93 protein-coding genes, 1 tRNA gene and 1 riboswitch (2 of these 95 only partly in view) are annotated in these 115,343 nt (G+C 75.2%); of the genes, 39 read left to right on the top strand and 55 right to left on the bottom strand.

All coding sequences use genetic code 11. The features are described 5' to 3' along the window. Positions 1 to 386: the start of an aminotransferase class V-fold PLP-dependent enzyme gene (locus HKK73_RS02810; RefSeq protein ID WP_171467399.1), read on the bottom strand. The gene continues 1,048 nt to the left of window position 1, outside the view; 386 of the gene's 1,434 nt are visible here — the first part of the coding sequence; the start codon lies at positions 384 to 386; its stop codon lies off the left edge, out of view. Positions 387 to 419: 33 nt separating this feature from the next. Then, positions 420 to 535, bottom strand: a riboswitch (SAM riboswitch). 301 nt (positions 536 to 836) lie between these two features. Here HKK73_RS02810 and HKK73_RS02805 point away from each other — a divergent pair. The 7 genes from HKK73_RS02805 to recD all read left to right on the top strand — a co-directional run bounded on the left by HKK73_RS02805 (position 837) and on the right by recD (position 13,495). After that, the gene (locus tag HKK73_RS02805) at positions 837 to 1,328 is read left to right on the top strand and encodes a rhodanese-like domain-containing protein (protein WP_085386624.1); all 492 of its coding nucleotides are present in this window, start codon (positions 837 to 839) and stop codon (positions 1,326 to 1,328) included. Beyond that, positions 1,325 to 2,575 carry an O-succinylhomoserine sulfhydrylase gene (locus tag HKK73_RS02800; RefSeq protein ID WP_253705759.1) on the top strand — a complete coding sequence of 417 codons (1,251 nt, stop codon included), beginning with the start codon at positions 1,325 to 1,327 and terminating at the stop codon, positions 2,573 to 2,575. The genes HKK73_RS02805 and HKK73_RS02800 overlap by 4 nt, the downstream gene beginning before the upstream one ends. Before the next feature lie 122 nt (positions 2,576 to 2,697). Further along, positions 2,698 to 3,405, top strand: coding sequence for a DUF6226 family protein (locus HKK73_RS02795; RefSeq protein WP_171467398.1), 708 nt, complete (start codon positions 2,698 to 2,700; stop codon positions 3,403 to 3,405). 131 nt (positions 3,406 to 3,536) lie between these two features. Further along, complete coding sequence (locus HKK73_RS02790; RefSeq protein WP_171467397.1) at positions 3,537 to 4,259, top strand: class I SAM-dependent methyltransferase; 723 nt, start codon at positions 3,537 to 3,539, stop codon at positions 4,257 to 4,259. Positions 4,260 to 4,431: 172 nt separating this feature from the next. Then, positions 4,432 to 7,890, top strand: coding sequence for an exodeoxyribonuclease V subunit gamma (gene recC, locus HKK73_RS02785; RefSeq protein WP_253705885.1), 3,459 nt, complete (start codon positions 4,432 to 4,434; stop codon positions 7,888 to 7,890). Next, on the top strand, positions 7,887 to 11,435 hold the full coding sequence (locus tag HKK73_RS02780; protein ID WP_171467395.1) for a UvrD-helicase domain-containing protein: 3,549 nt from the start codon (positions 7,887 to 7,889) through the stop codon (positions 11,433 to 11,435). The genes recC and HKK73_RS02780 overlap by 4 nt, the downstream gene beginning before the upstream one ends. Further along, positions 11,432 to 13,495, top strand: coding sequence for an exodeoxyribonuclease V subunit alpha (gene recD / locus HKK73_RS02775; RefSeq protein ID WP_171467394.1), 2,064 nt, complete (start codon positions 11,432 to 11,434; stop codon positions 13,493 to 13,495). The genes HKK73_RS02780 and recD overlap by 4 nt, the downstream gene beginning before the upstream one ends. Here the strand turns inward: recD and HKK73_RS19290 are convergent. After that, on the bottom strand, positions 13,471 to 13,593 hold the full coding sequence (locus HKK73_RS19290; protein WP_021483523.1) for a hypothetical protein: 123 nt from the start codon (positions 13,591 to 13,593) through the stop codon (positions 13,471 to 13,473). The genes recD and HKK73_RS19290 overlap by 25 nt on opposite strands. A gap of 71 nt (positions 13,594 to 13,664) precedes the next feature. Between HKK73_RS19290 and HKK73_RS02770 the strand changes: the two genes are divergently transcribed. Then, positions 13,665 to 14,717 carry an LLM class flavin-dependent oxidoreductase gene (locus tag HKK73_RS02770; protein ID WP_114553765.1) on the top strand — a complete coding sequence of 351 codons (1,053 nt, stop codon included), beginning with the start codon at positions 13,665 to 13,667 and terminating at the stop codon, positions 14,715 to 14,717. 199 nt (positions 14,718 to 14,916) lie between these two features. Here HKK73_RS02770 and HKK73_RS02765 read toward each other — a convergent pair whose 3' ends face one another. The 3 genes from HKK73_RS02765 to HKK73_RS02755 form a co-directional block, all read right to left on the bottom strand. Next, a complete protein-coding gene (locus HKK73_RS02765; RefSeq protein ID WP_171467393.1) occupies positions 14,917 to 17,052 on the bottom strand; it encodes a phosphatase PAP2 family protein in 2,136 nt (711 codons plus the stop codon). 147 nt (positions 17,053 to 17,199) lie between these two features. After that, positions 17,200 to 20,685 (bottom strand): GH92 family glycosyl hydrolase, encoded by a 3,486-nt coding sequence (locus HKK73_RS02760; protein ID WP_216608042.1) that lies wholly within the window; start codon positions 20,683 to 20,685, stop codon positions 17,200 to 17,202. A gap of 81 nt (positions 20,686 to 20,766) precedes the next feature. Beyond that, the gene (locus tag HKK73_RS02755; RefSeq protein ID WP_216608041.1) at positions 20,767 to 24,318 is read right to left on the bottom strand and encodes a GH92 family glycosyl hydrolase; all 3,552 of its coding nucleotides are present in this window, start codon (positions 24,316 to 24,318) and stop codon (positions 20,767 to 20,769) included. Between the two features lie 620 nt (positions 24,319 to 24,938). Here HKK73_RS02755 and HKK73_RS02750 point away from each other — a divergent pair. From HKK73_RS02750 to HKK73_RS02740, 3 genes are read left to right on the top strand one after another with little or no spacing between them, the layout of a single operon-like run. Beyond that, positions 24,939 to 25,427: a hypothetical protein gene (locus tag HKK73_RS02750; RefSeq protein ID WP_171467392.1), complete on the top strand. Its 489-nt coding sequence runs from the start codon at positions 24,939 to 24,941 to the stop codon at positions 25,425 to 25,427. Between the two features lies 1 nt (position 25,428). Next, on the top strand, positions 25,429 to 26,427 hold the full coding sequence (locus HKK73_RS02745) for an MBL fold metallo-hydrolase (RefSeq protein WP_171467391.1): 999 nt from the start codon (positions 25,429 to 25,431) through the stop codon (positions 26,425 to 26,427). Between the two features lie 29 nt (positions 26,428 to 26,456). Beyond that, positions 26,457 to 27,329, top strand: coding sequence for an LLM class flavin-dependent oxidoreductase (locus HKK73_RS02740; RefSeq protein ID WP_171467390.1), 873 nt, complete (start codon positions 26,457 to 26,459; stop codon positions 27,327 to 27,329). Here the strand turns inward: HKK73_RS02740 and HKK73_RS02735 are convergent. From HKK73_RS02735 to HKK73_RS02710, 6 genes are all read right to left on the bottom strand, one after another. Then, positions 27,316 to 27,630: a hypothetical protein gene (locus tag HKK73_RS02735; RefSeq protein ID WP_034654362.1), complete on the bottom strand. Its 315-nt coding sequence runs from the start codon at positions 27,628 to 27,630 to the stop codon at positions 27,316 to 27,318. The two genes, HKK73_RS02740 and HKK73_RS02735, sit on opposite strands and share 14 nt — an antisense overlap. A gap of 58 nt (positions 27,631 to 27,688) precedes the next feature. After that, on the bottom strand, positions 27,689 to 28,846 hold the full coding sequence (locus HKK73_RS02730) for a GNAT family N-acetyltransferase (RefSeq protein ID WP_051028523.1): 1,158 nt from the start codon (positions 28,844 to 28,846) through the stop codon (positions 27,689 to 27,691). Then, complete coding sequence (gene purQ, locus HKK73_RS02725) at positions 28,843 to 29,562, bottom strand: phosphoribosylformylglycinamidine synthase subunit PurQ (RefSeq protein ID WP_034654359.1); 720 nt, start codon at positions 29,560 to 29,562, stop codon at positions 28,843 to 28,845. Before purQ ends, HKK73_RS02730 begins: the two co-directional genes overlap by 4 nt. After that, positions 29,562 to 29,849, bottom strand: a complete 288-nt coding sequence (purS, locus tag HKK73_RS02720; protein ID WP_021483374.1) for a phosphoribosylformylglycinamidine synthase subunit PurS — start codon at positions 29,847 to 29,849, stop codon at positions 29,562 to 29,564. Before purS ends, purQ begins: the two co-directional genes overlap by 1 nt. 178 nt (positions 29,850 to 30,027) lie before the next feature. Further along, positions 30,028 to 30,648 (bottom strand): hypothetical protein, encoded by a 621-nt coding sequence (locus HKK73_RS02715; RefSeq protein WP_085386635.1) that lies wholly within the window; start codon positions 30,646 to 30,648, stop codon positions 30,028 to 30,030. Next, the gene (locus HKK73_RS02710) at positions 30,645 to 31,016 is read right to left on the bottom strand and encodes a PadR family transcriptional regulator (protein ID WP_232322633.1); all 372 of its coding nucleotides are present in this window, start codon (positions 31,014 to 31,016) and stop codon (positions 30,645 to 30,647) included. Before HKK73_RS02710 ends, HKK73_RS02715 begins: the two co-directional genes overlap by 4 nt. A 175-nt stretch (positions 31,017 to 31,191) precedes the next feature. Here HKK73_RS02710 and HKK73_RS02705 point away from each other — a divergent pair, with 175 nt between their 5' ends. Continuing rightward, positions 31,192 to 31,563 carry an HNH endonuclease gene (locus HKK73_RS02705; protein WP_034655283.1) on the top strand — a complete coding sequence of 124 codons (372 nt, stop codon included), beginning with the start codon at positions 31,192 to 31,194 and terminating at the stop codon, positions 31,561 to 31,563. A gap of 18 nt (positions 31,564 to 31,581) precedes the next feature. Here the strand turns inward: HKK73_RS02705 and HKK73_RS02700 are convergent, their stop codons facing one another. Further along, complete coding sequence (locus tag HKK73_RS02700) at positions 31,582 to 32,496, bottom strand: phosphoribosylaminoimidazolesuccinocarboxamide synthase (RefSeq protein ID WP_232322750.1); 915 nt, start codon at positions 32,494 to 32,496, stop codon at positions 31,582 to 31,584. A 96-nt stretch (positions 32,497 to 32,592) separates the two neighbouring features. On the opposite strand from HKK73_RS02700, the gene HKK73_RS02695 reads away from it, so the two are divergent. Then, the gene (locus HKK73_RS02695) at positions 32,593 to 34,101 is read left to right on the top strand and encodes an ATP-binding protein (protein WP_085386637.1); all 1,509 of its coding nucleotides are present in this window, start codon (positions 32,593 to 32,595) and stop codon (positions 34,099 to 34,101) included. Positions 34,102 to 34,375: 274 nt separating this feature from the next. Next, a complete protein-coding gene (locus HKK73_RS02690; protein WP_253705758.1) occupies positions 34,376 to 35,929 on the top strand; it encodes a ricin-type beta-trefoil lectin domain protein in 1,554 nt (517 codons plus the stop codon). 86 nt (positions 35,930 to 36,015) lie between these two features. On the opposite strand, the gene purD is transcribed toward HKK73_RS02690, so the two are convergent. Further along, on the bottom strand, positions 36,016 to 37,338 hold the full coding sequence (purD, locus tag HKK73_RS02685) for a phosphoribosylamine--glycine ligase (RefSeq protein ID WP_171467389.1): 1,323 nt from the start codon (positions 37,336 to 37,338) through the stop codon (positions 36,016 to 36,018). 73 nt (positions 37,339 to 37,411) lie between these two features. Then, entirely contained in the window at positions 37,412 to 38,698 is a 1,287-nt protein-coding gene (locus tag HKK73_RS02680; RefSeq protein WP_021482868.1) for an adenylosuccinate synthase, read from the bottom strand. A 235-nt stretch (positions 38,699 to 38,933) separates the two neighbouring features. Here HKK73_RS02680 and HKK73_RS02675 point away from each other — a divergent pair, with 235 nt between their 5' ends. Together HKK73_RS02675 and HKK73_RS02670 are read left to right on the top strand one after the other, a co-directional pair. After that, positions 38,934 to 39,368 (top strand): DUF3151 domain-containing protein, encoded by a 435-nt coding sequence (locus tag HKK73_RS02675; protein WP_043653884.1) that lies wholly within the window; start codon positions 38,934 to 38,936, stop codon positions 39,366 to 39,368. A gap of 72 nt (positions 39,369 to 39,440) precedes the next feature. Then, positions 39,441 to 39,803: an STAS domain-containing protein gene (locus HKK73_RS02670; protein ID WP_043653881.1), complete on the top strand. Its 363-nt coding sequence runs from the start codon at positions 39,441 to 39,443 to the stop codon at positions 39,801 to 39,803. 15 nt (positions 39,804 to 39,818) lie between these two features. Here the strand turns inward: HKK73_RS02670 and HKK73_RS02665 are convergent, their stop codons facing one another. After that, positions 39,819 to 42,038, bottom strand: coding sequence for a SpoIIE family protein phosphatase (locus tag HKK73_RS02665; protein ID WP_086149270.1), 2,220 nt, complete (start codon positions 42,036 to 42,038; stop codon positions 39,819 to 39,821). 139 nt (positions 42,039 to 42,177) lie between these two features. On the opposite strand from HKK73_RS02665, the gene HKK73_RS02660 reads away from it, so the two are divergent. Continuing rightward, a complete protein-coding gene (locus HKK73_RS02660; protein WP_021482033.1) occupies positions 42,178 to 42,603 on the top strand; it encodes an STAS domain-containing protein in 426 nt (141 codons plus the stop codon). Positions 42,604 to 42,729: 126 nt separating this feature from the next. Here the strand turns inward: HKK73_RS02660 and fbaA are convergent, their stop codons facing one another. Next, positions 42,730 to 43,752 carry a class II fructose-bisphosphate aldolase gene (gene fbaA, locus HKK73_RS02655; protein WP_021482032.1) on the bottom strand — a complete coding sequence of 341 codons (1,023 nt, stop codon included), beginning with the start codon at positions 43,750 to 43,752 and terminating at the stop codon, positions 42,730 to 42,732. 109 nt (positions 43,753 to 43,861) lie between these two features. Beyond that, positions 43,862 to 44,578 (bottom strand): RNA methyltransferase, encoded by a 717-nt coding sequence (locus tag HKK73_RS02650; protein WP_085951314.1) that lies wholly within the window; start codon positions 44,576 to 44,578, stop codon positions 43,862 to 43,864. 106 nt (positions 44,579 to 44,684) lie between these two features. Here HKK73_RS02650 and HKK73_RS02645 point away from each other — a divergent pair, with 106 nt between their 5' ends. Together HKK73_RS02645 and HKK73_RS02640 are read left to right on the top strand one after the other, a co-directional pair. Then, positions 44,685 to 45,491 carry a VTT domain-containing protein gene (locus HKK73_RS02645; protein ID WP_332306507.1) on the top strand — a complete coding sequence of 269 codons (807 nt, stop codon included), beginning with the start codon at positions 44,685 to 44,687 and terminating at the stop codon, positions 45,489 to 45,491. A 1-nt stretch (position 45,492) separates the two neighbouring features. Continuing rightward, positions 45,493 to 46,266: an HAD-IIA family hydrolase gene (locus tag HKK73_RS02640; RefSeq protein ID WP_021482670.1), complete on the top strand. Its 774-nt coding sequence runs from the start codon at positions 45,493 to 45,495 to the stop codon at positions 46,264 to 46,266. Positions 46,267 to 46,374: 108 nt separating this feature from the next. Here the strand turns inward: HKK73_RS02640 and HKK73_RS02635 are convergent, their stop codons facing one another. The 7 genes from HKK73_RS02635 to HKK73_RS02605 form a co-directional block, all read right to left on the bottom strand. Then, positions 46,375 to 50,463 carry an HtaA domain-containing protein gene (locus HKK73_RS02635; RefSeq protein ID WP_171467388.1) on the bottom strand — a complete coding sequence of 1,363 codons (4,089 nt, stop codon included), beginning with the start codon at positions 50,461 to 50,463 and terminating at the stop codon, positions 46,375 to 46,377. 231 nt (positions 50,464 to 50,694) lie between these two features. After that, the gene (gene pyrE / locus HKK73_RS02630; RefSeq protein WP_051876890.1) at positions 50,695 to 51,282 is read right to left on the bottom strand and encodes an orotate phosphoribosyltransferase; all 588 of its coding nucleotides are present in this window, start codon (positions 51,280 to 51,282) and stop codon (positions 50,695 to 50,697) included. Positions 51,283 to 51,312: 30 nt separating this feature from the next. Next, positions 51,313 to 52,077: an SDR family oxidoreductase gene (locus HKK73_RS02625; protein ID WP_034655298.1), complete on the bottom strand. Its 765-nt coding sequence runs from the start codon at positions 52,075 to 52,077 to the stop codon at positions 51,313 to 51,315. Between the two features lie 58 nt (positions 52,078 to 52,135). Further along, positions 52,136 to 52,534, bottom strand: coding sequence for a universal stress protein (locus HKK73_RS02620; RefSeq protein ID WP_034655300.1), 399 nt, complete (start codon positions 52,532 to 52,534; stop codon positions 52,136 to 52,138). Then, positions 52,534 to 54,093, bottom strand: coding sequence for a tripartite tricarboxylate transporter permease (locus tag HKK73_RS02615; RefSeq protein WP_021482991.1), 1,560 nt, complete (start codon positions 54,091 to 54,093; stop codon positions 52,534 to 52,536). The genes HKK73_RS02620 and HKK73_RS02615 overlap by 1 nt, the downstream gene beginning before the upstream one ends. Then, positions 54,086 to 54,799, bottom strand: coding sequence for a tripartite tricarboxylate transporter TctB family protein (locus tag HKK73_RS19045; RefSeq protein WP_085386642.1), 714 nt, complete (start codon positions 54,797 to 54,799; stop codon positions 54,086 to 54,088). The genes HKK73_RS02615 and HKK73_RS19045 overlap by 8 nt, the downstream gene beginning before the upstream one ends. Beyond that, on the bottom strand, positions 54,796 to 55,866 hold the full coding sequence (locus HKK73_RS02605; protein ID WP_171467387.1) for a tripartite tricarboxylate transporter substrate binding protein: 1,071 nt from the start codon (positions 55,864 to 55,866) through the stop codon (positions 54,796 to 54,798). The genes HKK73_RS19045 and HKK73_RS02605 overlap by 4 nt, the downstream gene beginning before the upstream one ends. A 183-nt stretch (positions 55,867 to 56,049) precedes the next feature. Between HKK73_RS02605 and HKK73_RS02600 the strand changes: the two genes are divergently transcribed. From HKK73_RS02600 to HKK73_RS02580, 5 genes are all read left to right on the top strand, one after another. Then, the gene (locus HKK73_RS02600; RefSeq protein ID WP_232322635.1) at positions 56,050 to 57,741 is read left to right on the top strand and encodes a sensor histidine kinase; all 1,692 of its coding nucleotides are present in this window, start codon (positions 56,050 to 56,052) and stop codon (positions 57,739 to 57,741) included. Next, positions 57,738 to 58,478 carry a response regulator gene (locus HKK73_RS02595; RefSeq protein ID WP_253705756.1) on the top strand — a complete coding sequence of 247 codons (741 nt, stop codon included), beginning with the start codon at positions 57,738 to 57,740 and terminating at the stop codon, positions 58,476 to 58,478. The genes HKK73_RS02600 and HKK73_RS02595 overlap by 4 nt, the downstream gene beginning before the upstream one ends. A 59-nt stretch (positions 58,479 to 58,537) precedes the next feature. Continuing rightward, positions 58,538 to 59,323, top strand: a complete 786-nt coding sequence (locus tag HKK73_RS02590; protein WP_171467386.1) for an exodeoxyribonuclease III — start codon at positions 58,538 to 58,540, stop codon at positions 59,321 to 59,323. A gap of 90 nt (positions 59,324 to 59,413) precedes the next feature. Next, complete coding sequence (locus HKK73_RS02585; RefSeq protein ID WP_171467385.1) at positions 59,414 to 60,064, top strand: DUF4190 domain-containing protein; 651 nt, start codon at positions 59,414 to 59,416, stop codon at positions 60,062 to 60,064. Then, the gene (locus HKK73_RS02580) at positions 60,061 to 60,897 is read left to right on the top strand and encodes a DUF4190 domain-containing protein (protein ID WP_253705755.1); all 837 of its coding nucleotides are present in this window, start codon (positions 60,061 to 60,063) and stop codon (positions 60,895 to 60,897) included. Before HKK73_RS02585 ends, HKK73_RS02580 begins: the two co-directional genes overlap by 4 nt. A gap of 41 nt (positions 60,898 to 60,938) precedes the next feature. Here the strand turns inward: HKK73_RS02580 and HKK73_RS02575 are convergent, their stop codons facing one another. From HKK73_RS02575 to HKK73_RS02560, 4 genes are all read right to left on the bottom strand, one after another. Continuing rightward, entirely contained in the window at positions 60,939 to 61,496 is a 558-nt protein-coding gene (locus HKK73_RS02575) for a hypothetical protein (RefSeq protein ID WP_171467384.1), read from the bottom strand. 42 nt (positions 61,497 to 61,538) lie between these two features. Further along, a complete protein-coding gene (locus HKK73_RS02570; protein WP_171467383.1) occupies positions 61,539 to 62,306 on the bottom strand; it encodes a methyltransferase domain-containing protein in 768 nt (255 codons plus the stop codon). A 91-nt stretch (positions 62,307 to 62,397) separates the two neighbouring features. Further along, entirely contained in the window at positions 62,398 to 63,069 is a 672-nt protein-coding gene (locus HKK73_RS02565) for a TetR/AcrR family transcriptional regulator (RefSeq protein ID WP_086149279.1), read from the bottom strand. 88 nt (positions 63,070 to 63,157) lie between these two features. Next, on the bottom strand, positions 63,158 to 63,967 hold the full coding sequence (locus HKK73_RS02560) for a peptidoglycan-binding protein (protein WP_085386648.1): 810 nt from the start codon (positions 63,965 to 63,967) through the stop codon (positions 63,158 to 63,160). 292 nt (positions 63,968 to 64,259) lie between these two features. On the opposite strand from HKK73_RS02560, the gene HKK73_RS02555 reads away from it, so the two are divergent. The 4 genes from HKK73_RS02555 (at position 64,260) to HKK73_RS02540 (ending at position 67,975) form a co-directional block, all read left to right on the top strand. Then, positions 64,260 to 64,973, top strand: a complete 714-nt coding sequence (locus HKK73_RS02555; protein ID WP_085386649.1) for an ABC transporter ATP-binding protein — start codon at positions 64,260 to 64,262, stop codon at positions 64,971 to 64,973. Then, on the top strand, positions 64,973 to 65,866 hold the full coding sequence (locus tag HKK73_RS02550) for a hypothetical protein (protein WP_171467382.1): 894 nt from the start codon (positions 64,973 to 64,975) through the stop codon (positions 65,864 to 65,866). The genes HKK73_RS02555 and HKK73_RS02550 overlap by 1 nt, the downstream gene beginning before the upstream one ends. A 145-nt stretch (positions 65,867 to 66,011) precedes the next feature. Continuing rightward, positions 66,012 to 67,319, top strand: a complete 1,308-nt coding sequence (locus HKK73_RS02545) for a sensor histidine kinase (RefSeq protein WP_171467381.1) — start codon at positions 66,012 to 66,014, stop codon at positions 67,317 to 67,319. Continuing rightward, a complete protein-coding gene (locus tag HKK73_RS02540; RefSeq protein ID WP_171467380.1) occupies positions 67,316 to 67,975 on the top strand; it encodes a response regulator transcription factor in 660 nt (219 codons plus the stop codon). The genes HKK73_RS02545 and HKK73_RS02540 overlap by 4 nt, the downstream gene beginning before the upstream one ends. A 1-nt stretch (position 67,976) precedes the next feature. Here HKK73_RS02540 and HKK73_RS02535 read toward each other — a convergent pair whose 3' ends face one another. The 4 genes from HKK73_RS02535 to clpB all read right to left on the bottom strand — a co-directional run bounded on the left by HKK73_RS02535 (position 67,977) and on the right by clpB (position 73,326). After that, positions 67,977 to 68,783 carry a YqjF family protein gene (locus tag HKK73_RS02535; protein ID WP_253705753.1) on the bottom strand — a complete coding sequence of 269 codons (807 nt, stop codon included), beginning with the start codon at positions 68,781 to 68,783 and terminating at the stop codon, positions 67,977 to 67,979. After that, positions 68,780 to 69,535: a UdgX family uracil-DNA binding protein gene (locus HKK73_RS02530; RefSeq protein ID WP_171467379.1), complete on the bottom strand. Its 756-nt coding sequence runs from the start codon at positions 69,533 to 69,535 to the stop codon at positions 68,780 to 68,782. Before HKK73_RS02530 ends, HKK73_RS02535 begins: the two co-directional genes overlap by 4 nt. Before the next feature lie 62 nt (positions 69,536 to 69,597). Further along, positions 69,598 to 70,581 (bottom strand): diacylglycerol kinase family protein, encoded by a 984-nt coding sequence (locus tag HKK73_RS02525; RefSeq protein WP_171467378.1) that lies wholly within the window; start codon positions 70,579 to 70,581, stop codon positions 69,598 to 69,600. Positions 70,582 to 70,704: 123 nt separating this feature from the next. After that, a complete protein-coding gene (clpB, locus tag HKK73_RS02520) occupies positions 70,705 to 73,326 on the bottom strand; it encodes an ATP-dependent chaperone ClpB (RefSeq protein WP_171467377.1) in 2,622 nt (873 codons plus the stop codon). 295 nt (positions 73,327 to 73,621) lie between these two features. Here clpB and HKK73_RS18870 point away from each other — a divergent pair, with 295 nt between their 5' ends. Beyond that, complete coding sequence (locus tag HKK73_RS18870; protein ID WP_216608040.1) at positions 73,622 to 74,974, top strand: hypothetical protein; 1,353 nt, start codon at positions 73,622 to 73,624, stop codon at positions 74,972 to 74,974. 74 nt (positions 74,975 to 75,048) lie between these two features. Here the strand turns inward: HKK73_RS18870 and HKK73_RS02510 are convergent, their stop codons facing one another. Further along, a complete protein-coding gene (locus tag HKK73_RS02510; RefSeq protein ID WP_216608039.1) occupies positions 75,049 to 76,380 on the bottom strand; it encodes an enoyl-CoA hydratase/isomerase family protein in 1,332 nt (443 codons plus the stop codon). A gap of 106 nt (positions 76,381 to 76,486) precedes the next feature. Here HKK73_RS02510 and HKK73_RS02505 point away from each other — a divergent pair, with 106 nt between their 5' ends. From HKK73_RS02505 to HKK73_RS02495, 3 genes are all read left to right on the top strand, one after another. After that, positions 76,487 to 77,464 (top strand): alpha/beta hydrolase, encoded by a 978-nt coding sequence (locus HKK73_RS02505; RefSeq protein ID WP_034652741.1) that lies wholly within the window; start codon positions 76,487 to 76,489, stop codon positions 77,462 to 77,464. A 65-nt stretch (positions 77,465 to 77,529) separates the two neighbouring features. Then, the gene (locus HKK73_RS02500; protein ID WP_171467376.1) at positions 77,530 to 79,134 is read left to right on the top strand and encodes an AlkA N-terminal domain-containing protein; all 1,605 of its coding nucleotides are present in this window, start codon (positions 77,530 to 77,532) and stop codon (positions 79,132 to 79,134) included. Further along, positions 79,131 to 79,709, top strand: a complete 579-nt coding sequence (locus HKK73_RS02495) for a methylated-DNA--[protein]-cysteine S-methyltransferase (protein WP_171467375.1) — start codon at positions 79,131 to 79,133, stop codon at positions 79,707 to 79,709. The genes HKK73_RS02500 and HKK73_RS02495 overlap by 4 nt, the downstream gene beginning before the upstream one ends. A gap of 27 nt (positions 79,710 to 79,736) precedes the next feature. On the opposite strand, the gene HKK73_RS02490 is transcribed toward HKK73_RS02495, so the two are convergent. The 12 genes from HKK73_RS02490 to HKK73_RS02435 all read right to left on the bottom strand — a co-directional run bounded on the left by HKK73_RS02490 (position 79,737) and on the right by HKK73_RS02435 (position 92,094). Further along, on the bottom strand, positions 79,737 to 80,285 hold the full coding sequence (locus HKK73_RS02490; RefSeq protein WP_171467374.1) for a DoxX family protein: 549 nt from the start codon (positions 80,283 to 80,285) through the stop codon (positions 79,737 to 79,739). 135 nt (positions 80,286 to 80,420) lie between these two features. Then, positions 80,421 to 81,449 (bottom strand): CAP domain-containing protein, encoded by a 1,029-nt coding sequence (locus HKK73_RS18865; protein ID WP_216608038.1) that lies wholly within the window; start codon positions 81,447 to 81,449, stop codon positions 80,421 to 80,423. Positions 81,450 to 81,523: 74 nt separating this feature from the next. Beyond that, the gene (locus HKK73_RS02480; RefSeq protein ID WP_171467373.1) at positions 81,524 to 82,516 is read right to left on the bottom strand and encodes a cation diffusion facilitator family transporter; all 993 of its coding nucleotides are present in this window, start codon (positions 82,514 to 82,516) and stop codon (positions 81,524 to 81,526) included. Between the two features lie 127 nt (positions 82,517 to 82,643). Then, entirely contained in the window at positions 82,644 to 83,147 is a 504-nt protein-coding gene (gene mnhG, locus HKK73_RS02475; protein WP_171467372.1) for a monovalent cation/H(+) antiporter subunit G, read from the bottom strand. Beyond that, positions 83,147 to 83,554, bottom strand: a complete 408-nt coding sequence (locus HKK73_RS02470; RefSeq protein WP_076403690.1) for a monovalent cation/H+ antiporter complex subunit F — start codon at positions 83,552 to 83,554, stop codon at positions 83,147 to 83,149. Before HKK73_RS02470 ends, mnhG begins: the two co-directional genes overlap by 1 nt. Next, complete coding sequence (locus HKK73_RS02465; protein ID WP_021482449.1) at positions 83,551 to 84,150, bottom strand: Na+/H+ antiporter subunit E; 600 nt, start codon at positions 84,148 to 84,150, stop codon at positions 83,551 to 83,553. The genes HKK73_RS02470 and HKK73_RS02465 overlap by 4 nt, the downstream gene beginning before the upstream one ends. After that, positions 84,147 to 85,760: a Na+/H+ antiporter subunit D gene (locus HKK73_RS02460; protein ID WP_171467371.1), complete on the bottom strand. Its 1,614-nt coding sequence runs from the start codon at positions 85,758 to 85,760 to the stop codon at positions 84,147 to 84,149. The genes HKK73_RS02465 and HKK73_RS02460 overlap by 4 nt, the downstream gene beginning before the upstream one ends. After that, positions 85,757 to 86,359, bottom strand: a complete 603-nt coding sequence (locus HKK73_RS02455; RefSeq protein WP_168946320.1) for a Na(+)/H(+) antiporter subunit C — start codon at positions 86,357 to 86,359, stop codon at positions 85,757 to 85,759. Before HKK73_RS02455 ends, HKK73_RS02460 begins: the two co-directional genes overlap by 4 nt. 11 nt (positions 86,360 to 86,370) lie before the next feature. Then, the gene (locus tag HKK73_RS02450; protein ID WP_076403696.1) at positions 86,371 to 89,442 is read right to left on the bottom strand and encodes a Na+/H+ antiporter subunit A; all 3,072 of its coding nucleotides are present in this window, start codon (positions 89,440 to 89,442) and stop codon (positions 86,371 to 86,373) included. A gap of 194 nt (positions 89,443 to 89,636) precedes the next feature. Beyond that, positions 89,637 to 90,707 carry a hypothetical protein gene (locus tag HKK73_RS02445; RefSeq protein ID WP_043653002.1) on the bottom strand — a complete coding sequence of 357 codons (1,071 nt, stop codon included), beginning with the start codon at positions 90,705 to 90,707 and terminating at the stop codon, positions 89,637 to 89,639. A 65-nt stretch (positions 90,708 to 90,772) separates the two neighbouring features. Next, a complete protein-coding gene (gene dcd / locus HKK73_RS02440; RefSeq protein WP_034652708.1) occupies positions 90,773 to 91,348 on the bottom strand; it encodes a dCTP deaminase in 576 nt (191 codons plus the stop codon). Between the two features lie 188 nt (positions 91,349 to 91,536). Continuing rightward, entirely contained in the window at positions 91,537 to 92,094 is a 558-nt protein-coding gene (locus tag HKK73_RS02435) for a TM2 domain-containing protein (protein WP_171467370.1), read from the bottom strand. A gap of 154 nt (positions 92,095 to 92,248) precedes the next feature. Here HKK73_RS02435 and HKK73_RS02430 point away from each other — a divergent pair. Then, positions 92,249 to 92,319 (top strand) — tRNA-Gly (locus HKK73_RS02430). 73 nt (positions 92,320 to 92,392) lie between these two features. Here HKK73_RS02430 and HKK73_RS02425 read toward each other — a convergent pair. From HKK73_RS02425 to HKK73_RS02390, 8 genes are all read right to left on the bottom strand, one after another. After that, positions 92,393 to 92,584, bottom strand: coding sequence for a hypothetical protein (locus tag HKK73_RS02425; RefSeq protein ID WP_171467369.1), 192 nt, complete (start codon positions 92,582 to 92,584; stop codon positions 92,393 to 92,395). Positions 92,585 to 92,637: 53 nt separating this feature from the next. Then, positions 92,638 to 93,918, bottom strand: coding sequence for an AGE family epimerase/isomerase (locus tag HKK73_RS02420; protein WP_171467368.1), 1,281 nt, complete (start codon positions 93,916 to 93,918; stop codon positions 92,638 to 92,640). A 150-nt stretch (positions 93,919 to 94,068) separates the two neighbouring features. After that, on the bottom strand, positions 94,069 to 99,504 hold the full coding sequence (locus tag HKK73_RS02415; protein ID WP_171467367.1) for a GH92 family glycosyl hydrolase: 5,436 nt from the start codon (positions 99,502 to 99,504) through the stop codon (positions 94,069 to 94,071). Between the two features lie 285 nt (positions 99,505 to 99,789). Further along, a complete protein-coding gene (locus tag HKK73_RS02410) occupies positions 99,790 to 100,917 on the bottom strand; it encodes a LacI family DNA-binding transcriptional regulator (RefSeq protein WP_216608037.1) in 1,128 nt (375 codons plus the stop codon). 1 nt (position 100,918) lies between these two features. After that, positions 100,919 to 102,133, bottom strand: a complete 1,215-nt coding sequence (locus HKK73_RS02405; protein WP_137279807.1) for a sugar ABC transporter permease — start codon at positions 102,131 to 102,133, stop codon at positions 100,919 to 100,921. Then, on the bottom strand, positions 102,130 to 102,930 hold the full coding sequence (locus HKK73_RS02400) for an ATP-binding cassette domain-containing protein (RefSeq protein WP_171467366.1): 801 nt from the start codon (positions 102,928 to 102,930) through the stop codon (positions 102,130 to 102,132). Before HKK73_RS02400 ends, HKK73_RS02405 begins: the two co-directional genes overlap by 4 nt. Further along, positions 102,927 to 104,057: a substrate-binding domain-containing protein gene (locus HKK73_RS02395; protein WP_171467365.1), complete on the bottom strand. Its 1,131-nt coding sequence runs from the start codon at positions 104,055 to 104,057 to the stop codon at positions 102,927 to 102,929. The genes HKK73_RS02400 and HKK73_RS02395 overlap by 4 nt, the downstream gene beginning before the upstream one ends. Then, positions 104,054 to 105,172 (bottom strand): ROK family transcriptional regulator, encoded by a 1,119-nt coding sequence (locus HKK73_RS02390; RefSeq protein ID WP_171467364.1) that lies wholly within the window; start codon positions 105,170 to 105,172, stop codon positions 104,054 to 104,056. Before HKK73_RS02390 ends, HKK73_RS02395 begins: the two co-directional genes overlap by 4 nt. Positions 105,173 to 105,543: 371 nt before the next feature. Between HKK73_RS02390 and HKK73_RS02385 the strand changes: the two genes are divergently transcribed. The 5 genes from HKK73_RS02385 to HKK73_RS02365 all read left to right on the top strand — a co-directional run bounded on the left by HKK73_RS02385 (position 105,544) and on the right by HKK73_RS02365 (position 113,967). After that, positions 105,544 to 106,845 (top strand): ABC transporter substrate-binding protein, encoded by a 1,302-nt coding sequence (locus HKK73_RS02385; RefSeq protein ID WP_171467363.1) that lies wholly within the window; start codon positions 105,544 to 105,546, stop codon positions 106,843 to 106,845. 140 nt (positions 106,846 to 106,985) lie between these two features. Then, complete coding sequence (locus HKK73_RS02380; protein WP_021482933.1) at positions 106,986 to 107,888, top strand: carbohydrate ABC transporter permease; 903 nt, start codon at positions 106,986 to 106,988, stop codon at positions 107,886 to 107,888. Further along, positions 107,885 to 108,787, top strand: a complete 903-nt coding sequence (locus HKK73_RS02375) for a carbohydrate ABC transporter permease (protein ID WP_034652728.1) — start codon at positions 107,885 to 107,887, stop codon at positions 108,785 to 108,787. The genes HKK73_RS02380 and HKK73_RS02375 overlap by 4 nt, the downstream gene beginning before the upstream one ends. A gap of 251 nt (positions 108,788 to 109,038) precedes the next feature. Then, positions 109,039 to 113,016 (top strand): discoidin domain-containing protein, encoded by a 3,978-nt coding sequence (locus HKK73_RS02370; protein ID WP_171467362.1) that lies wholly within the window; start codon positions 109,039 to 109,041, stop codon positions 113,014 to 113,016. A 237-nt stretch (positions 113,017 to 113,253) separates the two neighbouring features. Beyond that, positions 113,254 to 113,967, top strand: a complete 714-nt coding sequence (locus tag HKK73_RS02365; RefSeq protein ID WP_171467361.1) for an anaerobic ribonucleoside-triphosphate reductase activating protein — start codon at positions 113,254 to 113,256, stop codon at positions 113,965 to 113,967. A 78-nt stretch (positions 113,968 to 114,045) separates the two neighbouring features. Here the strand turns inward: HKK73_RS02365 and HKK73_RS02360 are convergent, their stop codons facing one another. Then, positions 114,046 to 114,669 carry a GyrI-like domain-containing protein gene (locus HKK73_RS02360; protein WP_171467360.1) on the bottom strand — a complete coding sequence of 208 codons (624 nt, stop codon included), beginning with the start codon at positions 114,667 to 114,669 and terminating at the stop codon, positions 114,046 to 114,048. A gap of 324 nt (positions 114,670 to 114,993) precedes the next feature. Here HKK73_RS02360 and HKK73_RS02355 point away from each other — a divergent pair, with 324 nt between their 5' ends. Next, on the top strand, positions 114,994 to 115,242 hold the full coding sequence (locus HKK73_RS02355) for a hypothetical protein (protein ID WP_051028388.1): 249 nt from the start codon (positions 114,994 to 114,996) through the stop codon (positions 115,240 to 115,242). On the opposite strand, the gene HKK73_RS02350 is transcribed toward HKK73_RS02355, so the two are convergent. Then, positions 115,217 to 115,343 carry the 3' portion of an alpha/beta fold hydrolase gene (locus HKK73_RS02350; protein ID WP_171467359.1) on the bottom strand. It continues 800 nt past the right edge of the window, so 127 of the gene's 927 nt are visible here — the last part of the coding sequence; its start codon lies off the right edge, out of view; the stop codon is at positions 115,217 to 115,219. The two genes, HKK73_RS02355 and HKK73_RS02350, sit on opposite strands and share 26 nt — an antisense overlap.

Genomic DNA, 115,343 nt, shown 5'->3' with positions numbered 1-115,343 from the left:
GCCGGGACGCAGCCCGCGAGGAGGTTGAGCGAGTCGGTCGTGTTGCGCGTGACGACCGTGACGTCGTCCTCGCGCGCGCCGACGAACGCGCCGATCGTGCGGCGCGACGCCTCGTAGAGCGCCGTGGAGACCTGCGAGAGGTAGCCCGCGCCGCGGTGCACGCTCGCGTAGAGCGGCAGCACCTCGGTCACGCGGTCCGCGACCGAGCGCAGCGCCGGGGCCGACGCCGCGACGTCGAGGTTCGCGTACGGCACGCTGCGGCCGTCGACGAGCGGGACGAGCGTGTCCCCGCCGACGACGGGCAGGAGCGCGGGCGCGTCGGCGAGCGCCGCGAGGTCAGGGGCCGGGGCGTCGGTGGGACACGAGACGTCCGCGAGAGCAGTCATGGCACAGTCCTCCAGGGTCGTCCGGGGAGAACCTCCCCGCGCTTGCCGCCCGCCGGTCGGCGTGCGGCCTGGTCGTCACCCGGGGCACCCCGCCGCGAGAGGAGGGTTGCCGGCCAGCAAACCGGGGTTTCGCGCTGGCGCTCATGACCTGCGGACCAGGATGTCCGCGCGGACGGTGACGTGTCAACCGGTGGTCACGGCGTCTCGGATGGCGGGACGCGGCGCTCCGCGTCATAAGCCCGCGCGTCGGAGCCACGCGGCGTCGGGCACCTCCACCCCGGGCCGCTCCCCGAGACGGGCGTTCCGCACGTCGGACGCGTGGCGTACGATCCGAGCCAACCATCCGGAGCGGCCGAGTGACGTGGCACGTCGACGCCGCAGCAACCCCCCGGACCGCCTCGGCGGCCGGGCGCAGGGTGCTACTGCCACGATCGATGGAGGAGGACTCTCATGAGCGACCAGTCCCAGCAGGCGTCGGCACCCCGGCCGGCACCCCCCGAGGCGCGTCCCGCCGTCGGCTACGCCGGCGACCTCACCCCGCAGCAGGCGTGGGACCTGCTCGCGCACGACGAGCGCGCCGTGCTCGTGGACGTCCGTACCGAGGGCGAGTGGCGCACCATCGGCGTGCCCGACGCCACGGAGCTCGGCCGCGACGTCCTGTTCGACGAGTGGGTGACCCCGGCGGGCCCCAACCCGCGGTTCCTCGACCGGCTCGTCGAGGCAGGTCTGACGCCCGGCGACGAGCGTCCCGTCGTGTTCCTGTGCCGCTCGGGCCAGCGGTCGATCGGCGCGGCGCGCGCGGCCACGGCTGCCGGGCTCGGGCCGTCGTACAACGTGCTCGAGGGCTTCGAGGGCGCCCAGGGGTTCTCGGGCCTGCGGGACGTCGAGGGCTGGAAGGTCCGCGGGCTGCCCACCACGACGTTCGACGAGGCCGCCCGGTGAGCGCGGTCGTGCCCGGGAGCGTGCCCGGCGGCTCCGGCCGCAAGCCCCTGCCCGCGAGCGCCCGCCCCGCGACGCTCGCCGTGCGCGGCGGCCACGCGCGCACCGAGTTCCAGGAGACGTCCGAGGCGCTGTTCCTCACGCAGGGCTACACGTACGACCGCGCCGCGGACGCCGAGGACGCGTTCAAGGGGGAGCTCGACCGGTTCGTCTACTCGCGCTACGGCAACCCGACCGTGCACACGTTCGAGGAGCGCCTGCGCCTCCTGGAGGGCGCGGAGGCGTGCTACGCGACGGCGTCCGGCATGTCCGCCGTGTTCACGGCGCTCGCCGCGCTGGTGCGGTCCGGGTCGCGCATCGTCGCGGCGCGCGCGCTGTTCGGGTCGAGCCTCGTCATCTTCGACGAGATCTTCGCGAAGTGGGGCGTGCGGACGGACTACGTCGACGGCCACGTGCTGTCGCAGTGGGAGGAGGCGCTGTCCACCCCCGCGGACGTCGTGTTCTTCGAGACGCCGTCCAACCCCATGCAGGACGTCGTCGACGCGCGGCGCGTGAGCGAGCTCGCGCACGCCGCCGGCGCGGTCGTCGTGCTCGACAACGTGTTCGCGACGCCGCTGCTGCAGCGGCCGCTCGAGCTCGGGGCCGACGTCGTCGTCTACTCGGCGACCAAGCACATCGACGGGCAGGGCCGCGTGCTCGGCGGCGCGATCCTCGGGACGGAGGAGTACGTCACCGGCCCGGTGCAGACGTTCATCCGCAACACCGGGCCGTCGCTCTCGGCATTCAACGCGTGGGTGCTGCTCAAGGGCCTCGAGACGCTGCCCGTGCGCGTCGCCGCGCAGAACGCCGCCGCGGCACAGGTCGCGGAGGCGCTGGAGCAGCTCCCCGGGATCGGCCGCGTGCGCTACCCGTTCCTCGCGTCGCACCCGCAGCGCGAGCTCGCTCAGTCGCAGCAGAGCGGCGGCGGGACCGTCGTGACGTTCGACCTCGCCGTGCCCGAGGGCACCGACCCCGAGACGGCGAAGAAGCGCGCGTTCACGTTCCTCGACGCGCTCCAGGTCGTCGACATCTCGAACAACCTCGGCGACGCCAAGTCCCTCGTCACGCACCCGGCCACCACGACCCACCGCAAGCTCGGCCCCGAGGGCCGCGCCGCGGTCGGCATCGCGGAGACGACCGTGCGCTTGTCGGTGGGCCTGGAAGACCCGCAAGACATCATCGAGGACGTCGAGCAAGCCCTGAACTCCTGACCCCCGCCTCCCGCCGAGCAGGCGGTCGTGGTTCGTCCCGGCGCCGGGACGAACCACGACCGCCTGCTCGGCAGGCAGGAGGGGCGTGGTCGACCCGGGTAAGTCGCTCTAGCCTGACCCGGGTGACCGCCTACGTCCGCCCGCCGATCCTCCGCCAGGTGTTCCACGACGCCGACGGGGTGCCGTTCGAGTACGGCAGGCGCTGGGACCATCTCGACGGGCCGCCCGAGGACACGTACTCCGTGGACTCCCACCCGGAGCGGTTCGCGCCGCTCGCCGGCGTCGCCGACGCGCTCGTGCGGCACCTCGCGGCGACGTACGCCGTCACGGTCGAGGACGTCGACCTGCGCGGCGTCGACCTGGCGTCGCACACCGCGGTCGGGCCCGCGCACCCCGTGCTCGCGGGGGTCCGGAACGTCGGTCCGGACGCCGTGCGGGCGGTGCGCGTCACGCCGGCGTCCGACGACGCCGCGGCGCTGGCCCTCGTCGTGACGGACTACCCGGGACTCGTGGTGCGCGCCGGCGTGCTCCACGAGGACACGTTCCCGTCGTGCGGGTGCGACGCGTGCGACGACACGGCGGCGGGCGCAGCAGAGGCGCTCGAGGACCTCGTGCTGGGGGTGGCGGCGGGCCGGTTCTCGGAGGCTGTGCGGCGGGCGCTCCCCGGTCGTCACGAGTGGTGGGTGGCGCACCGCCTCGACGAGCCCGACGGCGGGTACTCCGCTGGCGAGGGCCGCACCCGGCTGGCGCGCGGCGTCGGGCAGCAGGCAAGACGGCGCCTCGCCACCCTCCCGGGCGGGCTCTGGCAGCCCTGGCCCGCCGCGGACTGAAACCCTCGCGCCGCGCAGGCGGACTCGCGTCGTCCGGGAACCGGAACGGGCCGCCACCGCGCGCTCGGCGGCCGGGCGCGCCTGATCGAAAGACGTGGCTCGTCGCCCGGGGTGCGGCCTACGGTCGTCGGGTGCCCGACGCCATCTTCGACGACCCCCGCCTCGCCGCCCTCTACGACCCGCTCGACCCGGACCGGTCCGACCTCGACGCCTACGTCGCGATCGTCGACGAGCTGGGCGCGCGCCGAGTGCTCGACGTCGGGTGCGGCACCGGGACGTTCGCGTGCCTGCTCGCACAGCGTGGCGTCGAGGTGGTCGGCCTCGACCCGGCGGGTGCGTCGCTCGACGTCGCCCGCACGAAGCCGGGCGCCGAGCGCGTGCGCTGGCTGCACGGCGACGCGACGACCCTTCCCCCGCTCCAGGCCGACCTCGCGACGATGACGGCGAACGTCGCGCAGGTGTTCCTCACCGACGACGCGTGGGCCGCGACGCTGCGGGGCGTCCACGACGCGCTCGTGCCGGGCGGGTGGCTGGTGCTCGAGACCCGTGTCCCCGCCCGTCGGGCCTGGGAGGGGTGGGTCCGCGAGGCGACGGTCACGCGCGTCGAGGTGCCCGACGTCGGCCCGGTCGAGTCCTGGACCGACCTCACCGACGTGTCGCTCCCCTTCGTGTCCTTCCACGACACGACCGTGCTGCCCGACGGCACCACGCTCCACTCCGACTCGACGCTGCGCTTCCGGGAGCGCGACGAGGTCGAGACGTCGCTCGTGGCGTGCGGGTTCGAGGTCGTGGACGTCCGGGACGCGCCCGACCGCCCGGGTCGCGAGTGGGTGTTCGTCGCACGGCGCGGCTGAGAGAACGCCGACCGGTTCCGACGCGGGCGCTGGGTGCTCGGTCACGGGCACGATGAACCTGTGGACGGCGGTTCGACGGTGTGGGTCGCACCTCGTAGATTCCTCGTAGCGCACGGCCACGGCCGGGCACATGATCACGCCACCACCACCGACAGGGGTCGTCTTGCTGCACGTGCACCGCTCCGAGCGTGCCGAGGCGCTCGTGGCGCCGCTCGCCGCCGTGCTCGCGGAGGTCCCGGCGGACCCGTTCACGCCGGACGTCGTGGCGGTCCCGACGCGCGGGGTGGAGCGGTGGCTCGCGCAGCGGCTCTCGCACCACCTGGGCGCGGGCGAGACGGCGGGGATCTGCGCGAACGTGGACTTCCGGGGCCCGCGACGGCTCGTCGAGCAGGTCGTGGCCGACCTCACGGACCTCGACCCCGACGACGACCCGTGGCGGCCCGAGCGGCTCGCGTGGTCGGTGCTCGAGGTGCTCGACGCGCACCTCGCCGAACCGTGGGCGGCGCCGCTCGCGCGCTACGTCGGCGACCCGGGCGACGAGGTGCGGCGGGGCCGGCGGCTCACGCTCGCGCGGCGGCTCGCGGACCTCCTGGTCGACTACGCCCGGCAGCGGCCCGAGGTCGTGCTGGCATGGTCGGCCCCGGTCACGGGGACCGCCGTCGCGCCGGACGACCTCGCGTGGCAGCCCGAGCTGTGGCGCCGCCTGGTGGAGCGCGTCCCGGCGACGGACCCGGCGCGGCGCGTGACGGAGGCGGTCGCGGCGCTGCGTGCGGACCCGGCGGCCGTCGACCTGCCGCCGCGGTTGTCCGTGTTCGGGCCCACGCGGCTCCCCGAGGACGAGCTCCGGGTCCTGCGCGCGCTCGCCGAGCACCGCGACGTCCACCTGTGGCTCGTGCACCCCTCGCCGGCGCTGTGGGCGACGGTCGCCGCGTCCGCCGGCGACCCCTCCACGAGCGGCGCGGAGCCGGGCTCGGACCACGCGGGCGCGCCCGTCCGGCGTCGCGCGGACCTGCCGACGTTCGCGCGCCACCCGTTCCTCGCCTCCACCGGCCGGGACACGGTCGAGCTGCAGCTGCGGCTCGCCGCGGGCGAGGCGCGCGAGACCCACCACGAGGCCGCGCCCCCGCCACCGACCCTGCTCGGCGCGCTGCAGTCCGCGCTGCGGGCCGACGCACCGGACGGCGCCCACGTGCTGGACCCGACGGACCGCTCCGTGCAGGTGCTCGCGTGCCACGGCCGCGCCCGGCAGGTCGAGGTGCTGCGCGAGACGCTCGTCGGTCTGTTCTCCGCCGACCCGACGCTCCAGGCGCGCGACGTCATCGTGCTGTGCCCCGACGTCGAGACGTTCGCGCCGCTCGTCACCGCGGCCTTCGGCGCCGTCCCCGAGCTCGGCGACGACGCGCACCCCGGCCAGCGGCTGCGGGTCAGCCTCGCGGACCGCGGCGCCGGGACCACCAACCCCGTGCTCGCGCTGCTCGCCACGCTGCTGCGCCTCGCGGACGGCCGCGTCACGGCGTCCGAGGTGCTCGACCTCGCGGCGAGCGGCCCGGTCCGCCGCCGGTTCCGCTTCTCCGACGACGACGTCGACCGGCTGCGGCAGTGGGCCGTCGAGGCGGGGGTCCACTGGGGCGAGGACGGCGAGCGTCGCGCCCGCTTCGGGATCGACGGGCACGTGCGGCAGGGCACGTGGGACGCGGCGCTCGACCGCATCCTGCTCGGCGCCGCGATGGCCGACGAGGACGCCCGGTTCGTCGGGCCTGCGCTCCCGCTGGACGACGTCGGCTCGACGGACGTGGACCTCGCGGGCCGGCTCGCGGAGCTCGTCGCGCGGCTCACGGAGATCCTGCGCGGTCTCGACGGCGTGCACCCGCTCGCGCACTGGCTCGACACCCTCGACCGCGCGCTCACGCTCCTGGCGGAGGCGCCGCCGACGGAGGCGTGGCAGATCGGCTCTGCGCGCCGCGTGCTGGGCGACGTCCGGGCGGCGGGTGCCGCGCACGGCGGCGTCGCGCTGCGGCTCGCGGACGTGCGGGCGCTGCTCGACGACCGCCTGGCCGGGCGCCCGACGCGCGCCGGGTTCCGCACGGGCGCGCTCACCGTGTGCTCGCTCGAGCCGATGCGCTCCGTGCCGCACCGGGTGGTCTGCCTCCTCGGGCTCGACGACGGCGTGTTCCCCCGCACCGCCGCGCCCGCGGGCGACGACCTGCTCGCCCGGCACCCCGAGATCGGCGAGCGCGACGCGCGCAGCGAGGACCGGCAGATCTTCCTCGACGCCGTCGCCGCGGCGGGCGACCACCTCGTCGTCGTGCACACGGGTGCCGACGAGCGCACCGGGGCACCGCGCCCGCCCGCGGTCCCCGTGGCGGAGCTGCTCGACGCGCTGGACCGGGTGGCGACCACGGCCGACGGGCGCGCCGCGCGCGAGCACGTCGTCGTGCAGCACCCGCTCCAGACGGTCGACGAGCGGAACTTCACGCCGGGCGCGCTCGGCGTCCCCGGACCGTTCAGCCACGACGACGCCGCGTTCGCCGGGGCCCGCCAGGCGCGCCAGAAGCGTGAGCCGGTCGGGGCCCTCGTCGGCGCACCGCTCTCGCTGCCGACCGGTGCCGCCGTCGGCTCCGTAGAAGGACCGGGGTCGCCCATGGCGACCGGGGGCCGCGCGGACGTCGAGCTCGACGACCTGGTCCGCCTGCTCGAGAACGCACCCCGCTGGTTCGCGCAGCACACGCTCGACGTGGGTCTCGTGCTGGAGGAGGAGGACGTCGAGGACCGGCTGCCCCTCTCCCTCACGGGGCTGGCGGGCTGGGGCGTGGGCGACCGCGTGCTGCGGGCCGCGCTCGCGGGCGTCGACCCGAACCGCGCGATGCAGGCCGAGTGGCGCCGCGGCCAGGTCCCGCCGCGCGAGCTCGGCCGGTCGGCGCTCCAGGAGGTCGTCCGGGCTGTGGGGCCGCTCCGGGTCGCGGCCGTCGAGGCCGCGCGCGAGGCCGACGTCGCGGCCGGTCGTCCCGTGAGCCAGGACGTGCTGAGCTCTGCCGAGACGGTCGACGTGCGAGCGACCCTCCCGGACGGCGGCACGCTCGTCGGCAGCGTGCCGGGCGTGCACGGCGCGCGCGTGGTGCGCACGGAGTACTCGCGGCTCGGGCCGAAGCACCGGCTGCGCGCCTGGGTGCAGGCGCTCGCGCTGCGCGTGAGCGCCCCGGACCGCCCGTGGGACGCCGTCGCGATCGGCCGGTCCCCCCGCGGGCCGGGGGTCGCGTGGTCGACGCTCACGCCGCCCGACCGCGACACGGCGGCCGCCGTGCTGGCCGACCTCGTGGCCCTGCGCGACGAGGCCGCCCGCGAGCCCCTGCCGCTGCTCCCCGAGGTCGCGCTCCGCTACGCCGAGGAGCGGCGCACCACCGACGCGCGCGACGCCCTGATGCGCGCCGGGTGGGCGTGGAACAAGGGCTTCGAGCGCAAGGACCCGTACGTCGTGCTCGCGTGGGGCCAGGACCCGGCGCTCCCCGACCTCGCGGGCCACGCGACGACCGCCGACCTGGGCCGCTTCCCCGACGACCCGACCCGCCTCGGCGCGCTCGCGCGCCGCGTGTGGGACCCCCTGCTGGAGCACGAGCTGCGAGGTGCGCGATGAGCGGCCCGACGTCCGCACCCGCCACGCCCGCCGCGGCGTCCGGACCCGCGGTGCCCGGACCCGTCGCGGGGAGCCCGCGGCGCTTCGACCCGTTCGGCGACCTGCCGCGCGGGACGGTCGTGCTCGAGGCGAGCGCCGGCACGGGCAAGACGCACACCATCGCGACCCTCACGACGCGCTACGTCGCCGAGGGCGTGGCGGCGCTGCCCGAGATCATGCTCGTGACGTTCGGCCGGGCCGCGACGTCGGAGCTGCGCGACCGCGTGCGCGAGCGCCTCGTCGCGACCGAGCGCACGCTGCGCGGCCCCGACCCGGCACACAGCACCGACGAGCTCGTCCGGTTCCTCGCCGCGGTCGACGCCGACGAGCTCGCCCGCCGTCGCGAGCGCCTGCGCGTCGCGCTGTCCCAGCTCGACGCCGCGACCATCACGACGACGCACGGGTTCTGCCAGCAGATGCTCACCGCGCTCGGGACGGCGGCCGACGTCGACCTCGCGACGAGCTTCCTGCCCGACGTGGCCGACCTCGTCGAGGAGGTCACGGACGACCTGTACGTGCGGCGGTTCGCCGACCAGAGCGAGCCGATCCTCTCGCCGCGCGACGTGCGCGCGGTCGCCCGCGCGGCGGTGAGCGACCACGGGGCGGTGGTCGCGCCGTCGGACGCGGCCGAGGGCTCGGTGGCCGCGGCGCGGTACGAGGTCGCCGTCGCCGCCCGCCGCGAGGTGGAGGCGCGCAAGCGCGCGATGCACCTGCTCGACTACGACGACCTCCTCGTCCTGCTGCGACGCGCCCTCACCGACCCGGAGCACGGTGCGACGGCGACGCAGCGCGTCCGGTCGAGGTTCCGCGTCGTCATGGTGGACGAGTTCCAGGACACGGACCCCGAGCAGTGGGCGATCCTGCGCACCGCGTTCCACGGGCGGCCCGACGAGAGCAGCGCGCTCGTCCTCATCGGGGACCCCAAGCAGGCGATCTACGCGTTCCGCGGCGCGGACGTCGTGACGTACCTGCAGGCCGTCGAGGACGCGACGGACACCGCGACGCTCAGCACGAGCTGGCGCAGCGACGGCCCACTCCTCGCAGGCCTGCACGCGCTGCTCGGCGAGACGGCGCTCGGCGACCCGCGCATCGTCGTGCGCCCGGTCGACGCGGCGCACCCCGAGGCGCGGTTCTCCGGCGGCGCGCCGGTGCGGCTGCGGCAGGTGACGCGCCGCGCCTACCGGCTGGGCGCCTCGTCGGCGCCGTCGGCCCCGGACGCGCGCGGCCTGCTCGCGAAGGACGTCGCGGCCGACGTCGCGAGCCGCCTCGGCACCGCGTCCGGCGGCGGCGACCGCGTGCGCGACGACGCCGGCGGGGCGGCAGGCGACGCGGTGCGCTGGCGCCCGCTCGAGCCGCGCGACGTCGCCGTGCTGACGCGCACGAACGCGCAGGCCGAGGCGGTGCGCTCGGCGCTCGTCGCGCTGGGTGTGCCGGCGGTCGTCTCGGGGCCGTCGAGCGTGTTCGGGTCGGCCGCGGCGCAGGACTGGCTCACGCTCCTCGCGGCGCTGGAGCAGCCGGGCCTCCACCGGCGCGCGACGGCGCTCGCCCTCACCCCGTTCGTCGGCTGGGACGCGCAGCGCCTCGCGACGGCGGACGACGCGGACCACGACGAGCTCGGCGACACGGTCCGGGCCTGGGCGCACCTGCTCGCCGACCGGGGCGTGGCCGCGGTCGCGGAGGTCGCCGCACGGCGGGGGGCGACGGCGCGTGTCATGGCGCGCGCCGATGGCGAGCGCTACCTCACCGACCTGCGCCACGTCACGCAGGCGCTGCACGAGGCCGCGACGACCGAGGGGCTCGGCACGGCCGCCCTCACGGCCTGGCTCCGGACCCGGATCGCGGAGGTCGGGACGGTCTTCACCGACGAGCGCACCCGCCGTCTCGAGACCGACGCCGCCGCCGTGCAGGTCGTCACCGTGCACGCCGCGAAGGGCCTCGAGTTCGGCGTCGTCTACGTCCCGTTCGGGTGGGAGCGGTTCGAGCCCGACGACCAGGAGCTGTTCGCGTTCCACGACGACCACGGGCAGCGCGTGCTGCACCTCGGCGGGGTCGGCTCCCCCGGGTTCGTGGACGCCAAGGCGCGCTGGCGCGACGAGGAGCTGGGCGAAGACCTGCGCCTGCTGTACGTGGCGCTCACCCGGGCTCGGCACCAGGTCGTCGTGCACTGGACCCCCACGAAGCGCAGCACGGGATCGGGACCGCTCACCCGCCTGCTGCTCGCCGACCGGATGCTCGGCGGCGAGCCCGGGCGCCACGCACGGCCCGACGCGATGCGCGACGACGCCGTCCGGTCCGCGTTCGAGGCCGTCGCGGCGCGGTCGGGCGGGACGGTCGTCGTCGAGCAGGTCGACGCGCGGCCGAAGGGCGAGCGCTGGTCGCCCGGCACCCGGTCGGGCACGGACCTCGCGCTCGCGACCGCCATCCACCTCCCGGACCGTGACTGGCGGCGGGCGTCGTACTCGGCCCTGACCGCGGCCGCGCACCACGGCCCGGTCGGCGGGATCGAGAGCGAGCCCGAGGACCCGGGCGTGCAGGACGAGCCGGAGGAGACCACCGACGACGACACCGCCGCGCCCGCGTCCTCGACCTCGGCCCCGCGCCCCGGCGCGGACGTGCCGTCCCCGTACGAGGGCCAGCCGGGCGGCACCGCGTTCGGCACGCTCGTGCACGAGATCCTCGAGTACGTCGACACCGCGGCCGACGACCTGGACGCCGAGGTGCGCGCCCGCTGCGCGCAGGCGGCGACGGTGCGTGTGCCGGGCGTCGAGCCCGTCGCGCTCGCGACGGCGCTCGGCCTGTCGCTGCGCACGCCGCTCGGCCCGATCGCGGGCGGGCTCACGCTCGCCGACGTCGACCCGCGCGACCGGCTGCCCGAGCTCGAGTTCGAGCTCCCGCTCGCCGGGGGTGACGAGACGGAGGGCGTGCGCCCCGCGACGCTGCGCGACCTCGCGGACGTCCTGCGGGCGCACCTGCCCGCCGACGACGCGTTCGCGCGCTACCCCGACCTGCTCGCGGCGCTGGCCGACGAGTCCGAGACCGGCACGGGCACCGGTGGCGTCCCGCTGCGCGGCTACCTCACGGGCTCGATCGACGCCGTGCTGCGCGTGCCAACCCCGGGTCCCGACGGCGCTCCGGGCGGGGATCCGGGCGGCCGCCGCCGGTACCTCGTCGTCGACTACAAGACGAACCGCGTCGGGCCGCCCGGGGTCCCGCTCGCCGTGGGCGACTACCACCCCGACGCCATGCGCGACGCGATGCTCGCCTCGCACTACCCGCTGCAGCTCGTGCTCTACCTCGTCGCGCTCCACCGCTACCTGCGGTGGCGCGTGCGCGACTACGACCCGGACCGCGACCTCGCCGGCGGGGCGTACCTGTTCGTGCGCGGCATGGCCGGCCCGGACACGCCCCGCGGCCCCGACGGCACCCCGTACGGCGTCGTCGCCTGGAGCCCGCCGCCCGGGCTCGTCGTCGCGCTGTCCGCCCTGCTCGACGGAGGTCGCGCATGACCACGACCACTCCCGGGTCGGCGCTCCGGCCCACCGCTCCTCCTGCGGGCGACGCGGTCGACGAGGGCGACCCGCGGCTCGCCGTCGGCGTGCCGGCGGGCCTGGCGCCGTTCAACGTCGCGCGCGTGGTCTCGGCCGCCGACGTGCGCGTCGCGCTGCGGCTCGGAAGGCTCACGGGCGAGCACGACGACCGGGTGCTGCTCGCCGTCGCGCTCGCCGTCCGTGCCGTGCGCAGCGGCTCCGTGTGCGTGCGCCTCGACGACCTTGGCTCCCTGGCGCTGCCCGAGGACGAGGAGGCCGCCCGGACCGATGCCGCCGACCTGCCGTGGCCGGACCGCACCGCGTGGGTCGACGCCGTCGCGCGCAGCCCGCTCGTCGCCGTCGGGGTCGAGGGCGCACCCGACCGGCCCGCGCGCTGGGTCGGGGGCGCGCTGTACCTCGACCGCTACTGGCGAGACGAGCTCGCGGTCCGGCACGACGTCGACGGCCGGCTCGCGGCGCCCGACCTGCCGGTCGACGCCGACCGCCTCGACGCCGCGCTGGCCCGCCTCTTTCCCGCGGCGGAGGACACGCGCCAGCGGCTCGCCGCCGCGCACGCCGCCACGCGCCGGCTCACCGTCCTCACGGGTGGCCCCGGCACCGGCAAGACGACGACGGTCGCGCGGCTGCTCGCCGTCCTGCACGACGCCGTCCCGCACGACGCTGCCCGCCCCGCGGCCGCGGCGGCGCCCGCTCCGTCGCGCGCGGGGGCGAACGCCCCGGCCGACCAGGGCACGGCCCTGCGTGTCGCGCTCGCCGCCCCGACCGGGAAGGCGGCCGCACGGCTCCAGGAGGCGGTGCGCGAGGTCGTCGCCGGGTTCGGGGACGCGGCCGACCGCGCGCGCGTCGGGACGCCCGTCGCGACGACGCTGCACCGCCTCCTCGGGTACCGGCCGGGCAGCAGCACCCGGTTCCGTCACGACGCGCACCACCACCTGCCGCACGACGTCGTCGTCGTCGACGAGACGTCGATGGTCGCGCTGCCGCTCATGGCGCGGCTGCTCGAGGCGCTGCGGCCGGACGCGCGGCTCGTGCTCGTCGGGGACCCGGACCAGCTCGCCTCGGTGGAGGCCGGTGCCGTGCTCGGCGACCTCGTGCACCGCGAGCCCGTCACGCCGCCGGCCACCGCACCGGTCGTGCTCGCGGCGGCCGAGACCGCGCTGACCGACGCGCCGCCGCCCGCGGACGGCGAGGTCGACGACCGGGCGGTGCTCGGCAACGGCGTCGTCCGCCTGCGCACCGTCCACCGGCAGGACCGCGACTCGGAGATCCTGCCGCTCGCCGCCGCGATCCGGGCCGAGGACGCGGAGGCGACGCTCGCCCTGCTGCGCGCGGGGCACGGGTCCGTGGAGTTCCTCGAGACGCCCGACGACGAGCCCGACGACGCGGCGCTGGCCGCGGTCCGCGCGGACGCCGTCGCGGCGGGGACCCTGCTCGTCGAGGCCGCGCGCGCCGGGGACGCGGCCGCCGCGCTCGACGCGCTCGCGCGGCACCGCGTCATGGTGGCGCACCGGCGCGGGCCCGCGGGGCGCGGCCGGTGGGCGGCGCAGGTCGAGGCGTGGGTCGAGGAGGCGACCGGCCACCACGCGACCGACTCCCCGTGGGTCGCCGGGCGCCCCCTGCTCGTCACGACGAACGACGCCGAGGTCGGCCTCTACAACGGCGACACCGGCGTGCTCGTCGCGGAGCCCTCGGGCGGGGTCGTCGCCGTGTTCGGGGACCCGCGCGCGCCGCTGCGCGTGCGCACGCACCGGCTGCCGCCCGTGGAGACCGTGCACGCCATGACGGTCCACCGCGCGCAGGGCAGCCAGTTCGACCGGGTCACGCTCGTCCTGCCGCCCGCGACCTCGCCGCTGCTCACGCGCGAGCTGCTGTACACGGCGGTGACGCGCGCGCAGTCGTTCGTGCGCGTCGTCGGCTCCGAGGACGCCGTGCGCACCGCGGTGACGAGCCCGGTCCACCGGGCGAGCGGGCTGCGGACTCCGCTGCCCGGCGGTCAGTCCTCGGTACGCTCCGCCTGATCCCGCTCGCGCAGCTCCTTGAGGCGGCCCCAGGGCACGAGCACGATCCAGGCGACGGACGCGACGGCGGCGCCCATGATCATCGAGGGGACGTCCATGGCGACCATCCTGGCAGGCGTGCGCGGTCGCCCCGGGGAATGAGGCACGAGGGTGGCCGGTTGGCACCAGGGTGAGCACCCAGACCCCCCGCCTGTCCGTCCTCGACCTCGTGCCCGTCCGCTCGGGCCAGTCCAGCACCCAGGCGGTGCGAGCGTCGCTCGACCTGGTCCGCCTCGCCGACCGGCTCGGCTTCGAGCGCTACTGGTTCGCCGAGCACCACAACATGCCCGCGGTCGCGGCCTCGACCCCGCCCGTGATGATCGCCGCGGCGGCGTCGGTGACCGACCGGATCCGCGTCGGCTCGGGCGGCGTCATGCTGCCCAACCACGCGCCGCTCGTCGTGGCCGAGCAGTTCGCGGCGCTCGAGGCGATCGCGCCGGGGCGGGTCGACCTGGGCCTCGGCCGCGCCCCCGGCTCGGACCCGGTCGTCACGCAGCTCCTGCGCATCACCGGCCCCACGGCCGACGTCGACCGCTTCCCCCAGCACGTCACGGACATCCTCGCGCTCATGAGCCCGCAGGGCGCGACGCTGCGCCTCACGAGCGGGCAGGTCTACGACGTGCACGCGACGCCCGCCGCGGACGGCACCCCGACGGTCTGGCTGCTCGGGTCGAGCGACTACTCCGCGCGCCTCGCCGCCGAGCTGGGCCTGCCGTACGTGTTCGCGAACCACTTCTCGGGCCAGGGCGTCGACGAGATCCTCGCCCTGTACCGCGAGGGCTACCGCCCCAGCGAGGCGTTCCCCGAGCCCCGCACGTTCCTCACCCTCAACGCCGTCGTCGCGGAGACCGACGACGAGGCGCGCGCCCGGGCACTCCCCCAGGCCCGCATGATGGCGCGCCTGCGCACCGGGCAGGCGCTCACCGCGCTCGAGACCGTCGAGGAGGCGCAGGCCGCGCCGCTCGACGGTGCGGCCGGGGAGATGGTCGAGGACAGCCTGCGCCGCTGGGCCGTCGGGACGCCCGACGCCGCGGCGGCCGAGGTCCGTCGGCTCGCCGAGCGGCACGGCGTGGACGAGGTCATGGTCGTGCCCGTCGCCGCGTCCCGTGCGGACGAGGCGCTCGACGCGACGCCGGGCCGCGCGCGCACGCTCGAGCTCCTCGCGGAAGAGCTCGCCGCCTGACCCGGAACCGCCGAGCACGACGAGATTCTCCCGCCAGCGGGTACTTGCCACGCCGGGCGACTCAGTCGTCCTGCCCTACGCAAACACGACGGCGGACGCCGCCTACGACGGACACGACTGCTGACACCTTCAAGACCAACCATCGCGGTCCGGTGATGTTTGGCAGCACCGGACCGCGATGCTCGCTCTCCCCACCGTCTCAGGTGCACACCGGCACGACGACGTCCCGCGCGACCTCCTGGGTCGCTCTCCCCGGGCCGGTCGCTGTGACGGTCACGGGCACGTCCGCCCCCGTCTCCACACCGCGCACGGCGAACGACTGGTACGCGTGCGCACCGGCCGCCACCGCGGCGAAGGTCTTCTCCCCCGCGCCGGTGACGAGCGCGACGGCGACCACGCCGTCGGACACGTTGCGGGCGCGGACCGCGACGTACGGCGCCCCGGCGAGGCACCGCGCGGACGTCTCGACCTCGACGAGCGGCGCTGTCGGCTCGCCGACGACCTCGCCGTCCACGGTGAGCGTGCCGTCGGCGTTCACGACGACGTCCGCCGCCATGGCGGCCGCAAGGTCGAGGCGCTGCCACTCGGCCGCGCCCGCGACATCGAGCGCGTAGCCCGAGTCGAGCGCGGTCGCCGCGAGGACGAGCCGCCGCTGGTCGCCGGTGAGGTCGGGGAACGCCGTGCGCAGCAGGTCCTCGGCGCCCGCGGGCACCTGGATCTCCCGGCCCACCTCCCCGACCCGCGGGAACCCGTACGTGAGGCGCTGGTCATAGACCGCGAGCGCCTGGTCCGTCGCCAGGTACGGCACCTGGTCCTCGGCGCACACGGCGATCTCGTCGCCGCACGCCCGCTCCAGCACGGTGACGAGCTCGGTGCGCGCCTGTTCGAGGAGCACGCGGAACGCGGGGTCGGACCACCGGAGCTGCGCGATGTTCTGCCCGGCCATGCGGCCGCCCATGACGTCGAGCGGGTAGTGGAAGCCGAGCACGAGGCGGTTGTCGCCGTACTCGGACGCGCGCGCGAGGATCTGCGGCGCGAGCTCCGGCAGGAGGGTGGCGAGCACGGTGCCCTGCGCGTAGCCGTGGTTGGTGTGCCCGCTGGGGAACGAGCCGTTGTTGCGCAGCCCCTCGTAGCTGCCGGACGTCTCGAAGGCGTTGACGTGACCGCCGGCGGACGTGAAGCCGAGCCGGACGAACGGCCGCTTGTAGTCGTACGCGGCCTTCGCGGGCTCGTGGTTGCCGACCGACTTCTCGACGCGCCCGGACAGCAGGGCCTTCGTCTTGGGGAGGCGGCCGTCGGCGAGCGCGTCGCGGTAGATCGGCCCCAGCTCGCTGCCGAGCGCGTCCGCCATGGTCTCGTACGCCGAGCCGCGCCCGTCGGTCAGTGCACGCTGGACCTGCGGGTCCCCGGCGACGTAGGCGTTGTTGCGCGCGAGCGAGCCGAGGTCGTTGGCACTCGTGGGCTGGCCGGGCTCGTTGGGCGAGAGGATCTCGGGGTGGTTCGCCCGCAGGTCGGCGAACCCGCGCAGAGTCCAGGTGAACCAGTCCTGCCCGGTCGGGGCCGACGGCGTCGCGTCGGACGCGTAGGTCCGGTCGAGGACGTCCTGCGGGAACGGCATCGACGGGTCGTCGGTGGTGGAGAGCGCGAGGGAGAAGAAGACGTCCGAGCTCGTCTCGTTGCACTGGTGGATCTCGACCGCGATCGTGTTCTTGCCCGCGACGAGCACGTCGGCCGGGATGACGAGAGTCTCGCGCAGCGGCGCGGTCGCGCCGGCCTTGTCCTGGTACTGGAGGTTCCGGGTGATCATCGAGTCGCCCCAGCCCGCGACACGCTCGCCGTTGACGTAGACGGTGGCGGAGTCGTCGTAGACGAGCGTGCCGCGCAGGCCGGTGATCTCGTCGAGCGTGGCCTCGTCGAGGGTCACGGTCGTGCGGAAGAAGTACGCGGGCACGACGACCTTGGGCGTCTGGGTGATCCAGTAGCCCAGCAGCGTCGTGATGGTGTTGCCGCCGCCGATGCCGCTCGCGGTCCCGTTGACCGCGCCGAAGCCCGGTCGGCCGGTCTTCCACGCCGCGTCGTCGAACGCCGGGTCGGCCCACACGGTCCGGTCCGCGTTCCCCGCAGCGGGGTCGGTGTTGTCGTCCAGGTAGCGCCAGGTCGTGCCGGCGCCGACCACCTCGGTCGGTGTCGACGCCTCCGCGGCGCGCGCCGCCGGCGCCTGGAGCGCCGCGGCGAGCAGGAGCGCGAGCGTCGTGAGCGCCGCCAGCAGGGCGAGCGGCGCTGTGGTCCGGCGGTCGCGGGGTCGCGGGGCCGGGTACGTCGTCGTACCGGTCATGGGTCGTCCCTCTCGTCGTTGTCGGTCGTGCGTCGGTGCGGTCGGTGAGACCGGTCCTGCGGTACTGCGGTCGTGCGGTGCTGCGGGTACAGCGGTCGAGCGCGACGGCGGGCACGCACCGAGCGCTCGGTGCGTGCCCGCCGCCGGTCAGGCGCAGCGCGGGACGACGACGGTCTGCGTGACCGTCTGCGTCCCCTCCTCCCCCGTGGCCGTCACGGTGACGTCGACGTCCCCGGTCGCGCCGCGGGCGGCGAACGACTGGTAGGCGTTCGCGCCGGGGGCGACGGCCGTGAAGGACCGCGAGCCCACGCCCGTGGTGAGGTCGACGTCGACGGCCCCGGCGGAGACGTTCGCCGCGCGCACCGCCAGGTACGGGGTCCCGGCGAGGCAGCGCGGGGAGACCGTCACGTCCACGAGGTGCACGTCCGCGGCCGGCTCAGCCGCGATCGCGAAGACGTGCAGGTCGTCGACGTCGGGGAACGTCACCGCGACCACCCGCCGGCCCTCGGGCGCGGTGTACGGGGCGGTGGCGAACACGAACGCGCTGTCCTTGTCGCCGTTGCGCCGGTTCATCTGCGCGACGACGGAGTTGCCCTCCACGGGCGACCCGTCCGCGCTGGGCAGCACCCAGTCACCGAAGCCGATCCTCGTGGACGCGGTGCTGCCGTCGTCGAGCGTGACGACCGCGGTCCCGCGGTGGGTCCCGTCGGTCGCCGCGCCGACGAACGCGAGCCGGCTCGTCGGCACGTCGAGCCGCACGGTCTCACCGGTGAGCGTGACCGAGTCCGGGCGCCCCACGGGCGAGGACGGCCACGTGAACGCCAGGCCGTCGACCTCGTGCACCGACCCGGGCGTGAGCCCGGCGTCGGCGAGCGCCTCGCGCGAGAACGAGTTGCCGGCCGCGTCGAAGTTCCCGACGCCGCGGTTCGCCTCGGGCGCGGTGCCGACCGTGTCGTACGCCGCGACGAGCGACCCGGGCGCGGCGACGAGGACGGTGAGCGGCACCTCGACGTCGTCGTCCCCGGCCGCGACCACGAGCCGCGCGTCGTGGTAGCCGGACGCGACGCCGGCACCTACCTGGACGGGGACCGTGCCGGTGAGGTGGCCCGAGCCGTCGTCGACGAGCGCGGGCTCGCCGACCCCGATGCCGTCGGGGGCGTCGACCGCGACGCGCACGTCCGCGGCGTCGGCGCCGAAGAGCTGCACGGCCACCGACGCGTCGGCCGACCCGCCGGGCGCGACCGTCACGAGGCCCGGGTCCGCCGCGGCGACGACGGCGGACTCGCCGTCGCGCCACGACGGCGGGGCGTCCGCGACCGCGGTCCCCCACGTGGTGTCGCGCTCGGTCGACATCGCGAGCTCGACGACGCCGCCCTCGTGCGCGATGTGGCGCGGCAGCGAGGTCCCGTCCCAGGCCGCGCCGTCGATGGTGACGCCGCTGATGTAGCGGGCGCCGGTCGAGGCGCCGGTGGCGCGCAGGTCGAGGGTCTCGCCCTCGCCGAGGTCGACCACGACGCGGTCGAAGCGCGGCGCGTTGAGCGCGAGCACGTCCGTGCCCGGCGTGGTCGGGTACAGGCCCATCGCGGCCCACACGTACCAGCCGGCCTGGGCGCCGAGGTCGTCGTTGCCGGGCTTGCCGTTCGGCTCGGGGCGGAACAGCGTGGACGTGAGCTCGTCGACGAGCTCGCTCGTGCGCCACGGCTGGCCCACGTAGTCGTACAGCCACGGGACGCCGAAGTTCGGCTCGTTGCCGATCCACAGGTACGGCTCGTTCGGGCCGGCGTTGTGCTGCGCCGTGAAGGCGTCGAGCCGCTCCGCGACGGCCTCGCGCCCCCCGAGCGCGTCGGTGAGCCCCGCGACGTTCTGCGGCACGAGCCACGTGTACTGCTCGGCGTTGCCCTCGTCGAAGCCCTCCTGCCCGAACCCGCCGCCGCCCTGCGACCGCACGAACGTGCCGTCGTCGTTCCGGGCGCCCGCCGTGCGGGTCACGGGGTCGTGGACGTTCTGCCACCACTGGCCGCGCGCGGCGTACTCGGCGGCGACGTCGTCCTGGCCGAGCGCGGCCGCGAGCTGCCCGATCGCGAAGTCGGCGATCGACCACTCGAGCGTGATGGACGCGCCCACGACGCGGTGGTCGCCCCGGAACTCCTCGGTCTGCGGCGCGTACCCGCGCTCGAGATACGTCTCGATCCCACGCCGCTGCACGTAGCCGTTCGCGGTCGGGGCGGCGCTCGTCGCGCCCTTGACCATGTGCGCGAGCGCCGACTCCGCGTCGAAGTCGCGCGCCCCGAACGCGTACATGCTCGCGATGAGCGGCACCGAGGAGTCACCGGTCATCTGGCCCGTGTGCTGGTTCGCGACCGGCCATCGCGGCAGCCAGCCGGACTGGTCGGCGACCTCGACGAGCGACTGCGCCATGTCCGACGCCTGGTCGGGCGCCAGCAGCGCCTGGAGCGCGCCGAGCGACCGGTACGTGTCCCAGTCGGAGAAGTTCGCGTACCGCTCGTGCCCCTCGGGGGCCTGGTGGATCTCCCCGTCGAACCCGACGTACCGGCCGTCCACGTCGGTGAACGTGTTCGGGTGCAGCAGCGAGTGGTAGAGCGACGTGTAGAACATGGTGAGGTCGTCGGCGTCCTGCCCCGCGACGCGGACCTTGCCGAGCAGGTCGGACCAGGCGGCGCGGTTGGCGTCCCGGACGGCGTCGAAGTCGAAGCCCGGGATCTCGGCCGCGAGGTTGGCGCGCGCGCCCTCGACGCTCACGTAGGACATGCCGACCTTCGCGTGCACCGTCGCGCCGGGCGCGAAGGTGAGCCACGCGCCCGCGCCGTTGCCGTCGGCCGACGGGTCGCCGGGCGAGACGGTCGAGCCCTGCCACGTGCCGAACGCCTGCGCGTCCTGGTCGAGCTCGATCGCGAAGTACGTCGTGTGCGTGTTGTTCTTGCCGCAGAACCCGCCGCTCGTCACCGAGCCGGTGACCGTGCGCGCGTCCTCGACCTCGACCGTCGCGTTGCGCACGCTCGCGAGCGAGCCCGCGGCGTTGACGATCACCTGCGACGCGGCACCGCCCTCGGGGTAGTCGAACGTCAGTCCGCCCGAGCGGGTCGCGGCCGACACCTCCGCATCGATCCCCGACGACTGGAGCGTGACCGCGTACCGGCCGACCTCGGCGCTCTCCGCGTCGTGGCTGAACGCCTCCTTGCGGTCCCACGGGTACTGCCCGACGTCGCCCGTCACGGGGAGGATCGGGACGTCGCCGAAGATCCAGCACCCGGCGGCCGCGTGCGTCATGGAGAAGCCGCGGATCGCCTGGTGCGAGTAGCGGTAGCCCGCGTACGCCTTGTCGCCGTTGCCCACGGAGACCTGGGTGTCGGGCGAGAGCTGCATCATGCCGAACGGCATCGACGGCCCGGGGAAGTTGTTGATCTCCCCGACGACGCCCGTCGCCTGGCCGGTCCCGACGAACGGGTCGACGAAGGAGACGGGGTCCTCAACGAGGTCGGGTGCGGCCGCGACCGCCGGGACCGCGAGCCCGACGGCGGGCGCGATCGAGAGTCCGGCGGCCAGGACCGCCGTGGCAGAGAGCGCCGCGACGGAGCGCCGCACCGTGGTGCGCGCAGGACGTGTTCGAGACATGCGGGTCCTCACAGGACGAAGGAGCGGGAAGGAGCGTGGAGGACGGTGGCGCGGGACCGTACGGCCCCGCGCCACCGTCGATCAGGAGCAGGCGGCGGCGTCGTACGCGGCCGTGACCTGCTGGGGCTCGCCGTCGGGCGTCGTCACGGTCACCGTGACCTCGCCCGCCTCGACGGCGGCGGCGCGGGTGGCGAACGACTGGTACGCGTTCGCCCCGGGAGCGACGTCACCGAAGAGCTTGGAGCCGTACGGGGTCGCGAGCTCGATCGCGGCGGGCTGCTCGCCCGTGTTGAGCGCGCGCACCGCGACGAACGCCTTGCCGCCGAGGCAGCGGGCCTGCGCCGTGACCTCGACCTGCGGCGCGGGGACGTCCCCCGTCGCGTCGGTCGCGATCGCGAACACGTGGAACCGCTCGTCGCTCGGCAGCGTGACCGACGTCAGGACCTTGCCCTCGGGGATCGCGACGGGCGCGGTGGCGTAGAGGCCGCAGCCGATCTTCTGCACGTTCTCGCGGTCGCCGCGCGCCCCGGCCTTCGCGACCGTGATGTTGCCGGGCTCGGGCGAGCCCGTGCACCAGTCGCTGAGGCGCACGTCGACGGTCTGCGACGAGCCGTCGGCGAACCCGAGGACGAGGCCGCCCCCGTGCGTGCCGTGCGTGCTCGTCCCGACCACCGAGAGGTGGCGGACCGAGCGCAGGTGCTCGGGCACCTCGAGGACCTCGCCGCTCGCGGCGACGTTGTCGGGCGCGCCCGCCCGCGGGGCCCCGAGCGTGTAGGTGAGGTCCGTGCCCGGCACGGTGAGCTCCAGGCCCTGGACGGCGCCGAGGTCCGCGAGCAGGTCGCGCAGGAGGTAGGCGCCCGAGCCGTCGAGGTTCGCGTTGGCCGCCCCGGCGTCGCCGATGCCGACGTTGTCGAACGCGTCGGCGATCCACGACTCCCCGGACACGACGACCGAGACCTCGCGGACCGCCTCGGTCCCCGCGGCGTCGCGCACGACGAGCCGCACCGTGTGCAGACCCGGCTCGGCGTCGGCGGGAGCCTCGATCGTCACCGTGCCCTCGACCGTGGCCGGCAGGCCGTCGGACTCGGCGGTCCACTCGGCGAGGTCGGTCGTCGCGGTGACCGCGCCGTCGGACGTCACCTCGAGCGTCCCGCTGGACGTCCCCGCGCCCTGGGCGACGACCTGGACTGCGACCTCGGTCCGCCCGCCCGGGGCGAGGACCGGCTGCCGCGGCGTCGCGCCGACGAACAGGCGCTCGACCGTGCCGTCCGCAGGCACGACGGCGCCCGGCGAGGCCGCGGGGTCGGTCGCCCACGCGGACGGCTCGGTGCCGACGGTCACGTCGAGCGTGCCGGCCGCGGTGAGCTCGTCGCCCGTGACCCAGGCGCGATCGAGCGGCTCGCCGCCGAGCGACACGGACTGCGTGTAGTGCGTGTCGGGCGCGACGCCGTCCGCCGTGAGGCGCAGGGAGTCCCGACCGAAGACCTCCGGGTCGAGCGTGATCGTCACGTCGTCGAAGAGCGGCGTCGTCAGGCCCCACAGATCGGCGCCCGGCACGATCGGGTACACGCCGATCGACGACAGCACGTGCCACGCGGACATCGTGCCGAGGTCGTCGTTGCCCGTGACGCCGTCGGGGCCGTCGGTGAAGAGGGTCGACGCGGCGCGCACGACGTCCGTCGTCTTCCAGGGCTGCCCGGTCCACAGGTAGACGTACGGCGCATGGAGGTTGGGCTCGTTGTTCGGGTTGTAGGTCTCCCAGCCGTAGTAGTCGTACGTGCCGTTGACCCACACCTCGCTCGCGACGTGCGGGGGGTCGGCGACGAGCTCGTCGTACGCGAAGAACGCATCGAGGCGGTCGACCGCGGCGTCGGTGCCGCCCATGAGGTCGAACAGGCCCGGCACGTCCTGGGGCACGAGCCACTGGTACTGCACCGCCGTGCCCTCGTGGAACCCGTCGGAGTGCGCGGGGTCCGCGTCGCCCACGAAGAAGCCGTCCGCGTTACGCGCCCGGAAGTTGCCCGTGCGCGGGTCGAACACGTTGCGGTAGCTCTGGCCGCGGGCGGCGTACCGGTCGGCGTCCTCGTCGTGGCCGAGGCCGCGCGCCATCGTCGAGAGCATCGCGTCGGCGAGGGCGTACTCCATGGTCGCCGAGGCGCCGTGCTGGAGATCGTAGTCGCCGGGCTTGCCCGAGCGCGCCGGCTCGTGCGGGACGAACCCGTCGCGCAGGTACTCGACGTTCGCCGCGCGCCCGTTGAAGGGCGAGTCGGCGGGCGGGACGCCGTCGGCGTTCTCCCTCAGGACCGCGTACGCCTCCTCCTCGTGGCCCGCGAGCAGGCCCTGGCGCCAGGCGCTGACGAGGAACGGCGTCGCCGGGTCGCCGGTCATGATGTTCGTCTCGACCGTGCCGTAGCCCCAGCGCGGGAGCCACCCGCCCTGCTGGCCCTGGCGCACGAGCGAGAGCGCCATGTCGGCCGACTCGTCGGGCGCGAGCAGGTACAGGAGCTGCTGCTGGGTGCGGTACGTATCCCAGAGCGAGTAGTTCTGGTAGTAGGTGAAGTCCGGTTCCGCGGCGTGGACCTCCTGGTCCCAGCCGCGGTAGCGCCCGTCGACGTCGGAGCCGACGTTCGGCGCGAGGAAGCTGCGGTAGAGCGAGGAGTAGAAGGTGCGCAGGTCGTCCGGGTCGCCCTGCGCGACCCGCACGAGGCCGAGCCGCTCCTCCCAGGCCGAGCGCGCGGCGTCGTGCACGGCGTCGAACGTGCCGGCCTCCGCGGCGAGGTTCGCCGCGGCGCCGTCGGCGCCCACGTAGCTCATCGCGGTGACGGCCTCGACGTCGAGGTCGCCGCCGGTCGTGTCGAACGTGACGTACGCGCCGCGACGGCCCTCGCCGCCGGACGCGGCGTCCGCGCCCGCGGTGACGACCTGGCCGTCCCACGTGCCGTGCGCGACGAACGGCCGGTCGAAGGTCGTGCGGGTCCAGATCGTCTGCGGCTCGGTGTCCTGGCAGAAGCCGCGCACGGTGATGCGAGTCTCGACCGTACGGTCGTCGACGACGCGCACGTCGGACTCCGTGACCCTGTTGAGCGCCTGGCCCGCGTTGAGCAGGACGTTGGCCTGTGCCGTCGCGGGGAACGTGTAGCGCTGGACGCCCGTGCGCGCGGTCGCGGTGAGCTCGGCCTCGATCGTGCCCTCCGGCGCCTGGAGACCCACGCGGTAGTAGCCGGGCGAGGCCTCCTCGTCGTCGTGCGTGAAGCCGAGGGCGTACTGGCCGTAGTCGGTCGAGGTGATCGCGCCCGTCGTCGGGAGCGTGGGGAGCGGGCCGCCGAGCCCGCAGCCGACGCCCGACAGGTGCACGAGGGAGAAGCCGCGGACCGACGTGCGGTCGTAGTCGTACCCGACGTTGTGGCCGTTGTCCGGCGAGAGCTGCACCATGCCGAACGGGACGGCTGCCCCCGGGTAGGTGTTGCCGTCGTCCTTGGTCCCGATGAACGGGTTGACGTAGTCGACCAGCGGGCCGTCGACGACCGCAGCGGCGGCGTCGGACCCCGTCGCTGACTCCGTCCCAGCGGTGGCCGTGGGCGACGTCGCGAGCCCGGGCGCCGCGTACGCGGTCAGCGGGAGCGCCAGGCTCACCGCGGTGGTCAGCGCGACGACGGCGCCCGCGCGACGCCGACGCCCGCCGGGACGCGACGGGCGAGAGCGTGACGGTCCGGTGCTCGAGAATAGATCGCGATCAGCGTTGACAGCGCTGTCTCTCCGCATGCGGTGCTCCCCTTGGTCCCACGGCGACGTGGGGTCGGTGGTCATCTATGACTCGGAGGCCGGGGCCTGGCAACGACGCCGGTCCCCGCGGCATACCCTCGCACAGGTTGACAGCGCTATCAAGGCCATCGCGACGACCCACCGTCGGTCGCCGCCATTCGACAGCCCACGGCCGACCACCGTCCGTGCAACGGCGCTGGCCCCGTCCGCACCGACGTGCACCCGCGCAGTCGGTGCCGCCTGCGTGGCCGCGCTGGTCGTGAGCGGTGCCGTCGCCTTCGCACTTTCTGCGTCCTCCTCACCAGGGCAGAGCGTCACGTCGCTGCGCTGCTCGAGGCCGAGGATTGACTGATGCCAGATCTTCCCCGAGCGGACGCCGGGCCGCCGGCCCCTTGCGGGTTGACCAGACGCAGGATCGGTCAAGGTAGCCCGCATCTCGACAGTCGTGGTGGGCGTCGGCGGCGTCGGCAGGACGCGGTAGCGTCGCGCGCATGACCACGAAGTACGACGACGCGTCCTGGCACTTCGACGGCGAGGGTTACCCGCCCGAGGCCGGTCCCGAGGCGGGCGCGACGCACATCGGCATGTTCCTCGCGTGGGCGGCGCTCGCGGGGCACGCGTCCCCGGAGCTCGAGGAGGACTCCGAGGACGAGCTCGCGGCGCTGCGCGAGCGCACCGTCACGCCGGGCGCGTTCGTGCACGATTCGTGCGACGGCAAGCTCGTCGACCACGACCTCGACGACGTCGGCACGGCGTTCGCGAACGCCTACTACGCGGGCGACGACGAGGACGAGGACGACGGCGGCCTCTACCTCGAGGACTACGTGGACGCCGTGAGCCCCGGCGACGGGGAGCCCGAGGACGTGTACCGCGTCCCGGACACGTGGGAGACGTACGAGCTCGTCGCGCCGCTGATCGACGCGCGGTTCGCCCAGTGGGACGACGAGGGCCGCCCCGCGGTCCTGCGGCACCGCGCGTGACATGAGCGCCCCGACGCCCGTCACGCGCCTCGCCGCCGTCCTGCGTGCGGACAACCCCGGCCCCATGACGCTCGACGGCACGCGCTCGTACGTGCTGCGCGCGCCGGGCTCGGCGTCGTGCGTCGTCGTGGACCCGGGGCCCGAAGACGCGACCCACCTCGACGCGCTCGCCGCCGCCGGGCCGGTCGAGCTCGTGCTCGTGACCCACCGCCACGCCGACCACACGGCCGGGTCCCCCGGCCTGCGCGCGCGCACCGGCGCCCCCGTGCGGGCCGCCGACCCGGACCACTGCCACGGCGGCGCGCCGCTGCGCGACGGCGAGGTGATCGAGGCCGCGGGCCTGCGGGTCGTGGTCCTCGCCACGCCCGGCCACACCGCAGACTCGGTCTGCCTCGTCCTGCCCGACGACGGCCCGGTCGCCTCGACCGACGACCGCGCCCGCCGCACGGCGGACCCGGGCCCGGCGAGTTCCGGCACCGCGGGCTCCTGGACCGCGGCGGACGAGGGCGCGCGGACGCCGTCGGGCACGACCGTCCTCACGGGCGACACGGTGCTCGGGGCGGGGACGACGGTGATCGCGGCGCCCGACGGGTCGCTCGGCGCCTACCTCGCGAGCCTCGACGCGATCGAGGCCGTGGCGGGCGGTCCAGGCCTGGTGACCGGCCTCCCCGGCCACGGACCGGTCGTCGACGACCTCGCGGCGCGCGTGCGCGCGTACCGGGAGCACCGTCACGAGCGTCTCGTCCAGGTGCGGGCCGCGCTGACCGCGCTCGGCCTGGCCCCGGACGCGCCGGGCGCGGTCGACGAGGTGGTCGCGCGGGTCTACGCCGACGTCGACCCCGCGGTGCGAGGAGCCGCCCGGCAGTCCGTCGCCGCGCAGCTCGCGTTCCTCGCCGGCCCAGACACCGACGCGGGCACCGGCACCAGCACCGGCCCGATCGCCGACATCGGAGGGGACGCGGCCGACGACACCCCCGGCACCCCGAGCCGCGACGGCTGACTGTCGGTGCCACGGTGCACGATGACGGGATGACGACACCACGGCTCGGTATCGCGTTCGTGCCCACCCACGCACCCGAGAGCCTGCGGCGGCTCGCGACGACGGCGGAGGACGCCGGCCTCGACGACCTCTGGGTGTGGGAGGACTGCTTCAAGCAGTCCGGCCTCGCCTCGGCGGCCGCTGCCCTGGCGTGGACCGACCGCGTGCGCGTCGGCATCGGGCTCATGCCCGCCCCGCTGCGCAGCACGACGATCACGGCGATGGAGGTGGCGACGCTCGCGCGGATGTTCCCCGGTCGCCTCGTCGCGGGGGTCGGGCACGGCGTCCAGGAGTGGATGGGGCAGGCGGGGGTGCGCGTCGCGTCGCCGCTGACGCTCCTGCGCGAGCACGCGACGGCGCTGCGGAGCCTGCTCGCGGGCGAGGAGGTCACGACGGACGGCCGGTACGTCACGCTCGACGCCGTCCGGCTCGACTGGCCGCCCACGGAGCCCGTCCCGCTGTGGCTGGGCGGGTCCGGGCCGCGGACGCTCGCGCTGGCCGGCGAGCTCGGCGACGGTCTCATCCTCACGAACGCGCTGACCCCCGAAGACGTGCGGGGTGCGGCGGCCGTCGCGCGCGAGGGCGGCGCGGGCCCCGGGTTCGACGTCCACGCGACGCTCATCGCGGCGACGGGACCGGACGCGCAGGCACGGGTCGACCGCGAGCTGCCGGTGTGGGGCGCGGAGCCCGGTCGGGGCATCGGCGCCGCGGGCGACGCCCACGCGGTGGCGGCGGGAGTCCTGGCTCTCGCGGAGGCGGGCGCGACGGCCGTGGCGGTCCAGCCGACCGCGGACGAGCCCGACGTCGAGACGTTCGTGCGCTTCCTCGGCCACGAGGTCGCGCCGCTGCTCAGCTCTCGGTGACGCGCCCGGTGTCGCCCTCGGTGCCCGCGGCGCCGGGCCGCTGCCGCAGGCCGTGGACGAGGGCGACCATCGCGCACACCAGAGCGACGGCGCCGACGGCGAGCGCGAGGCGGACGGGGAAGTCGGCGTAGAGGTCGGTGACCTCGCCGACCGGGAGGCCCCAGCCCGCCGCGGTCTCCCGCACTTCCGCCGCGAGCGCACCGATCCGTCCGGGCACCCGCGTCACGGCTGCGGAGACCCACCCGAGCAGCTCGAGGACGACGGAGGCCACGGAGTGGGCGCCGGACGCGAGGGGGATCACCGGTCCACCCTAGCGGAACCGGACAGCGCGGTCATATGCGGCACGGCGGGGTATCGCCTCAGGTCAGCGGCTTGGCGAAGCACAGCGCGACGTGGTTGTCGCCGTCGTAGGGCGGGAAGTGCGCGACGGCACGGAAGCCGAGCGAGCGGTAGAGCGCGATGGCGCCGGGCTGGCGGATGCCCGTCTCGAGCAAGAGCGTGGAGGTCCCGCGCTCACGCGCCGCCGTCTCCAGCCCGTCGAGGAGCCGACGCGCGGTCCCCGTGCGGCGCGCGCTCTCGCGCACGAACACCTTCTTCACCTCGAGCGCGTCCTGCGGCGCGCCGGGCTCGGGCCGTCGCAGCGACGCGCACCCGAGCGCCTCGCCGTCCCGGTACGCCACGAGGGTCACCACGACGTCGACTCCCAGGTGCGCGTCCACGGTTTCGAACCCCCCGGCGGAGTCGAGGCGGCCGAAGAGCTCCGGGTACAGGACGGCCGACGACGTCTCGTGCATCTCGCGGCGCAGCGCGGCCGCGTCGGGGTCGTCCCACGGGACGGCACGGAGCTCGACCGCGGCTCCCCCGACGACCGGGCCGCCCGCCGCGGTGCCGGACCCTGACCCCGCGCCGTCCGGCGCAGCGCCCCGCGGTCCGGTGGCATCCGGCGCGGCGGTCCGCGCTCCGGCGGCATCCGACGCAGCGGCGGGCGACACGCGCAGGTCGAGCGCGAAGCAGCGCGACAGCGGCTGCCCGGCGTAGTGGCCGTACGACTCGATCGGCACGTACCCGAGCGCGAGGTAGAGGTCGATGGACTCCGGCTGGAGCGTGCCCGTCTCGAGCACGAGCCGGTCGAGGCCCGCGGCGACCGCGCGCTCGTGCAGCGCGCGCATCGCGGTGCGTGCGTGCCCGCGACCCCGGTGGGCGGGCTCGACGTACAGGCGCTTCACCTCGCCGGTCCGCGCGGGGTGCGTGCCGCCCCGTCCGTCCGGCGTGCCGGAGACGTCGCGCAGCGCGACGAACGCGACCGGTTCGCCGTCCTCCCGGACCACGACGTTCGCGAGCGCCGCCTCGGGGGCGAACGTGCCGGCGTCGGGCTCGCCGTAGCGCACCGCGAGCTCCGCCTGCTGCCGCGACCGCAGCCGCTCGGCCGCGGCGTCGTCCGCCGGGACCGTCGCCACGGTGACGACCCCGGTCCCGGGGCGCCCGACGGCGTCGGGCAGGACGCGCGGGAGCGTCACGCGCGGACGAGCGCGCCCAGGACGGACGTGAAGAACCCGAGGCCGTCGGTGCCGGCGCGCGGGCCGGCCTCGGCGGCCGGGCCGAAGCCGGGCTCGACGGCGTGCTCCGGGTGGGGCATGAGGCCGACGACGTTGCCCGCCGCGTTCGAGATGCCCGCGATGCCGCGGCGCGACCCGTTCGGGTTCCAGCCGTCGTAGCGGAAGACGACGCGGCCCTCGGCCTCGAGCTCGTCGAGCGTCCGCTCGTCGGCGACGAACTGCCCGTCCTGGTTCTTCAGCGGGATCGTGATGCGCTGGCCGGCCGTGTAGTCGCGCGTCCAGGCGGTGTCGGCGTTCTCGACCACGAGGACCTGCTCGCGGCACACGAAGTGCAGGTGGTCGTTCTTGACCATCGATCCCGGGAGCAGGTGCGCCTCGGTGAGGATCTGGAAGCCGTTGCAGATGCCGAGCACGGGCATGCCGCCCTTCGCGGCGTCCACGATCGACTCCATGACCGGCGCGAAGCGGCTGATCGCGCCCGCGCGCAGGTAGTCGCCGTAGGAGAAGCCGCCGGGCAGGACGACCGCGTCCACGCCGTGGAGGTCGGCGTCGGCGTGCCAGAGCGACACGGCCTCGCCGCCCGCGAGGCGCACCGCGCGCGCGGCGTCGCGGTCGTCGAGCGTGCCGGGGAAGGTGACGACACCGACCGTGGCCGTCGCGAGAGCCGAGGCGGTCATCAGGCGAGACCCTGCGACGTGATCGTCGCGGCGGCGTCCGTCTCGATGTCGGCGACGCGCACGACGTCCTCGATGACGGGGTTCGACAGGAGCTTCACCGCGGCCTCCTCGGCGGCGGCCAGGACCTCCGGCGTCACCGGGCCCTCGACCTCGAGCTCGAACCGCTTGCCCTGGCGGACGGACGTGAACTGGGTGAAGCCGAGGCGCGGCAGCGCCCCGACGACGGCCTTGCCCTGCGGGTCCAGGATCTCGGGCTTGGGCATGACCTCGACGACGACGCGTCCCACGGGGGCTCCTTGGCGAGAGTGTTGGGAGGGCCGGGGCTCCGGGATCCCGGCCACGTCACGGGCGTCGAGGACGCCCGGGGGGGACGGGACGAGCGGGAGCCGACGGCGGGATTCCGCGCTCAGTCTAGCGGGCGCGCGCACCCGCCCGGTCGGGCGTCCGCACGGTGAGCGGGCGTGCTCACCCGCCCGCGGCGCGGCGCCGGTCCGGAGTGTCGACCGGGATGTTGCCGTCGAGCACGTGCTTGCGCCAGGCCCGGTCGACGTGGGACCGCCGGAACAGGAACCCGCTCAGGAGCGAGACCGCCATGAGGAGAACCGCAAACCAGAGCTCGGGCCGGTTGACGTCGTTCGAGAAGAGGACGTGGCTCAGGACGGGCCACCCGTAGAGGATCGCCAGCGCGCTCCCCAGGCTGCCCAGGGTGACGCGCCACGGGTAGAGCGCCCCGTGGATGTCGTCGGCGACCCACCACCAGTACCGCGCGGGGAGCCGCAGGTCGAGCGACCGGTAGAGCAGCCAGCGCCCGAGCGGCGGGTGCTCGCGCCACCGCAGCGCCCACCCCGCGCGGACGAGGCCCCACGCCTCGCGGGCGCCGATGCCGCGGGGAGCGGCGCCGTCGTCCGGCTCGGGCGCCAGGTCGAGCAGGACGGCGAGCGCCTCGTCCCCGTGCAGGTCGCGCCAGCGCCGGGGGTAGGCGCGCAGCCAGATCCGTGCGGACCGCTCGTACCGGTCGGCGCCGCGCGCCCCGCGGGCAGGGCGGCCGGGCTGCGCGCCGTCGGCGGCGGCCCGCCGCCCGGTCACGCGCCGCTCCCGGCGAGACCGTCGGCGGCACCCCGACCGGCACCGCGGGAGAGCGACCGACGCGCGCGCTCCGCGAGCTCGGCGAGGCGGAGGGTCTCGGCGCGGGCGGCGCGGCGCCCGTCGTCGGTCGCGCGGTAGTAGCGACGCAGTCGGCCGTCGACGACCTCCTCGCCCGTCGGCTCCACGAGACCGGCCGCGACGAGACGGTCGAGGTTCCCGTAGAGGGTGCCCGCGCCGAGGCGGGTACGGCCGTCGGAGAGGTCGCGCACCGACCGGATGACGGCGTAGCCGTGGAGCGGCTCCCCGCTGAGGGCGAGGAGCACGAGGTACGCCTGCTCCGTCATGCGGAACGGGGCCGAGGAGACCATGGTCGATATATATCGCTCGGCGACCTATGCGCGCAAGCGCCCGGCGCGTGTCGGAGGGTGGGGCTAGTCTCGAACAAGTGTTCGAGACGCACGCTCAAGCACGGTGCGAGGGCGGGGTCCTGCCCCTTCCCCGCCCTCGCACGACACCTCGCCCGACGACGCACGGAGGCTCCCCATGGACGCACCGGCAGCACCCGTCCCGACGATCGACCGCGGCCGTTCACGGCCCGCGCCGGCCACCGTGGCCCGCGTCCTCGCGCGCGACGGGACGTGCGTCTTCCCGGGCTGCCGCGTACCGGCGTTCCGCTGCGACCTCGACCACGTGGTCGCCCCGCGGCCGGTCACAGGCACGGGCACCGGCACCGGGATGGACGACGACGCGGAGTCCGCGCACGGGGCCGACAACCTCGTCGCCCTGTGCCGCCACCACCGGGTCGTCCGCGCACGCGACGGCTGGCGCCCGGCGCTGCTCGCCGACGGGTCGGTACGGTGGACCGCGCCGAGCGGGCACACCTACCTCCGGCCCGGCACCCTCCGGACGGCGTGAGGCGTCAGGCGTCAGGCGTCAGGCGAGCGTCGACCCGGTGAGCCGCTCGTACGCCTCGAGGTAGCGCGCGCGGGTGCGCGCGACGACGTCGGCCGGGATCGACGGCGGCGGGGTGTCCGCGGCGCGGTCCCAGCCCGACGCGGGCGACGTGAGCCAGTCGCGCACGAACTGCTTGTCGAAGCTCGGCTGCGCGCGACCCGGCTCCCACTGGTCCGCGGGCCAGAAGCGCGACGAGTCGGGCGTGAGCACCTCGTCGCCGAGCACGGTCTCCCCCGTCGCCGGGTCCACGCCGAACTCGAGCTTGGTGTCCGCGAGGATCACGCCGCGCTCGCGCGCGATCTCCTCGGCGCGCGCGTACACGGCGAGCGTGAGGTCGCGCAGGCGCGTGGCGTCGTCGAGGCCGATCTGCTCGGCCACGACGTCGAACGAGACGTTCTCGTCGTGCTCGCCCACGGCAGCCTTCGTCGCCGGCGTGAAGATCGGCTCGGGCAGGCGCGACCCGTCGACGAGGCCGTCGGGCAGCTGCACGCCGCAGACCTCGCCGCCCGCGCGGTACTCCACGAGGCCGGAGCCCGTCAGGTACCCGCGCGCCACGCACTCGACCGGGAACATGTCGAGGCGGCGGCAGATCATCGCGCGGCCGGCGACGACGTCGGGCACGAGGCCGTCGCCCGGCACCGCCGAGACGGCGGTCGAGACGACGTGGTTCGGCACGAGGTCGGCGAGCTGCTCGAACCACCACAGGCTGAGCTGCGTGAGCACGACGCCCTTGTCCGGGATACCGGGCGACAGCACGTGGTCGTAGGCGCTCACCCGGTCGCTCGCGACGACGAGCACGACGTCGCCCAGGGGGTGCACGCCCCCGACGGCCGGCAGGTCCGGCGTGTACAGGTCGCGCACCTTGCCGGAGTACGCGTGCGTCCAGCCGGGCAGGTCGAGCGCGGCCGTGTCGAGGGCGTCGGCCTCGCCGAGCGAGAGGGCCGAGCCGGGGTCCTGCGGGGTGTGGGTCACGGCCCCTAGTGTCGCACCATGCGACTCGAACCCGGCCCCTCGTCCATCTCGGGAGCCGCCCCCGGCGGCGCGCTCGACGGCACGCTCGACCAGGGCGAGGACGCCGAGCGCGCGACGCACGACCCGGGGGTGCGCGACTTCCTCGCCACCTTCTCGGCCTTCATGGAGACCGCCAACGAGCAGGCCCAGCGGCAGCGGACCGACGCCGGGCCGTCCGTCGCGGACGTGCTGCGCGAGCACCTCGGCACCGACCCGCGCTCGATCGCGGTCGTCACCGAGACGGTGTCCGCTCTGCGCGGCGTCGACGCGGACGTCGCGATCGAGGCCGTCGTCGCCCGCCACGGCGGTGGCCGCGTCGTCGGCGTCGGTGGCGGCGAGCAGCGGATGCACACGTCCTTCTCCGAGATCGTCGAGCACTCCGCCCTGTGGCGCCAGTTTCCCGTCGGCGCGGTGGACTACGCGCGCGCGGCGACGGGCCCCGAGAGCGAGCGCCGCACCGTCTCCTTCGGTCTGCACCTCTTCGCGTACGCGGGCACGCCCGTCGCGCTCCTGCAGCGCGCGGCGAACCCGCGGCACGGCGACGAGGGCAGCGTCGAGGTCATGTGTCCCCAGGAGGACGCCGCCCTGTCGCTCCTCGCAGAGCTCCGGGCGGCCATGGTCGAGCACAGCGTGCTGCGCGGCCAGGTCGTGACGTTCACGGCGTCGGACTACGGCGCGCAGGCCGGCGGCATGACGTTCCTACCGCGGGACCGGGTCCCGGCGACCGACGTGGTGCTCCCGGACGGCACGCTGAGCAGGATCGAGCGTCAGGTGCTCGGCGTCGCGCGGCACCGCTCGGAGCTCCTCGCGGCGGGTCAGCACCTCAAGCGCGGCGTCCTGCTCTACGGTCCGCCGGGGACGGGCAAGACCCACACCGTCCGCCACCTCGTCGGCGAGAGCCCGGGCACGACCGTGATCGTCCTCGCAGGGGGTGCGCTCCGGCTCGTCCGGCTCGCCGCGGAGACGGCCCGTGCGCTCCAGCCCGCGATCGTCGTGCTCGAGGACTGCGACCTCATCGCCGAGGACCGCTCGTTCCACGACGGCCCGCAGCCCCTGCTGTTCGAGGTGCTGGACGCCATGGACGGACTCGGCAGCGACTCCGACGTCGCGTTCGTCCTGACGACGAACCGCGCCGACCTCCTCGAGCGCGCGCTCGCGCAGCGCCCCGGCCGGGTCGACCTCGCGGTCGAGATCCCCCTGCCCGACGCGTCGGCGCGGCTCCGGCTGTTCGAGCTCTACCGCGGCGAGCTGCCGTTCACCTCCGGTGCGCTCGCCGACGCCGCCGACCGCACGGACGGCGTGACCGCCTCGTTCGTCAAGGAGGTGGTCCGGCGCGCCGTGCTGCGCGCGGTCGAGGCCGGGCACGACGTGGGAGACGAGGACCTCGGGTCCGCCGTGCACGAGATGACCGCCGACGCCGAGCGCATCACGCGCTCGCTGCTCGGCTCGTCGCCGGACCTCCTCGCCGAGGAGACGTTCGAGCCCTGATCGGGCACCAGCGCGGCGCTCCCCGCGCCGGACGTCCTCCGCACCACACCCGTCGCGCGTGCCGATCGACCGGCGTGCCGATAGCCTGCTCGTCAGGACGGCCGTGGGAGCGCTCTCCCGCCGTCAGGGGGCCGCACCGGAGCGACTCCTGCGGGGGCGCGTGCGCTGCTGTCCGGGCCTGCCGACGGCGGCGGGCCCCATCCGCACGGAGGAGGCAACGATGCACCACCGCACGATGCACCATCGCCTGACAGCGCTAGCGGCCGGAGTGGGGGTGGTCGTCGCGAGCGTGGGCCTCGCGACGACCGCGCACGCGGGCGCTCTCGGTCCCGCGGGCGCGCCCCTGTCCGCACCGAGCCCGACCCCGTCACCGACGACCGCGGGCGCCGCCGTCCCCGGCCCCGACGACCTGTCGGAGGGGCAGCTCCGCGCCTTCGAGCGTGACCTGGGGCTCGATGCCGCGGGCGTCGCCGACCGGCTCGCGCTCGACGCCGCGACGGCCACCGTCGAGCGCGCGCTCAGCGACGGGCTCGGGACGGCGTACGCCGGCACGTGGGTCGACGCCGCGGCGGGCGCCCCCGTCGTCGCCGTGACCGACCCGGCGGCCGTCGCCGACGTCGAGGCGGCCGGCGCTACGGCCGTCGTCGTGGAGCACGGCCTGGCTGAGCTCGACGACGTCGCGGCCCGGCTCGACGCGACCACCACCCCCGACGCCGTCCAGGCCTGGTACGTCGACGTCACCACGAACGAGGTGGTCGTCGAGTCGCTCGACCCCGCGGCAGCGCAGGCGTTCGTCGCCGCGTCCGGGGTCGACGCCGCCGCGGTGCGCACCGAGGTCCTCGCGGCGCCGTACGAGCTCACGGCCGACGTGCGCGGCGGCGACCGCTACATCACCCGGGACCCGGGCGCGTCGTCGGGCTCGGCCTGCTCGATCGGGTTCGCCGTCCAGGGCGGCTTCGTCACGGCGGGGCACTGCGGCGCGGCGGGCAAGGAGGTGCTCACCGCGAGCTGGGCGCGCATGGGGACGGTCCAGGCGGCGTCGTTCCCCGGCCACGACTACGCGTGGGTGCGCGTCGACGCCGGGTTCTCCCCCGTCCCGCGGGTGAACAACTACGCCGGCGGCACCGTCGACGTCGCCGGCTCGGCCGAGGCGCCCGTGGGTGCGTCGGTGTGCCGCTCGGGCGCCACGACCGGCTGGCGCTGCGGCGTCATCGAGCAGAAGAACATCACCGTCAACTACGGCAACGGCGACGTTCCCGGCCTCGTGCGCGGCAGCGCGTGCGCGGAGGGCGGCGACTCGGGCGGGTCGGTGATCTCCGGCAACCAGGCGCAGGGCGTCACGTCGGGCCGCATCAACGACTGCTCGAACGGCGGCAAGTTCATCTACCAGCCCGTCAACCCGATCCTGTCGGCCTACGGCCTGTCGCTCGTGACCACGGGCGGCGGGTCGGGCAGCGCGCTCGTCGGGCTCGCTGGCAAGTGCATCGACGTCCCCGGGTCCGACTTCAGCGACGGCAAGCGCCTCCAGCTGTGGACGTGCAACGGGTCGAGCGCGCAGCGCTGGACGTTCGAGGCCGACGGCACCGTCCGCGCGGGCGGCAAGTGCATGGACGTCGCGTGGGCGGCCACGGCCGACGGCACGGCGCTCCAGCTCGCGAACTGCAGCGGCAACGCGGCCCAGAAGTTCGTGCTCAGCGGCGCGGGCGACCTCGTGTCGGTGCTGGCGAACAAGTGCGTCGACGTGCCGAGCAGCAACAGCGCCGACGGCACCAAGCTCCAGATCTGGACGTGCAACGGCACTGCGGCCCAGAAGTGGCGCCGCGCCTGACGCCTCACCCCTGAGGTGCTGAGCACGGCACGGCGGTCGCTCCCCCGCGGAGAACGAGCGCCGTGCCGTGCTCGACGGCGGGGTTGTCAGCCCGCGAGCGTGACCTCGCCCGCGGCGGCCCGCGCCGCGATGTCGGTGCGGTGGTGCGAGCCCGGGAGCACGATGCGGTCGACCGCGGCGTACGCCCGGCGGCGCGCCTCGGCCAGGTCCGCGCCGCGCGCCACGACCGACAGCACGCGGCCGCCCGAGGCGACCAGGCCGCCGTCGTCCGCGCGCGACGTGCCGGCGTGCAGCACGTGCACGCCCTCGACGCCCTCCGCCGCGTCGATCCCCGTGATCGGGTCGCCGCCACGGACGGCGCCCGGGTAGCCGTGCGCCGCGACGACGACGGTGACGGACGCGTCGTCGTGCCAGCGCAGCGGGCCGACCTCGGCGAGCCGCCCCTGGGCCGCCGCGAGCATGACCGCGGACAGCGGCGTCGCGAGGCGCGTGAGCACGGACTGCGTCTCCGGGTCGCCGAAGCGCGCGTTGAACTCGACGACGCGCGTGCCGCGGCTCGTCAGCGCGAGGCCCACGTAGAGCACACCGACGAACGGGGTGCCGCGGCGCGCCATCTCGTCGATCGTCGGCTGCGCGACGCGCGTGACGACCTCCTCGACCAGGCCCTCGGGCGCCCACGGCAGCGGGCTGTAGGCGCCCATGCCGCCCGTGTTCGGGCCCGCGTCGGCGTCGAACGCGCGCTTGAAGTCCTGGGCGGGCGCGAGCGGCACGACCGTCGCGCCGTCGCTCACGCAGAAGAGGGAGACCTCGGGACCGTCGAGGTACTCCTCGACGACGACGCACGGGTCCTCGGGCGCGCCGTCCGCCGCCCGGCGGGGCGTCGCGAAGCACGCGGCGGCGTGCTCGAGCGCGGCCTGACGGTCCTCCGTGACGACGACGCCCTTGCCCGCGGCCAGGCCGTCGTCCTTGATGACGTAGGGCGCGCCGAACGCGTCGACGGCGGCCGCGACCTCGTCGACGTCGGTGCACACGTGCGCGAGCGCCGTGGGGACCGACGCGGCGGCCATGACGTCCTTCGCGAACGCCTTGGAGCCCTCGAGCCGCGCCGCCTCGGCGCTCGGCCCGAACACGGGGACGCCGGCCTCGCGCACCGCGTCCCCGACGCCGGCAACGAGCGGCGCCTCCGGGCCGACGACGACGAGGTCGACGCCCAGGTCCGTCGCGAGCGCGGCCACCGCGGCGCCGTCGTTCTGATCCACCGCGTGCAGCGTCGCGAGGTCCCCGATGCCCGGGTTCCCCGGGGCGGCGTGCAGCTCGTGCCGCTCCGCGCCCGGGCGGTCGGCCTCGTGCGCGAGGGCGTGGACGATGGCGTGCTCGCGGGCACCGGTCCCGACGACGAGGATCTTCACGGGCGCCGAGTCTACCGAGACGGCCCGGACGCCCCGCGGGGCGTCCGGGCCGTGGTCGGCTGGCGTCGTCGGCTCAGTGGATGAGGTCGTGGCGCGGGATGATCGCGTCGCGGCTCGGGCCGACGCCGATCGCGGAGATCCGCGTGCCCGACATCTCCTCCAGCGCGTGCACGTAGCGCTGCGCGTTGACCGGCAGGTCGTCGAACGTGCGGGCGCCGGAGATGTCCTCCCACCAGCCGTCGAGCTCCTCGTAGATCGGCTTCGCGTGGTGGAACGCGGTCTGGTCGAGCGGCATCTCGTCGTACCGGACGCCGTCGACGTCGTACGCGACGCAGACCGGCACCTTCTCGAAGCCGGTGAGGATGTCGAGCTTGGTGAGCACCATGTCGGTGATGCCGTTGACGCGGGTCGCGTAGCGCGCGATCACCGAGTCGTACCAGCCGCAGCGGCGCGCGCGGCCCGTCGTGACGCCGTACTCGCCGCCCTGCTTGAGCAGGTACTCGCCGTTCGCGTCGAACAGCTCGGTCGGGAACGGGCCCTCGCCCACGCGCGTCGTGTACGCCTTGATGACGCCGATCACGGAGCTGATGCGCGTCGGCCCGACGCCCGAGCCCGTGAGCGCGCCGCCCGCGGTCGCGTTGGACGACGTGACGAACGGGTACGTCCCGTGGTCGACGTCGAGCATCGTGGCCTGCCCGCCCTCGAAGAGGACGTTCTTGCCCGCGTCGAGCGCCTTGTTCAGCTCGAGCGCCGTGTCCGCCACCATCGGCTTGAGCCGGTCGGCGTACTGCAGCAGCTCGGCCACGGTCTCGTCCACGGTGATGGCGCGGCGGTTGTAGACCTTCACCAGCAGGTGGTTCTTCTGGTCGAGCGAGCCCTCGATCTTCTCCGCGAGGATCTTCTCGTCGAACAGGTCCCAGATGCGGATGCCGACGCGGTTGATCTTGTCCGCGTACGCCGGCCCGATGCCGCGGCCCGTCGTGCCGATGCGGCGCTTACCGAGGAACCGCTCGCTCACCTTGTCGATCGTGCGGTGGTAGCCGGCGATCACGTGCGCGGAGCCCGAGACGAGCAGGCGCGAGACGTCCACGCCCCGCGAGATCAGATCGTCGAGCTCCTGGAACAGCACCTCGATGTCGACGACGACACCGTTCGCGATGACCGGCGTGACCCCCGGGGACAGGATGCCCGACGGCAGCAGGTGGAGCGCGTACTTCTCGTCCCCGATGACGACCGTGTGGCCGGCGTTGTTGCCGCCGTTGAACTTGACCACGTAGTCGACCCGGGACCCGAGGAGGTCGGTCGCCTTGCCCTTGCCCTCATCGCCCCACTGGGCACCGACGAGCACCACGCCTGGCATGGAATCCCCACTTTCGCGCTGCCTGTTCCTCGGGCCGGTCATGGTCGTGGGCGCGCACCGGCGTCCGGAGCGGAGCGGGCACGGCGTGCCCGACGGCGCCGGGCCCGCGGGCCCGAGGCGTCACCCGGGCGGCAGAGACCCGGGGACCGGCGCCGAGTTTACCGGTCGGATGGCGGAAATTGACCTTCGAGGCGGCTATCGACCGCGTCACGCCCGGGATGGGCAGAATGGCCTCATGAGCGACACCCACCCGAACCTCCTCGACGGCCCCGCACCCGTCCGCCTCCCCGACGACTACGCGCACGTCCGCGACGCCATCGCGGCCGACGGCGACCCGTACGAGATCGCGGGCCGCTCGCCCGCGAGCTCGCTCGCCTGGGCCTACCTCGCCGAGGACTTCCTCCACGAGAACGGCTCGCGCGGCGCGGTGACGGCCTACGCGTTCGCGCGCACCGGCTACCACCGCGGGCTGGACTCCCTGCGGCGCGCCGGCTGGCGCGGCCAGGGACCGATCCCGGCCGACCACGTGCCGAACCAGGGCTTCCTGCGCGCGCTCCTGGCCCTCGCCGAGTGCGCCGCGTACCTCGGCGAGGTCGAGGAGGCGGAACGCTGCGAGCAGTTCCTGCGCGACTCCGGGACCTCGGCCGACGAGGTGCGTGCGCTGCGCTGACCGGCCGCGCGTCCGCCCGGCGACCGCCGGGTGGGCGCGCGACGCACCCGGGCGGCGTCTAGAGTCGTGGGCATGATCGAGATCGCCACGTCCCCCGCGACGACGACCCTCGTCATCGCCGGAGACCTCGATCTCGCCGAGCGCGACCAGTTCCCGGAGATCGCGGCACGCGTCGTCGGGCTGCGCCGTCAGCTCCTCGTCATCGACATGTGCCGCGTGACGTTCATGGACTCCACCGGCGCGGCGTTCCTCATCTCGCTCGCCGACGCCGGTCGCAAGCGCGGCGGTGCGACGGTGCTGCGCGGCTGCGACGACCGGGACCTGTTCGTGCTCGAGGTGTGCGGCGCGCTCGAGCTGTTCCGCATCGACAACGACCACCGCTGCGAGCCCGCGACGCCGCCGTCCGGCTTCGCCAAGGTCGAGCCCCCGGCCTGACGCCCGCGGGCCGTCCTAGCGCCCCGAGGGCCGCAGGGTCGCCCACACGAGCTTGCCCGACGCCGTCGGGCGCCACCCCCAGTCGGCGAGCCGCTCGACGATCTGCATGCCGAAGCCGCCCATGCGGTTCGGGTGCCCGTCCGTCGGGACGGGGGGCGCCGGGTTGGAGTCCTCGACCTCGACGCGGATGCCGTCGCCCGTGTCGAACAGGCGCAGCGCGAGGTGGCCCCACCCGTGCAGCACGCCGTTCGCGACGAGCTCCGAGACGACGAGCTCCGCGTTGGCGCTCTCCCGCACGCCCCAGGCCTGGCACGTGCGCACGACGGCGTGCCGCGCACGCCCGATCGACGCCGGCTCGCTCGGCAGGAGCCAGCGGCGGCTGCGCGGGCTGAGCACGACGGCGGACGCGTCCCGCTGCGGGTCGGGGATGCGCACGACGACGAGCGCGACGTCGTCCTCGGGGGCGTCGGCCAGGCGCGACAGCAGCTCCTCGCCCACGCCCGCGGCGTCGACGGCGGTGACCGCCTCGGACGCCGCGACGAGCGCCTCCAGCCCGACCCGCAGGGCGCGGTCGCGGCGCTCGATGAGGCCGTCGGTGTAGAAGACGAGCGTGTCGCCCGGCAGGAGCGTCGCGACGCCCGTCGAGCGGCTGCGGCCGCCGAAGCCGACGAGCGCTCCCCCGGCATCGTCGAGCTGCGTCACGGTGCCGTCGCGCAGCAGGAGCGGCGGCAGGTGGCCGGCGCGCGAGTACTCGATCCGCCACGCGTCCTCGGGCTGCGCGGCGTCCGGCTGCGTGAGCGCCGCGTACACGAGGCTCGCGGAGCGCGGGATGCGCATGCCCTGGACGAGCTGGTCGACGCGCTCGAGCACGGGGCCGGGCGTCGTGAGCTCGTACGCGTACGAGCGCACCACCGAGCGGAGCTGGCCCATGGCGGCCGCGGCCTCGACGTCGTGCCCCACGACGTCGCCGATGACGAGGCCGACGACGTCCGGCGCGATCTGCAGGACGTCGTACCAGTCGCCGCCCACCTGGGCGTGCTCGGAGTTCGGCGCGTAGTACGTCCACACGTCGAGGCCCGTGACGTCGGCCTGCTCGGGGAGCATCGCGCGCTGGAGCGTCTCGGCGAGGCGGTGCTCGCGCGCGTAGAGGCGCACGTTGTCGATCGCGGTGCCGGCCCGGCGCGCGATGACCTGCAGCAGCGTGCGCACGCCCTCGCGGGCCTCGGCGTCGGTGCCGAACCCCTGCGGCGGTGTGTCGGGCAGGTCGCCCGTGACGAGCAGGCCGAGGATGCGCCGGCGCCCCGGGACGGCGGACACGGTCACGGAACCCGGCCGCCGTGGCAGCCCGGAGAGGCGGTGGTGGAGGTCGCGCTGGAGCCAGCCCGAGGCGGACCACTGCGGGTACGTGGCGGAGAGGTCGAGCGTCACCGGCCCCTCGATGCGCCCGTCGAGCACGTCCTGGACGCGGTCGGGCACGTCCACGCGGACGCGCGGCACCGAGCCGGTGACGGAGGCCGAGTCGCCGAGCGCGTCGGTCGTGTGCACGCCCGGGGCGAGGGGCAGGACGCCGGGCGTGTAGCGGCCGTGCCGCTGGCCGCGCCCGCTCGGGGGCGCCGCCGTGTCGACGCCCTCCGCGTACCGCAGTCCGTCGTCGTTGAGGTAGAAGCCCGCCCAGTCGACGACGTACCCCGCGAGCAGCGCCGTGATGTCGCGCAGCGCGTACGGCTGGTCGAGGTCGGCGAGGAGGTCGGAGCTGCGGGCGACGACGTCGAGCACCGCGCGCTCGCGCCGCTCGAGCGCGAGCGACGCGACCTGGGCGGCGTACCGGTCGAGGTGCTCGGAGACGTCGACCTGCGCACCGACCCAGTGGGTCACCGCACCGTCCGGGCCGGTCAGGGGCGCGAGCGAGAGCTGCGTCCACACCGCCACCCCGTCGCGCCGGAAGGTGCGCACGGTGTAGGTGAGCTCGCGCTCGTCGGCCACGGCGGCGCGGAGCTGCTGCGCGTCGACGGGGTTCGCGAGGAGCGACTCCAGGACCTGCGGGCTGCGGCCGAGCACCTCGGCGGCGGTGAACCCGGTCTGCCGCTCGAACGCGCGGTTGACCCAGACGATCGGCATCTCCGCCGACCGCGGGCCCGTGACGAACATCGCGACCCCGGTGGCGTCCATCGCGCGCGTGCACAGCTCCTGGACGTGCGCGGGCAGGTCGGTGCCGAGCTCCGGCGAGCTGCCCATCGTCACCTCCGACGGTCCGAGCGTCGATCGTCTGGAAACGGACGCCACGGTCGCGTTACTGTCCCGACTGGACATTCAACCGTAGATTGGTGCTTCCCGAGACCGGAACCGGTCCGGACCACGCCAGAGAGGAGCGCCGGTGCGCGAAGGTACACCCCCGGCCGCAGACCGCCCGGTCGGCGTCGCCGGCGACCCCGCAGGAGCGGGCGACCCCGCGAGCGTGCACGTCATCGTGGGCACGACGCGAGCCCGCATCGTGCTCTCGGGCGAGATCGACGCCGACCTCGGCGCCGACCTCCAGGAGGCGACCGCCGCGGCGGAGGACTCCGGCCTGCCCGTCGAGATCGACGCCCACCACGTGACCTTCATGGACTCGTCGGGTGTGGCGTTCCTCGCACGTCTCGCGTCGCGCGGCCCGCACCGCGTGCGCGTCCTCCGCGCCCCGCCCACGGTGCGGTTCCTCCTCGAGGTGACCCGCATCGGCGAGCTGCTCGACATCGTCGACGTGGACCCCGGCTTCGACCTCGACGAGCCTCCCGGCAACGGCGCGGGCACCACCGACTGACGCTCGTGGCCGCCTGACGCCCGTCGTCGGGCGCGCGCGGCCGCAGCACGACGAAGGCCCCCGGTCCTCACGGACCGGGGGCCTTCGTGCGACGCGGGCCCGGAGCGGACTCCGGGCCGTGCGGCGTCAGCGGATCTTGTTGCCCGCGGAGCGCAGCTGCTGCGACGCCTCGATGATGCGCGCGGCCATGCCGGCCTCGGCCAGCTTGCCCCAGGCGCGCGGGTCGTAGGCCTTCTTGTTGCCGACCTCGCCGTCGATCTTCAGGACGCCGTCGTAGTTCGAGAACATGTGGCCGACGACGGGGCGCGTGAACGCGTACTGCGTGTCGGTGTCGATGTTCATCTTGATGACGCCGAAGTCCACCGCCGCCGAGATCTCCTCGGCCGTGGAGCCGGAGCCGCCGTGGAAGACCAGGTCGAACGGGTTCTCCTTGCCGACCTTCGCGCCGACGGCCTCCTGGATCTCCTTGAGGATCTCCGGGCGGAGCTTGACCGCACCCGGCTTGTACACGCCGTGCACGTTGCCGAACGTGAGGGCCGTCAGGTAGCGGCCCTTCTCGCCCGTGCCCAGCGCCTCGATCGTCGCGAGACCGTCCTCGACCGTCGTGTAGAGCTTCTCGTTGATCTCGGCCTCGTGGCCGTCCTCCTCGCCGCCGACGACGCCGACCTCGATCTCGAGGATCGTGCGCGCCGCCTGCGAGAGCTCGAGCAGTTCGGCCGCGATGGTGAGGTTCTCGTCCAGGGGGACGTCCGAGCCGTCGTACATGTGCGACTGGAACGTCGGCAGGCCGCCGTTCTTCACCTGCTCGGCCTCGATGGCCAGGAGCGGGCGGACCCAGGAGTCGAGGTTCTTCTTGACGCAGTGGTCGGTGTGGATCGCGATCTGCACCGGGTAGTTCTTCGCGACCTCGCGCGCGTACGCCGCGAGCGCGAGCGAACCGGCGATGCGGTCCTTGACCGTCGAACCCGAGCCGTACTCGGCGCCGCCCACGGAGACCTGGATGATGCCGTCGGACTCGGCCTCGGCAAAGCCCTGGAGCGCGGCGGTGATGGTCTGCGACGAGGTGATGTTGACGGCCGGGTAGGCGAACGAGCCTGCCTTCGCCCGGTCGATCATCTCGGCGTAGACCTCGGGGGTTGCGATGGGCATGCGGAGCTCCTGTGGAGTCGTGCGGGGTGGACTGTCAGGTCAAAGTCTGGCATGGATGACAGCGCGAGGTCAGGGCCGTTCGACCTGTGGTCCCCGGATGACCACGCCTCTACCTCGGCGGCCCTGTGGGCCCCAGGTGCTGCGCCGCCCAGACGTGCAGGGCGATCGCGCCGGCGGCGCCGGCGTTGATCGATCGGGTCGACCCGTGCTGCGTGATGTGGAGCACCGCGCGGCACGCCTCGACCGCCTCGGGCGTCAGCCCGGCCGACTCCTGGCCGAGGAGCAGCACGCACGACGCGGGCAGCGCGTAGCCCTCGATCGGCACCGACCCCGGGACGTTGTCGACCCCGAGGAGCGGCAGCGCCTCCCCCGCCGCCCAGTCCGCGAGGTCCGCCACCGACGCGTGGTGGTGCACGTGCAGGTAGCGGTCGGTGACCATGGCGCCGCGGCGGTTCCACCGCCGTCGCCCCACGACGTGCACCCCGGCCGCGTTGAACGCGTTGGCGGTGCGGACGACGGAGCCGATGTTGAGGTCGTGCGCCCAGTTCTCGATCGCGACGTGGAGCCGGCGGGCCGGGTCGCGGCGCGCGTCGAGGTCGGCGACGACGGCCTCGACCGTCCAGTACCGGTAGGCGTCGACGACGTTGCGGCGGTCGCCGTGCGCGAGCAGCTCGGGGTCGTACCGGGGGTCGAGCCGCGTCGCCCCGGGCGGTCCGGCGGGGTCCGGGACGCGGGGCCACGACTCCGGGCCGCCGGGCCACGGGCCCACGCCGACCTCGCGCTCGTCCGCCTCCCGCTCGCCCGACTCGCCCGCGCTGCTCGCCATGGCGCACATTCTGCCGGGACCTGCAGGCCCGCCGTCGCCGGACCTCCACGGCGGGTGCACACCCACCGCCGGGCCGCGCGGCCGCGCCCGGCTACGCTGGTGACCCGTGACCACCCTCGCCGAGCTCGCCTCCGCCCTCCCGGGGGCCGCGCACGCCGCGAGCCTCGGCGCCGCCGGACCGGTCGCCGCCCTGGGCCCGGACTGGATGGACCCGATGACGCTCATCGAGCGCTTCGGCGACGCCGCGCTCGTCGGGATCGTCGTCGTCATCTTCATCGAGACGGGCCTGCTCTTCCCGATCCTGCCGGGCGACTCGCTGCTGTTCACCGCGGGCGCGCTCGTCGCGCAGGAGTCGCTGCAGATCAGCCTGCCCGTGCTGCTCGTCCTGCTGTTCGCCGCGGCGTTCCTCGGCGACCAGACGGCGTACCTCATCGGACGCACCGTCGGGCCCAAGGTGTTCGACCGGCCCGACTCCCGGTTCTTCAAGCGCAAGTACATCGACCAGACGAACGCCTACTTCGAGAAGTACGGCGGCCGGACGATCGTCATCGCGCGGTTCGTGCCCATCGTGCGCACGTACGCCCCCGTCGCCGCGGGTGTCGGCAAGATGCACTACCGGCACTTCGTCGGTTTCAACGCGCTCGGCGCGCTGCTCTGGGCCGTCGGCCTCACGTGGCTCGGCTACCTCCTGGGGAATATCACGTTCGTCAAGGAGAACATCGAGGCGCTCGTCCTCCTCATCGTCTTCCTGTCCGTGCTGCCCATGGTCGTCGAGGTCTGGCGCGGGCGGCGGGCGGAGAAGCGGGCGGCGGCGCTCGAGGCGCAGGTCGCGGCCGACGCCCAGCAGAGGACCGGGGTCGCGGAGGACGCGACCGCCGTCGGCCAGGCCGACACGGACGGGAAGGACGCCTGACATGACACGAGAGATCACGAGCTGGCTCACCGACATGGACGGCGTGCTCGTCCACGAGGGCCACGCGATCCCCGGCGCCCCGGAGTTCGTGCGCGCGCTGCGCGACAAGGGCCGACCGTTCCTCATCCTCACGAACAACTCGATCTTCACGGCGCGCGACCTGCGGGCGCGCCTCGCGACGTCGGGCATCGACGTGCCGGAGGAGTCGATCTGGACGTCGGCGCTCGCGACGGCGCAGTTCCTCACCGACCAGATCCCCCAGGGCAGCGCGTACGCCGTGGGCGAGGCCGGGCTGACGACCGCGCTCTACGAGGCCGGCTACACGCTCACCGAGTCCGACCCGGACTACGTGGTGCTCGGCGAGACGCGCACGTACTCGTTCGAGGCGATCACCAAGGCGATCCGCCTCGTGCTGGGCGGGTCGCGGTTCATCTGTACCAACCCCGACACGACCGGGCCGTCGCAGGAGGGCCCGCTGCCCGCCACGGGCGCCGTCGCGGCGATGATCACGTCGGCGACGGGCCGCAAGCCGTACTTCGTCGGCAAGCCCAACCCGATGATGTTCCGCTCCGCGCTCAACCGCATCGACGCCCACTCCGAGACGACCGCGATGATCGGCGACCGGATGGACACCGACGTCGTCGCGGGCATCGAGGCGGGCCTGTACACCTACCTCGTCATGACGGGCTCCACGACGATGTCCGACGTCGACCGCTACCCGTTCCGGCCGAGCAAGGTCGTCGACTCCGTCGCGGACCTCGTCGACCTCGTCTGAGGGCACGCCGGGCCGGTCCGGCCGTTCCAGCTCCCCGGGGAACCCCGCACGCACGACGACGCCCGGTCACCGCGAGGTGACCGGGCGTCGTCGTGCCGGGGACCGGGGTCAGCCGGCCGCGGCCACCTCCACGCGACCCGCGCGACGGCGGCGCACCGCCAGGAGGGCCGCACCGGTGAGCAGCAGCGTCCCGGCCAGGAGCGCGAGGCTCCCGGCGTCGGAGCCGGTGGTGGCGAGCGCCCCCGAGTAGGCGTCGCACTCGACGTCGCCGCCGACCGGGAAGCTCACCGTCACCGGCGAGAGCGCGGTCCCGGCCTCGTAGAACCCGGCGAACGCCTTCGCGCCGGCGGCCGTGAGGGTCGTGGGGACGCCGCTCCACGTGATCGTGGAGCCCGACGTCGCCTTCTTCCCCGACAGGTCCAGGCTCGCGAACGCGACGCCGGTCGACGAGGACTTGTTGCTCTCCATGTCGCTGCTCTGCACGTCGACCACGAGCGTGCCCGACGACCCGTCCACGACCACCCGCGGGTTGCTGATCCGCAGGTCGAGGATGCCCTCGTGCCCGGAGAACGACACCGACCCGCCGAAGCTCGCGCGGCCCTTGCCGAGATCCGTGTTGAACGAGCCCTTCCCGCCGCTCCACGTGAACGCCGAGCCGCCGTCCCGCACGCCGTCCGTCGAGACCGAGCCCTTCGCGATCGGGCCGGTGACGTACGACCGGAACCGGTCGCTCACGCCCCACGAGAGAGTCGCGCCGTTGACGCCCTGCGCGAAGCACTGCTCCGCCGCGCCGCCCGACCCGGTGCCGGTGCCGGTCGTGCCGGCGCCCACGATCGTGATCGGCGCGGACGCGGTGTGGTCCGCACCGACGAGGAGGAGCGTGTGCTCGCCCGGCGCGACGTCCTTCGGGATCGTCACGGTCGAGCTCGCGGCGCCACCGGCGTTCGCGGTCGTGCCCGTCGCGAGCGTGCGCGGCGTGGAGCGGAGCTCCGTGCGGATGCCCGACTCGCGCGCACCGAACCCGACGCCGCTGATCGTCACCTCGTCGCCCGGGCGTGCCTGCGCCACGGAGAGCGTCGCCTTCGTCAGGTCGGTCGTGCCACCCGGGAGCGGCACCTCGGTCCCGCCGCCACCGCCGCCCGGTGCGGTCGAGGCCGCGCCGACGGTGAACGTCACGGGCGCGAGAGGATCGCCCGCTGCGTAGAACCCCGAGAAGGCGGCGGAGCCCGCGGCCGTGAGGGTCGCCTCGGCGGCCCGGTAGGTGACCGCCCCGTCCTTCGCCGTCGAGGCAGGCGGGAGGGACAGCGTCGCGAAGGCGACACCCTTCTTCGCGAAGGTCGTCCCGTCGAGGTTCCTCGACGAGACGTCGAGGACCAGCGTCGCGGACCGCGGCCCGTCGATCCGCACGCGCGGCTCGGAGACGGTGAGGTGCAGCAGACCGCCGTGGCCCGAGAACCGCACCGTCCCGTGGTAGCCGGTCGTGGTGCCCGTTGCGGGCGCCGCCCACGGCGTCGACTGGCCGAACGCGAACGCCGACCCGTCGCGCGTGGCCCCCGCGCTCACCGCCACGTCGCCCTTCGCGACCGGGCCCTCGATGTAGTCCACGAACGAGCCGCGCACGCCCCAGGTCAGGCTCCCGACGGTCGTCGGGACCGCGGGCTGCGGGTCCACGGGAGGAACGACGACGGGCTTGGTGGTCACGGTCAGCGTGGTGCTGCCGGTCAGACCGAGCTCCGACGTGACGACGACGGGGACGGACCCGGCGGGGGTGCCGGCGGGGACCGTGAGCACGAGCGTCGCGCCGTCGCGGGAGTACGACGCCGGGGCGCCGTCGAGCGTCACGGCCTTGACCGCGTCGTCCGCAGCGAGGCCGTCCACGGTGAGACGGACCGTCGAGCCGGCCTCCACCGTGATGGACGCGGGCATGACGGTGAGCGTGCCCGGTGCGTCGTACGCGACGGGGACGAAGAGCTCCTGCGCGGCGTTGCTCACGCCGCCGGCGCCGTACGTGTAAACGCCGTAGCGCCCGCCCTCGAGCGCGGCGGGGTTCTTCACGACGAGACGCGCCTCGAACGTGCCGTCCGGCGTGATGTCCGTCCACTGCGCCCGGACCACCGACTGGTACTGCGCGGGGACCTGGTCGAGCACGGGCTCGGCGAGGGCCCACACCTGCGAGCCGACCTTGCGGGTCGACGCCGCGGCGCCCTCGGACGGCCGCCACTGCTCGGCGAAGCTCCCGAACACGACGTAGGTGCCCTGCGGGAGCGTCGCCGGGATCGGGACGCCGCGCCCGCCGACGTTCGCCGCCGGGTCGAAGCCGGTGCCCCGGACGACGATCGTGTCGCCCGCTGCTACAGGGGTGTCGCCGAGCGGCGTCGTGCCGTCCGCGGCGAGCACCGAGATCTCGGGCTCCCACACGGGCGCCTCGGGCTCCGTCGTGAACGCGACGGGCGCGTACAGCTCCTGCGCGGCGTTGACCGTGCCGCCCGCGGCGTAGGTGTAGACGCCGTACCGGCCGCCCTCGCGCTCGAGCTCGCTCGCGACGAGCTCGGCGGTGAACGTGCCGTCCGGCGCGAGCTCGGCCCACTGCCCGCGGATCGCGGACTGGTAGCGCGGGTCCACCTGGTCGAGCGCCGCGGACGAGAGGGCCCACTGCTGCGAGCCGGCCGTGCGCGCGCTCGACGGGGCACCCTCCGACGGGCGCCAGTCGGCCGCGAAGCTGCCGAAGACCACGTAGGTGCCGGCGGGGATGCCGCCGGAGATCGGCGGGCGGTTGCCCGCCGGCGCGACGTTCGCGGCCGGGTCGAAGCCCGAGCCCTTGACGACGATCCTGTCGTCGGGGCGGACGGGCGCGTCCCCGAGCGGCGTCGTGCCGTCGGCGGCGTAGAGGGTGATCTGGGGCTCCCAGACCGGCTCAGGCGCCGTGCCGCCCTGGACCGCGACGGGCGTGAACGTGTCGAGGCTGCGGTCGGTCGCCGAGAGGCCGTGCGCGGCGGACGTCGCCACCACGTACTGCTTCGCCGGGTCGAGCTTTCCGGCCGGGACGGTCAGCGTCGTCGTGAACGCGCCGTCGCGCACCTGCTGCGGCATGACCCAGCCCTGGGCGAGCCAGCCGCTGGCGACGAGAGGGCCGCTGCCGTCCCAGATCGAGGCGTCGCCGAGGAGCACGTACGCGCCGTTCGCGGCGCCCGCGCCGACGAACCCGGTGCCCTGGATCGTGAACGTGTTCTCCACCGCCGGGTCGACGGGCGCCGACGGCGACACCGTGACCGCGGGGTCGACGGCAGGCTCGGGCTCGGGCTCCGGGGCGGTCACCGTGTGCGCGACGGCCGCGGAGGCCGAGGCGACGAACGCGGCCGGGTCGGCGGGCTCGAAGGCGGCGCTCAGCTGGTGGGTGCCCGCGGCGAGGGCCGCGGTCTCGAGGCGCGCGACGCCGTCGGCCACGGGAGCGGTGCCGAGGGCGGTGCCGCCGTCACGGAACTCGACCGTGCCCGCGGCGGCGGGCGCGACGGTCGCGGTGAGCGTCACGCTCGCCCCGGCCGCGGACGTGCCCGCGGGCGCTGCGGCGAGCGCGGTCGTCGTCGCCTGCGCGGGCGCCACGGGCTCGGGCGACACGACGCGGGCGGTCAAGGTCGACAGGGGCTTGCCCACGTACGACGAGAAGTACGGCGAGACGTTCCCGAGCGTCCCGACGACGGTCCCGTCCGCCATGAACGTGACCTCGTCACCGGCCCGCGTCGCGGTCACCGTGACGTCGGCGACCTTGACGTCGTCGCCCACGCCGGGGTTCACCGTGCCCGCGAAGTCCGCGTAGACCGCGCCCGTCGTCGGGCCGGTGAGGTCGAGCCGCACGTCGGAGATCGTCACGTCGAGCGCGCCGTGGTGGCCCTCGTACCGGGTCGAGCCGCCGAGGCGGATCGAGCCCGTCCCGGACGCGGCGTCGTAGCTGCCGGACGCGGGGCCGTAGGACGCCTGGCCGCCCTGGAGCGGCGGGGTGATCGTGCCCTGGGCGATGCCGCCCGTGACGTACGACGTCCACGAGTCGACGAAGTTCCAGGTGGCCGACCCGCCGGTCACGTCGGCCGCGGCCGCCTGGGCCGGGGCGCCGGTGCCGGCGACGGTGAGGCCGGCGGCGAGCGCCGCGGCGAGGAACGAGGCGAGGGCGCGTCGGACGCGTCTCGACGATGAAGTGCGCACAAGGTCTCCCGTGCTGGTCCGGGCGAGGTCCCGGCGGGGAGCGGGACCGAGAGGGGAGCGTGCTCACGCTCCGCCGAGACGGACCATATAAGGGTCGCCTCACCAAAGCAAGGTAAGCCTGACCTATCGAGATGTGACGCGCGCCTCCTCCCGCCACGACGACGCCCCGCGGCCCAAGGGGCCGCGGGGCGGTGCGCCGCGTCGAGCGGCGGGAGACGGAGCGGGAGGGGCTCAGGCGAGGCCGAGGTCCTCCAGGCTGAACAGGAAGTGGTACGGCACGCCGAGCGCCTCGATCTTCGCGCCCGCACCCGTGGCACGGTCGACGATCGTCGCGACGCCCGCGACCTCGCCCCCGGCCGCGCGCACGGCCTCGATCGCCGTGATGGGCGAGCCGCCCGTCGTCGTGGTGTCCTCGACCACGACGACGCGCCGGCCCGCGACGTCGGGGCCCTCGATCTGGCGCTGCATCCCGTGCGCCTTCGCCGCCTTGCGCACCACGAACGCGTCGAGGTCCTGGCCGCGGGACGCGGCGGCGTGCAGGAGGGCCGTCGCGATGGGGTCGGCACCGAGCGTCAGGCCGCCGACGGCGTCGATCTCCGCCGTACCGAGCCCCTGCTCCTCGAGAAGGTCGAGGAGCTGGTGGCCGATGAGCGGCGCCGCGCGGTGGTGCAGCGTCACGCGGCGCAGGTCCACGTAGTAGTCCGCCTCCTTGCCCGAGGAGAGCGTCACGCGGCCGTGCACGACGGCGAGCTCACGGATGAGGCCGAGCAGCTGCTCGCGGGGGGTCGAGGCGAGCGTCGAGGCGGGGTCGGTAGTCACGACCGCCAGGGTATCGGGCCCGCCCCGTGCCTAGCGGTACTTGCCGATCGCGCGGACGGCGGAGCGCGGCATCGCGCGCAGGGCCGCCGACGCGACCCGGTACCGCACCGACGGCGTGGAGATGACGACGCCCCGCCGCACGTCCGCGAGCGCCTCGGCGACGACCCGGTCGGCGTCGAGCCACGCGAGGTCGGGGAGCACGGACTTGTCGATGCCCGCGCGGTCGTGGAACTCGGTGTGCGTGAAGCCGGGGCACAGCACGGTCGCCGTGACGCCCGTGCCGTGCAGCTCGACGGCGAGCCCCTCCGTGAACGACCGCACCCACGCCTTCGCCGCCGCGTACGTGCCGCCCGCGGTGAGGGCCGCGACCGACGCGACGTTGAGGATCGCGCCGCGCCCGCGCTCCGTCATCTGGCCCGCCGCCGCGTGCGACAGCACCATGACCGCGCGCACCATGACGTCGAGCGCCTCGAGCTCGACGTCGAGGTCACCCCCGACGAAGTGCTGGTGCGTCGCGAAGCCCGCGTTGTTGACGAGCAGGCCGACCGGGCGCTCGTCCGGACTGCCGGTCGTGGCGAGGCGCTCCGCGACGCGCGCGACGTCGTCGGGCACGGACAGGTCGGCGCACAGCACCTGGACGCGTACCCCGGCCGCGGCACGGATCTGCCGTGCGGTCTCCTCGAGGCGCGCCTCGTCGCGCGCCACGAGGACGAGGTCGTGCCGCGCCGTGGCGAGCTGCCACGCGAACTCCAAACCCAGGCCGGCGCTCGCGCCGGTGATGAGTGCTGTCGCCATGGTCACAGCCTACGGGCGCCCGGGTGACCCGGGCGCCCGCAGGCGGGGTGGAGTCGTGTCACCGGGCCGGCGGCTTCACGGCGAGCACGGGGCACGCGGCGCCCAGCAGGATCTGCTGGGCGGTGGAGCCGAGCACGAGCTTGCCCACGGGGGTGCGGTGCCGCACCCCCACGACGACGAGGTCGGCGTCGACCTCGGCCGCGACACCGAGCACGACCTCCGCGGGCAGCGCGGAGGACTGCAGGTGCCGCACCTCGTGCTCGACGCCCGCCTCCTCGAGGATCGTGCCGACCTCGACGAGCTGGTCGTGGTCGGCCCAGCGCGGGTCGACGAGCCGGTCGCCGCGCGTCGTGTTGACCACGACGACGCCGGTGCCGAGCAGGACGGCCGCCCGGGCCGCGGCCCGCGTCGCGGCGGTCCCGAGCTCGCCGGGCGCGTAGGCGAGGACGACGGTCATCAGCGCACCTCCTGGTCCTGGGCCTCGACGCGGACGTCCTCCGCGAGCGCCGCGAGCTCGGCGCCGGTGCGGCGCTCGCGCCGGCGCAGCCAGAGGCCCGCGAGGACCACGACGGCGACGAGGGCGTAGGCCGTCGCGGCGAACGGGCTGGTGACGAGCGTCGTCAGGTCGCCCTGGCTGATCGCGAGCGAGCGGCGCAGGCGGTCCTCGGCCATGGGCCCGAGGATCATGCCGACGACCATGGGCGCGACGGGGTAGCCGTAGCGCCGCATGAAGAACCCGATCGCGCCGATGACGAGCAGGATGAGCACGTCGACCGGGGAGAAGTTCAGCGCGTACGAGCCGAGCGCGCCGAACAGGAGGATGCCCGCGTAGAGGTAGTGCCGCGGGATCTGGAGCACCTTCACCCACATGCCCACGAGGGGCAGGTTGAGCACGATGAGCATGAGGTTGCCCACGTAGAGGCTCGCGACGAGCGCCCACACGAGCGCGGACTGGCTCTCGAAGAGCAGCGGGCCCGGCTGGATGCCGTACGACTGGAACGCGACGATGATGATCGCGGCGGTCGCCGTCGTCGGGAGGCCGAGCGTCAGGAGCGGCACGAGGACGCCGGACGCCGCGGCGTTGTTCGCCGCCTCCGGGCCCGCGACGCCCTCGATCGCGCCCTTGCCGAACTCGTCCTTGTGCTTCCCGGCGGACTTGCGCTCGGCGGCGTAGGACAGGAAGGTCGCGACGTCGGCGCCGCCCGCCGGGATGGTGCCGACGGGGAACCCGATCGCCGTCCCGCGCAGCCACGGCTTCCAGGACCGCCGCCAGTCCTCGCGCTTCATCCAGGAGCGCCAGCCCTTCTCGACGGGGATGACGTGCACGGGACCGTGCCGCAGGCGCGACCCGACGTACAGCGCCTCGCCCACCGCGAAGAGGCCGACGGCGACGATGACGACGTCGATCCCGTCGGCGAGCGTCGGGACGCCGAACGTGAACCGCTGCTGGCCGGTGAGCGTGTCGGTGCCCATGAGCCCGAGGAACAGGCCGAGCGACAGGGACGCCATGCCGCGCGGCACCGACGACCCGAGCAGGGCGCCGACGGTCACGAACGCGACGACCATGAGCGCGAAGTAGTCGGGCTCGCCGAGCTGCACGGCCCAGCGCGCGACGTACGGCGCGACGAACGTCAGGGCGACGGTCGCGATGGTGCCCGCGACGAACGAGCCGATCGCGGCGGTCGCGAGCGCGGCCGCCCCTCGGCCCATGCGGGCCATCCTGTTGCCCTCGAGCGCCGTGACGATCGACGACGACTCGCCGGGCGTGTTGAGCAGGATCGACGTCGTCGACCCGCCGTACATGCCGCCGTAGTAGATGCCGGCGAACACGATGATGGCGGCCGTCGCGTCGAGCGAGTATGTGAGCGGCAGGAGCAGCGCGATCGTCATCGCGGGGCCGATGCCGGGGAGCACCCCGACCGCGGTCCCGACGAACACGCCGAACAGCGCGTAGAGCAGGTAGACGGGCTGGACGACGGTCGCGAACCCGTCGAGCAGCGCGGTGAGGTTATCCACGGAACCAGGTCACCCCCTCCAGGAGCGGGCCGGGCGGGAGCGACAGCCCGAGCACGCCCCCGAACAGGACCTGGATCACCAGGGCCAGGACGAGGCCGAGCACGGCGGCGCGCCACCACGGGCGGGCGCCGAGGACGATCGCGGCCCCGGCGAACAGGAGCGTCGCGGCGAGCGGCCACCCGACGAGGTTGATCGCGTAGACGTGCACGAACAGGACCGCGCCGAGGAGGCCGACGGTCAGCCAGTCGGTGCGGGCGTCGGGGTCGACGTCCTCGCCGTCCTCCTCCTGGCCGCCGTGCCCCCGCCAGACGGCGACGAGCAGCACGAGGCCGGTGGCGAGCAGCATCGCGCCCACGAGGTAGGGGAACGCCCGGGGACCGAGCGTGTTCGCCGAGCCGGGCACGACGATCGTCCCGGCGTCGAGGAGCACGAACACCCCGAGGGCGGCGGTGACGCCGGCGACGACGAGCTCGCCGGGTCGCCGCCGGGGACCCGCGGCGGGGGTGGCACCTGCGGGGTCCCCGGCGGCCGGGCCGTCGGCGGGGTCGCCGACGGCCGTCGCCGGCGCCGGCCCGGGGCGGGGCTCGGCGTCGGACGGTCCTGGCTCGGGAGCCGCGGCGGACGACCCCGCGGACGGAGCCTGCGACGACCCCGGCTCGCGCGACGCGTCGGGTGGCGCGTCGCGCGAGGCGCGACGCCTCGTCACGGCGTGACCAGGCCGACGTCGGTGAGCGTCATCTGGATGTCGGCGATGTTCTCCGTGAGGAAGCCGTCGAACTCCTCGCCCACGAGGAACGCGTCGTCCCAGCCCTTCTCCTCGAGCGTCGCCTGCCACTCGTCGGACGCGACCATCTCGCTGACGAGCAGCTCGAGGGCGGCGCGGTCCTCGTCGGAGAGGTCGCCCGGCGCGACGACGCCGCGCCAGTTCGTGAGCTCGACGTCGTACCCGGCCTCGGTCATGGTCGGCACGTCGGGCAGCAGGTCCGTGCGCTCGGCGCCCGAGACCGCGAGCGCCCGGACGGTCCCCGCCTTGACCTGCTCCGCGTACTCGCCGACGCCCGAGATCCCGGCGCTGACCTTGTTGCCGAGCAGCGCGGCGAGCGACTCGCCGCCGCCCGAGTAGGCGACGTAGTTGAGGAGCCCGCCCACCTCGGCCGACGGCACGTCGGCCGCCTGGAGGAGCATCCCCGCGAGGATGTGGTCGGCCCCGCCGGCGGAGCCGCCGGTGATGGAGACGGACTTGCCGTTCGCCACGACGTCGTCGACGAGGTCCTCGAGCGTCTGGTACGGCGACGACGCGGGCACGACGACGACGAGGGGCTCCTCGGTGAGGCGCGCGATCGGGGTGGTGTCCTCGATGCGGGCCTGCGACTCGTTGGTCTCGACCGCGCCGACCATGACGAGGCCCATGACGAGCAGCGTGTGGGGGTCGGTGGTGTTGGCGAGCGACGCGAGACCGACCGTGCCGCCGGCGCCGCCGACGTTCGTGACGGTCGCGGTGCGCACGAGCCCGGAACCCTGGAGGTCCTGCTGCATCGCGCGGCCGGTCTGGTCCCAGCCCCCGCCGGGGTCGGCCGGGACGACGATCGCGAGCTCGTCGACCGACGCGGCGGCCCCGCCGGACGCGTCGCCGGAGCCGCCCGTCGTGGGGGCGCCGGGCTCGAGGCCCGAGCACGCGGCGAGACCGAGGACGAGTCCTGCGGCGAGCGTCGCGGTGAGTGCGTGCCGCGGGCTGACGGTGTGCCCGGAGCGCGGGCGGACGACGGATCGCATGTCTCCTCCTTGAGCGGGGCCCGCAACGGCGCGGGCCTCACGACCTGATCCGGGGAGCCTAGGAGCGCGGGGCGGCACGGCGAGGGCTGCGGTCGTACTGGACGTTGTGGTCGATCCGGTGGTTGCGGTCGTTGTGGTCACGGCCGAGGCCCGGGTGCGGCGGACCTGGGGCACACTGGTGCGGTGGGTCGAGCAGTGTCGCTCCGGGTGCAGCTTCTCGTGCTGCAGGTCGCCATCGTGCTCCTGGTCGTGGCGTCGGCGGGGGCGGTCGCCTCGACCCTGCAGCACCGCCAGCTCCGCGACGCCTACCTCGACCGCATGACCGCGGTCGCGTTCTCCGTCGCGCGCCTGCCCGCGATCATCGACGCGTTCGACGACGACGACCCCGCCGCGACGATCCAGCCGATCGCGGAGGTCATCCGCGAGGCCTCCGACGTCACGTACGTCGTCGTCACGGACGACGAGGGCGTGCGGTACTCCCACCCCGACCCGACGCGCATCGGCGAGACGGTCTCGACCGACCCGTCGGTCCCGCTCTCCGGCGAGGTCTGGACGGGCACGCAGACCGGCACGCTGGGCGAGTCGTGGCGCGTCAAGGTCCCGGTGTTCGGGCCCGAGGGGGACGTCGTCGGGACGGCGAGCGTCGGCATCCTCGAGTCCGACCTGGCCGACGACCTCGCCGACGACCTCGGGTGGCTGCTCGCGGCCCTCAGCGTCGCGGCGGCCCTCGGCGTGGTGTGCGCGGCGTTCGTGACGCGCGCCGTGCGCCGCCGCATCTTCCGGCTCGAGCCCGAGGAGATCGGCCGGCTGCTCGAGACGCGCGACGCGATGCTCCACGGCATCTCCGAGGGCGTCGTCGCGCTCGACCGCGACGGCGCGGTCGTGCTCGTCAACGACGAGGCGCAGCGCCTCCTCGGGATCGCGGCGGCCGACGCCGTCGGGCGGCCCGCGCACGACGTCCTCGACCCGCAGCTCCTCGCGCTCGTGCCCGACGCCGCAGGGCCCGCCGACGCCGACGCGCCCGCCGCCGGGCCCGAGGAGGGCGGCGCGCTCGTCCTCGCGGGCGAGCGCGTGCTGCTCGCACGCGCCGACCGGGCCCGGGTCGCCGGACGCGCCGTCGGCACCGTGCTGCTCCTGCGCGACCACACCGAGCTGCACGCGCTCCTGCGCGACCTGGACGGCGCGCGCGGCCTCACGGACGCGCTGCGCGCGCAGTCCCACGAGTTCGCCAACAAGCTGCACGTCGTCTCGGGCCTGCTGGAGCTCGGGCAGGCCGACGAGGCCGTCGCGTTCATCGAGCGCGCCGGGCACGGCGGCCTGCTCACCGCGTCGGGCGTCGCGCCCGGCGTCCACTCCCCCGAGGTCGCGGCGCTGCTCCTGGTCAAGGCCACGACGACGCGCGAGCGCGGCTCGCGCCTCGAGGTGTCGCCGTCCGCGCACCTCGCCGCGCCCACGGGACCCGACGACGCCGCCCTGCACGGCGACGCCCTCACCGTGCTCGGCAACCTCGTCGACAACGCGGTCGACGCCGTCGGGGCCGGGGGGCGCGTCCGCGTGCTCGTGACCGACCGCGCGCCCGACGGCACCGGCCCGACGCCGGGCGACCGGGTCGTCGTCGTCGTCGAGGACGACGGGCCCGGCATCCCCGCGGGCTCCCGCGCCGACGTCTTCGCCGCCGGGTACACCACGAAGGCGGGCCCGCCGGGGCGCGGGATCGGTCTCGCGCTCGTGCGGCGCGTCGCCGCGCGGCGCGGCGGGACGGTCGAGGTGACGACCTCCGTGCTCGGCGGGGCGCGCGTCGCGGTGGCCCTCCCCGCGCAGCCCGTCGACGCCGCCGCGGGCGCCCGGGCCCGGACGCCGGAGACGGCGTCGTGACCCCCGCCGGCCGCTCCCCCGCCCCCACCGGCGCGCCCACGGCGCCGCCGGGCGACCGGCTGCGCGTCCTCGTCGTCGAGGACGACCCGACGATCGCGCGCCTGCACCGCGGCTTCGTCGAGTCGCACCCGCGCTTCGTCGTCGTGGGCGAGGCGCGCACGGCGGCCGAGGCGCTGCGCGCGTTCGCCGTGCTCGACCCGGACGTCGTGCTGCTCGACATCTACCTGCCGGACGCGACCGGGCTGCACGTGCTGCGCCAGATCCGGCGCCGGCCGTCCCCGCCCGTCGACGTCGTCGCGACGACCGCCGCGCGCGAGCTGGAGAGCGTCCGCCAGGCCATGGCGGGCGGCGTGCAGCACTACCTCGTCAAGCCGTTCACGGCCGCGGCGCTGCGCGGTCGGCTCGACGAGGTCGCCCGTCTGCGCGACTCGCTGCGCACCGCGGGCGACGAGCTCGACCAGGACGCCGTCGACCGCCTCGTGCGGCGCGGTTTGCCGGAGGCCGCGGCGCTGCCGAAGGGGCTGTCCGAGCGCAGCCTGCGGCTCGTCGTCGAGGCGCTCGCGGCGGCGTGCGCCGACGCGGGCGACGCGTCGGCGGGCGAGGTCGCCGCACGGACCGGCATGTCGCGCGTGAGCGCTCGCCGCTACCTCGAGCACCTCGTCGCCACGGGGCGCGCCGACGTCGCGCCCCGGTACGGCGCGGCCGGGCGGCCGGAGAACGGCTACCGGCCCGCCTGACCGTCGGGACCGCTGCGGGTCGCTGCGGGTCGCGCCCGCGACGCCGTACGGTGGGGCCCGTGCGCCTCGCGACCTGGAACATCAACTCCGTCCGTGCCCGCGTCGACCGCGCGGTCGCGTTCCTCGAGCGGACGGGGACCGACGTCCTCGCGCTCCAGGAGACCAAGTGCACGGACGCGCAGTTCCCCGTCGCGCCGTTCGAGGCGGCCGGGTACGAGGTCGCGCACGTCGGCGTGAACCAGTGGAACGGCGTCGCCGTCGTCTCGCGCGTGGGCCTGGACGACGTCGAGACGTCGTTCCCCGGCCAGCCCGAGTTCGGCGACACGGTGGAGGCGCGCGCGCTCGGTGCCACGTGCGGGGGCGTGCGCGTGTGGAGCCTGTACGTGCCGCACGGGCGCGAGGTCGGCGACCCGCACTACGCCTACAAGCTGCGCTGGCTCGACGAGCTGCGCGCGCAGGCCGCGGGCTGGCTCGCCGCCGACCCGGCGGCGCAGGTCGCGCTCGTCGGGGACTGGAACGTCGCGCCGCTCGACACCGACGTGTGGGACGTCGCGTACTTCGCCGGGAAGACGCACGTCACCCCCGCCGAGCGGGACGCCTTCGCCGCGTTCGGCGCCGCCGGGTACACCGAGGTCACGCGCGAGGCGATCCCCGCCGAGCGCACCTACACCTACTGGGACTACCAGCGGCTGCGGTTCCCGCGGAACGAGGGCATGCGCATCGACTTCGCGTACCTGTCGCCCGCCGCCCGCGCGCGCGTCACGGGCGTGACGATCGACCGCGACGAGCGCAAGGGCAAGGGCGCGTCGGACCACGTGCCGGTCGTCGTCGACCTGGCGGACTGACCTCCGGGGCGTCCGCCGTCGGGCTCGGGCCGCGGGTCCGCGCCGCGGGTCCGGGCCGGACGGGGCGCGTCCCCTCGCTACGGTGTGTCCATGACGACGCCACCCGTCCCTCCGTACGGGTCCCCCGACGAGCCCGCCGACCCGTACGCCCCGCGGCGTCCGCACCAGCCGCCGCTCACGCCGTACCACCCACCCACCGAGGACGCCCCCGCCGCGCCGGACGACGGCGGGTTCGTCGCGCCGTCGGGCGCCGGGGGCGGGTACGGGAGCACGCCGGGCGGCGGGAGCGGGTACGGGAGCACGCCGGGCGCCGGCGCCCCGTACGGCGCGCCGGCCGCGCCCGCCGGGTCGCCCTACGGCCCCGGCTCCCCCTACGCCCCCGGGGCGGCGCCGTCGTACGGCGGGACGCCCGGGTACGCGGCGCCGCCCGGACCCGCGGCGTACCCGGCGCCGGGCTACGGGGGCTACCCGCCGCCGTACGGCGCGCCCTACGCGCCCCCGCCGCGGACCAACGGGCTCGCGCTCGCGTCCATGATCGTGTCGATCGCGAGCCTCGTGCTCTGCGCGGGCTTCCCCGGCCTCGTCGGCCTCGTGCTGGGCATCGTGGCGCTCAACCAGGTCATGCGCGACGGCACGCGCGGGCGCGGTTTCGCGGTGACCGGGATCGTCGTCGGCGCGGTCGGCACGGCGTTCGCGATGCTCGTGGTCCTCGCCGGGACGCTCGGGGACTCGGCACCGTGAGCGACGACGACCTCTTCGCCCCGCCCGGCGGCCGCGCGTCCGGGCCCTCGGGAGGCCAGCCCGTCCCGCCCCCCGCGGGAGCGCCCGGGGCCTCGCAGCCACGCGCCGCGGACGCCGGGGCGCCCCGGTCCGGCCCGACGCCGCACGACCCCTCGGGTGCGGCGGCACCCGTGCCGCCGCCCGGGCCCGGCGACCGGCCCGGCTTCGCCCCCGAGACGTACTACGCACCCGGGTGGCAGCCCGCGGCGCCCGGCGTCGAGCCGCTCGCCGTCGCGAGCGTGCCCGCGGGCGTGGTGCTCGGGCCGGTCGGGGTCGGCCTCGGCGCCGCGGCCCTGTCGCGCGTCCGCTCCCGCGGCACCCGCGGACGCGGCCTGGCCGTGACCGGGATGGTGCTCGGCGCCGTCGCGACGCTCGGATGGGTGGTGGGCGGGATCGCCTGGTGGCAGGGCGAGCAGGCGCGCACGCCGCTCGCGGGCGACGTGGACGCGCCCCGCACGGTGAGCGCGGTGCAGCTCGTGCTGGGGACGTGCCTCGACGAGCTCCCGCCCGACGGCGAGGTGTCGCGCGTGCGCGCCGTCCCGTGCGCCGACGAGCATCGGGCGCAGGTCGTCGGCCGCACCGACCTGGGCGCGGACGAGGTCTGGCCCGGCCAGGACGCCGTGGACCGCCGGGTGGCGCGCGTGTGCACGCCCGACACCCTCGGTCCGGATGCCCCGGAGGACGTGCGGCTCGTGGTGTGGGCACCGACCGAGGCGTCCTGGCGCGGCGGCGACCGCACCGGGCTGTGCCTGGCGAGCAGCGAGGCCCCGCTCCCGGCGGACCTGATCGGCTGACGCGAGGGGCACGCCCTCGAAGCAGGCTGCCTGACCCGGGGTCACTGCTCGTCGGCACCGCCCGGCAGGATGTCGACGAGCAGCCCGCCGTCCGGACCGACCCGGGTGTCCTGGACGACCACGGACGACGGCTCGGAGCGGTCGGGCAGGAGGAGCAGCGCGGCGGTGGCCGCCGCCACGAGGAACGCGGCCGTCGCGCCCAGGCGGCTCCACGGGGCACGGGCGGTGCGCGGCCCGTCGACCACGCCGTCCCGCTGCCGGTCGAGGAGGCGCGCGGCCCGCAGCAGCGCGAGCGTGAGCGCCCCGGCACCGAGCGCCGCGGTGGCGACGTGGAGCGCGAGGGCGACGCCGAGCGCACCCGCCTGCCAGGACTCGGGGTCGTAGCTGCCGAACCGGTCCACCGCGTACGCGTCGAGGGCGTGCTGCACCGGCCGCAGGAGGAGAGAGCCCGCCACGAGGACGACGCCGATCCCGAGCACCGGTGTCACGGCCGCCGGCGGGGTCGGCTCGTCGGCCGCCGGAGCCTCCGCTGCGCCGCCCCCCGCGGTCTGCCCGTCGTGGGCCTCGTCGTCCGCCGTCAGCTCGAAGACGTGTGTCATCCGGGCATCCTGCCGTGCGCGGCCCGGGTGCCCGGTCGTCGTTCAGCGATCGAGAACGACCACGAAGAGGGTCACGGACGCGAAGAACCGCGCCGTCAGGAGGTGGTCGGTCCAGCGGCGGGCGCCCTCGTCGGTGAGGTACCCGGCCTCCCGCGCCCTCTCGGCCACCCGTCCGAGGCCGAGGAACCTGTCCGCCTCGACCACGTCGCGGAAGACGGCCGTCAGCGGGACGACCCGGTCGACCGTGAGCCCGGCGTGCTCGGCGAGGCCGGGCAGGCGGCGTCCGATCCACGCGTTGCGCACGACCTGCTCGACGACGAACGCCTGGTACGCGTCGGTGGTGCCCGCGTCCGGCCCGTCGATCGCCAGCGTCCCCCAGTCCGGCTCGGCGAGCACCGCGCGCCCGCCCGGGCGCAGGACCCGGGCGATCTCCTCGACGACACCGCGCGGGTCGGTGACGTGCTGCAGCACCCGGTCCGTGTGCGCGCGGTCGACGCTGCCCGTCCCGAGGTCGAGCGCGTGCGCGTCGCCGACGACGACCCGCACGTTCCCGGCACCCGCGACGCGCTCGCGCGCGGCCTCGACGGCGCGCGGGTCGTGGTCGACGCCCAGCACCGACCCGCCCGCACCGACCGCGGCCGCGAACGCCGGGAGGTCGACGCCCGGCCCGCAGCCGAGATCGAGCACCGCCTGTCCCTCGGCGAGGTCGAGCGCCGCCGTCGCCACCGCCTTCGAGCGCCGCCCGAGGTCGGAGGCCGCGAGGCGCTCCAGGTAGTCGTCCGGGTGGGTCGTCTCGAGCGTCCTCGTCATCGGGCGATTCTCGACCGCCGTCGGAGCCGGGTGGGGCGCGGAAGGGGGAGGCTCGGTGCCGGACCGGTGAACCGTCGCCGGTCCGGCACCGTCAGCGTTCGGCGTCGGACAGCACGAGGCGCAGGTACGCGCGCAGGTCCGCGGCCATGTCGACGCGCTCGGGCCGCGGGCGGTCGAGGGACAGCAGCCACTGGACCTGGAGACCGTCCATGAGCGCGACGAGCTGGCGGGCCGCGACGTCCGGCTCGACGCCGTCGCGCAGGCCGCCCGCCCGGGCGCGGCGGGAGAGCTGCTCGCCGATGCGCGCGACCGTCGACTCGTAGCGCTCGACGAAGTACGCGTGCGCCGGGTGGTCGGGCGACGTCGCCTCGGCCGCGAGCGCCGTGAACAGCTCGACGATCGGCCGGCGCAGGGCGTTGCGCTCGACGAGCCGCACGAGCGCGTCGAAGAAGTCGGTCCCGCGCGCGAGGTCCTCCTCGAGGTCGGCGCGGTCGACGGTCTCCCGGTGGTCGAGCACCGCCTCGAGGAGCGCCGCCTTCGTCGGGAAGTGGTGGAGCAGCCCGGGGTGGGACATGCCCACGCGGGACGCGAGCTCGCGCAGCGACGCGGCGTGGAAGCCGACCTCGCCGAAGAGCACGACGGCCGCCTGGAGGATCTCCTCGCGCTTGGCGCGCCCCTTCGCGTACCCGCGGGCGGGGTCGGGCGCCGCGGCGCGGCGGGAGCCCGTGCGGTCCTGCCCGGCGCCGATGGCCGCACTCGTCATGGCACTGCTCCGTCCGTCGTCCGACGAGGGCACACCCTACCGACCGCGGTGCGGCCCGGCGGGGTGCCCGCGCCCGGGCGGAGAAGGTTCAGGGTGCGGGGGCGAGCGTCGGGGCGGGCTCGTCGGCGCTCGACGACGGCCCGGGCACCGCCACCGACGGCCGGTCGGTGGAGGGCGTCGGCGCGGGCTCGGCCGGGGGCGTCGGGCCAGGTCCGGTGGGGTCCTCGACGTCGGGCGGCGCGGCGCGCAGGGCCTCGGCGGTCGCCGCGGTGACGGTGCCGTCGGGTGTGAGGCCGTGCGCCTTCTGGAACGACCGCAGCGCGGTGCGCGTGGCGTCGTCCATCGTCCCCGTGACGGCGACGTCGGCACCGTGCACCCGGAGCCGCTCCTGGACCCACGAGACGGACCCGGTGCCGGGGTCGGTCGTCGGGGAGGACGTCGGGGCGGGCTCGGTCGGTGCCGGGGTCGGCTCGGACGCGGTGGGAGCGGGCGCGGGCTCGGTGGTGGGCGAGGGCGCGCCGGGCGCGGCCTGCTCTCCCTGGCCGCTCGCGGACGGGCGCGGGGACGGGGCCGGGCGCGCGTCGTCGGACGTGCCGTCCGCCGCGTCGGGCGGAGGGATGCGGGTCACCTCGGGGCGGGGGGTGTCGGGGCGCGGCGTGACCGCGGGGACCGTGTCCTCGCCGTTCGCGCCGCCCTCGGCAGAGACCCCGCCGACGACGACCGCCTCGCCACCGCCCGTCGCGGCACCGACCATGCCCGCGACGGCGACGACGAGCGTCACCGCCCCGGCACCGGCGGCGACCGTGACCCACGGCGTGGCGGTGCGGCGCGCGGGCCGCTGGAGGGGGGCGGTGCGGTCCCGCTCGGCGGGTCCGGACCGGTCGTGGCGTCGGCGCACGTCGCCTCCTTCCGGGGCTGTCGAGGGGGCGGACGGCGCGACACGCTGCCCGCCGGGGCGGTCGGGTGGACGTCCACCCTGCCCCATCCCGGCTCGTGTGTCACGCCCGACGCCCTCACCTGCGGCGATACCCGCCACGGCTCCCCCGGTCCAGCGGGGCGGCGCCGCGCCTCCCACGGAGGTCGCAACGCAGGTTCCGCCCTGCGCCGCAAGACCCGGTGGGGGCCCGCGCGACAGCCTGGTAGGGCACCGCACGGGAGGCCCGTGCGGGACGCACGAGGGAGGGACCGGCATGACCACCATCCACGTCTCCGGGCTGCGCAAGGCGTACGGGGCGTTCGACGCCGTGCACGACGTGACGTTCACCGCCGCGCCGGGCCGCGTCGTCGGGCTGCTCGGCCCGAACGGCGCCGGAAAGACGACCACGCTCCACGTCCTGCTCGGGCTCGCGGCCCCGACCGCGGGCACCGCGACGTTCGACGGCCGCGCGTTCGCGGACCTGGCGCACCCGGCCCGCACCGTCGGCGCGCTGCTCGACGCGGGCGGCCTGCACCCGGGACGCACGGGGCGCGACCACCTGCGCGTGCTCGCCTCCGCCGGGCGGATCCCGGCGCGGCGCGTCGACGAGGTGCTCGCGCTCGTCGGCATGACGCCCGCCGCGGACCGCCGCGTGCGCACCTACTCGCTGGGGATGCGGCAGCGCGTCGGGATCGCGGCCGCGCTGCTCGGCGACCCGGAGGTCCTCGTCCTCGACGAGCCCGCCAACGGTCTCGACCCCGCCGGGATGCGCTGGCTGCGCGACCTCGTCCGCGCGTTCGCCGACGACGGCGGCACCGTGCTCCTCGCGAGCCACGTGCTGTCCGAGGTGCGGCAGGTCGCGGACGACCTCGTCGTCGTCGGGCAGGGGCGCGTCGTCGCGGAGGGGCCGCTCGACGAGCTGCTGCACGGGGAGTCCCTCGAGGACTTCTACCTCGACCTGACCGCCACGACCGAAGGGGTGCGCTGATGTACCGCGCCGAGATGCTCAAGCTCCGCACGACCCGCGCGACGTGGGTCGTCGCGGCCGTCGCCGTCGCCGGGATGCTCGTCGTCCAGGCCTTCACCCTGCTGCTCCCCACGATCCTGCGCAGCGCCGACGCGGCCGGCAGCGGCACGACCGTCGGGCTCCAGGCCCCGCCTGAGATGGTGGCCGAGCTCGCGCCGGACCTCGGTGCGCTCGCCGACGTCTCGCAGCCCGCGTTCCAGCGCTCGATGCTCGACCTCCTCGGCACCGGCCTCGGCGGCTCCGGCTCCGTCGGCGTCGCGACCGTGTGCATGCTCCTGCTCGGCGTGCTCGCCGTGACGACCGACTTCCGCACGGGCGGCATCGTGCCCACGGCGCTCGTCCAGCCGTCACGGCTGCGCATCCTCGGCGCGAAGGCGGGCGCGACGGCGACCGTCGCGCTCGGCGTGGGCGTCGTCCTCGCCCTCCTGGGCGCCCTGGGCCTGCTCATCGCGATCGTCACGACGCCGGGCGCGGGCCTCGCGCTCGGCCCCGGCGACGTCCTCGGCGTCTGGGCCCGCGGGCTCGCGGTGCTCGTCCTGCTCGCGTGGCTCGGGCTCGGCATCGGCACCCTCGTGCGCGGCCAGGTCGCGGGCGTCGTCACGGTCGCCGCGCTCGCTCTCGCCGAGCCGATCGTCCGCGGCGCGGTGACGCTCCTGTCCGGCGGTGACTCGGCCGCGGCCGAGTGGCTCCCGCTCGGGCTGGGCGCGCTCGCGTCGACCGGCGGGTCGGCCGCGACGCTCCTCGGCGGTGCGGCCCCGCTCGGCGCGCTCGCCGCCCTCGCCGGGCTCGCGGCGTGGGCCGCGCTCCTGCTCGGCGGGGGCGCCGTGAGCCTGCGCCGGCGCGACCTCGTCTGACCACAGCCGGCTCGGCTCCCGACGCGACGACCCGGTCGTCCACAGGCCGGGAGCCGCACGGCGCCGTCGGCCCGCCCGCCCCGTAGGGTGGGCGGGCCCGACGGCGCACCCCGTCCCCGCACCCGTCGCCCGTTGGAGGAGGACCGTGACCGAGACCCTGCGCCGCGCGCTCGACCGGGTCGGCGTCCTCACCGACACCGGCCGCGACGCCGTGCTGGCCGGTGTCGTCGCCCTCGCGACCGTCGCGCTGTTCCTCGGCATCGAGCGCGTCCTCGCGACGGAGGTCGGCGCCACGTTCGGCGCGGGCCCGGGCGAGAGCGTGATCGGCCCGGGCGTGCGCGCGGCCGTGCTCGCGCTCGTCGTCGGCCAGGCGGCGGCGCTCGTGCTCCGCCGTCGGGCGCCGCTGCTCTGCCTCGCGCTGACGGTCGTCGCGCAGGTCGCGATCACCGCGCTCCTGCCCCCGTACGTCGGGTTCCAGGCCCCGGCGACGCTCGTCGCCGCCTACTCCGCCGGCGCGTACGCGCCCCGCCGCGCCCGCCTCGGGGCGCCGGCGCTCGCGGCGCTCGCGCAGGTCCTGCTCGTCTTCGCGCTCGGCGGTCTCGGCAACCCCGCCGGCGCCGGGCCCGCGCAGCACGCGCTCCAGGTGGGCGGCGCGCTGCTCTCGGCGGTCCTCACGTTCGTGGGCGCGGCCCTCGTCGGCTCGTACGTCGCGACGCGGCGCGAGCTCGTCGCCGAGCTGCGCGACCGCGTGGTGCGCGCCGAGCGTGAGCGCGAGGCGCTCGCCGCGCAGGCCGTGCTCGAGGAGCGTGCCCGCATGGCGCGCGAGCTGCACGACGTCGCGGCCCACCACCTCTCGGGCATCGTCGTGCAGGCGTCCGCGGCGGAACGGCTCGTCGACGCCGACCCGGAGCGCGCCAAGGAGTCGGTGCGCTGGATCCGGTCGCAGGGCCGGGAGACCCTCGACGACCTGCGCCTCGTGGTCGGCATCCTGCGCGGGCGCGACGACGAGGGCGACGAGCGCGAGGCCCCGCAGCCGACGCTCGCCGACCTCCCCGCGCTCCTCGAGACGGCGCGCGCGGCGGGCACCACGGTCACCGTCGAGACCGAGGGCGAGCCCTGGGAGCCCGCGCCCACCGCGCAGATCGCCGTCTACCGCGTGCTGCAGGAGGCGCTCGCCAACGCGCGGCGGCACGCACCCGGGCGACCGGTCGCGGTGCGGCTCGCGTGGAGCCCGGCGGACGTCGTCGTCACCGTGCGCAACCCCGCCGGTCGCGCCGCTCCCCCGCAGGACGCGCGACCGGGCCACGGCCTCGTCGGGATGCGCGAGCGCGCGGCCGTGCTCGGCGGCACGCTCGACGCGCGGCGCACGCCCGACGGCGCGTGGCTCGTCCGGCTGACCGTCCCCCGCGCGCCCGCGCGCGACCCCCGCACCCCCGCCCAGGAGGCCTCGTGACACGCGTCGTGCTGGTGGACGACCAGGCCGTCGTCCGCGCCGGTTTCACCGTCATCCTCGAGAGCGAGGGCCTGGAGGTCGTCGGCGAGGCGTCGAACGGCGCGGACGCCGTGCGGGTCGCGCGCCGCGAGCGCCCCGACGTCGTGTGCATGGACGTGCGCATGCCCGGCGGCGACGGCATCACGGCGACGCGCGCGCTCGCCGGGCCCGACGTCGCGGACCCGGTGCCCGTCCTCGTGGTGAGCACGTTCGACCTCGACGACTACGTGTTCGGGGCGCTGGAGGCCGGGGCGAGCGGGTTCCTGCTCAAGGACGCGGAGCCGGAGGTGCTCGTGGACGCCGTCCGCCGCGTCGCGTCGGGCGACGGCCTCGTGGACCAGTCGCTCACGCGCCGCGTGCTCGGCGAGTTCGCGCGGCGTCGTGCCCCGGTGGCGCGGGACGACGACGCGGCCGCGCTCCTCACGCCGCGCGAGCTCGACATCGTGACGCTGCTGTGCCGGGGGTCGTCGAACGCGGAGATCGCGACGGCGCTGTTCCTCGAACCGAGCACCGTGAAGTCGCACCTGAGCCGGGCCATGACGAAGACGGGCGCGCGCGACCGCGTGCAGCTCGTCGTGTGGGCGTTCCGGCACGGGATCGTCGACCCGGCCGCCTGACTCAGCGCACGGGCCGCGGGACCGCGAACCGGGCGTGCACCGGCGCGGCGACGTGCACGAGCGGCGGGTCGGCAGACGGCAGCCCGAGGCGGTCGAGCAGGTCGGTGTCGAGGACGTCGAGGGTGCCGCGCCGCAGGGACCACGGCTCGTGCACCACGGGGAACCGCCACAGCCGCCCGGCCCGCGCGCCGTACGCGGACCACCGTGCCGTGAGCCACCGCACGAGGCCCGACGACGCGTCCACCTCCTCGTGCGCGCGCACCTCGGCGTGCAGGGAAAGATCACGCAGCCCCGGGTGCTCGTGCGGCACGCGCAGGGGCCCGCGGCCGTCGGACCGGAACCGGTAGCGCACCGCGGACGGCGCCCCGTCCCGGTCGCCGCGCGCGTGCACCGCCGCGCGGGCCGGGTGGTACGGGACGCCGGCCGCGCGCGTCGCGGCGACGAACGCGCGCGACGTCGCCCACAGGCCGAGGAACCACACGCCCTCGGTGCCCGCACGGTCGCGCACGTACACGCGGACGTTGAGCTCGGGGAACGCCGACCACGCGCCCAGCGGCGGCAGCGGCGGGACCCGGACGCCCGCCATGGAGAACGGGACCACCCCGAGCCACGTCGTCCCGCCCGCCTGCTGCACGGTGAGGCCGGGCGGGAGCCAGCCCTGCACGACGGCCGGGTCGACGGGCCAGTGCAGGAACGTCAGGGCCTCCCAGCGCTGGGCGTTCACCACCACCCGCGGTGCCGGGTGCGGCGACGCACCGGGCGGCGGCGTGCCCGGCCCCGCACCGCGCGGGGCCGGGTGGGCGCTCACCGCGTTCCCGCCGCGTCGGCCGCGTCGGCCGCGAGGCGGAGGTCGTCGACGAGCGCGGCGAACGCCGCCTGGCGCTCGGCGCGGTCGCGCACGCGCAGCAGCGCGGACGGGTGGGTGGTGAGGACGACGCGCGGCGCGTCCGTCGGCCGAGGCGGGCGGGCGCCGTCGGACGGCTCGGGGCGCCCACCGCCGCCGGGCCCGCCCGGCGAGAACGGCGACGCCGGCTCCGCGTCGCCGAGGTCGAGGACCCGTCCCCGCTCGGCGGTCACGCGCACGGGCCGCCCCAGGACGGCGCGCCCCGCGGTCGCGCCCATCGCGACGACGACGCGCGGCCCCACGGCGGCGACCTCGGCGGTGAGCCACCGCAGGCACGCGCGGACGTGGGCGACGTCCGGGCTCTTGTGCAGGCGTCGCCCGCCGCGCTGCTCGAACCGGAAGTGCTTGACGGCGTTCGTCAGGTACACGTCGTCGGCCGCGAGCCCGGCCGCGTCGAGGGCGTCGTCGAGGAGGCGCCCGGCCGGGCCCACGAACGGCTCGCCCTCGCGGTCCTCGTGGTCGCCGGGCTGCTCGCCGACGAGGGCGAGCCGCGCGTCGTGCGGCCCGCGCGAGAACACGACCTGCGTCGCGTCCGCCCAGAGCTCGCACCCGTGGCAGTCGCGCGCCGCCCGGTCGAGCGCCTCGACGTCGTGCACGGCGCGGCCGCGGGGCAGCCACTCCTGCGCGCCGGGGCGCTCGGGCGGTCGTGGGCTCATGGCCCTACGGTGCTCCCCCGCGCTCGTCCTCGCACGAGGTCGGCGCGCCGGTCAGAACAGGCTCAGCGGTTGCCGGGAGCGCCGCGCGTGAGGTCCTCGGACTCCTCGGGGTGGTAGACGCACACGTGCAGGGCGTCCGGCCGCACGCTGACGTCGAGGCGCTCGTCCGGATCGATGACGTCGCCGTCGAGCTGGCGGGGCTGCGGCCGGTCGGACACGACGGACACCTCACGCCCCCGCACGACCTCGCGGCTCGGCACCCGGCTCTTGCCGCGCACCACGCCCCACAGGAGCTGGACCCAGTGCTGGAGGTTCCGGGGCGCGATGATCGCGACCTCGAGCTGGCCGTTGTCGGGTTCCGCGTCCGGGAGGAGGTTCGTCCCGGCCTGGAGCCGTCCGACGTTCCCGATGACCACGGTGCGCGCCCGGCGCCGGCGCGTCCGCCCGTCGACGGTGACCTCGACGTGCATCTCGTCGTCGGCCAGGTGCTTGAGCGCGGAGAGGACGTACGCGATCGAGCCCGCGCGGGCCTTGAGCGCCGTCGGCGCGTCCTGCATCATCGCGGCGTCGAGGCCCATGCCGGCCATGATCGCGAACGTCTGGCCGTCGGCCACCCCGACGTCGATCGTGCGCCGGCCGCCCCGCAGCACGAGCCGGATCCCCTCCTCGGCGTCCGACGGGACCCCGAGGTTGGCGGCGAGCAGGTTCCCCGTGCCGCCCGGCAGGATCGCGAGCGCGGCGTCGGTGCCCGCGAGCCCCTCGACGACGGCGCGGACCGTGCCGTCCCCGCCGCTCACGAAGACCACCTCGGCGCCGTCCTCGACGGCCTGGCGCGCCTGGCCCGTCCCCGGGTCCTCGGCCGTCGTCTCGAGCCACGCGGGCTCGGGCCACCCGGCGTCCGTGAGGCGCGCGACGATGAGCTCGCGCAGCGCGTCGAGCCCCTCGACGCGGTTCGGGTTGACGATGACCGCGGAGCGGCGCGGGACGTCGTCGGGCCGCCGCTGCGCGGAGGTGGTCGCGGAAGAGGTCGTCTCGTCGGTCGGCACGGACCGAGTATGTCCCGGTCGCCGCGAGGACGCGCGGCCGAGGACCGCCGAGGCGCGAGGACGACACGGCCCGTGCCGCGCCCCGCCCGCGGGGGCAGGGCGCGGCACGGGCCGGCGGTCGGGTCAGGCCGTGAGGATCTCCGTGCCGAGGGCGAGGCCGTCGCCCTCGGGGTCGCGGTCGACCCGCACGACGTCGCCGTCGGCGACGTCGCCCGAGAGCAGCATCCGCGCGAGGCGGTCGCCGATCTCGCGCTGCACGAGGCGGCGCAGCGGGCGCGCCCCGTACGCCGGGTCGAAGCCCTCGAGCGCGAGCCACTCGCGGGCGGCCGTCGTCACGTCGAGCGTGATGCGCCGGTCCGCGAGGCGCCGGCCGAGCGCGGCGACCTGGATGTCGACGATCCGGCCGAGCTCCTCGATCGTCAGCGGCTCGAACACGATGACGTCGTCGAGCCGGTTGAGGAACTCGGGCTTGAAGGACGCCCGCACCGTGCTCATGACGGCCTCGCGCTTCTCCGCGTCGTCGAGCATCGGGTCCACGAGGAACTGCGAGCCGAGGTTCGACGTCAGCACGAGGATGACGTTGCGGAAGTCGACCGTGCGGCCCTGGCCGTCGGTGAGACGACCGTCGTCGAGCACCTGCAGCAGGATGTCGAAGACCTCGGGGTGCGCCTTCTCGACCTCGTCGAGCAGCACGACCGAGTACGGCCGACGCCGGACGGCCTCGGTGAGCTGGCCGCCCTCCTCGTAGCCGACGTACCCCGGGGGCGCGCCGACGAGCCGGGCGACCGAGTGCTTCTCGGAGTACTCGGACATGTCGATGCGCACCATGGCGCGCTCGTCGTCGAAGAGGAAGTCGGCGAGCGACTTCGCGAGCTCCGTCTTGCCGACGCCCGTGGGGCCGAGGAAGAGGAACGAGCCCGTGGGGCGGTCCGGGTCGGCGACGCCCGCGCGCGAGCGGCGGACGGCGTCGGACACCGAGCGGACGGCGGCCTGCTGGCCGATGAGGCGCTCGCCGATGACCTCCTCCATGTGCAGGAGCTTCTCGCTCTCGCCCTGGAGCATGCGGCCGGCGGGGATGCCCGTCCACGCGGACACGACCTCCGCGATCTCGTCGGCGCCGACCTTGTCCGCGATCATCGGGGCGGCCTCGGGGCCGGACGCGGCGAACGCGTCGTCGGCCTGCTCGGCCGCCTCGGCCTCGTCGAGCTCGCGCTGCACGTGCGGGATCTCGCCGTACTGCAGGCGGCCCGCGGTCTCGAGGTCACCCTCGCGGATCGCGCGCTCGACCTGGACGCGCAGCTCGTCGAGCTTCGCGCGCAGGTCGCCGACGCGGTTGTGGCCCGCCTTCTCGGCCTCCCACCGCGCGGTGAGGGCTGCGAGCTCCTCACGACGGTCCGCGAGGTCGGCGCGCAGCTTCTCGAGCCGTTCGAGCGACGCGGGGTCGGTCGACTCGGACAGCACGACCTCCTCCATCTCGAGGCGCGTGACGGCGCGCTGCAGCTCGTCGATCTCGATCGGCGAGGAGTCGAGCTCCATGCGCAGGCGCGACGCCGCCTCGTCGACGAGGTCGATCGCCTTGTCCGGGAGCTGGCGCCCGGTGATGTACCGGTCGGAGAGCGACGCCGCCGCGACGAGCGCGGAGTCGGCGATCGTCACCTTGTGGTGCGCCTCGTACCGCTCCTTGAGCCCGCGCAGGATCGCGACCGTGTCCTCCACCGAGGGCTCGCCGACGAACACCTGCTGGAACCGGCGCTCGAGCGCCGGGTCCTTCTCGATGTACTCGCGGTACTCGTCGAGCGTGGTCGCGCCGACGAGGCGCAGCTCGCCGCGCGCGAGCATGGGCTTGAGCATGTTGCCCGCGTCCATGGCGCCCTCGCCGCCCGCGCCCGCCCCGACGACCGTGTGCAGCTCGTCGATGAACGTGACGACCTCGCCGTCGGAGGACTTGATCTCCTCCAGGACGGCCTTGAGGCGCTCCTCGAACTCGCCGCGGTACTTCGCGCCCGCGACCATGCTCGCGAGGTCGAGCGACACGAGGCGCTTGCCCTGGAGCGAGGTCGGGACGTCGCCCGCGACGATGCGCTGCGCGAGGCCCTCGACGACGGCCGTCTTGCCGACGCCCGGCTCGCCGATGAGCACCGGGTTGTTCTTGGTGCGGCGGCTGAGCACCTGCACGACGCGCCGGATCTCGGAGTCGCGCCCGATGACGGGGTCGAGCTTGCCCTCGGCCGCGCGCGCCGTGAGGTCGGTCCCGTACTGCTCGAGCGCCTTGTAGGTGCCCTCGGGGTTGGGGCTCGTCACGCGCGCGCTGCCCCGGACGGCGGGCAGCGCGGAGCGCAGGGCCTCGGCCGTGGCACCGGCCTGCTGGAGGATCGTCGCGGCCTGCGACGACCCGGCCGCGATCCCGAGGAGCAGGTGCTCCGTCGAGACGTACTCGTCGCCGAGCGCCTGGGCCTCCTTCGCGGCGGCGTCGAGCGCCGCGGACGTGGCGCGCGACGGCGTCGGCTGCGCGACGGCCGAGCCGCTCGCGGTGGGCAGCGCGACGAGCGCCGCGCGCACCTTCTGCCCGACGGCCTGCTTGTCCGCGCCGACGGCGTCCAGGAGCCCGACGGCGACGCCGCCCTCCTGCGTGAGCAGCGCGGCCAGGAGGTGGGTCGGCTCGAGCTGGGGGTTGCCGGCGGCCGACGCGGTCTGGATCGCCTCGCCGATCGCCTGCTGCGACATCGTGGTGAACTTCGTTTCCATAGGTGCTCCGTGTGCTGCTCGAAAAGATGGTCTGACCAGTGGAACGACTCCTAAGTTGAGTGTATTCCGCTCAACTTCGATCGGCACCCCCGTGCGGCCTCTCCTCGCCCGCCCGCGCCCCCGGAGCGGATGAAGTCCGGCCGCATTCCGTCTCAAAACGGCATCGACCCTCGCCCCGGGCGACGATCCGCGACATGCTGGGCGGGTGAACTCCTCACCCTTGCGCAGACGACTCGGCCTCGGTGCCCTCCTCGCCACCCTCGCACTGTTCCTCACGGGGTGCATGAGGATGGACATGGCCATCACCCTCAACGAGGACGACACGTTCGACGGCAGCGTCGTCATGGCGTTCTCGGACGAGGTCGCCGAGTCCATGGGCTCGGACCCCCAGGAGCTCTGGGACCAGATGGGCTCCGAGATGGAGTCCGAGATGCCGGAGGGCGCGACGCAGGAGCCGTACGCGCAGGACGGCTACACCGGCACCAAGATCACCTACGCCGACCAGCCGATCGCGCAGCTCGACACCGGCGCCGCCGACTCGATCTCCGTCACCCGCGAGGGCGACGAGTACGTCGTGAGCGGCTCGATGGACATGACGGGTGAGGAGTTCAACCCGGACACGGGTGACGCGGCGACCGACGAGATGTCGCGGCAGATGATGGAGGGTCTCGACATCAAGATCGCCATCACGTTCCCCGGCGAGGTGGCCGAGTCCAACGGCGAGGTCGACGGCAACACCGTGACGTGGACCCCGGTGGTCGGCGAGGTCAACGAGATGACGGCGCGCGGCTCGGCCCTGCCCGGCGGCTCCGCGGGCTCCGGCTCCGGCTCCGACGAGGGGACCGACGACGGCGCGACCGCGCCCGACGCCGGGAGCTCCGACGAGTCCGGCTCGTCGGCGTGGATCTGGTTCCTGGTCGGCGGCCTCGTGCTGCTCGGCATCATCGGCCTCGTGCTGTGGCTCGTGCTCCGCTCCAAGCCCGGCACGCAGGACGGCCAGGGCACCGGCTTCCCGCAGGGCAGGTACCCCGGCCAGCCCGGCCAGCAGGGCGTCTACGGCGCCCCGGGGCAGTACCCGGGCCAGCCCGGCCAGCAGGGCCAGTACCCCGGCCAGCAGCCCTACCCCGGCCAGCCCGGCCAGTACCCCGGTCAGGGCCAGCAGGGCCAGTACCCGGGTCAGTACGGCCAGCCCGGCGCGCACCCCGGCCAGCAGGGCCAGTACCCCGGAGCCCCGGGCCAGCCGGGTCAGTACCCGGGTCAGCCCGGCCAGTACCCCGGCCAGCAGGGCCAGTACCCGGGTCAGCCCGGCCAGCCGCAGGGCTACGGGACGCCGTCCGGCCCGGGCCAGCAGGGTGGCCCGTACGGCGGCCAGCCGCCGGCGCCGCCGCAGCAGGGCGGCTACCCGGGCGCCGCGCCGTTCGCGCCCCCCGGCGCGCCGCACCCGCAGTCGTCCCCGACGACGCCGCTGCCCGCCCAGCCGCCCGTCCCCCCGGGCGCGACCCAGCCGCTGCCGCCGCACCAGCCGCCGGCACCGACCCAGCCGCTCCCGCCGCAGCCGGGCCCCGCGGGCCAGGACGGCCCGGGCGCGCAGGCCGGTCCTGACGACGAGATCGACGACGCGACGCGCCTGCGCCCGCCGACCGACTGAGCGGTCCGCACCCCGCACGACACGACGGCCCGCCCCGGGAGACCGGGGCGGGCCGTCGCGCGTCCGGGGGCCGCTCAGGACTCGACGGTGACCTCGACGACGTCACCGACGGCGTCGAGCCGCACCGCGGGCCAGGAGCCGTCGAGGAAGTGCTCGCCGCACGTGTCGGCGAGGTGCACGACGACGCTCCCGTCCTCGTGCCGCTCCACGAGCTCGACGACGAGGTCGTCGTGCGCCGCGGCGAGCTCGTCGGGCGTCGGCTCCCCCTCGCTGAAGCGGCGCACGACGGCCTCGACCGCGCGGCGCGCGAGCCGCGGGCCGAGGGCGTCGTCCCACAGCGCCTCCGCGGGCACGTAGGCGAGGGCCTCGGCACCCAGCGCGGGGTCGACCTCCGCAAGCGTCGCGGGGCGCCACGACGGGTCGCGGTCCTTGTCGACCACCTGCGCGCGGATCCCCTCGACGAGGTCGGGCTGCGTGTCGACGAACCAGCAGACGAGCCCGTACTCCTGGGCGAGCGCCGCGCGGAGGTCGGGCAGGCCGCGCGCGCTGCGGACGGCCGCGAGCGCGACGGTGACCGCCGTGGGCGAGAGCCGTTCGAGCTCGTCCGCCTCGGCGCCCGCACGCTCGTCGCCGTCCACGGCGGCCGCGCGCAGGCGGGCCACGATCTCCGGCACCGTGCCCGCCGCGTACGCGGCGTCGATCGCGGCGCGGCGCGCGACGAGCCCGGACACCGGCGCCGGGAGGGCGTGCCGCCGCACGACGTCGCGCACGGCCTCGACGTCGAGCGGGTCGACGCCCGCGCTCGCGAGCGCGGCGAGGTCCGCGCCGAGCACGGGCAGCCGCTCGCTCGGCACGTAGTGGTCGGCGAACCCGGCGTGGACCGCGTCGGCGGCGTCCATCGTCACCGCGCCGAGCGCGAGCATCTCCCCCAGCCGCCCGGGCGCGCGGGCGAGGAGCCACGACCCGCCGACGTCGGGCGTGAAGCCGATCCGCGTCTCGGGCATCGCGACGCGCGAGCGCTCGGTGACGACGCGGACCGGCGCGTGGGCCGCGAGGCCGACGCCGCCGCCCATCGTGATGCCGTCCATGATCGTCACGACGGGCACGGGCAGCTCCGCGAGCGCCGCGTCGACCGCGTACTCGCGCCGGAAGTACCGGCGCGCGTCGGCCTGCTGCCCGGCGACGACCGACGCGTGCAGCTCGCGGATGTCGCCGCCCGCGCACAGGCCGCGGTCGCCCGCGCCGTCGAGCAGCACGAGCCGCACGGTCGGGTCGACGCGCCACTCGTCCAGCACGTCAGCGATCTCGCCGAGCATCGAGTACCCGAGCGCGTTGAGCGCGCGGGGCCGGTCCAGGGTGAGGTGCCCGACGCCGTCGTCGACGCGGGCGAGGATCTCGCTCGTCATCCGCGTCACGCTACCGCCCGTCGACGGCCGCGGGTGCGCACGACGTGGGACCCTGGCACGGCAGAGGGGTCGGGCCGGCGGTGCCGGGAGCAGCGAGGAGGCGGCGGTGGACGAGGCGACGCGGACGGACGGGACCTGGCGGCCCGACGTGCTGGGCGGGGACTGGGTCGCGCGGGACCTCGACCTCCCGGACGGTGCGGTGGCGACCCTGGTGCGGCGCGACGCCGCGGCGCCCGCGGGCGACCGGCCCGCGGTGCTGTACGTGCACGGGTTCATCGACTACTTCTTCCAGACGCACGTCGCGGAGGCCGTCGAGGCGCGCGGGTACCGGTTCTACGCCGTCGACCTGCGCGGCTACGGGCGCTCGATCGGCCGCGGCACGGGCGCGCCGTCGCGGCCCGACGACGACCCGAACTTCGTCACCGACCTCGCCGTCTACGCGCAGGACCTCGACGCGGCGGCGCGCGCGGTGCGCGCCGAGGGGCACGACCGGCTCGTGGTGCTCGGCCACTCGACCGGCGGTCTCCTCGCGAGCCTGTGGGCCGACGCGCGGCCCGGCCGGCTCGCGGCGCTCGTGCTCAACAGCCCGTGGTTCGACCTCAACAAGCCGTGGGTGTTCCGCGGCCCGGTGACGTGGGTGGTCGACGTCGTCGGGCGGGTCGCGCCGCGGCTCGTCGTGGGCGCGCTCGACCCGCACTGGGCGAAGGCGTTGCACGCGAGCACCGGCGGCGAGTGGGACTTCGACCTCGCGTGGAAGCCGATCGAGGGGTTCCCGGTGCGCGCCGGGTTCCTGCGAGCGGTGCGCCGGGGCCACGCCCGCGTCGCGCGCGGGCTGCACGTCGACTGCCCGGTGCTCGTGCTCGCGTCCGCGCGCAGCGGCCCGGCGTCGGGCTGGCACGACGCCCTGCTCACGACCGACAGCGTGCTCGACGTCGGGCACATCACGTCGCGCGCCGAGCGGCTGGGCGACGACGTCACGGTCGTCACGGTCGAGGGCGGCGCGCACGACCTGGCGCTCTCCCCCGAGCCCGCCCGGTCCACGTACCTGCGCGAGGTCCTCGACTGGCTCGACGCGCGGGTCTGACGCCGCCCACCGCCGTGTCCGAATCCCGCTAGCCAGGGCGTGGTCCGTCGGGTGAGGATCGAGTCATGACGACGACCCTCGCGACGCCCCCGGCGACCACGGACCCCGTGTTCGCCGAGCGCTACCGCGCCATCGCGTCGCGCGACCGCCGCTTCGACGGGCAGTTCATCACCGCCGTGAGCAGCACCGGCATCTACTGCCGGCCGTCGTGCCCGGCGCGGACCCCGAAGCCCGAGAACGTCACCTTCTACCTCACCTCGGCCGCCGCCCACGAGGCCGGCTACCGCGCGTGCAAGCGCTGCCTCCCGGAGGCGGTGCCGGGCACGCCGAGCTGGGACCTCGGGCACGACCTCTCGGCCCGGGCCATGCGGCTCGTCGCGGACGGCGTCGTGGACCGCGAGGGCGTCGACGGCCTCGCCGCCCGCCTCGGGTACTCGGCCCGGCACGTGCACCGCGTGCTCGTCGCGGAGCTCGGCGCCGGCCCGGTCGCGCTCGCCCGCGCGCTGCGCGCCCAGACGGCGCGCGCCCTGCTCACGGGGACGGACCTGCGGCTCGCCGACGTCGCGTTCGCCGCCGGCTTCGGGAGCGTGCGGCAGTTCAACGACACGATCACCGAGGTCTTCGACACGACGCCGGGAGAGCTGCGGCGTCGTGCCCGGCCCGACCGGGCGCCGTCGACCGGCGACCCGCGCCGCCCGCCCGCCGCAGCTCCCGCCGGGTCCACCGCGGACGACGGCGGCGCCACCGCCGCGCTCGACCTCACCCTTCCCCTGCGCGAGCCGTTCGACGCGCGCGGCGTGTTCGCGTTCCTCGCGGCGCGCGCCGTCGACGGCGTCGAGGTCGTCGACCTCGACGGCCCGCTGCTCTCCTACGCGCGGACGCTCGCGCTGCCGCACGGGCCGGGCGCGTTCCGGGCCACCTACGGGCCGCCGCCTGGGAGCCGACGGCGCGCACCGCGCTTCCACGTGGAGCTCGAGCTGACGTCCGTGGCCGACCTCCCGGCCGCGATCGCGCGAGTCCGGCGGCTGTTCGACCTCGACGCCGACCCGGCCGCCGTGGACGCGGCCCTCGCGGCGGACCCCGCGCTCGCCGCCTCGGTGCGCGCGGTGCCGGGTATCCGCGTCCCGGGGGCGGTGGACCCCGCCGAGATCCTCGTGCGCGCGCTCGTCGGGCAGCAGATCTCGGTCGCGGCCGCGCGGACGCACCTGTCGCGGCTCGCCGTCGCGCTCGGGACGGCCTTCGCGTCGCGGTTCGGCCCGACGCGCCTGTTCCCGACCCCCGCGCAGCTCGCCGCCGAGGGCGCGGACCACCTGCGCGGCCCCGCCCGGCGCACGGCGGCGGTGCTCGGCGTCGCGCACGCCCTCGCCGACGGGTCGCTCGCCCTCTCCCCGGCCGACGACCCCGCGGCCCAGTGCGCGGCGCTCGAGGCGATGCCCGGCGTCGGGCCGTGGACGTCCGGGTACGTGGCGACGCGCGTGCTGCACGACCCCGACGTCCTGCTCGACGGCGACCTCGCGCTCCGCGCCGGTGCCGCCGCGCTCGGCCTGCCCGACGACCGCCGCGCGCTCGCCGCCCGCGCCGAGCGCTGGGCGCCGTGGCGCTCGTACGCCGCGATGCACCTCTGGCGCGCCGCCGCGCCCACCCCGACCCCTGCGAAGGAGACCCCGTGACCACCGCACCCGCCCCCACCACCACTACGACGGCAGGCACGAGCCCGGCCGTCACCACGACGCTCACCACGCCCGACGGCCCGTTCACGGTCGTCGTCGACGCCGGCGGCGCGGTCCTCGCGTCCGGCTGGACGGACGAGCCCGCGGACCTCGTCGCGCTCGTGCACCCCGGCCTGCGCCCCGCGACGGTCTCCTCCGTGCCCGACGACGACCCCGCCGTCGCGACCGCCGTCGCCGCCGTCCGGGCCTACTACGCGGGCGACGTGCGCGCGATCGACGCCGTGCCGGTGCGGCAGGCCTCGGGCCCCTACCGCGCGCACGCGTGGGACGTGCTGCGCACGGTCGAGCCCGGCGACCCGGTGACCTACACCCGGTACGCCGAGCTGTCGGGGCGGCCCGCCGCCGTGCGCGCCGCCGCGGGCGCCTGCGCGATGAACGCGGCGGCCCTGTTCGTGCCCTGCCACCGCGTGCTGCGCACGGACGGCAGCCTCGGCGGCTTCCGCTACGGACTGGACGTCAAGCGCAGCCTCCTCGACCGCGAGGCCCGGGCGACCGTCACGGCACCGGCGCGCTGAGCCCGCCGCGGACGGCCCGCCCCGGCATCACGCCGCCGGAGCGCGCGCCGGCTCCGCGGCCGCGAGCGTGAACCGGGCCCCGAGCGTCGCCGCCGCGACCACCCCGGCGGCGGCGACGAGCACGACGTCCTTGAGCACGTACTGACCCATGAGGGTCATGCCGTCGCCGAACAGGTCGCCCGGGAAGAGCGCGACCGGGGAGAGGACGCCGGCCAGCGTGACGGCGAGCACGACGAGCCCGGCCCGCAGCGCGCGACCGGTGAGGAGCGCGAGCCCGACCGCCGTCTCGACGACCGCCGTGAGGACGACGGCGGCGGTGCCGTCGACGAGGCCGAAGGTCAGCGCATCGACCGTGCGGCGCACGATCTGCTCCGCCGGGCTCGCGCCCGGGAAGAACTTGAGCACCCCGAAGACGAGGAAGACGAGGCCGAGGGCGACCCGCAGGGCCGGCACGGACCAGGCGGCGAGGCGCTCGCAGAGCCCCTCGCGGAGCCGCCGGGCCGCGGCGCGCCGCGGCCCCTCCGCAGCGGGGACGGGGGTGGACGGGGTCGGTGCGGCGGGTCCGGTGGGGGCCATTCTGAACTCCTCGTCGAGCAGTAGCGTTCCACTTTCCGGCGATAAGATAGCGGACCTGCGATATTCAGCGCGCGTGGCCCCGCGCCCGCGAGACGCGGGACGGGCGGTGCGCCCGCCGACGGGAGGGGCCGGGGATCAGCCCCAGCCGAAGACCTGCGTCCAGGCCCCGTTCGCGTGCCCGACGCCGATCTCCCGCAGGCCGCAGTCGAGGATGTTCGCGCGGTGGCCCGGCGAGTCCATCCACCCGCGCACCACGTCCTGGGCGGTCCGGTAGCCCTTCGCCACGTTCTCGGCGCCCGGGTTCGGGTAGCCCTGCGCGTGCGCCCGGTCCCACGGCGAGCGGCCGTCGAGGCTCGTGTGGTCCATGTACCCCTGCGCGTCCATGTCCTCGCTGTGGAGCTGCGCCGCGGCGGTGAGCCGGTCGTCGACGGCGAGCGGCTCGCACCCGGCGGCGGCCCGCTCCGCGTTCGTCAGCTCGACGACCGCCGCGCCCTCCGCCGTGATCTTCCCGGGACCGGCTCCGCCGGGCGCCGCCGCCCCGGCGGCCGAGGCGGTCCCGGCAGCCGGCGCGGCACCGTCGGCCGTTCCGGTGCCGGGCGTCGGGCCCGTCGCGGTCGCGCCGTCCGGGCCGGCCGGGTCCGCCGCGCCCTCGGCGGGCGGCACGTCCTCCGGCGCGGGCGTCGGCACCGGGTCGGCGGGAGGCTCCTCGGTCGCCGCGGGCGCGGGCGCGGTCGCCGCGGGCGGCCCGTCGTCGGCCCCGGGCGCACCGGGCGCCATCGGGCCGTCCGCGGGGAGGTCGTCCCGCGCGTCGGCCAGGGTGCGCGACGCGCGGTCATCGCGCGGGTCGCGCCCCGCGAGCCACTCCTGCGGCGCGCTCCCCTGCCACGGGAGCGCCGCGACGACGGGGCCGAGCGGGCCCACGTGCTCCGGCCGGATCTCGCCCGTCACCGTCGCGGCCGTGAGGCCCAGCGGAGGGCCGAGCAGCAGGGCGGCGGCGACGCCCGTCGTCACCGCGACGCGCGGACCGGACCGCAGGTGCCGGGCGAACGGGCCGCCGCGCCGTCGTGCGGGCGCGGCGGACGACGCGGGCACAGGAGACGACTCGGAAGACGGCGCGGGCGCCGCCCCCGCCGAGCGGTGCCGGGGCGTGCGCTGCGAGACCATCGCTCGACCCTACCCATCAGGACCGCGGATGTGTACCGCTTCGTCCGTTCTGCGCCTCTTCTGCGCCCGCCAGGTCAGACGATCGACGGCTCCTCCGGGGCGGAGACCGTGAACACCGCGCCCGCGATGAGCGGCACGGACGTCACCCGGCGCTCGAGCTCGTCGAGCCGGCGGGCGACGGACGTCTCGGACTCGTCGCCGCGCAGGTCCACGCTCGCCACGAGGTACAGTGCGCGCGGCCCGACGTACTCGAGCCGCAGGTACGTGACGCGCTCGACCTCCGGCAGGTCGCGGATGCCCGCGAGCACCGCGGCGCGCGTCGCCGGCATCGCCGCCTCCCCCACGAGGAACCGCCGGTTGCGGTCGATGAGCACGACGGACACCACCGCGAGGACGAGGCCGACGACGATCGACCCGACGGCGTCGGGCACGGGCGACCCGGTGAGCTGATGGGCCAGGACGCCCCCGAACGCCACCACGAGGCCGATCAGCGCGGCGGCGTCCTCCGCGTATACCGCGCGCAGCGTCGGGTCCGACGTGACGAGCACGTGGTGCAGGGTGTCGCGGTCCGCCGCCCGCGCCTCGGCCCGCGCCTGCCGCCGGGCGCGCAGGAACGACACGCCCTCGAGCACGAACGCCAGGGCGAGGACCGCGTAGGCGACCACGAAGTCGTCCGCCGGCTGCGGGTGCACCAGCTCCTGGATGCCGTGCGTGATCGACACCCCCGCGCCGACCGCGAACAGCCCGATCGCCGCGAACATCGACCACACGTACGCCTCGCGGCCGAACCCGAGGGGGTGCTCGGTGTCCGCCGGGCGGCGCGAGCGCCGGTCGGCGACGAGGAGGAAGATCTCGTTGCCCGTGTCCGCCCACGAGTGGACGGCCTCCGCGAGCATCGACGCCGAGCCGGTCACCGTCGCGGCGACCGTCTTCGCGCCCGCGATGAGCGCGTTCGCGAGGAACGCGACGATCACCGTGACGGTGCTGTCGCCGCCACCCTCCGGTCGCGCGATGCGCGGGTTGCGCGACTCCGGCTGCGGCGGGGCGGGCGTGGGTGCGTCGGGCATGCTGCCGGTCTACCAGCCGCGTGCACGACCCGCGCGCGGAGGCCGGACGCTCACGCGTCGAGCACGCACGGGCCGGGCGCGCACGGCCCGGACGCCAGGTCCGGCACCGTGCGTGCGCGCGGCGGCGTCAGCGCGCCGGGCCCTCCGCGTCGGCGGGGCGACCCGCGTCGTCGGGCCCGGGGTCGCTCGTGTCGGCGAGCTCGACGCCGCCGGTGGCACCCGGCTCGCCGTGCCGGTCCGCGTCGTCGTGCTCGCCCGTGTCCTCGCGCTCGGCCGCCTCCTGGTCGCGCGTGAGCTCGTCGACGACGAGCAGGTCCGTGCGGACCTTGCCCGTGCGGTAGCCCGCACGGCCGACCATGTGCGCCGCGACGGGCGACGTGAGGAGCTGAAACACGACGACGAGGAACAGCGTCGCGACGGCACCCCACGAGCGCAGCCGCAGGCTCAGGCCCGCGAGCACGAGGATCAGCCCGAGCACCTGGGGCTTGGTCGCCGCGTGCATGCGTGCCAGCAGGTCCGGGAACCGCACGACGCCCACGCCCGCGGCGAACGCGAGGAACGCGCCGCACAGGAGGAAGACCGCGGACACGACGTCGGCGATCGTGTCCCACAGGCCGGTGGTCGGGTCCATCAGCGCACCTCCCCCTCGGGCGCGCCGCCGTGGTGCTCGGCGTCGACCGCCGAGTCCCGGTCGGACTCCTCGGCCTCGCGGCGGGCGGCGTCCTCGGCGGCGATCTCCTCGGCCGTGCGGATGCGGCCCTCGTCCTCGGGCTCGACCGACGCGAACCGCGCGATCGTCACCGAGCCCACGAACCCGACGAGCGAGAGCACGACGAGGATCGGGATGGTGTCCGTACGCCGGGAGAACGCGGCCTCGAGCGCGATCGCCCCGACGAGCGTCGTCGTGAAGACGTCGAGCGCGATCGTGCGGTCGAGCATCGACGGCCCGCGCTCGGCGCGCGCGACGGCGAGGCTGGCCCCCGCGGCGAGCAGCACGGCGCTCACCACGACGATCACGAGGTAGACGGTGTCGCTCATGCCTCGGCCACCTCTCGCGCGGACGGGACGTCGTACAGGCCGGCGGCCCGCAGCTCGTCGTTCGACGCGAACGCGTGCAGCACGCGCGCCTCGAGCGCGAGCGTGTCCTCGCGGACCTTCTCCACGCCGCCCGCGGTCTCGACGTCGAGCACGTGCAGGTAGAGCATCCCCGTGAGGCGGTGCGCCTCGACGACGATCGAGCCGGGCACGAGCGACGACAGCTCGGCCGTGATGGTCAGGTAGATGTCGGACGGGTTCCGCAGCCGCACGCCCACGACGGCGCCGCGCGGCGTGTGCCGCGGGTTCAGCGCGAGGAGGCTCACCTGGAACGACGCGACGACGAGGTCGGAGACGAAGCGCCCGACGAGCACGAGGAACGGCCACGGCCGGAACTTCCCGCGCGCCGCGATCGACGGCAGCGGGAAGAACGTGATGACGGCGAACCCGATGAGGACGCCCGCGAGCACGTTGCCCACGGACAGGTCGCCCCACAGCATGACCCAGACGATCGTCAGCCACAGGACGGTGCGCCACTGCGTGGTGACGCGGGCGAACCAGCCGGAGGCGAGCGCGCGGCGGCGGCGGTGCAGGCTCATCCGTCCGCACCCCCGTCCATGCCGGCGGGTTCCGTGCCGGCCGGTTCCGTGCCGTCGCTCTCGCCCGTCGCGACCTCGTTCGACTCGCCCTGGCCCCGGTCGGAGTCGCCGGGGAACACGGCGTCGACGTACGTGTGGCCGTCGAGCAGCGTCGCGGCGGCGCGCTCGGTGTACGAGTAGAGCGGGCCCGCGACCACGGTGAGCGCGAGGCCGAACGCGACGAGCGCCGTCGCCGGGCCGACCATGCCGCGCGGCAGGCGCGCGTCCGCGGGGATCTCGACGGGCGCCGTCTGCCAGAAGGCCTTGTTCCACGCCTTGACGATCGCGTACAGGGTGAGCAGCGACGTCACGACGGACCCCACGACGAGCGCCCACGTGAGCGGCGTGCCCTGCGCGACGCCCTCCTCGAGGAGGCCGACCTTGCCGAGGAAGCCCGACAGCGGCGGGATGCCCGCGAGGTTCATCGCCGGGATGAAGAACAGGATGGCCAGCCCGGGCGCGAGCTTGGCGAGCCCGCCGAGGCGGTCGAGCGACGTCGACCCGCCGCGGCGTTCCACGAGGCCGACGACGAGGAACAGCGTCGTCTGCACCGTGATGTGGTGCACCACGTAGAAGATCGCGGCCGCCATGCCCGGCTCGGACGCGAGCGCGATGCCGAAGATCATGTAGCCGATGTGGCTCACGAGCGTGAACGACAGCAGTCGCTTGATGTCGTTCTGCGCGACGGCGCCGAGGATGCCGACGACCATGGTCAGCAGCGCGAGCCACATGAGGACGTCGTCGACGACGCTGTCCTCGGGGAAGAGCAGCGTCTGCGTGCGGATGATCGCGTAGACGCCCACCTTGGTGAGCAGGCCCGCGAAGACCGCGGTGACGGGGGCGGGCGCCGTCGGGTAGGAGTCGGGCAGCCACGCGGACAGGGGGAAGATCGCCGCCTTGATGCCGAACGCGAGCAGCAGCAGGAGCTGGATCGCGAGCGCCGTGCCCGGGTCGATCTCCGCGTACCGCTCCGAGAGCTGGGCGAGGTTGACCGTGCCGGTCGCGGCGTAGGTGAGCGCGATCGCGACGAGGAAGACGATCGAGGAGAGCAGCGCCACGACCACGTAGATCGACCCGGCGCGGATGCGCTCGCCCGTGCCGCCGAGCGTGAGGAGCACGTAGCTCGCGGCGAGGAAGATCTCGAACCCGACGTAGAGGTTGAACAGGTCGCCCGAGAGGAACGCGTTGAACACGCCCGCCGCGAGCACCATGAACGTCGGGTGGTAGATGGCGACCGGCGCCTCCTCGTCGCCGTCCGCCACGCCCTGCGCGAGCGAGTACAGCAGGACGCACAGCATGACGAAGCTCGACACCACGAGCATGAGCGACGAGAGCCGGTCCGCGACGAGGTCGATCCCGACGGGCGCCGCCCAGCCGCCGACGTCGACGACGATCGGCCCCGAGTCGGCCGCGACCAGGAGGCCGACGGACGCCGCGAGGACGAGCGCGAGCGCGGCCACGGTGATGATGCGCTGGGCGCGCGGGTGGCGCCAGAGCGCGAGCGCGAGGCCGGCCGCGACGAGCGGCAGGACGACGGGGAGCGGGACGAGGGCCGCGGCGGTGAGGCTCATCGCGGCTCCTTCCCGTCGGTCCGTCGGTCGTCAGGTCGTGCGTCGTCCCGGGCGTCGGAGCCGACGGTGCGGCCGTCCGTCGCGTCCCCGGCGTCCTGGCCCGCCGGGCCCGACGGCGGTTCCTCGCCGTCCGTGACGCCGTCGCCGTCGCCGTCGGTCTCGTCGCGGACCTGGGCGGCCTCGTCGTCCAGGGTGGCGCCGCTCTCCTCCGTGTCCGCGTCCTCGAACGCGGGCGCGTTGCGCGCGGCGTGCCGCGCGACGCGGCGGTCCTCGAGGTCGTCCTGCACCTCGTCGTGGCCGTGGAGCTGCCACGAGCGGTAGGCCATCGCGAGCACGAACGCCGTGATGCCGAGCGTGATGACGATGGCCGTGAGGACCATCGCCTGGACGAGCGGGTCGCTCATGTCCTCCTCGGGCGTCGTGCCGATGAGCGGCGCGCCCCCGGCGCGCCCGCCGGCGACGAGGAAGAGCAGGTTGGCGCCGTTCCCCATGAGGATGAACCCGAGCAGGACGCGCGTGAGGCTCCGCTCGAGGAGCAGGTAGACGCCCGCGGCGAACAGCACGCCGATCGCGAGGACGAGGACGACGCTGGGCGTCATGTCGATGACGTTCACCGGCGGCCACCTCCGATCGAGTCGGGCTCCATGGCCTCGAACGGCCCCGTGTCCTCGCCGGGCTCGCGGCCCGCGGCGGCGCGTTCCGCGTGCCGGTCGATCTCGGCGCCGAGCGTGCGCAGGATGTCGAGGACGAGGCCCACGACGACGAGGAACACGCCGACGTCGAAGAACAGCGACGTCACGAGGTGGATCTCCCCGACGAGCGGGAGCGCGAGGTCGTAGGCCTCGCTGCCGAGCACGTTGCCGGTGAGCAGGAACGCGACGAGACCCACGCCCGCGGACAGGAACAGGCCCGTCCCGAGGAGCAGACCCGGGTGGACGGGCGCGGCCTCGCCGAGCTCGTACCGCCCGCCCGCGAGGTAGCGCACGATGAGCGCGATGCCGACGACGAGCCCCGCCGCGAACCCGCCGCCCGGCGCGTTGTGGCCGGAGAACAGCAGGAAGAGCGCGAAGACGATCATGGCGTGGAACAGCACGCGCGTGACGACCTCGAAGATCACCGAGCGCCGTTGGGGCGCGAGGGTGCGCCCGGCGCTCAGCCACACGAGCATGCGCGGCTGGTCCTTCTCCGTGACCCCGCGGCGGCGCAGCGCGGCACCCGGGTCGTCGGTGTCGCTCCAGACGCCGGAGCCGGTGGCCGTGGTCGCGGGTCGGGCCCCCGACGCGCGCAGGATCTCGCCGCTGCGCGAGCGCAGGAACACGAGCGACGCGACGCCCGTCGCGGCGGCCAGGAGGACGGAGATCTCGCCCATCGTGTCCCACGCGCGGATGTCCACGAGGGTCACGTTGACGATGTTCTTGCCGTGCCCGAACTCGTAGGCCTCGGCCGGGAAGTCCACCGAGATGGGCGTCGCGACGCGCGCGAGCGGCGCGACGAGCGCGAAGCCCATCATGACGACGGCCACCGCGAGGCCGATGCCCAGGCGGACCCACCGGCTCGCCGCGAGCGGCCGGTTCGAGAAGTACGCGGGCAGGCGCCGCAGCACGAGCACCATGACGACGAGCGTGATCGTCTCGACGAGGACCTGCGTGAGCGCGAGGTCGGGCGCGCCGTGCAGGAGGAAGAGGACGGCGTTGCCGTACCCCGCGATCCCGACGAGGATCACGGCCTTGAGCCGGCGGCGCGAGCGCGCGGCGAGCACCGAGGCGATGCAGATCGCGGCGACGGCGACGAGCTGCGCGGGACGGTCCCAGGCCCGGAGCTGCTCGGGCCACGCGGTCTGCGCGACCATGACGACGCCCGGGCCGAGCACGAGGACCACGAGGATCGCGCCGAGGTAGAACGGGAGCGAACCACGCTGCGTGACGGCCGTGATGTCGGCGGCCAGGTCGTCGAGCTTGCGCATGACCTTGCGGTACGTGACGTCGGCCTCGGGCCCCGTCCACAGCGACGCCTGGAACCGCTCGACGCGCGACCGCTGCCAGAACAGCACGACGCCGACCGCGAGCACGAGGACCGTCAGGGCGAGCGCGGGCGTGAAGCCGGCCCACAGGACGAGGTGCCCGGGCTCGCCGACGGGGTACGTGTCCGCGTACGGGGCGAGGAGGTCCTCGCCGAAGTGCGGCACGAGCGCCGTCGCGAGGCCGAGGACCGCGAGCACGACGGCCGGGCCCACGAGCAGGAACGGCTGGCGGTGGATGCGCGCCGGGTCGATCGGCGGCTCCTCGGCCTCGACGACCGGGCGGCGCGCGGTGCCGGTACCGGCGCCGGCGCCCCACGCCTTCTCGTGCGCGTTGGCGCGCGCGGGCGACCGGCCGAGGTGCGGCTTGGACGCGAACGCGCCCCACCAGAAGCGCAGGCCGTACGCGACCGTGAACATCGAGCCGACGACGACCGACCACAGCACGACCGTGTCGACCCACACCGGCCCCTCGCCGTGCAGGAGCGACTCGAGCGCCGCCTCCTTCGCGACGTACCCGGCGAACGGCGGCAGCCCGATCATCGACGCGGTGGCGAGCCCGCCCGCGACCGCGGTCCACGGCAGGGCCTTGCCCACGCCCGTGAGGCGGCGCAGGTCGCGCGTGCCGGCCGCGGCGTCGACCACGCCGACGACGAGGAACAGCGAGGCCTTGAACATCGCGTGCGCGCCGATCATCGCGAGCCCGGCGAGCGCGGCCCCTCGCGTCCCGAGGCCCACGAGCAGGATGATGAGGCCGAGCTGGCTCACGGTGCCGAACGCGAGGACGAGCTTGAGGTCGTACTGCCGCAGCGCGCGGTAGCCGCCCACGAGCAGGGTGCCCGCGCCGAGCACGACGACGAGCGTGCGCCAGACCGTCGTGTCCGAGTAGGCGGGCGCGAAGCGCGCGACGAGGTAGACACCGGCTTTGACCATCGCGGCCGCGTGCAGATACGCGCTCACCGGCGTGGGCGCCGCCATCGCGGCGGGGAGCCAGAAGTGCAGCGGGATGAGCGCGGACTTGCTCGCCGCGCCCACGAGGAGGCAGACGATCGCGGCGGTCACGGCGCCGCCCGTCGGGGGGTCCGCGATGATCTCGGACATGCGGAACGTCCCGCCCTGGACACCGAGGATCACGACCCCCACGAGCATGGCGAGGCCGCCCGCGGTGGTGAGGATGATCGCCTGCATGGCGGCGCGACGGCTCGCCTTGCGGTCGGCGTAGTGGCCGATCAGCAGGTACGAGAAGACCGTCGTGAGCTCCCAGAACACGAACAGGAGCAGCATGTCGTCCGCGGTGACGAGCCCGACCATCGCCCCCGCGAACGCGGTGAGGACGCCGCCGAACCGCCGCAGGCCCTGCGCGGTGGGCGAGAAGTAGGCCGAGCAGTAGACGAGGACGAGGGCGCCCACGCCGCCGACGAGCAGCAGCATGAGCCACGACAGCGTGTCCATGCGGAAGGCGAGCTCGAGCCCCAGCCCGGGCACCCACTCGATGACCTGCGTCGGGTGCTCCCCCGACATCACGCGGTCGGTCCAGGCGAGCGCGTAGGCCGCCGCGGACGCCGGCGCGAGCGCCATGACGAGGAACGCCCGGCGGCCGAGGAACGAGACGAGTGCAGGCGCGCCCAGTGCCATCACGAGATGGGCAAGGAGCACGTAGAGCACGGGCCGCTCCGTCCGGGTCGGGGGCGGGTGGGCGAAGTTCTTGCTGGACTTGTCATCGCCGCGCCCGGGCGGGGGGAAGCCGCAGGCACGACAGTTCACGGCGCCGACGAGGCCGGGCCGAGAACCATTTTACCGACTCCTCAGCCGTGCGGGGCGCCCGTAGCCCCGTCCGTGACCGATTCCTCAGTCGGCCGTCACAGATCCTCGGGGTCCACGAGGAACTCCGCCTCGTCCGCGATCTCCCCGCCGACCGCCTGGTGCAGCGTGCGCGTGACCTGCGTGACCACCTCCGCGGCGCGCTTGCGCGCGATCTGGTGGTCGAGCGACGGCTGCTCCCGCTGGGACTCCGCGAGGTCCTGCGGCTCCCAGCGCACGCGGTAGCTCACCGCCCCGCCCACCGTCCACGGCAGCCCGCGCAGCAGGAGGGGCAGCGCCTCCTCGCCGCCGACCTCGACCGCGACGAGCCCGTCCATGCCCAGGTCGACGAGGAGGCCGTACCCGTCGAGCACCGCACCGGCGGTCAGCGCCTTGATGTCGACGTCGTCCGCCGCGGCGTGCAGCGCGCGCCGCAGCTCGGGGTCCATCTTCTCGCCCGGGTAGAGCGGCAGCTCCGCGATGCCCTTCGGCGGCCCCTCGTACGGCTTGCCCTCCGTCGCGAGCCGCGTGCGGGGGTGGAGCCGGCCGACGAGCGCGAGCGCGGCGTGCGGGTCGAGCCACACGTCCGAGTACAGCGTCATGTCGACGGCGACGCCCGGGTCCGGCGTCAGGACGACGCCCGCCCCCGCCGGGTTGCCGACGTCGGTCCGGACCGACCCGCCGAGGCGGCGCGCCGCCGCGACGAGGAACGCGACCACGCGCTCCTCCTCCCGGACCGGCAGGCCGCCGGGGAACGCGCGCCCGACGCCGTCCCGGTCCCCGCCGCCCGGGTAGGGGACGTCCCCGCGCTCGCGGGGGCAGACGACGTCGAACACGAGCGCGGTGCCCGGCACGCCGGAGCCGGGGCCCGCGTACGGGCCGGTGAGCGTCGTGTGGCGCGAGGTGCGCAGGACCCCCGGCTCGCCCGGCCGCGCGGTGCGCGCGGGCGGCACGAGGGGCTCGGTGCCCTCCGGCGCGACGTCCCAGCGCGCGCCCGCGAACCGCGAGAGCGCGAGCGTCTCGACCTCGTCCACGTGGACGTCGGCGGGCAGCCCCAGCACGTGCCGCGCCTGGTAGGACTGCGCGGCGCCGGGCCCGGCGGGGTGCGGCAGCGGCGGGAGCGGGCTCATGCGGTGCGGTCCTCCGGTCCTCGGGTCCTGCGGGGTCGAGCGGCGTCCGACGCGGCGGGCCGCGCTCAGACGTCGGTGCGGTGGAAGTTCTGCCACGAGCGGGAGGCCGTCGGGCCGCGCTGGCCCTGGTAGCGAGAGCCGTAGACGCTGGAGCCGTACGGGTTGTCGGCGGGCGAGGACAGCCGGAAGAAGCACAGCTGGCCGATCTTCATGCCCGGCCACAGGGTGATCGGCAGCGTCGCCACGTTGCTCAGCTCGAGCGTCACGTGCCCGGAGAAGCCCGGGTCGATGAACCCCGCCGTGGAGTGCGTGAGGAGGCCCAGACGGCCCAGGCTCGACTTGCCCTCGAGGCGCGCCGCCACGTCGTCGGGCAGCGTGACCGTCTCGAACGTGGACCCGAGCACGAACTCCCCGGGGTGGAGCACGAACGGCTCGGCCGGGTCGACCTCGACGAGCCGCGTGAGGTCGGGCTGGTCCTGCGACGGGTCGATGAAGGGGTACTTGTGGTTGTCGAACAGCCGGAAGAACCGGTCGAGGCGCACGTCGATGCTCGACGGCTGGAGCATCGCCGGGTCGTACGGCTCGAGCTGGACGCGGCCGGCGTCGAGCTCGGCCCGGATGTCGCGGTCGGAGAGCAGCACGGGCCCACGCTAGCCGACGCCGGAGCGTGCCCGGACCGGGCTCCGCACCGTGGATCGGTGCCCTGGACCGGCGCCCTGGACCGGCGCCCGGACCGGCGCCCTGGATCAGCGGGTGCCGGGCGCCGTCGGGCGCGGGGCCGCGCCGGCTCGTCGTCGAGGCGGCGCGGCCCCCGCCCGCGGACGGGAGGTCAGGCGCGCAGCGGACGGCCCGTCGAGTCCACGGAGTAGTAGCCCGTCTTCGAGGTCAGGTAGAGGATGCCCTCCACGAGGCCCCAGATCGCGATCACCGGCGCCGCGAACCCGAAGGACAGCACCGACACGAGCAGCATCGTCAGGCCGATGCCGGTGTACCCGAGGTAGAAGCGGTGGATCCCGAGGCTGCCGACGAGGATGCCGAGCAGGCCCGCGGCGAGACGCGACTTCGCCTGGGGGTCGTACGCCGGGTCGTAGCCGGGCTGGCCGTACGCGCCGGGCTGGCCGTAGGCGCCGGGCTGCGCGTAGCCCGGCTGCTGGGCGTAGCCCTGCTGCGGGGCGGAGCCGTAGCGCTGGTCGGGCGCCTGCTGGCCGTAGCCGGGGGCGCTCGGCGTCCCGTACGCCTGCTGGCCGTACGCGTCACCGGCCGCGGGCTGCTGGCCGTAGCCCGGCGTCGGGCCCGACGGCGTGGCGGAGCCACCGTAGACCGGGTCGCCGGGGGCGGGGCTCCCCTGCGACGGGTCGGGCTGCTGCTGGTACGGATTCTCGGACAAGGCGGCTCCTCGGGCGGCGCGCCGCTCGTCGGCGCGGGACTGGTCGTGGTGCGGGCGGTTCTGGCATCACCGGCGTCGTCCGCTATGATCGGGTCGCGCGCTGGTTCGCCGAGGATCCTCCCAGAGGGCCCGGGGCGGACGCCACCGGCGCCGCGCGGGTGTAGTTCAATGGTAGAACTTCAGCTTCCCAAGCTGATAGCGCGGGTTCGATTCCCGTCACCCGCTCAGCCTGCGAGAGCCCCGCACCGGTCCGGTGCGGGGCTCTCGTCGTCGCGGGCCACAGGCCCGACGCGCTTCGTCACGGCCACGCCGCCAGCAGATCGTCTGCCGTCCACACGCGGGACAGGCGCAGATCGCCCTCGGTGGCGACGTCACGCGCGGCGAAGGGCGTGCGGGCGTGCCACGGGACGCTCCCGACGAACACCGAACCCCTAGCAAGAAGACAACTCTTGATGGGGGTGTCGTCGCCGAGCCCGAGGTCGCGCGCCACGGCGACGGTGACGTGGCGCGCGACCCCGGCCTCGGCGGTCCGAGGCCCGGGCGTCAGCCCAGGATGCTGCCCGCGGCCTTGGCCGAGGCGGCGAGGGAGCCGGTGAGCGGCAGGTCGGGGAGGATCACGGCCTGGGCCGCGTGGTAGACGTCGGGCTTGCCGACCCACGTGACGCCGTCGGGCCGGTTGGCGGTGTCGAGCTCGTGGTGCCACGACCCGCGCTCGTGGTCGACGAGGTGCGCGTCGATCCACTCCCACCAGCCCGCGGCGGCCTCGGCGAACCGGGGGTCGCCCGTGACGCGGCCCAGCACGTCGGCGGCCGCGACGGCCTCCGCGGCGACCCAGTGGTAGCGCCGGGGCTCGACCGGCGTGCCCGACCAGTCGACCGTGTACACGAAGCCGCCGCCGTGCTCGCCGTCCCAGCCGTCCGCGACGGCCCGGTCGAAGAGGGCGACCGCGGCGTCGGTGCGGGCGCCGGGCGTCCCGGCCGCGACGTCGGCCTGGAGCAGCAGGCGTGCCCACTCCAGGCCGTGGCCCGGCGTCGACCCGTAGGGCTTGAAGGGGTCGCGGGGGCGGTCCGCGTTGTAGTCCGGCAGGGGGTTCCAGCCGGCGTCGAAGTGCTCGGGGATGCGCCAGTCGTTCTCGCGCGCCCACCCCACGACGCGGTCCGCGACCGACGCCGCGCGCGCGAGCCACTCGGGGTCGCCCGTCGCGTCGTGCGCGGCGAGGAGCGCCTCGACGGAGTGCATGTTCGCGTTGACGCCGCGGTACTCGTCGAGCACGGTCCAGTCGCGCGACCACTCGTCGGCGTGCATCCGCGGCCCGGGCTCCCAGAACCGCTCGTCGAGCACGGCGAGCGCCGCGTCGAGCAGCTCGCGCGCGCCCTCGCGACCCGCGATCGTGCCCGACGCCGCGGCGAGCACCACGAACGCGTGCGCGTAGGCGCTCTTCGTCCCGTCCACCGGGACGGCCTCGCCCGCCGCCGGGTCGTGCCCGTCGCCCGGGCGCCGCGCGGGGCCGCGCGACGAGACCCAGCCGCCGTTCTCGGCGTCGACGAGCACCGCCCGCAGCCCGTGCAGCGCGGCGTCGGCCCGCTCCCCCGCCCCCGGCACGCCGAGGAGCGACGCGAACGCGTACACGTGCGCCATGCGCGACGTGATCCACGTGTGCACCGGCTGCGACAGGTCGGGGCGCCCGTCGTCGTCGAGCCACTGCGCGGCGCCGTCCGCGCGCAGCGACGCCTCGCCGAAGCGCAGCAGGTCGGCGAGCTGCTCGCGACGCCAGCGCCGCAGGTCGGTCGCTGGCGTGGGCTGCTCGGTCGGGTGCTCGGTCATCTCTCGGTCCTTCTCGTGCTGGGTGCGTGGCGCCGCACCGGGCGCGGTGCCCGTACGGCGCGGTGCCCCGGGACGATCATCCCGGGGCACCGCCGGTGGTGCATGCCTGCCTCACCCCGGTCGGACGCGGGGCGGGGCGGGCTCAGGGGTTCAGCCGCAGGTCACGGCGGCGTAGTCGGCCTGGATCGACGCCGTCACCTCCTCGTCGCCGGTGCCGCGCGTCGCCTCGACGGTGACGGTGCCGGCCTCGACCGCCGCGGCCCGCGTCGCGAACGACTGGTAGGCGTTGGCGCCCGGCGCGACGGCCGCGACCTCCTTGGTGCCGAACGGCGTGACGAGCCGGATCGCGAGCGGCACGTCCTCGCCGTTCTCGGCGCGGACCGCGACGTACGCCTTGCCGGCGAGGCAGCGGGTGCTCACCGTGACGTCGACGGCGAGCGCCGGCTCCGCCTCGGTCACGGTCACGGGGACCTCGACCACCTGGCTGGTCCAGCCGTCGTCGACCACGACGTACGCGGTGTACGTCCCGGCCGCCGTGTAGGCGTGCGAGCCGGAGACCGACCCGTCGGTCACCGCGCCGGCCGCGACGTCGGAGCCGTCGCCCCACGTGACCGCCGCCCGGAGGTCGGCGCCCTCGCGGCCGCCCGCCACCTGGGCGAGCGCCACGTCCGAGGTCTGCCCGACGGCGAGCGTCACGCCCTCCGCGGCCGTGACCTCGAGCGCGGGGTGCTCGGCGAACGTGCCGTCGTGCGCGACCGCGACCACGTGGATGCGGCCGTCGCGCGAGAGCTCGCCCGGCTGGTCCGGGAGCGTGATGCTCACGGGCCGCTTGCCCTCGGGCAGCGTGATCGGCGCCGTCGCGAAGAACGCGGCGGGGGTGCCGGTCTGCGGGCTGCCGCCGCGGAGGCGGCTGTCCGTCACCGCGACGGGGATGTTGCCGAACACGGGGTTGCGGGCCGCGCCCGACCAGTCGCCGAAGCTCAGGTCGATCGGCTGGGTCGAGCCGTCGTCGAAGGTCAGCGTGCCGGTGGCCTGCTGGTTCTTCTCCGTGCCCGTGCCGATCACCGAGAGCTGCTCCGCGTCCGCGGGGACGTCGAGCTCGATGGTCTGCCCGTCGCCCGTCGCGTTGTCCGGCTGACCGGCGGGGACCGCCGGGACGTCGAACGCGAGGTCCGTGCCCGGCACCGTCGCGCGCTCGCCCTGGACGAAGCCCTTGGCCGCGAGCTGCGCCCGGTCGAAGAACACGCCCTGGCCGTCGCACGAGCCGACCGTCGTCCCGGCGTCGCCGATGCAGACGTTGTCGTACGCGGCGAGCAGCGAGCCCTCGCGCAGGAGGGAGACGTTGACGTACGAGGAGGTCGAGACGGTCTCGATCCCCTCGCCCGAGACCGTGACGGTCACGGGGTAGACGCCGGGTGCGGTCCACGTGTGCGCGGCGTCCACCGCGTACCCGCCGAACGCGCCCGCCCGCAGCGTCCCGGCGACCGGCTCGGAGCCGTCGCCGAACGCGACCTGCACGTCGAGCGCCGCGACGTCGCCCTCGACCCCGGTGAGGGTCGCGAACGAGCCCGAGACCTCGCGGCCCGTGACGCCGTCACGGTCCGGCGCGGCCGAGAGGGTGAGCTCCTCGGCCCCCGAGTCCTTCGGGTCGGCGAGGAGCTCGACCTCGGCGAGCGACAGCGCGCCGGAGCCCGACGTCGCGGTGACCGTGACCCGGTACCGCGCGAACGCCGTCGGCTCGGCGACCGTGAACGGCCGCGTCTGCAGGGCCCAGCGGAACTGCTCGCCGGACCGCTCGTCGAGCGTCGTCCACGTCTCGCCGTCGTCGGAGCCCTCGAGGGTCCACGCGGACGGCGACGCCGTCCCGCTCGCCCCGGAGGTCAGCGTGTACGACCCGACGGTCGGGCGGATGCCGTTGCCCGCCCACGTGATCGACGGCGTCGTGGTGGCGAACGTCGTGCGCGTCCCGGACGTGTTGTCCGTGAGCGCCGCGGCGCTCGTGGTCGCGTCGCCGTCGGCGACGGTCGTCGTGCCGAGACCCGCGGTCGTCGCGTCCTGCACCGGCGTCGGGGGCTCGTCGCCCTCGGTGAGCGACGGCGGCGCGTCGTCCTCGCCCGTGCCCCAGTCCGACGGCTCCGGACCCATGACGAAGTCCAGCGTCGCACCGCCCGAGAGGTCGGCCTGCGAGAGCGACGTCGAGGTGCGGGCCTCGCCGTCCACCGCGAGGGACTGCACGTAGACGTTGTCGACCGAGTTGTTCTCGGCGTTGACGACGAGGTCGCCGTCCGGCAGGTGCACGGTCGCCTTGTCGAACAGCGGCGAGCCGACCGCGTACTGGTCCGAGCCGACCTGGAGCGGGTAGAAGCCGAGCGAGGCGAAGATCCACCACGACGACATCTCGCCGTTGTCCTCGTCGCCCGGGTAGCCCTGGCCGATCTCGCTGCCCACGAACAGGCGGCGGGTGACCTCGCGCACCTTCTCCTGGGCCTTCGACGGCGCGCCCGCGGCGTCGTAGAGCCACGGGATGTGGTGCGACACCTGGTTGCTCATGCCCCACTGGCCCATGCGCACGTCGCGCGCCTCGCGCTGCTCGTGGATGCCGCCGTTGCCGGCGCCCTTCTCCGGCGTGGAGAAGAACTCGTCGAGCTTGTCCTCGAGGCCCTGCTTGCCGCCGTAGAGGTTGGCGAGGCCCTGGCCGTCCTGCGGGGCGTGGAACGCGAAGTTCCAGCCGTTCGTCTCGGTGTACCCGCCGCCCCAGGCCTCGGGGTCGTACGTCTCGGGGTCGACGGCCCACGTGCCGTCCTCGTGCCGCGGCACGAAGAAGTCGACCTCGGGGTCGAACAGCTCGACGTAGTGCGTGGCCCGCTCGAGGAAGTACGCGGACTCCTCGCGCAGCGTCTCGCGGCGCTCGTCCGGCGTGGCCGGGTCCTCCGCGAGGGCGGCGGCCATGTTGCCGATGCCGAAGTCGTTGACCAGGCCCTCCAGGCCCCACGACACGGACTCGTGCGTGGACTCCGGCGTGAACCCGAGGAACGGCGAGGTCTGCAGGCCCTTGCGGCCCACGGCGTTGCTCGGCGGCGCGACGGTCGCGTTGCGCAGCGCGGCGTCGTACGCCTCGAGCGCGGTGCCCGTGGGGAGCGAGCCCTTGAGGTACGCGTCGGCGAACGCGACGTCGGAGCTCGTGCCCGTCATGAGGTCGGCGTAGCCCGGCGAGGACCAGCGCGCGATCCAGCCGCCGTCGCGGTACTGCTGGACGAACCCGTCGACCAGCTCGGCCGCGAGCTCCGGGTAGAGGAGCGAGTACGCCGGCCAGGCCGTGCGGTACGTGTCCCAGAACCCGTTGTTCACGTAGATCTTGCCGTCGACGACCTTCGCGTTGGTCTGCGTGTCCGTCGCCGAGCCGGTGGTCGCGGAGACCGGGCTCGCGTACTTGTACACCGGCTCCTGCGCCGTGCCCGTGTTCTCGAACTGCGAGTTCGGGTACAGGTTGAGGCGGTAGAGGTTCGAGTACAGCGTGACGAGCTGGTCCTCGCTCGCACCCTCGACCTCGATGACCCCCAGGCGGTCGTTCCACGCCTGCGCGGCGGCGGCCTTGACCTCCGTGAAGGTCTTGCCCGTCACCTCCAGGTCGAGGTTCTTGCGCGCCTGGTCGAGGCTGATGAACGACGTCGCGACGCGCAGCTCGACCGTCTTGTCGGACGACGTGTCGAACGTCGCGAAGCGCGCGTCCGCACGGTTGCCCGCCGCCGTCCCGACCGCCGTCGGACTACGGTCGAAGGTGCCGGCGACGAACATGCGCGTGCGGCCCACGGACAGGCCCGAGCCGTTCTCGACCCAGCCGGAGATCGTGCCCGTGGCCTGGTCGTACGTGAGCTTGGAGGAGCCGTCCACCTTGTCCACGAGCACGTGGCCCTTGGCTCCGGGGTAGCTGAAGCGGAGCACCGCGCCGTGGTCGGTGGGCGTCGCCTCGATCGCGGACCCGTTGGTGAACGTGACCCCGTAGTAGTCCGGCCGCGCCGTCTCGTCGGCGTGGTCGAACTCGAGGCCGCGCGTCGAGAGCGTGGCGTCGGGCGTCCCCGACGCCGTCGACGGGAGGAACGTCAGCTCGTTGCGGTCGCCCATCCACGGGCTCGGCTCGTGCGAGATCCCGAAGCCCTGGAGGACGGGCTTGTTGTTGGCGTTGTTGGCCTTGTGGTACTCGTACAGCCAGCTCTGCGAGGAGGCGTTCGTGTACGGCGTCCAGAAGTTGAACCCGTTGGGCGTCGCCGTCGCGGGGATGTTGTTCCCGCGCGAGAAGCTGCCCGACGCGAGCGTGCCGCGGCGCGTGTCCACGTAGTTGGCGAGGCTCGACCCGTCGATCGTGGCCGGCTCCGCCGTGATCGCGACGTCGTCGAGCCAGCCCGCGAACTTCGTCCCGGCGTGACCGCCCGGGTTGTCGTACCCGAGCAGCACCTGGTCCACGGTCTTGCCCGCGGCGACGTCGCCGAGGTCGACCCGCACCGAGTTCCACTGGTCGGCGTAGAGGATCTTGCCCTCGCCCTGCGCCTGCGCGGTCGCGACCGTCTCGTGCGCGTCGCGCGCGCCGAGGTCGGACAGGTAGGTCCCGTCGGTGAACAGGACGTCCACCGCCGCGTACGTCGACGGGTACTGCAGGTCGTCGAGCAGCTCGGGGAAGATCGTGTAGCTCAGGCGCGTGTCCTCGCCGACGACGACGTCCACGTCGTCGTAGAGCACGTTCGTCGCGTAGGTCTCGCCGTCGGCGAGGTGCGAGCCGTCGTACCGGAGCGAGTGCAGGCCGGAGAACCCGACGCCCGCCTTGTTGGTGAAGCTGACGCGCGGCCCGGTGCCGACCTTCGTCGTCATGGGGGCCGCGGACGGGCCGGCGCTCAGGTCGGCCGAGAGGTCCCACCCGGCGAGCTGGACGATGGAGTCGCCCGAGTTCGCCGTGACGTTGAGGCGCAGGTACGTGTACGCCGCGGTGGGCGCCTCGAGCTCGAACGTGCGCGTCTGCTGGCGGTTCGGGAAGTCCTCGTCCGTCCGGCGGTCGAGCGCGGTCCACGTGGACCCGTCGTTCGACCCCTCGACCGTCCAGGTCTTCGGGTCGCGACCGGCGGCGTCGTCGCCGGAGGTCATCGTGTACGCGACGAACGAGACGGGCTCGGCGAACTCGTACCGGACCCAGCCGGTCGACGCGAACGCGAGCCACTTGGTGCCCGAGCTGCCGTCGGCGAGGTTCGCCGCGCCCTCGTTGGGCAGGTTCTGCGCGCTCGCCGTGACGCCCTTCAGCTGCCCGAGGACGCTCCCGGGCAGGCCGGCCGTGAACGAGCCGACGTTCGCCTGCCAGGGCGCGCCGTCGCGCTCGGCCACCGTGGTGGGCAGCGCCGCCGGGTCGCCGGACTCGAACGACGACGAGAAGTCGCCAGGCTCGGCGGCCGCGGCGGGAGCGGCGGCGAGAGCTCCCGCGGGGGCCGCGAGAGGCACTCCGAGCGGGACGGCGAGAGCGGCGGCGAGCACGAGGCCGAGAGGCCGGGCGCGGCCGCTGCCGGACCGCGCGACCGCGCGTCCGGACGGGAGTGGTCTGGTCATGCCGCGATCTCCTTCGATCGTCTGACAGCGCTGTCAGGCTGCAGGGGTGCCCCTGACAACGCGCAGGGGGGAAGCGTTGTCAGGGGCGACCTGAACCTATGCGTCGGTTCCGGGCTTTGTCAACGCGGCCAGGGCCCCGCCGGGAGGGCGCGGACGAGAGGACCCTCGGGCGCGAAAGTCACGCTCGGTGTGACTTTCGCGCTACCCGCTCGACCGCCGAGGGCGTCGCGCGCCGTCAGCACGACCGTGCTCGCACCGCCACGCGCACGGGCACCGCGGCCACACCTAGGCCCCGGGGCCGGGGACCTCCCCCGTGCCGCGGACGACAAGCCGCGTCGGCACCACGACGAGCCGTGGGGCGAGCTCCGGGTTCTCGGCACGGGACACCGCGAGCGCCGCCGCCTGCCGGCCCATCTCGACGACGTCGTACCCCACGACCGTCACGTGCAGCAGGTCCGCGAGCTCGAAGTCGTCGAAGCCGACGAGCGCGACGTCCGCCGCTCCGCCCGTCGACTCGCGGTCACGCAGCGCGTGGAGCGCGCCGACCGTGATCTTGTTGTTCGCCGTGACGAACGCCGTCGGCGGCTCGGGCAGGGCGAGGAGCTCCGCGACGAACACGCGTGCGAGGTCGGCGTCGTGCGCGCCGTCTCGCACGTAGCGGCCCGGGTCCTCGACGCCCGCGGCCCGCAGCGTCGCGACGAACTCGTCGCGACGCTCCTGGAACGTCCACAGGCGCGACACGTCGCCCACGAGCGCGATCCGGCGGTGCCCGTGCGCGAGGAGGTGCGTCACGGCGTCGCGCACTCCCCCGCGGTTGTCGATGACGACCGTGTCCGCCTCGACGCCGCGCGCGGGGCGGTCGATGAACACGACCGGCAGGCCGTCCTCGAGCTCGCGGCGCAGGCCCGAGTGGTCCGTCGACGTCGGGGTGACGACGAGCGCGCCGACGCGGCGCTCGACGAGCGCCTCGGTGAGCGACCGCTCGCGCTCCGGCTCCTCGTCCGAGCTCGTGGTGATGAGCTGGAGGCCGTGGTGGCGGAGCTCGCGCTCGATACCGCTGGCCAGCGCGGAGTAGAACGGGTTCGCGAGGTCGCCGGTGACGAAGCCGACGAGCCGCGACGAGCCGCCGCGCGCGAGGTCCGCGGCCACGGCGTTGCGCCGGAAGCCGAGCCGCTGCGCGGCCTCCTGGACCTTGGCGCGCGTCTGCGGCGCGACGTTCGGCTCGTCGTTGAGGACGCGCGACGCCGTCTTGAGGCTCACACCGGCGACCTCCGCGACGGAGGCGAGCGTCGGGCGCCGGCCTCCGCGTCCGCCGTGCGGACGCGCCACGGCCACCTCCGTCGGGGTGTCGGGCACCACGACCCCGACCTCGCCCGGCGGGACCGTCCCCGCGCTCTCCCCCTGCATCACCATCTCAGACCTCCCGTCGACCACGAATCAGCATGTCGACGACGATAGCGAGCAGCAGGACCGCTCCGGTCACGATGTACCGCGTGGCCGTGTCGAGGTTGAGCAGCGTGAGCCCGTTCGCGATGGACTGGAGCACGAGCACGCCGAGCAGCGCCGACCACGCGCTCCCGCGCCCGCCGAACAGGCTCGTGCCGCCGATGACCGCGGCCGCGATCGCCGTCAGGTAGGTGTCCGCCGCGCCGGTCCCCTGGTTCGCCGCCGCGAGCCGTCCCGCGGCGAGGACGCCGCCGAGCGCGGCGAACGTCGAGCACGCGACGAAGCACGAGACGACCGTGCGGCGCACCGCGACGCCCGCGAGGAGCGCGGAGCGCCGGTTGCCCCCGACGGCGCGCACGGAGCGTCCCCACCGCGTGCGGCGCAGCAGCACGTCGACCACGACCACGAGCGCCACGAAGAGCACCACGGTGTAGCCGATCCCGCGCGCCGTCCCGAGGTACGCGACCGTCGCGACGAGCACCGCCGCGAGGACCGTCGTCCGGACGGCGACGCGGGCCAGACCCGGGCTCGGGAGCTCCGCCCGGACGCGGCGCACGTGGTCGGTCACCCGCAGCGCGGCGTACCCCGCCACGACCACGACCACGAGGCCCCACGCGACCGCGGGGGCGAGGAAGCCCTGCTGGACCGTGCGCACGAGCCACGACTCGAACGGCAGGTTGATCGATCCCTTGGGACCGAGGACGCGCAGCTGCACGCCCGCGAGGATCAGGAGCCCCGCGAGCGTGAAGACGAACGACGCGAGCCCGAGGCGTGTGGACAGCAGCCCGTACCCGAGCCCGACGACGACCCCGACGGACAGCGCCGCGACGATCGCGATCCCGACCGGCCAGCCCAGCCCGACCGTCCCGACGGCGAGCACCGCCGCGGCGAGCCCGCTCACCGAGCCGACCGACAGGTCGATCTGGCCGACGAGCAGCACGAGCACGACGCCGAGCGCGATGATCCCCGTGGGGGCGCTCTGGAGCGTGAGGTTGACGAGGTTCTCCGCGGAGAGGAACGCCGGGTTGATCGCGCCGAGCACGACCCAGATGAGCACGAGCGCGGCGACGATCGGCAGCATGCCGAGGTGCGCGCCGCGCAGCTGCTGCACGACGGACCCGGACAGCGCGCCCGTCAGGGGCCGGTCGAGCGCCGCGCCCGAGGTGCGGCCGGGGACGCTCATCGGTGCACCGCCCCGGTGCCGCCCGTGCGCCGCTCTCGCTCGGCCCCGCCCGAGCCGCTCGCGCGCGCCGGGCGCACGGCGCCCGTCATCGCGGCGAGCAGGTCCTCGTAGGACGTGTCGCCCGGGAACTCGCCGTGCACGCGGCCGAGCCGCAGCACGAGGATGCGGTCGGCGACGGCCTGGAGGTCGCCCGCCTGGTGGCTGATGAGGACGACGGCGTGCCCGCGCTCGCGCAGCTTCTCGATGAGGTTGAGGACCTCGGCCGTCTGCCGGACGCCGAGCGCCGCCGTCGGCTCGTCGAGGACGAGGACGCGCGGCGACCCGAGGAGGGCGCGCGCGACGGCCACGACCTGCCGCTGGCCGCCCGAGAGCGTGCGCACCGGCTGCCGCACCGACGGGACGGTCGCGGCGAGCTGGTCGAGCAGACCCCATGCCTCGCGCTCCATCGCGATCTCGTCGAGGAACGGCCCGCGGAGGACCTCCTGGCCGAGGAACACGTTCTCGACGACGTCGAGGTCGTCGACGAGCGCGAGCTGCTGGAACACCGCCGCGATCCCGTGCTGGCGCGCCGTCGCCGGGGAGTCGAGCACGACGGGCGCGCCGTCGAGCAGCACCTCGCCCGCGTCCGGCCGGAACGCGCCCGCGACGACGCCCGCGAGCGTCGACTTGCCGGCGCCGTTGTCGCCCACGACGGCGAGGACCTCGTGCTCGCGCACCTCGACGTCGACGTCGACGAGCGCCCGGACGCCGCCGAAGTTCTTCGAGACCCCGCGCAGGGTCAGGACGGGGGCGCTCACGGCGCCGCCTCCAGGAGACCCGCGTCGACGCACGAGTCGACGTACGACGGGGTGCAGATCTCGTCGACCGTGTAGACGCCGCCGTCGACGAGGACGCGCTGGACGTCGTCGACGCCGACCGCGCGCGGAGCGAGGAGGAGGCTCGGGACGCCGTCGATCACCACGGTCGCGCGGGGGTCCTCGCCGCGCAGCACCCGTACGGCGAGCTCGGCGGCCGTGCGCGCCTGCTGCGTCGTGGCCTTGTAGACGGTCATGTACTGGTCGCCCGAGACGACGCGCTGGACGGCCGCGAGCTCGCCGTCCTGGCCCGTCGTGGGCGGCACCGGGTCGAGGCCGGCGGCCTTCATCGCGGCGATGGCACCGCCCGCGATGCCGTCGCTCGCCGCGAAGACGCCGTCGACGCGACCCGGGTACTGCGTGAGCTGCCCCTCGACCCACTCGGTCGCCTTGTCGGGGCTCCAGTCGGGCGTGTCGTACTCGGCGAGCACGTCGATGTCCTCTCCCTCGAGCGCACGGTGGGCGCCGGCGGCGAGCTCCGCGGCGTTCGGGTCGGTCGGCGAGCCCTGCACGAGCAGGACACCCGGCCGCCGGCCCTGCGCCGGCGGGTCCTGCTCCGCGCGGTCGAGGACCGCGCCGACGAGCGCCTCCCCCATGAGGTACCCGATGAGCTCGTTGTCGAACGAGACGTAGTAGTTCGCGCCGTCGACGAAGCGATCGTAGGCGATGACGGGCACGCCGAGGCGCTGGGCCTCGGCGACGACGCTCACCGCGGCGACGGCGTCGACCGCGTCGAGCACGAGGACGTCCGCGCCGCGCGCGAGCATCGACTCGGCCTGCTGCTGCTGGTTCGCGGCGTCCTGGGCGGCGTTCGCGTACAGCACCTCGCACGACGGGCAGCGCCGCTCGACCACCCCGACGAAGGTCGGGCGGTCGGTCGTCTCGTAGCGGGCGGTCTTGGCCTCGGGCAGCAGGAGCCCGATGGTCCCCTCCGACGGCCCGGCGGGCTCCTCCGGCGGCGCGCAGCCCGCGAGCGCCAGGAGGGCGACCACGACCGCCGCGACAGCCGCCGTCACCACGCCCCGCGCGCGACGGCGGGCGCCCCCGGCCCGGACGAGGGCCCCCGTCATGCGCTCACCCCCAGGGAACCGCTCACGCGCGCGAGGTCGAGCGCGACGGCGAGCGCGCCGCGCACCTCGGCGGCCGACCCCAGCTCGGACGCGACGACCTCGACCGGGCCCGCCGTGCTGGGGACCGTGCGCTGCTCGAGCGCGGTGCGGAGCGGACCGAGCAGGGCCTCGCCCGCCTCGGCGAGCTGCCCGCCGACGACGACGATCTCCGGGTCGACGAGGTTGCACAGGTTCGCGGCCGCGACGCCGAGGTGCTGCCCGGCGTCGAACAGGACGCGGCGGCAGCCGGGGTCGCCCTCCTGGGCGCGCGCGATGACGTCGCGCAGCGTGAGGTGGCCGCGGCTCTCGGAGAGCATGGACAGCAGCACGCCCGCGCCGACGTACATCTCGAGGCACCCGCGGTTGCCGCACCGGCACACGGGGCCGTTCTCGTCGATCGTCACGTGCCCGATCTCGCCCGCGACGCCCGCGCGGCCGTGCACGACGCGCCCGCCCAGGACGAGCCCGCCTCCCACGCCGTGGGACACCCGCAGGTAGGCGACGGCGTCGTGCCCGACGGCCGCCCCGAACCGGGTCTCGGCGAGGGCGCCGAGGTTGGCGTCGTTGTCGACCGTCACGGGCGCGCCGAGCTCGGCCTCGAGCATCTCGGGGACGACGACGCCGTCCCAGCCGCGCATCATGCCGACGGTCGCGATGCGCCCGGCGCGCACGTCCACGGGGGCGGGCACCCCGACACCGACGGCGAGCAGCTCCTCGGGGGACGCGTCGACCGACGCGACCATCTCCCCCACGAGCAGCGCGGCGCGCTGGAGGCCGGTGTCGGCGCGGTGGTCCGGGGCGAGCGGCATGCGCTGGTCGGCCAGCACGCGCATGGACGCGTCCGCGAGCGCGACGCGCATCGAGCGCGTGCCGAAGTGCACCCCCGCGACGAGCCCGAGGTTGCGCGCGAGGGTCACCTGGAGCGCGCGGCGCCCGCTGCGGGTGGAGGGCGAGGTGTGCAGGACGCCCGCGCCGGTGAGCTCCTTGACGATGTTGGAGACGGTGGCCGGGGACAGCCCGGTGACGCCGGCCAGCTCGATCTGCGTGAGGGAGCCACGCTGCTGGACGGCGCTCACGATCCGGGCTCGGTTGGCCTCACGCAGTGAAGTCTGCGAGCCCGGTGTCACCCGGTCAGCGCGCACGTCGGCCAGGATACCGCCGGGACGTACCCCTCCAGGTGAGGCGCCTCGCCGCCCAGGTGGGGGCGGGCGGCTCGACAGGGATCGGACAGCGCTGTCAGAATGATCCCGCCCACGCGACCAGAGGGATTGGATCCATGTTCTGACGCGTACATCACGATTCAGCGTCGCTTGAGTTCATTTCTTGACATCAAGCGCGGGTCGCCGTTGTATGGGCCTCGGGTTCGAGGGCGCGCCGGTGCGCCCGGCCGGTGCGACGTGGTCGTCCGCCGGTCCCCCACGACCGAAGAAGGCGTAGGGATATCACGATGCGAATCGATCGCAGGACGAGCGCGACGGTGGCGACGGCCGCCCTCGTGGGTCTCGCACTCGCCGCGTGCAGCGGCGGTGGTTCCGGTGACGGGGGCACCGGTGACGGGGGCGCTTCGGGGGGCGGCGACGAGGTCGAGGTCTTCACCTGGTGGGCCGCCGGCTCCGAGAAGGCGGGTCTCGACGCGCTGGTCGGCGTGTTCGAGGACCAGCACCCCGACGTGGAGTTCATCAACGGCGCGGTGGCCGGCGGTGCCGGCTCGGCCGCCAAGGACCTCCTCCAGTCCCGCCTCCAGGCCCAGGACCCGCCGGACACGTTCCAGGCGCACGCCGGTGCCGAGCTCCAGGACTACATCGACGCCGCGCAGATCGAGGACGTCTCCTCGCTCTACGACGAGTTCGGCCTCACCGACGTCTTCCCGGCCGACCTCGTCGACCGCCTCAAGTCCGACGACGGCGCGATCTACTCGATCCCGTCGAACATCCACCGCGCGAACGTGGTCTGGGCGAACCCGACGGTCCTCGAGGCCAACGGCGTCGACCCGGCCGCGACCTACGCGGACCTCGACGCCTGGATGGCGGACCTCGACAAGCTCCAGGCCGCGGGCGTCACGCCGCTGTCGGTCGCGACGACCTGGACCCAGGTCAACCTCCTGGAGACCGTGCTCCTCGCGGACCTCGGGGCCGAGGGCTACAACGGCCTGTGGGACGGCTCGACCGACTGGGAGGGTGCCGAGGTCACGGCCGCCCTCGAGGACTTCGAGAAGCTCATGAGCTACACCAACACCGACCGTGACGGGCTCGACTGGCCCGAGGCGACCCAGATGGTGATCGACGGCAACGCCGCGTTCAACGTCATGGGCGACTGGGCCGTCGCGGCGTTCGAGGAGCAGGGCAAGACGCTCGGCACCGACTTCACCGCGTTCCCCGTCCCGGGTACCGACGGCGTGTTCGACTTCCTCGCCGACTCGTTCACCCTCCCGGTGGGCGCCCCGCACCCCGACGGCGCCAAGGCGTGGCTCGAGACCGTGGGCTCGCTCGAGGGCCAGGTCGCGTTCAACAAGGCCAAGGGATCCATCCCGGCCCGCACCGACGCCGACCCGGCCGAGTTCTCGGAGTACCAGCAGACGGCGATCGAGTCGTTCGGCAACGACACGATCGTCTCCTCGCTCGCGCACGGCGCCGCCGCCCCGGTCGCGACGCTCAACGCGATCTCCGACGCGACGAGCAAGTTCACGTCCGGCGGGTCCGACCTCGCGACCTACCAGTCCGAGCTCGCCGCGGCCACCGCACAGGGCTGACACCGCTCCACGGAGCCGCCGCGCGTCGTCGGGCACGTCCCGACGGCGCGCGGCAGCCCCGCGAGCGGAACACGTCCCCCGGGGACGCCGGCGCTCCCGAGCGCCGCGTCCCCCGCACCCCACGACCGGGAAGACCCACCATGCTCAAGTCACTGCGACGAGCCGGCCCAGCGCTGCTGCTGCTCGCCCCCTCGCTGATCCTCGTCGGCGTGTTCGTCTACGGCCTGATCGGCGCGAACTTCAGGACGTCGATCACGGACAACCACACCGCGGCACAGGCCACGGGCCAGAAGCCGTCGGTCGTCGTGTGGTTCGAGAACTACACGGCCCTCCTCGGCAGCGAGGCGTTCCAGCACTCGCTGAAGAACCTCGTGCTCTACACGGTGGTCTTCCTCGCCGGCACGATGCTCATGGGCTTCCTGTGGGCGTGGATGCTGGACAAGCCCGTCAAGGGCGAGGGGATCTTCCGCTCGGTCTACCTGTTCCCCATGGCCGTGTCGTTCGTCGCGTCCGGTGTCGTGTGGCGCTGGCTCCTCAACTCGAACCAGGGCGAGCAGGCGAGCGGCCTCAACCGGTTGTTCCAGATCGTCGGGCTCGACTTCCTGCAGAACAACTGGTGGAACAACGTCACGTGGGGCATCACGGCGATCGCGATCCCCGCGATCTGGCAGCTCTCCGGGTACGTCATGGCGCTGTTCCTCGCCGGGTTCCGCGGCATCCCCGACGAGCTGCGCGAGGCCGCCCGCATGGACGGCGCGAGCGAGTGGAAGCTGTACCGCCACGTGCTGTTCCCGCAGCTCTCGCCCATCGCGCTCTCGGCGCTCATCATCATCGGCCACATGTCGCTCAAGGCGTTCGACCTCATCATGTCGATCTCGAAGCCCGCGAACTACCAGACCAAGGTTCCGGCCGTCGACATGTACGTCTTCAAGTCGAGCTTCGACTACGCCAACGCGGCAGCCGTCGGCTCGATCCTGCTGATCATCGTGGCCGTCGTCATCGTGCCCTACCTGATCCGCACCAACCGTCAGGAGAAGCGATGACGACCACCTCGACACCGGCCGTCCCCGCCCCCGACGTCGTCGGCACGCCGCGCCAACCCGCGCGCCGTACGCCGCGCGAGCGCTTCTCCGTCGGCCGCACGCTCAAGTACGCGGCGCTCGTGCTGTTCCTCGTCATCGTCCTCATCCCCGTCTACGTGCTCTTCGTGACGAGCTTCAAGGGCGCGGGCGACGCGTCGCCGGCGCGCGCGTGGTCGCTCCCGCAGACGTGGACGACGGAGAACTGGCAGACGGCGTGGACCGCGCTGTCCCCCGCCATCTGGCGCACGGTGCAGATGGTCGTGCCGTCCGCGATCATCGCGGCCTTCCTCGGGTCGCTCAACGGGTTCGTGCTCTCCCGCTGGTCGTTCAAGGGCGCGAACATCGTCTTCACGCTCATCCTCTTCGGGATGTTCATCCCGTACCAGGCCGTGATGATCCCGCTCAACCAGCTCGTGCTGGGCCTGGGCATCCCGAGCGGCGTGCCGTCGCTGATCCTGCTGCACGTCGTCTACGGCATCCCCATCACGACGCTCATCTTCCGCAACTACTACATGACCGTGCCGCACGAGCTCGTCGAGGCCGCGCGCGTCGACGGCGCAGGGATGCTGCGCACCTACTGGTCGATCATCCTGCCGATCTCGATCCCGAGCTTCGTGGTCGTGCTCATCTGGCAGTTCACGTCCGCGTGGAACGACTTCCTCTTCGCGGTGTTCTTCTCCTCCAGCCAGAACGGCCCCGTGACGCTCGCGCTGAACAACCTCGCGAACGGCGCGCTGCTGCAGAACTACGGCGTCTCGATGGCCGGCGCGCTCTTCGCGTCGCTCCCGACGCTGCTCGTGTACATCGTCCTCGGCAAGTACTTCGTCGGAGGGTTGATGTCCGGTTCGGTCAAGGGCTGACCCGACCGACCGCCCACCGCGGTCCCGAGGCCCGTCGGGGAGCATGGTCACCACCACGCTCCCCGACGGGCCTCCGTGCGTCCCCGCCCCCCGGCTTCACCCGCGGCAGTTTCGCCGAACCTCTGGACTCTGTCAGACAGCGCTGTCAGGATGGCGGGCACCGGCGCTCTGCACCCCCGCACCCGCACCCCGCGCCGCGCCGCCGTCCACGGCGGACCCGCTCCCGACGACGACGACGAGAGACCCCCACCATGACCCGATCACCCGCCCGGCCCCCGGCCGCGCGCCGCCCGCGGCGCCGCAGCACGAACGCCGTCCTCGCCCTCGCGACGGCCGGCTCCCTCCTCCTGGCCCCCGCGACCGCCCAGGGCGCGCCGACCGCTCCGCCCGCGGCCCCGGCGTCGACCACGGCCGATGCCACGCCCGCGTACGGCGCCCCCGACGAGACCGCCGCCGACTACTACGGCGCCCTGCTGCGGCACACGCGCTGGGTCGAGACCGTCTGGGACGAGTCCGCCGGGGTGTACCAGCTCAAGGACTTCAACTTCGCCGTCGTGCTGGGCAACGCCGTGCTCCTGACCCACGGCGAGTACGACGCCGAGCTCGCGGGCGTCTCGGAGGAGACGCTGCGCGCCCGCACGCTCGCGACGATCCGGCACTACGCGGCCACCAACCGGTTCGTGGACCCGGCAGGCACGTGGGGCAAGAAGCTGTTCTGGGACTCGACGTTCCAGTCGTACTTCCTCGCGGCCGGGACGCTGCTGTGGGACGAGCTCGACGCGACGACGCAGGCCAACCTCACGACCATCGCGACCGGCCAGTCCAGGTACACCGCCGACCTGGACTTCGGCAAGGACCCGCTCTCCGGGTCGTGGACCGCGGACTGGCCGACGGGCAAGCACGAGGGCGACACGGCGCAGGAGGAGGTCGGCGTCTACACGCAGGCCCTCGTGCCCGGCCTCGCGTGGGCGCCCGACGACCCCGACGCCGCGCGCTGGGCCGAGCAGCTCGGCGACTGGGGCCGCAACGCGGCGGGACAGCCGACGGCCGACCGGAACAACCCGGCCGTCGTCGCGGGCAGGCCCGTGTCGACGAACACCATGCAGACCATCCACGACACGTACCTCGTGGAGAACCACGGGTCGTTCGGCCCGCACTACCAGTCCGACATCTGGCGGTCCGGCGGGCGCAACGCGATCCACTTCCTGCTCCGCGACGAGCCGCTGCCGGAGATCCTCACGCACCAGCCCAACTCGGCGGAGCTGTGGGAGTCGATCAAGCTCGTCATGTCGGACGCGGGCGAGCCGTTCATGCCCATGGTCGCCGACCGCGAGTTCCTCTACGGCCGCGACGCCATCCCCATGGCGTTCCTCGGCCAGGTCCTGCGCGACCCCGACGCCGCGCGCGCCGAGGCGAACCTCGCCGCCGCGCTCGAGGACTACCAGTCGTACGCGCCGGTCCACCGGCTGGCGAAGTTCTCGGGCGAGCCCAAGTACGAGCCCGAGGCGCGCGCGGAGATCGCGATCTCCTACCTCCTGCACGTCGAGGCGGCCGAGTCGCCCGAGGGCCCCGTCGAGCCGACGCCGCAGGACGAGTTCTTCGAGCGCCTCGCCGGGGTGCGCGACTTCGGCGCCGGGCCCGGCCTGACCGTCCAGCAGACGGCGGACGCGTGGGCCGCGGCGTCGAGCCGCAAGGGCTTCGTCAAGTTCCCCTGGGTCCCCGCGCACGACTCGTGGCTGTTCCACGTCTCGGGCTCGACCCCGTTCCTCTACCCCACGACCGGTGCCACGGTCGACGAGCGGCACGTGACGACGTACACCGGCCCGCGCGACGGCTTCGAGGGCACGTCGTCGGTGTTCCGGGTCGGCAGCGGCTACGCGGGCCAGGTCACGCTCCCGACCGGCGCCGCCGTCTACGCGTCGACCGGGGCGGGCACGGAGGACGCCAGCCTGTCGGTCCGCAACCTCGCCATGAACGGCTACTCGGGCCTCGACGGGTCGCGCACCTACACGACCGCCGAGGGCGAGACCACCGCGACGCTCCCCGTGACGCGTCCGGCCGACCCCGCGGACGCGAAGGCGGTGCGCGTCGACGACCTGTCGTTCGCGCCCGTCACGGCGCGGTACGTCCGGCTCCTCGGGCAGCAGGGCCACCCGCAGTACGGCTACTCGATGTTCGCGTTCCACGCCTACGGCGACGAGGGGTCGACGACCGACCTCGCCGCCGGGAAGGTCGCGACAGCGTCCAGCCAGGACACGGCGGGCGGCCGCACCGCGGCGCGCGTGACCGACGGCAACCCGTCGACCCGCTGGGCCGTCGCGGTCGGCGAGCGCACGCGTCCCGACTCGTGGATCCAGGTCGACCTCGGCGAGGAGACCACCGTGGGCGGAGTGCGGTTCGCGTGGGAGGCGAGCGCGGGCGCGCGGTACCTCGTCCAGACGTCGACCGACGGCCAGACGTGGACCACCGCGACCGCGTACGGCAAGGCCCCGGCGGACGTGAACGTCGCGCGCCTCGACACCGTCGACCTCACCCCGGAGGGCGCGGACGAGCCCGCGCCGGTCACCACGCGCTACGTCCGCATGCAGGGCGTGCGCGGCGACGCGGCGTACGGCTACTCGCTCTACCACCTGCGCGCCTTCTCGCCCACGGGGACGAACGTCGCCGCGGGCAAGCCGGCCACCGCGTCGAGCGCCAACGGGTCGAACCCCACGAGCGCCGTCACCGACGGCTCCGCCACGACCCGCTGGGCCGTCGCCGTCGCGGACCGCACGAAGCCCGACTCGTGGGTCCAGGTCGACCTCGGCGCACCCACCGCGGTGAGCCAGGTCCAGCTCGGCTGGGAGGTCGCCGCAGGCCAGGAGTACCGCGTCCAGACGTCGCTCGACGGGCAGACGTGGCACGACGCCGCGTCGTTCCGGTACACGGGCGACCAGGTGCTGCGCAGCGAGGGCGACTGGCTCAACGTCGAGGGCGAGGCCGGGTTCGTCGTGCGCGGCTCGGACGCCCCCGTGACCGTCTCGCGCGCGACCGACACGCGGCACGTCGTGCGGCTCACCGACGGCGCGGCCGGGCCCCGGCTCGTCGAGATGGTCCCGGGCGACGCCGCGGCGACGGCCGCGCAGGCCGGGGCCCGCGTGCCCACGGCCGACACGGCGGGCGTGCTCGTGAGCGCGGTCGACGGGTACGTCGTCGCGTTCAACCTCACGGGCGCCGACGTCGCGACGACCCTCACCGTCCCGCACGACGGCGGGGCCGTCCCGGTCTACGCCGGCACCCAGACCGTCGGGGCGGACGCCTCGACGCTCGCGGTCACCGTCCCCGCGGGCGACGCCGTCGTCCTCGCGCCGCGCGCGACGGTCGCCACGCCGGCCGGGCATGCTCCCGCGGGGGTGACGGTCGCCGTCGCCGACGCGCGCTCGTTCCGCGTCACCGGCGACGGGGCGCCGGTCGAGCTGCGCCACGCCGAGACGGGCGCGACGCGCACGGTCGGGGCGACGCCGTCGGGCACGCGGGTCACCCTCCGGGACGCGACGCCGTTCCCGGTCGCGGACCACGCGCTCAGCACGCTCACGTTCCCCGCGTCCGTGCTGCCCACGGGCATGACGTCGCCCTCGCTCGCCGTCGACGGTGACGCCGCGACGTCGTGGGTCCCCGGACCGGACGGCCGCATGGTCACCGACCTGGGGTCGCCGCGCGAGATCGGCACGGTCGTCGCCGCGTGGGAGCGCGGCGGCGCGCCGGGGTCCGTCGTCTCCGTGAGCGACGACGGCCTCACCTTCACCGACGTCGGCACGATCAGCGCCGGTGGCGTGCGCGGCACGCTCGCCGTCGACCGCACGGCGCGGTACGTCGCGCTGAGCACGTCGTGGCAGGACGGCGACCCGGGCCTCACGGCCCTCCGGGTGCTCGCGCCTGGCGCGGCGGACCCGGCGTCGCCGGCCGCCGTCGCCGTGACCGCGACGGCCGAGGTGCGGTGCCTCGCGGGCAAGGCGTACGTGGCGGTGCGCGTCGTGAACGACGACGACGTCCCGCTCGACGTCGACGTCGCCACCCCGTGGGGCACGAAGAGCTTCCCCGCGGTCAGCCCGGGGAAGAACGCGTACCAGTCGTTCGCCGTCCGCGGGGCCACCACCGGCCCCGTGACCGCGACGGCCGCGCCGTCCGACGACGCCGACGAGCGCGAGACCGTCGCGACCCCGGAGCACGGCCAGCCGACCTGCGGCTGACCGTCCCGGTCCCCCGGACCCGGGGTCGTGCGCCCGCCCAGGGCGCGCGGCCCCGGGTCCGCCGCGTCCGGCACGCGCGTCCCGCGTGGCGCCTGCGTCGGGCCCGGATCGGGCCCGGCAGGTCGGGACCTTCGGCCGGTCCGGCGCGGGGGCCCGCGAGGATACGTTCGAGGTCCTGACGGCACCGCCGTCGGGAGGTCCGGACCGCCGGGCCGTCGTGGTCCGAAGGAGCCGCCGATGACCCGCCCCGGCCTCGTGGTCGCCGGACTGGACCGGCTGTCCGTCACGGACTGGCCCGGCCGACGGGTCGCCACCGTCCTCACCCAGGGCTGCCCGTGGCGCTGCGGCTACTGCCACCACCCGGGGCTGTGCGCGGTCGCCGCGCTCGGCGGCCCGCCGCCGCGGGACACGGTCCCCTGGTCCGAGGTCGTCGCGTTCCTCGCGCCGCGCCGTCGCCTGCTCGACGGCGTCGTGTTCTCGGGCGGCGAGCCCACCCTGCACCCCGGGCTGCTCGGCGCGATCGACGACGTGCGGGGCCTCGGCCTCGACGTCGGCCTCCACACGGCCGGCCCGTGGCCGGCGCGGCTCGCTCGGCTGCTGCCGTTCGTCGACTGGGTCGGCCTCGACATCAAGCACCTGCCGTCCCGCTACCCCGTCGTGACGGGCACGATCCCGTCGGGTCGGCGCGCGTTCGAGGCGCTGGCCGTGATCCTGCGCTCGGGCGTCGACCACGAGGTGCGCACGACCGTCGACCCGAGCGTCCACTCGCGCACCGAGCTCCTCGCGCTCGGCACGCACCTGCGCCGCCTCGGCGTGCGCGAGTGGGTGCTCCAGGAGGCCGTGCCCGACGGCGCGTCCCCCGCCTGGGCGCGCGGCCTCGCGGGCCGCCGCCTCACCGACGTGCTCGACGCGACCGACCTCGCCTGGGCGCGGCGGCGGGTCGCCGCCTGACGTCGCGCCGCGGGTGCGCGGGGTCGGGCCGCACGCGACGGCCCGATCGGGCGTGCCGGCGCCGCGCGGGCCCGCCCGTCAGACCGGGCGGACCGGCTGACGGAGCACGGTGCGCAACTTCGCGGAGTCGGTGCGCCGGACGTCGCTCAGGTAGATCTCGTGGTGCGGCCCGGCGAACGTGAGCCCGTGCTCGGGCAGGTAGACGTCGTGCAGCTCGGCGATCACCGGGCCCTCGTCGTCGTACGGGCCGACGTGCAGCGTCTGCACCGACCGCCCCTCCGTGAGGCTCGTGCGGCGCACGAGGTCGAGCGCGACCGGCGGCTCCTTCTTCGCCCGGAGCGTCTCCGTGGCGGCGACCACCGTGTCCTCGTCCACCCAGTCGGGCTGGAGGACGAGGAGGGTCCACCGCCACGCGCCCTTCTCGCGGCGCACGAACGTGCCCGGGTCGTCGGCCGTCCACAGCCCCTCGAGCGGCCCGACGACGTAGTCCCGCCCCGCGCGCTTGCTCGCGAACTTCACGGCGTAGGACAGCGAGAACAGCGCCTCGACCGCCTGCGCGTAGGCCGACGCCGTGTTGGGGTCGCCCTCGCCGTCGACGGCGAGATAGGCCAGGGTCGGCACGTCCACCTCGACGAACCGGCCGCGGGGCGGCGCGTAGAGCTCGCGGTGGGACGCCTTGAGGTCGACCTTGTCCGACGGCATGGCCCGACGCTACCGGGCCCCTCCGACACGCGAGCGCGCCGCCGGACGGTCCGCGCACGATGCCCGCACGCCTGATATCCAGGACGGGTGACCTCACCGCCGCCCCACCCCCCGCACGACCCGCGGCACGGGTCCGCGTACGGCGGCCCCCCACCGGGGCCGCACCCCGCCTACCCGCCGCACCCCGGGCACCCGGGTCCCGGGTATCCGCCGCAGCCCGGGCACGCGGGGCACCCGGGGCTCGGGTATCCGGCACCGGGGTATGCACCGCCGCCCCCGCCGCCGGCGGCCGCCTTCACACCGAGGTACCGACGCACCGCCTGGGTGCTCATCTGGGTGCCGGTCGTCCTCATGGTCGTCGCGGGCGCGCTGAGCATCGGCCTGCTCGCCTACGCGGACAGCGACCCGTCGAACAACTCGGCCGCCGGCTACCTCGCGCTGATGATGTGGGCGGCGATGCTCGTCGTCGGGCCGCTCCTGCTCGGGGCGTTCGTGCCAGGCTGCGTGATGCTCGCGCGCTCGAACCGCGCACGGGCGCTCACGCAGGTCACCGGCTACCGGCCGCCGGCCTGACGACGGGCTCCGGGTCGGGCCGCGCGGCGGGTGGCGTCACGTAGTCGACGACCGCCCGCACGACGTCGGGGTCGCGCAGCAGCCGGTGGTGCCCGAGCCCG

Origin of the sequence: Cellulosimicrobium sp. 72-3 (genome assembly GCF_013127315.1) — a bacterium.
GTDB classification, from domain to species: domain Bacteria; phylum Actinomycetota; class Actinomycetes; order Actinomycetales; family Cellulomonadaceae; genus Cellulosimicrobium; species Cellulosimicrobium funkei.
This window is presented reverse-complemented; position numbering and strand designations above follow the sequence as displayed.

Bases quoted from the DNA above. Each gene is read 5' to 3' on its own strand.
- HKK73_RS02385 (WP_171467363.1), top strand. From the start codon at position 105,544: ATGCGAATCGATCGCAGGACGAGCGCGACGGTGGCGACGGCCGCCCTC.
- HKK73_RS02415 (WP_171467367.1), bottom strand. From the start codon at position 99,504: ATGACCAGACCACTCCCGTCCGGACGCGCGGTCGCGCGGTCCGGCAGC.
- HKK73_RS02530 (WP_171467379.1), bottom strand. From the start codon at position 69,535: ATGAGCCCACGACCGCCCGAGCGCCCCGGCGCGCAGGAGTGGCTGCCC.
- HKK73_RS02670 (WP_043653881.1), top strand. From the start codon at position 39,441: ATGATCGAGATCGCCACGTCCCCCGCGACGACGACCCTCGTCATCGCC.
- HKK73_RS02380 (WP_021482933.1), top strand. From the start codon at position 106,986: ATGCTCAAGTCACTGCGACGAGCCGGCCCAGCGCTGCTGCTGCTCGCC.
- HKK73_RS02360 (WP_171467360.1), bottom strand. From the start codon at position 114,669: ATGCCGTCGGACAAGGTCGACCTCAAGGCGTCCCACCGCGAGCTCTAC.
- HKK73_RS02550 (WP_171467382.1), top strand. From the start codon at position 64,973: ATGTACCGCGCCGAGATGCTCAAGCTCCGCACGACCCGCGCGACGTGG.
- HKK73_RS02680 (WP_021482868.1), bottom strand. From the start codon at position 38,698: ATGCCAGGCGTGGTGCTCGTCGGTGCCCAGTGGGGCGATGAGGGCAAG.
- HKK73_RS02675 (WP_043653884.1), top strand. From the start codon at position 38,934: ATGAGCGACACCCACCCGAACCTCCTCGACGGCCCCGCACCCGTCCGC.
- fbaA (WP_021482032.1), bottom strand. From the start codon at position 43,752: ATGCCCATCGCAACCCCCGAGGTCTACGCCGAGATGATCGACCGGGCG.
- HKK73_RS02480 (WP_171467373.1), bottom strand. From the start codon at position 82,516: ATGCCCGACGCACCCACGCCCGCCCCGCCGCAGCCGGAGTCGCGCAAC.
- HKK73_RS02470 (WP_076403690.1), bottom strand. From the start codon at position 83,554: ATGAGCGACACCGTCTACCTCGTGATCGTCGTGGTGAGCGCCGTGCTG.
- HKK73_RS02650 (WP_085951314.1), bottom strand. From the start codon at position 44,578: ATGGCGAGCAGCGCGGGCGAGTCGGGCGAGCGGGAGGCGGACGAGCGC.
- HKK73_RS02465 (WP_021482449.1), bottom strand. From the start codon at position 84,150: ATGAGCCTGCACCGCCGCCGCCGCGCGCTCGCCTCCGGCTGGTTCGCC.
- HKK73_RS02420 (WP_171467368.1), bottom strand. From the start codon at position 93,918: ATGACCGAGCACCCGACCGAGCAGCCCACGCCAGCGACCGACCTGCGG.
- HKK73_RS02365 (WP_171467361.1), top strand. From the start codon at position 113,254: ATGACCCGCCCCGGCCTCGTGGTCGCCGGACTGGACCGGCTGTCCGTC.
- HKK73_RS02490 (WP_171467374.1), bottom strand. From the start codon at position 80,285: ATGGCCCCCACCGGACCCGCCGCACCGACCCCGTCCACCCCCGTCCCC.
- HKK73_RS02710 (WP_232322633.1), bottom strand. From the start codon at position 31,016: ATGGTCTCCTCGGCCCCGTTCCGCATGACGGAGCAGGCGTACCTCGTG.
- HKK73_RS02665 (WP_086149270.1), bottom strand. From the start codon at position 42,038: ATGGGCAGCTCGCCGGAGCTCGGCACCGACCTGCCCGCGCACGTCCAG.
- HKK73_RS02705 (WP_034655283.1), top strand. From the start codon at position 31,192: ATGGACGCACCGGCAGCACCCGTCCCGACGATCGACCGCGGCCGTTCA.
- HKK73_RS02585 (WP_171467385.1), top strand. From the start codon at position 59,414: ATGACGACGCCACCCGTCCCTCCGTACGGGTCCCCCGACGAGCCCGCC.
- HKK73_RS02640 (WP_021482670.1), top strand. From the start codon at position 45,493: ATGACACGAGAGATCACGAGCTGGCTCACCGACATGGACGGCGTGCTC.
- HKK73_RS02765 (WP_171467393.1), bottom strand. From the start codon at position 17,052: ATGACCGGTACGACGACGTACCCGGCCCCGCGACCCCGCGACCGCCGG.
- recD (WP_171467394.1), top strand. From the start codon at position 11,432: ATGACCACGACCACTCCCGGGTCGGCGCTCCGGCCCACCGCTCCTCCT.
- HKK73_RS02445 (WP_043653002.1), bottom strand. From the start codon at position 90,707: ATGAGCCCGCTCCCGCCGCTGCCGCACCCCGCCGGGCCCGGCGCCGCG.
- HKK73_RS02410 (WP_216608037.1), bottom strand. From the start codon at position 100,917: ATGGTGATGCAGGGGGAGAGCGCGGGGACGGTCCCGCCGGGCGAGGTC.
- HKK73_RS02370 (WP_171467362.1), top strand. From the start codon at position 109,039: ATGACCCGATCACCCGCCCGGCCCCCGGCCGCGCGCCGCCCGCGGCGC.
- HKK73_RS02500 (WP_171467376.1), top strand. From the start codon at position 77,530: ATGACGACGACCCTCGCGACGCCCCCGGCGACCACGGACCCCGTGTTC.
- clpB (WP_171467377.1), bottom strand. From the start codon at position 73,326: ATGGAAACGAAGTTCACCACGATGTCGCAGCAGGCGATCGGCGAGGCG.
- mnhG (WP_171467372.1), bottom strand. From the start codon at position 83,147: ATGGACCCGACCACCGGCCTGTGGGACACGATCGCCGACGTCGTGTCC.
- HKK73_RS02375 (WP_034652728.1), top strand. From the start codon at position 107,885: ATGACGACCACCTCGACACCGGCCGTCCCCGCCCCCGACGTCGTCGGC.
- HKK73_RS02555 (WP_085386649.1), top strand. From the start codon at position 64,260: ATGACCACCATCCACGTCTCCGGGCTGCGCAAGGCGTACGGGGCGTTC.
- HKK73_RS02510 (WP_216608039.1), bottom strand. From the start codon at position 76,380: ATGACGAGCGAGATCCTCGCCCGCGTCGACGACGGCGTCGGGCACCTC.
- HKK73_RS02750 (WP_171467392.1), top strand. From the start codon at position 24,939: ATGACCACGAAGTACGACGACGCGTCCTGGCACTTCGACGGCGAGGGT.
- HKK73_RS02565 (WP_086149279.1), bottom strand. From the start codon at position 63,069: ATGACGAGTGCGGCCATCGGCGCCGGGCAGGACCGCACGGGCTCCCGC.
- HKK73_RS02625 (WP_034655298.1), bottom strand. From the start codon at position 52,077: ATGGCGACAGCACTCATCACCGGCGCGAGCGCCGGCCTGGGTTTGGAG.
- HKK73_RS02740 (WP_171467390.1), top strand. From the start codon at position 26,457: ATGACGACACCACGGCTCGGTATCGCGTTCGTGCCCACCCACGCACCC.
- HKK73_RS19290 (WP_021483523.1), bottom strand. From the start codon at position 13,593: ATGGACGTCCCCTCGATGATCATGGGCGCCGCCGTCGCGTCCGTCGCC.
- HKK73_RS02405 (WP_137279807.1), bottom strand. From the start codon at position 102,133: ATGAGCGTCCCCGGCCGCACCTCGGGCGCGGCGCTCGACCGGCCCCTG.
- HKK73_RS02395 (WP_171467365.1), bottom strand. From the start codon at position 104,057: ATGACGGGGGCCCTCGTCCGGGCCGGGGGCGCCCGCCGTCGCGCGCGG.
- HKK73_RS02780 (WP_171467395.1), top strand. From the start codon at position 7,887: ATGAGCGGCCCGACGTCCGCACCCGCCACGCCCGCCGCGGCGTCCGGA.
- HKK73_RS02695 (WP_085386637.1), top strand. From the start codon at position 32,593: ATGCGACTCGAACCCGGCCCCTCGTCCATCTCGGGAGCCGCCCCCGGC.
- HKK73_RS18870 (WP_216608040.1), top strand. From the start codon at position 73,622: ATGGCCATCACCCTCAACGAGGACGACACGTTCGACGGCAGCGTCGTC.
- HKK73_RS02760 (WP_216608042.1), bottom strand. From the start codon at position 20,685: ATGTCTCGAACACGTCCTGCGCGCACCACGGTGCGGCGCTCCGTCGCG.
- HKK73_RS02570 (WP_171467383.1), bottom strand. From the start codon at position 62,306: ATGACGAGGACGCTCGAGACGACCCACCCGGACGACTACCTGGAGCGC.
- HKK73_RS18865 (WP_216608038.1), bottom strand. From the start codon at position 81,449: ATGGTCTCGCAGCGCACGCCCCGGCACCGCTCGGCGGGGGCGGCGCCC.
- HKK73_RS02455 (WP_168946320.1), bottom strand. From the start codon at position 86,359: ATGACGCCCAGCGTCGTCCTCGTCCTCGCGATCGGCGTGCTGTTCGCC.
- HKK73_RS02620 (WP_034655300.1), bottom strand. From the start codon at position 52,534: ATGACCGTCGTCCTCGCCTACGCGCCCGGCGAGCTCGGGACCGCCGCG.
- HKK73_RS02460 (WP_171467371.1), bottom strand. From the start codon at position 85,760: ATGAGCCTCACCGCCGCGGCCCTCGTCCCGCTCCCCGTCGTCCTGCCG.
- purQ (WP_034654359.1), bottom strand. From the start codon at position 29,562: ATGACCGCCTCGGCTCTCGCGACGGCCACGGTCGGTGTCGTCACCTTC.
- HKK73_RS02575 (WP_171467384.1), bottom strand. From the start codon at position 61,496: ATGACACACGTCTTCGAGCTGACGGCGGACGACGAGGCCCACGACGGG.
- HKK73_RS02605 (WP_171467387.1), bottom strand. From the start codon at position 55,866: ATGCGATCCGTCGTCCGCCCGCGCTCCGGGCACACCGTCAGCCCGCGG.
- HKK73_RS02745 (WP_171467391.1), top strand. From the start codon at position 25,429: ATGAGCGCCCCGACGCCCGTCACGCGCCTCGCCGCCGTCCTGCGTGCG.
- HKK73_RS02805 (WP_085386624.1), top strand. From the start codon at position 837: ATGAGCGACCAGTCCCAGCAGGCGTCGGCACCCCGGCCGGCACCCCCC.